Raw genomic sequence first — 115,343 nt, 5'->3', positions numbered from 1 at the left:
CGATCTTCACCGCGATCCTGCAGATGAACGCCACCGAGGGCGGCATCGAGGGGCAGTTCCAGTTCCGCGGGCCCGACCAGTTCGTGCGGTACCTGCTGGAGCTGATCGTCGATCCCGAAGTGCCGGGCCAGGTCTCGGACATCCTGGAGAAGGTCCGCGAGGGCCTGGCCGCGCGCCCGGAGATCCTCGCCGACCTGGCCTTCGCCGACGAGGCGGGTCCGCTGCTCGGTGAGCTGTCCGCGGCCCGCACGACGCACGCCGGGGCCACGGCCGCGGTCGCGGCCGCCGAGGCCGGCGCCACGAACCTGGCCACCGCGCTCGCCGCCGCCGCCGCGCGGGCCGAGGCCGCGGCCGCGGAGCACGCCGAGCGGGTCGCGGAGCTGACCGCGACGGGCGCCGCGCACGAGACCGCCGCCCAGGAGGCTCGGGTGCGGGAGGTCGCGGCGCGCCGGGCGGCCGCCGCGCATCGCGTCCGGGCCGCCGAGCTGCGCGCCGACGGGCTCGCGGCCGAGCACGCGCGCGCCGGTGCCCTCGTCGCGGGCTGGCACGCGGTCGCGACCGTCGACGCGGCGCGGCAGGCCCGCCGGCGGGTCCGCTCGCTGGAGGAGCAGCTCGCGGCTGCGACGGCCGAGGCCGAGCCCCTGCGCGCCCGGCGCGACGCGACGGCCGCCGGCTACGCCCGCGCCCTCGACGCGAGCATCGCCGCCGTCGCGGCGCGCGTCGCGGCGCTCGACGCGGAGGCCTGCGACGCCGGTGCGGCCGAACGCGCCGCGCGGACGGCGTGGCAGGAGGCGTCGCAGCGCCGGGGCACGCTGACCGGGCGGCTCGCCGCCCTCACCGACGCCCTCGCCGGGCTCGACGCCGATCTCGCCGCCGCCCGGAGTCTCCTCGCCGGGTCCGGGTCCGGGTCCGGGTCCGGGTCCGGGTCCGGGGATCTCGGTGCCGGGGTGACGGTCGCCGCGGGAGGGAGCGTCGACGCGGCCGCGGTGGAGGACGCCCTCGCCCGGCACGAGGCCGTCGACGCCGAGGCGGCCGACGAGCTCGACCGGCTCGCCGCCGAGCGCGCCACGCTGCGCGAGCGCCGGGCCGAGCTGGCCGCCGCGGCCGAGACCCTCACCGCACAGCGGCGGACCGCCGAGCGCGCCGCGGAGGCGGCCGGCGACCGGGCCGTGGAGCTGCGCGGACGCGTCGCCGACCTCGCGTCCGACGACCGGCTCCGGGGTCTCGCCGGCGGCACCGACGTCGACCCGGTCGCCGAGGCGGGCGACCTCGTCGCGCTGCTCACCGCCGCCGTCGCCCGGGCCGAACGCGGTCGCGTCGAGCTCGCCGTCGCCGACGCCGAGGACGAGCGTGCGCTCGCCGCGCTGGGGGCCGACCGGCTGCTCCCGCCCACGCTCGACGTCGTCCGTGCGCTCGACGTCCTCGACCGGGCCGGCATCCCGGCGACCACGGGATGGCGCTACCTTGCCGACTCCGTGCCCGCGGGCCGGCGCGCCGAGCTGATGCGGGCCGCGCCCGCCCTCGCGGGCGGCGTGCTCGTCCACGACCCGGCCGACCTGCCGGCCGCCCGCTCGGTGCTCGACGGTGCCGCGCTGCGCCCGACGTCGCCGGTCGTGCTGGCCACCACCGGCGACCTCGACGCCGCCCACGGCCCCGCGACCGGGCACCTCGTCGACCCGGCCAGGGCCCTGACCGACCGCGCGGGCGCGGGCGCCGAGATCGACGAACGCGAGTCGGCCCGCGCCGCCCGGTCGGCCGCGGACGCCGAGCTCGTCGCCGCCCGCGACGCCGACGCCGACCGGCGTCGCCGGCTCGAACGGCTGCGCGTGGACTGCCCGCCCGGCACGCTCGAGGCCCTCGACGCCGAGGTCCGGGCCGCGCGGGACGCCGTCGCGGCCGCCGACGCCGACCTCGCCCGGATCGCCTCTGACCTGGCCTCCGTCGGGGACCGCGAGGCCGACGCCGACGCCCGGCGCGGCGATCTCGAACGCTGCCGGCGCGACGCCGCCGCCGCGATCGCGACGCTCACGCAGCTGCTGCCGCGGGTGCGCGAGGCCGCCGACCGGAGGGCGGAGGCGGCGGCGCTGCCCGCGGAGATCGCGGACCTCGACGCGTCGCTCGACGCCGCCGTCGCGGCCGAGGACGCCGCCCGGACCGCGGCCGCCGCGGCCACCGGGCAGGCCGATGTGTTGCGTCGCAGCCTCGGCGAGCAGCGGGAGCTGCGCGCCGGGCTGTCCGACCCCGGATCCGACCCCGGGCCGGGCGCCGGGTCGGAGGGGGAGCCGGTCGCGCTCGACGAGGCCCGCCGGGCCTGGGAGAGCGCCGACCAGGCCTACCGGCGCGAGGTGTCGGAGTCCGCCCTCGCGGCGTCGCTGCAGGAGGCGACGCGCGCGCTGGCCGACCCGGCGGCCCGGGTCGCGGACCTGCCGGAGGTCGTGCGGCAGCGTGCCGAGGCACTGCTCGACGGTCCCGACGGCACCGACGCGGGCACCCGCGCGGCGGCGATCGTCCGGGCGGAGTCCGCCGCCGCCGCGCTCGCGACGTCGATCGGCGAGCTGCGCGCGGAGCTGCGGGAGGCGAAGGCCGAGCTGGCCGGGCTCGCCGAGCCGGCGGCGCAGATGCAGGTGGAGCCGGCGGAGCAGGCCGCGTGTGACGACCCGGACGCGCTCGACGCCGCCCGCGCCGACGCGCTCGCCGCGGCCGCTCGGGCCGCCACCGAGGCGGGTGAGCTCGTCGCCCTGCACGCGGCCGCCGGGTCCGCCGCCCGCGACGCCGACGCCCGCCGCGCCGCCGCCCGCGAACGCGCGACCGGTCTCGGGCACCTGCTGGAGCTGCTGGGCGTCGACCCCGGCACCGGCCCCGGCCCCGGCATCGACCCCGGCCCCGGGGACGTCGGCTCCCTCGACGACGCCCATGCCGCCGTCACGGCCGCCCGGGGCCGGCTCGACGGCGCGGTCGCCGTCGCCCGCCGCGCCGCGCGCGACGTCGAGGCCGTCGCGCACCGGATCGCCCGGTGGGCGGGCGCCGACCGGTTCGCCGGGGTGAAGTCCGACGTCCGCGACCGCTTCCGGGTCGACGACGTCGCGGGCGAGCTCGGACCCGTCGCCGACGAGCTCGCCGGATCGCTCGCGGTCTACGCCGCCAACCTGCGCGAAAGGCTCGCCGAGCTGGAGGAGCACAAGGGCGTCGTCGTCACCGCGATGACCGGCATGGTGCGCCAGGCGCTGCGCTCGCTCGCCCGCGCGCAGGCGCTGTCCGAGCTGCCGGAGTCGTTGGGGGAGTGGGCCGGGCAGCGGTTCCTGGAGGTGGGGCCGCGCTCGACCGTCGAGACCGCCGACGCCGTCGTGCGCGACCGTTGCTCCCGGCTGGTCGACGCGCTCACCGCCCGCGGCGCGGAGGTGCCGCGGGGGTTGGAGCTGCTGTGGCAGGCCACCGACGCCGTCGTCGGCGACGGGAACTGGAAGGCGCGGGTCCTCAAGCCGTCGACGACGTTCGCGATCGAGCGGGTGTCGGTGGAGCGGATGCGCAAGTGGTCGGGCGGGGAGAAGGTGACGATCTCGCTGCTGCTGTTCTGCATGGTCGCCAAACTGCGGGCCACCAACCGTGGCCGCGACGTGCCGGGGCTGGGCGCCCTGCCGTTGGACAACCCGCTCGGCAAGGCCAACTACGTCGTGTTCCTCGACCTGCAACGCAAGGTCGCCGCCGCCAACGGCGTGCAGCTGATCTTCCTGACCGGTGTCGGCGACCTGAAGGCCGTCGGCCGTTTCCCGAACATCATCCGGATGCGCAACGTCGCGGGCCGGGGGCGGCAGTACGTGCGGCAGGAGGAGCGCATCCTCGCGGGCGACGACCCGGCCGGCGTCGTCGACACCACCCGGATCTGGCGGGAGGACCCGGTCCTCACGCTGCCGCTGGGATGAGGGGCCGCATGACCACCGTCGAGGAGGACGAGTCCCCGGAGCTGTCGCCGCTCGCCGCCAGGCTCGCCGGCGTCGTGGCCGCGTCGCGCACCGGCCGCATCGGGATCGAGGTCCTGCGCGGCGCCGCCCACGAGGCCGACCCGAGCCTCGCGGGTGCGCCGGACGGCCGCGCCCGGCTGCGCGAGCTGTGCGACGAGCTCGCCGGTGCGGGCGTCGTCCGGCTGCCGCGGGTCGGCGGCACCGGCTGGGACGCGCTGCCGCGCCCGGCGTTGCCGCGGTTCGTCACCCGGGTCGGCCGGCCCGGTCTCGTGCTCGACCCGCCGGACGTGCGACCGGCCACCGCGACCGCCTGGCACGCGCAGCTGCGCTGGGTGCCGGCGTTCCTGCGCGACGAGGACCCGTCCGATGCCGAACGTGCCCTGCTCGACGGCGTCCAGCGGCTGCTCGCCGACGGCGGCCCGCGCGACGTCGTCGCGGTGCAGGAGCGGTCGCTGCGGCTGACCGGTGACGAGCAGGCCCTCGACGCGCTGCGGCGTGGCCGGCTCTTCCGGCCCGGCCGGCTCACCCCCGAGCTGCTCGGCATCCGCCGCGCCCGCTGGGAGCCCATCACGCGCACCGTCGGGGACGGCAGGATCACCCTCCTCGTCGAGAACGTCGCGACCTGGGAGTCGCTGGCCGACGCGCTGCCCGCCGACGGCGCGGTCGGCCGCGTGGTGTGGGGGATGGGCAACCAGCTGTCGACGGTCCTCACCGCCCTGGCCGACGGGCCCGGCCACCCGGGCGAGCTGTCGTACTTCGGCGACCTCGACGTCGGCGGGCTGGAGATCGCCCGGCGCGGCGCCGAGACCGCGGAGACGCTCGGGTTGGCGCCGCTGCGGGCGTCGACGCTCTACACCTGGTTGCTCGACGAGGGTGTGCCCCAGCCGGGGAGCCTGCCCGTCGGCGACGTCGCCGAGCTCACCGCATGGCTGCCGCCGGTGCTGCACGAGCCCGTGGCGGAGCTGCTCGGGGCGGGCGAGCGGCTGGCCCAGGAGTGGCTCGGCCGTGAGCTGCTGGCCGAGGCCGACGACCTGCGCGACCTGCGCTGAGGACGCTCGTCGTCAGCCGACGGCGGCCCGGAACGCCGCCAGCACGTCGTCGGAGAACAGCACGAACCGGGCCTCGCGCACCGCGGACTCGGTGGCGCGCACCGTCTCCACCGCGGCGAGTGCGGCGTCGTCGAGCGGCCAGCCGTAGATACCCGCCGACACCGCGGGGAACGCGACCGTGGCCGCGCCCAGCTCGTCGGCGACCCGCAGCGACTCCCGGTAGCACGACTCCAGCAGGTGCCGGCGGCTCCGCCGCTTCGCGTACACCGGTCCGACGGTGTGGATCACCCAGCGGGCCGGCAGGTTCCCGGCGGTGGTGGCGACGGCCTGCCCCGTCGGCAGCCCGTCGGGATACCGGGTGGCCCGCAACTGGCGGCACTCGGCGAGGATCGCGGGCCCGCCGCGGCGGTGGATGGCGCCGTCGACACCGCCCCCGCCCAGCAGTGACGAGTTCGCCGCGTTGACGACGGCGTCGACCTCGGCCTCGGTGATGTCGCCACGGACGAGCACGATCTCGGGCATGTCATCTCCTGTGAGCGGCGATGGTCGCTACGGCAGTCGCTATGGCGACTATCGCCACTCACGACCTCGTTCGCAGCGCCGCAAGCAGCGGGATCGCCGCGATCTTCTCCTCGGTGAGCGCGTCCCAGTCGATGTGACCGGTCGGGCGGTCGTGCCGGTGCCGCCGGCAGTCGATCACCCGGTCCGCGGTGACGATCAGGTCGACGGGCGCGTCGTGCGAGGTCGTCGGGATCGCACCGGCCGGGCGGACCTGCAGCTCGTGCACCGTCGTCACGACGACCGTGTCCGGCCCGATCAGTCCCGCGGCGCTCGCCAGCGCGAACTCCAGGTCGGCGAACCCGCCGCCCTTGCCCAGCCGGGCGCCGTCCTCGCCGACGGCCACGCACCCGGTGACCACGAGGTCCACCGGCTCCAGGTCGGCGACGGCGACGCGGCGGGCCGAGCGCATCGCGTTCTTGATGGACACGGCGCGCCGCGGCGGGTCGGCGAGGTGGTCGGGGTCGAGCAGGAAGAAGGGGTCCTCCTCGGCCAGCCGCGGCACGGCCATGTAGACGGTCTTGCCGTCCTCCAGCGCCCGCTGCCGGACCGGGAGCTGCGCGGAGTCGGGGTTGGACTTCACCCGCTGCGCGGCGGCCCACTCCGGCAGCTCGCGCAGGCGCTGCGCGGCGGCCTCGGCGCCGACGAAGTTGGAGATGCGGTTGCGCGCCCCGGGGAAGCGGGCGACCCCGGCGTCGGTCAGTGACGACCACACCTCGTCGCGCAGCGCGGCCTTGGCCGCCAACACCTCCGGGTCGCCACCCGCGTCGTGGTCGTGCCGACGTGCCATGCGCAGCACCGTAGCGGTGCCCTCCCGCGGGAACGAACGGCCCGGTCGCGCAACTCAGTTGCGCGACCGGGCCGTTCGTTCGCGTCGGGTGCTCACGCGGGTTCGGTGAGGACGACGACGAGGGTGCGGGGGCCGTGCACGCCCTCGACGCGCTGCAGCTCGATGTCCGAGGTCGCCGACGGGCCGCTGACCAGGGTGATCGGGCGGGCCGGCGAGAGCGCGGCGACCAGCTCCGGCACCGAGCCGACGACCTGGTCGGCGCGGACCACGCACACGTGGACGTCGGGCACGAGGGTGATCGCGCGGCGGCCCTGTGCCGGGCCGCCGTCGAGGGCGATGGTCCCGGTCTCCGCGCACGCCACCGCACCCGGTGACGACGGCGGCGAAGCCGTCGAGGTCGCCCGGGCCGAACCCGGGGGAGTCGCGGGTGCCGTCGAGCTCCCAGGGCGCGTCGGGTGGCAGGAGCACCGGTCGGTACCCGGCGACGGCCTGCGCGAGCGCGTCGTCGACGCCGTCGGAGGGGACCCGGACGACGGTGGCCCTGTAGTCGACGAGCCGGTCGGTGAGCAGGTCGAGCAGCTCCGGGCTGCCGGGGGCGTGCGGGCTGCGGCGCTCGTAGTCGCGGGGGACCGGCGTCTCCCGCGCCTGCGCCGCTGTGTTCGCCGCCCGGATCCGGCCGAGGATCTCGTTGCGCGCGTTCATCCGCGTTCCCTCGCCCACCACTCGCGGAACGTCTCAGCGGGTGGCCTCGGGGCGTCGCGGCCCGCGGTCCAGGCCGACAGCGGCGGTGGCAGCGTCGTCAGCTGTCCCGACCGCCGCCCGAACACCCGCCCCAGCCGCGACGCCTTCTCCGCCGCGGCGAACCGGCGCGGGTCGGCCATGGTCCATGCGGCCGCGGCCATCGCGACGGCCTCCGCGCTCGGCACCCGCGACGCCTCCCGGCGGGCCTCGACGTGCTGGGCGCGCAGCCGCACGAGCAGCGACGGGATGTCGATGCGGACGGGGCAGACCTCGTAGCAGGCCCCGCACAGCGACGACGCGAACGGCAGCGACGCGTTGTCCTCCACGCCCGTGAGCTGCGGCGACAGCACGGCGCCGATCGGCCCCGGGTACACCGAGCCGTAGGCGTGCCCGCCGGTGCGCTCGTAGACCGGGCAGACGTTGAGGCACGCCGAGCACTTGATGCAGTGCAGCGCGGCCCGGCCGACGTCGTCGGCGAGGGTGGCGGTGCGGCCGTTGTCGAGCAGGACGAGATGGACCTCGGCCGGCCCGTCGCCGGGGGTGACACCCGTCCACACCGAGGTGTAGGGGTTCATCCGCTCGCCGGTGGAGCTGCGGGGCAGCAGTTGCAGGAACACCTCCAGGTCGGCCCAGCTCGGCACGACCTTCTCGATGCCCATCACCGTGATCAGGGTGCGGGGCAGCGTGAGGCACATGCGGCCGTTGCCCTCGGACTCGACGACGAGCAGCGACCCGGTCTCCGCGACGCCGAAGTTGGCCCCGGAGATCGCGACCTCGGCGCGCAGGAAACGTTCCCGCAGGTAGGAGCGGGCGGCCATGGCGAGGCGGCGGGGTTCGTCGGTGAGCGCGGGGTCGACGCCCGGCATCTCGCGCAGGAAGATCTCGCGGATCTCGGCGCGGTTGCGGTGGATGGCCGGCACCAGGATGTGCGACGGCAGGTCGCCGCCCAGCTGGACGATCAGCTCCGCGAGGTCGGTCTCCTGGGTGTCGACGCCCGCGGCCGCCAGCGCCTCGTTGAGCCCGATCTCCCGCGTCGCCATCGACTTGACCTTGACGACCTCGCGGCTGCCCGTCGCCGCGACGAGCCGGGTGACGATCGCGTTGGCCTCCTCGGCGTCGCGGGCCCAGTGGACGGCTCCGCCGCGGCGGGTGACCTCGGCCTCGAGCCGTTCGAGGTGCTCGTCGAGCCGGGCCATCGTCGCGGCCTTGATCGCCTCGCCCGCGGCGCGCAGCTCCTCCCAGTCGGCGCGCTCGGCCACGACCGCGGCGCGCTTCGCGCGGATCGTCGACGTCGCGTGCCCGAGGTTGCGCCGCAGCTGGGAGTCGGCGAGGGCGTCGCGGGCGGCGGCGGGGAAGCTCCGCTCGCCGCGCAGGTGCCCGACCCCGCGCGGGGCGAACCGGGGGAGTCCCAGGTCCGTGCTCATTCGACGCTCGCCAGGATCTCGGCGAGGTGCACCGTGCGGGTGCCGGTGCGCAGCCGCGACAGACCGCCGCCGATGTGCATCAGGCACGAGCTGTCACCCGCGCTGACCGCCTCCGCGCCCGTCGAGAGGACGTGAGACATCTTGTCGGCCAGCATCGCCGTCGAGGTGTCGGCGTTCTTCACCGCGAACGTCCCGCCGAACCCGCAGCACTGGTCGGCCCCCGGCAGCTCCAGCAGCGTCATGCCGCGGACGTTGCGCAGCAGCCGCAGCGGCCGGTCGCCGACGTGCAGCATCCGCAGCGAGTGGCAGGTCGGGTGGTAGGTGACGCGGTGCGGGTAGTAGGCGCCGACGTCCTCGACGTGCAGCACGTCGACGAGCAGCTCCGACAGCTCGTACGTCCGGGCGGCGACCGCCTCGGCGCGGGCGGCGAGCGCGCCGTCACCGCCGGCGCGGGCGACGTCGGCGTGCTGGTGGCGCACCGAGCCGACGCACGAGCCCGAGGGCGCGACGATCGCGTCGTAGGGCTCGAACGTCTCGACGTGGTGGCGCACCAGCCCGAGCGCCTCCCGCCGGTAGCCGGTGTTGACGTGCATCTGGCCGCAGCAGGTCTGCTCGGCGGGGAACGCGACCTCGTGGCCGAGCCGTTCGAGCAGGCGCACGACGGCCTTGCCGACCTCGGGGAACAGGGCGTCGGACAGGCAGGTGACGAACAGCGCGATCTTCATGGTGGGCGACCTCCGGGACGCGGTCGGCGGCCAGCGTAGCGCGTGTGGTCAGACCACACCGGATAGGCTGGGCCGCATGCGTACCCACCAGGTCGTCCTCGCCCACATCGAGGACGACCTCGCCGCCGGGCGGATCCGCCTCGGCGACCGGCTGCCCGGGGAGCGGGCGCTCGCCGAGCGCCTCGGGGTGTCGCGGCCCTCGGTGCGGGAGGCGATCAAGATCCTCGAGGCGCTCGGCGTCATCCGGACCGCCACGGGCTCGGGGCCGGAGGCGGGCGCGACCGTCGTCGCCGACCCGGCGGCGGGACTCGGCGCCGCGCTGCGGCTGCACGTCGCGACCGACCACGTCCCGGTCGGCGACGTCGTCGACCTGCGGTTGCTCGTCGAAGGGGCGGCCGTGCGCAGCGCCGCGGCCCGACCCGCCGCCGACGGCCTCGACCGGGCCACGACCCTGCTCGACGCCATGGACGCGCCGGGCGTCGACGTCGCGACGTTCCTCGACCTCGACGGCGCCTTCCACGTCGTGCTCGCGGAGATGTCGGGCAACGTCCTGCACGCCGCGGTGCTGGCCGGGATCCGCGGGGCGGTGCGCGCGTACATCGGGCAGGGTGCCGCCCGCGCCGCCGACTGGCCCACGCTCGCCGACCGGTTGCGCGCCGAGCACCGGGCGATCCTGCGCGCCGTCCGCGAGGGCCGGGCCGACGACGCCGAGACCGCCGTCCGCCGGCACATCGAGGACTTCCACCGCGACACCGACGGCGGCTGACGACGCCGGCACCCCCGCGGGCGCCGGCCGGTGTCAGGCGGCGGCGGGGGGCAGGAGTCCGCGGTCGATCATCGCCCGGAACGCGTCGCGGAAGCTGTCCTCGGTGTGCATCGCCTCGCCGAACCCCGCCTGGCGGAGTTTCACCGTGCTCGTGAACGCGCGCGGTCCCGCCGGAGCACCGTGGGCGAAGCTGAAGTCGGCGTGGTGGTCGGCGCTGCCGACGAACTCGGCCAGTGTCAACGGCCGCAGGCCGTGGCGGGCGACGACCGCGTCCCACGTCGCGGCCCGCTCCCGCAGGTACCGGACGAGGCTGACGGGCTCGTCGGGCCCGACCTCGACGCCGAGGGTGTCGGCGATCCCGGGCCAGAGGTTGCGCCATTCGAACACGTCGCCGTTGGTGACGTTGAAGATCTCGTTGCGTGCCTTCGGCGACCGGGCCGCCCACGCGAGCACCGCCGCGACCATGCGGGCGTCCGCAGCCTCCCAGACGAAGCTGGGCCCGCCCGGGAAACCGAACGGGAGGCCCTCTTCACGGCGGATGACGGCATAGGCGCCGATCGCCGTCACCACGTTCAGGGTGACGCCGTAGGTGCGCCCCACGATCAGCTGCGGGCGCAGCACCGTGTAAGCGAGACCCCGGTCCGCGGCGCGCGCTCGCAGCAGGTCCTCCTGCAGGAAGAACGCGTTCTCGTGATCGTCACGTGGCGCGTCCTCGCGGGCGGGGATCGGGATCGGGTGCAGGTGCACCCCGTAGGCCTTGGTGCCCTGCAACAGAGCGGCGTGCGTCAGCCCGCCCGCGTCCAGCAACGGGTCGACGGTGTTGCGCAGCATCGCCTCGTTGGTCAGCATCTGGTCCCGCTCGCCCCAGCCGGCGACGAGGTCGTCCTTCTCGTAGGACGCGGCGTACACCAGGTGCGTGACGGCCGTCAGACCGCCGAGCGCGTCGCGACTGGCGGCGGCGTCCCGCAGGTCGACGGGGACATGGCGCAACCCGGCCTGCTCGGGGACATCCGGTCGGCGGCGCGACACGGCGATCACCTGCCATCCCTCACGCAGGAACCTCTCGACCGCGGCTGTCCCCACCAGCCCGCTCGCCCCGGTGATCAGGACTGTGTCCGGCACATGCACTCCTTGGCGACGACACCGGGCGGAGCCCGGCATCTCCGGTTGACATGACAACCTAATGTATGCACGGGTTGGATGACGTGTCAACCGAAGGAGGGCGCTTGTGCTGCGCAGTTCCGTCCGCGCGCGTCGACGGATGGGTGATGTCTCAACCGGGTCGATAGCATTGCGGCATGACCGAACCCCAGTGGCTCGACGACGGGGAGAGCGAGGCGTGGCTGAGTTTCCTGGTCATGCACGCGAAACTGACCGCGGAGCTGCATCGTCGGCTGCGGGCGCAGGCGGGGCTGTCGCTGGCCGACTTCGACGTTCTCGCCCAGCTCACGGAGGCCCCCGACGGCACGGTTCGCGCTCGGCAGCTCGGGCGTTCGCTGCAGTGGGAGAAGAGCCGGCTGTCCCACCACCTCGACCGGATGCAGCGTCGCGGGCTGATCCGGCGGGAGGACTGCGCGGAGGATTCGCGCGGCGCGATGGTCGTGGTCACGGAGCTCGGGCGCGAGACCATCGAGCGAGCCGCTCCGCCGCACGTGCAGGCCGTGCGCGAGCTCGTGTTCGACCGCCTCACCCGACGCGAGGTCGACACGATGAGGCGCATCTCGGAGAAGATCCTCGACGGGCTGGACGAGGAGGTGCGCTGAGGGCGATCCGGCCGGACCGCAGGGCGTGACCGTCGGGTGAACGCGGCACGGCCCGGTCCCGCCCCGCGGCACGGCCCCAGCCCCGCCCCGCGGCACGGTGCCTCCCCTCGTGAGTGGCGATGGCCGCTCCGGCGACCATCGCCACTCACAGGGGCTCCGTTCCGCGCGGGACGCTCGGCGTTCGGGTTTGCCCCCGGTCGGCCCGAACGCCAGGGGAACGCGCCGTTCCTAGCGTCGGTGGCGAACCGATCGACCACGAGGTCGACGGCATCGCCCCCGCCGGGTCCCGGACCGCGGCGGCCACCGACAGGAGCCCCGCCGTGCACACCGGATCGCGATCCCTGCGTGCCGCTGCCCCGCCGGTCCCGCTGCGGCCGGTCCCGCTGCGGCCGGTCGTGCTGCGCGCGGCGGCCGACGCCGTCCCGGTCATCGCCGCCTACGTCCCGTTCGGGCTGACGCTCGGCGCCACCCTGGCCGCCTCCGGCATCTCGCCGCTCGTGGCCTGGTCGTCGTCACCGCTGCTGTTCGGCGGCGCCGCCCAGCTGCTCGCGGTACAGCTGCTCGGCGCCGGCGCGAACGTCGCGGTGGTCGTGCTGGGTGCCCTCGTCGTCAACTCCCGGATGCTGCTCTACAGCGCATCGCTGGCCCAGCACGCGTCGGGCTGGTCGCGACGCGCCCGCTGGGGCGGCGCCTACCTGCTGGCCGACCCCGTCTACGCGCTGGCCGTCGGCCGGTTCACCAAGCCCGACGGCGGCGGGGACGCCCGGCTGCGGCTCGCCTACTACCTGGGCGTCGGCGCGACGCTGTGGACCGCCTGGATGGCCATCACCGCATCCGGGACGCTGCTCGCGGGGGTGCTGCCCGACGGTCTGCGCCTCGACGTCGCCGCACCGCTGACGTTCCTGCTGCTCGTCCTCCCGATGCTGACCTCACGCCCGGCGTGGGCGGCCGCCGCGACGGGTGGGCTGGTCGCGGTCGCCGCCTCCGGGCTCCCGCTGGGCCTGGGCCTGTTGGTCGGTGCCGCGGCCGGGATCGCCGCCGGCGCGCTGGTGGGAGGCCGTCGTGGCTGACCTGCTGGTGCTCGTCGCGATCGGCGTCGGCACGTACCTGATGCGTGCGGCGTTCCTCGCCACCGCGGGGGCACGCCCGCCCGCCGTGGTCACACGGCTGCTGCAGTACGTCGGACCCGCGGTGCCGGCGGCGATCGCGCTGCCCGCACTCGTCGCGCCGCACGGGCGCGTCACGACCGCCGAGACGGTGCCGGCACTGCTGGCGGCCGTCGTCGCCGGGGTGCTCTGGCGGCTCACCCGCAGCCTGCCGCTCGCCCTGTTCGCCGGGCTCGTCGCGGCCTGGGGCCTCACCTGGTTGCTGACCTGACCCGACCGACCCGACGCACCGGATCGACCGACACACCCGACCCGTCCCGACCGAACCGATGACTCCTTGGGGGGAGACGTCATGATCGAGATTCGCGCATTGCGCAACGGAGAGTTCGACGTACTCGACGCCGTGTTCGACGGCCTGTCCGCGGAGAGCCGCTACCGGCGCTTCCACGCGCCGGTGCGCCGGCTCACCGCGGGCACCCGGACCGCACTGGCCGCCGTCGACGGCCACCGGCACGTGGCGGTGGCCGCGTTCGCCGACGGCCGGCCGATCGGCATCGCCCGGTTGATCGCCGACGACACCGGCCGCAGTGACCTCGGTGTCGAGGTCGTCGACGACGAGCAGCGGTCGGGCGTGGGGACCCGGCTCGTCCGCGCGGTCGCCGGGCTGGCCGCCGCGGCCGGGCACCGTGTCGTCGAGGCCGAGGTGCTGAGCACGAACCGGGCCGCGGTGCGGCTGGTCCTCGCGGTGTTCCCGGACGCCACGGCGTTCCCCGACGGCATCACGACGCGGCTCGTCGCGGCCCTGCCGGCCCCGGCCGCGCAGCAGCCGGCACTGTCCCGGCGGGAGCCGGCGCGCGTCATCGAGCGGATGGCGCCCCGGGCGGCGTGACCGCTGCGCCGCTCGGCGGTAGCCCGGTGGGCCGTGCGGCCCTGGCGTCGGCGAAGGGCGCACAGCAGGCTGATCCGGGAGCAGCCCGGAGGAGCCGTGATGCTGCAGGTCAACCTGCTGGGGGAGCAGTCGGTCACCGACGACACCGGCACCGTCCGGGCCCGGTCCTCGCGCGCGCTCGCGCTGATCGGCTTCCTCGTCGTGCACGCCGACGCACCGCAGACCCGGCAGCGCCTCGCCGCCCAGTTCTGGCCCGACTCCACCGACGAGCAGGCCCTGACGAACCTGCGGCGCGAGCTGCACCACGTCCGCACGGTGCTCGGCGACGACCCGTCGCTGGTCGTCACGGCCCGGGACCTGTGCTGGACCGACTCACCGACCTGCCGGGTGGACGTGCGGTCCTTCGCCCGGTTCCGGGCGGCGGCCCGGGCGGCGGCGGCCGCGGGCGACGACGAGCAGCAGCGGACCCGCGCGGGCGCGGCCGTCGCGTACTACCGCGGCGAGTTCCTCCCCGGCGGCTACGACGACTGGGTGCTCGCCGCCCGCGGCGAGCTCGAACAGCAGTGCGTCGACCTGCTGGACGTGATCGCCCACGGGGACGCGGGCGAGGCGGCGGTCGCGGCCGCGCGCAGGCGGGTCGCGCTGCGCCCGCTGGAGGAGCCCGGCTACCGCAGGCTGATGGAGCTGCAGGGCGAGGCGGGCGACCGGGCGGGCGCGGTCAGCACGTACCACCGGTGCGCCTCGGTGCTCGAACGCGAGCTGGGGGTGGATCCCGACCCGCAGACCCGGGCCACCCTCGACCGGCTGCTGGCCCGCACCACCCCGGCGGCCGAGCCGGAGGGCCTCGCGGCGCACGGGCGGGCCGGATCCGCCGCCGCGCGCCTCGTCGGGCGCACCGCCGAGCTGGCCCGGCTGCGCGAGATCTGGCGCACCGCCGCGGGCGGGCGGCCGAGCCTGGCCGTCGTGCGCGGGGAGGCCGGCGTGGGCAAGTCCCGGCTGGTGGCGGAGCTGGCGGAGGAGTGCCGGCGTGCCGGCGCCGTCGTCGCCGTCACCCAGGGCTTCGGCACCGCGGGCCGGCTGGCGCTGGCGCCGGTCGCGGACTGGCTGCGCACCCCGGAGATCCAGGCCGCGACGGCGCACCTGGAGCCGGTCTGGCGGGTCGAGGTCGACCGGCTGGTGCCGTCGGCCCGGGCCCGCAGCGAGCCCGGCGGCGGCCCGCCCGCGATGGTCGACGCGTGGCAGCGGCACCGGTTCTTCGAGGCCGTGACGCGGGCGCTGATCGCGGTCGACCGGCCGCTGCTGCTCGTCGTCGACAACCTGCACTGGTGCGACCAGGAGACGTTGGCGTTCCTCGCCTTCTGCCTCGGCATCGACACCGGGGCGCCGCTGCTGGTCGCGGCCACCGCGCGCGACGACGACCCCGACCAGGAGGCGGGGCTGCCGGAGTGGCTCGCCCGGATGCGGTCGACCCACGACGTCACCGAGATCGAGCTGCCTCCCTTCGACAGCGCCGACACCGCGGCGCTCGCCGCGGCGGTCGTCGGCCATCCCCTCGACGAGGACGCCGCGGCCCTGCTGCAGGCCACGACCGGTGGCTTCGCGCTGCACGTCGTCGAGGCCGTGCGCTGCGGGGACCTCGACCCGGGGGCCGGGGACCTGAGCACCGTCCTGCGGCACCGCCTCGAGGACGTGAGCCCGCCGGCCCGCACCGTCGCCGGGCTCGCTGCCGCCGTCGGCCGCGACGCTCCCGCTGGACGGAAGCAGCGCTGGCGGTGGGGGCGGGCGAATCGGAGGATCGTCCGGTGACGCGCCAGACCCGCCCCGCCGCCGCGCCGGAACGGGACCGACCGCCGCTGCGACAGGTGCTCGCCCTCGGTGGGCTGTCGATGTTCGGGCCGCTGTCGATGGACCTCTACCTGCCCGGCCTGCCCGAGCTCACCACCGACCTGCACACCACCGAGGCCACCGCCCAGCTCACGATGTCGCTGTGCATGGTCGGCCTCGCGGCGGGCCAGCTGATCGCCGGCCCGCTGTCGGACCGCCGCGGCCGCCGGGGCCCGCTGCTGGTCGGGGTCGCGCTGTTCGCGGTGACGTCGCTGGCCTGCGCCTTCGCTCCGACGATCGAGGTGCTGCTCGCGCTGCGCCTGCTCGGGGGTCTCGCCGGGGCGGTCGGGATCGTCGTCGCCAGGGCGATGGTGCGCGACCAGTGGGAGGGCCGGGCGGCGGCGCGGGTGTTCGCGCTGCTCATGGTCGTCAGCGGGGCGGCGCCGGTACTCGCGCCCGTGATCGGGAGCCAGCTGCTCCGGGTCACCGACTGGCGTGGCGTGTTCGTGGTGCTCGCCGGGATCGGGCTGGTGCTGCTGGGTGCGGCGGCCACGCTGCGCGAGACGCTGCCCGCCGCCCGCCGTCGTTCCGGCGGGGCCCGGGAGACGCTGCGCGCGCTGGGCAGCGTCGCCCGTGACCGGTCGTTCCTGGCCCCGGCGTCGGTGCTCGCGCTCGGCTGCTGCTCGATGTTCGTCTACATCGCGATGGGCAGCTTCGTGCTGCAGGGCACCGGCTACGGACTCTCACCGCAGGTCTACGGCGTCGTGTTCGCGGTCAACGCCACCGGGATCGTCCTCGCCGGCCGGCTCTCGGCCTGGCTGGTCGACCGGGCCGGTCCGCGGCGGCTGCTCGGTGCCGCGGTGGCGGTGGCGTTCGTGGCCGCGCTCACGCTCGTCGCCGGCGTCCTGCTGACCCGCTCGGTCTGGGCCGTGCTGCCGCCGCTGTTCGTGGTCGTCGCGGCCGTCGGGATGATCATGCCGAACGCGACGGCCCTCGCGATGTCCGGGCAGGGCGCGGCCGCGGGCGCGGCGTCGGCGCTGCTGGGCCTCGGCCAGTTCCTGACGGGCGCGCTCGTCCCGCCGGCGGCCTCGGTCGGCGGCGTGACGCCGCTGGTCATGGCCGTGACGATCGCGGGCACCGCGACGGCGGCCGTGCTGGCCGCCGTCCCGGTGCTGCGTTCGCGCGATCCCGAGCCCGCCGCTCAGCCCGCGGTGCTCGCGCAGCCGCGGACCCCACCGGGCACCGGGTGAGCCGGCGCGCTCAGGAGGCCCGCGTCGCCCGCTCCGCGCACTCGACGGCGTTGCGGAACAGCATCGCGACGGTCGTCGGACCGACTCCGCCGACGCGCGGGGTGATCGCGCCCGCGACGTCGGCGACCGCGTCGTCGACGTCGCTGAGCAGCCGGCGACCGGCGTAGCGGACCCCGCCGCCGACGACGACCGCGCCCGGCTTGACGTGCTCGGGCCGGACGATCCCCGGCACCCCGACCGCGGCGACGAGGATGTCGGCGTCGCGGGTGTGGCGGTCCCAGTCGGGCACGTGCGAGTGCACGACGGTGACCGCCGCGTCGGCCGTCGGACGCTTCTGCGAGAGCAGCAGCGCCAGCGGCCGGCCGAGCGTCGCCCCGCGGCCGAGGATGACGACGTGCCGCCCCGCCACCGGGATCTCGTGGTGGGCGAGCAGCGCCTCGATGCCCGCGGGCGTGCACGGCACCGGGCCCGGCAGCCCGGCGGCGAGCCGGCCGAGGTTGAGCGGGTGCATGCCGTCGACGTCCTGCTCGGGGTCCATGACGGCCAGCGCGGCCTCGTGGTCGAGATGGCCGGGCAGCGGATGCTGGACGAGCAGCGCGTGGGCGCCCTGCTCGGCGCCGAATGCCCTGATCACGGCGTGCAGGTCGGCCTGCGACGCCGTCGCCGGCAGGTGCTCGTGGAAGGACTCGAAGCCCAGCTCGGCGGCGGTGCGCTGTTTGATGCGGATGTAGCCCGCCGACGCGTCGTCGTCACCGACGAGGATCGTGGCCAGGCCGGGGGCGATCCCGTGGGCGCGCAGCGCGGCGACGCGTTCGCGGACGTCGGCGAGGACGGCCTCGGCGACAGGGGCCCCGGGCAGCAGACGGGCGGTCGTGGGAGCGGACATCGCGACTCCTCGGCGTCGCGGACCCAGGCGGTCGATCCGCGCGTCGATCAGCTCCCCGGTGGTTGCCCACCCGTCCGCCGCCAGTCGCGTTGCTCGTCCAGTATGCCTGGTGGCCCCGGCGCGCCGCGAACCCGCCGCCCACCGCCGGACGACCACCCCGCCCGGTGTTTGACGGCCACTGCGGCCGGGTACGGGGGGTCGTTCGATCCTGGTGCGGCGCAGGGCGTCGCGACGAGAGGAGTTCCCGGTGGGCATCGTCTTCGTGCTGTTGGTGGTGTGGCTCGGCCTGGTCGTCGTCGGGTTCGCCGTGAAGGCGCTGCTGTGGCTGGCGATCCTCGGCATCATGCTGTTCGTCGTCACCGGGATCGCGGGCGCCGTCCGACGCCACGCCGGCACCCGCACGGTGTCCCCGCGCTGAGGCCGCGCTGCTCGGACCGGCTCAGTTCAGTTTGTCGAGCCAGTCCGCGGGGACCCGGCCCGCTGGGCCGGGGGCGGGCTGGTCCAACGGCCGGTGCTGCGGGTCGGCCAGCACCGGTCCGGCGACGGGCCGCTCGGCGCGGAAGTCCCAGAACCAGTCCTCTCCGGGTTCGAAGCTCTGCACGATCCGGTGCCCGGTGTCGGCGGCGTGCCTGCTCGCGTGCTGCGCGGGTGAGGAGTCGCAGCACCCGATGTGGCCGCACGCCGCGCAGCGCCGCAGATGGAACCACCAGCCGCCGACCTCGTCGCACTCGACGCAGCCGGGTCCCGACGGCGCGACCGTCGGATCGATGTCGGTCATCACACGTCCTCGTCGGTGGTCGGCCGGCGTCGCCGGCCGTGGTCGTGCCGGCGGCTCGCCCGCCGGGGCCCGCTCACGGCTCCTCGTCCTCGGCATGGGGCTCGAGCGGCAGCCGGACCTGGAACCGCGTGTCCCCGGGCACCGACTCGACGCGCAGGTCGCCGTGGTGGCGACGCACGACGATCCGCCACGAGATGTCCAGGCCGAGCCCGGTGCCCTCGCCGACGGGCTTCGTCGTGAAGAACGGCTCGAAGATGCGGTCGCGCACGTCCTCGGGGACCCCGGGGCCGGTGTCGCCGATCTCGACGAGCGCGCGGTCGCCGTCGCGGGCCGTGCGGACGGTCAGCGTGCCGCTGCCGCCCATCGCGGCGCACGCGTTGTCGATGAGGTTGGTCCACACCTGGTTGAGCTCCGCGGCGTAGACCGGCACCGCGGGCAGCGTGCGGTCGTAGTCCTTCACGACGCGCACGTCGCCGATCTTGCGCGCGAGCATGATCAGGGTGGAGTCGAGCAGCTCGTGCAGGTCGGTGGTGTTGTAGGGCGCCCGGTCCATCTGCGAGTACTGCTTGGCCGCGCCGACGAGGGTGGAGATCCGCGTCGTGGAGTCGGCGATCTCGTTCATGAGCAGCTCGGTCTCGACGGTGTAGTTCAGCCAGCGGACCGCCCCCTCCAGCGCGCCGCCCAGGCCCGCGGCCTCGGCCCGGGCCACGACCTGCTCGAACCAGCCGACGTCGAGACCGGCCTGCACGAACGTCGGCGCGAGGTCCCAGCCGTCGGCGATGCCGTGCTCGTCGAACCAGTCCGACAGCGCGTCCTCGCGGTCGCCCGCCTCGATCGGGGTGAGCACCGGCGCCTTCGCGACCCGCTCGGCGGCCTCCTCCTGGATCTCGGTCAGCGACTGCAGCGCCACCCGGTCCAGCGAGCCGCCCGCGATCAGGCCGAGCTTGTGGCGCATGCCGGCCACCCGCTCGCGCAGCAGCGCCGTCGCCCGGACCGCGGCGGCCGCGGGGTTGTTGAGCTCGTGGGTCAGCCCGGCCGACAACGACCCGAGCGCCAGCAGCCGTTCGCGCTGGCTCACGGCCTGCTGGGTGTTCTGGATGCCGAAGAACAGCCCCTCCAGCAGGTGCAGCGCCATCGGGAACCAGGTGCGCATCATCTGCTGCAGCGCGGTCGCGTCGAGGACGAAGAACGTCGACGGCCGGGTCACGCGCAGCGTGTTGTTGTACACCTGCGGCATCCGGTCGCCCAGGTACGCGTGCCAGGCGCCGGCGTACACGCCCGGCTGCTCGGTGCGCTCGACCTCGACGTCCTCGTCGCCCGACCGGCGCAGCAGCACCACCGAGCCCTCGATCAGGACGTAGAAGCACGTCGCGGTCTCGCCCTCGGTGTAGACGGGCCCGGCCGGGTAGCGCTCGACCGAGCCCTCCCGGCACAGGAAGTCGAGCTGGTCGTCGCTGAGCTTCTCGAACAGGAACAGCCCGCGCAGCAACGCGGGACTGCACTCGGGCACGGCCACCCCGTCCCGGGGCGCGCTCACGACCGCTCCAGGTACCGGTGCACGAGCGACACCGCCATGGCGCCGTCGCCGACCGCGGAGGCGACGCGCTTCACCGACTCCGCGCGCGCGTCGCCCGCGACGAAGACACCCGGCTGGCTCGTCTCGAGCAGGTAGGGGTCGCGGTCGAGCGGCCAGCCCGGCGGCCGGGCCCCGCCCGTCATCAGGTCGGGTCCCGCGAGCACGAAGCCCGCCGGGTCGCGGGCGACGAGCCCGTCGAGCCACTCGGTGCGCGGGGCGGCGCCGATGAACACGAACAGCCAGGGCGCGTCGACGACCTCCTCCGCGCCGGTGTTGCGGTCGCGCAGCCGCAGCCGCTCCAGGTGCCCGTCGCCCTCGGCCCGCACCACCTCGGTGCACGTCCGGACGGTGATCTCGGGGATGCCGGCGATCTGCTCGATGAGGTAGTGCGACATCGACGCCTCCAGCGACGGCCCGCGCACCAGCAACGTCACCGACTTCGCGTGCCGGGCGAAGTAGACCGCGGCCTGACCCGCCGAGTTCGCCCCGCCGACGATGTAGACGTCGTCGCCCGTGCAGCTCGACGCCTGGCTCAGCGCCGAGCCGTAGTAGACGCCGCGCCCGGCCAGGTCGGCCAGGCCCGGCGCGGCGAGCTCGCGGTAGGACACGCCCGTCGCGAGGACGACGGCGTGCGCGGTGATCGACGAGCCGTCGGAGAACCGGACCGTCCGCCCCGAACCGCTCACGTCGAGCGCCACGACGTCGCGCGCGGTGAGCACCTCCGCGCCCATCCGGACCGCCTGCCGCCGGGCCCGGTCGGTGAGCTGCGCGCCGGAGACACCGTCGGGGAAGCCGAGGTAGTTCTCGATGCGCGAGCTCTGCCCGGCCTGCCCGCCCGTCGCCGTGCGCTCGACGAGGACCGTGCGCAGCCCCTCCGACGCGCCGTACACCGCCGCGCCCAGCCCCGCCGGGCCGCCGCCGATCACGACGAGGTCGTAGAACTCCGACGCCGGCGTCGTCGAGAGGCCCACGCGCTCGGCGAGCTGGGCGTCGTCGGGAGCGACGAGCGTCTCGCCCGCCGGGGTGACGACCACCGGCAGCGTCTGGTCGTCGAGGCCCGCCGCAGCGAGCAACCGGGCGGCCTCCGGGTCGTCGCACGGGTACCAGCGGTAGGGGACCTGGTTGCGGGCCAGGAAGTCGCGCACCTCGTTCGACCGCGCCGACCAGCGGTGCCCGACGACCCGCGTCTCGCACACCGGTCGCCGGTCGGACGCGCGCCAGGCCTCGAGGAGCGCGTCGACGACGGGGTAGAGCTTCTCCTCCGGCGGGTCCCACGGCTTGAGCAGGTAGTGGTCGAGATCGACGACGTTGATCGCCGTGATGGCCGCGTCGGTGTCGGCGTAGGCGGTCAGCAGCACGCGGCGCGCGGCCGGGTAGAGGTCCATCGCGGCCTCCAGGAACTGCAGGCCGTCCATCCCGGGCATCCGGAAGTCGGCGAGCAGCACCGCGACGTCGTCGCCGCGCAGGGCCATCTCGCGCAGGGCCTCCAACGCCGACTCACCCGACTCCGCGCGCACGATGCGGTGCTGCTCGCCGTAACGACGCCGCAGGTCGCGGGCCACCGCCCGGGAGACGGAGGGGTCGTCGTCGACGGTGAGGATCGCGGGGCGGGCCGGGACCAGAGAGGCCGTCATGGTGTCGAGTCTGCCAAGTCCGTCCAGCCCCCGTACGGACCCTGCTCGGGGACGCGGTCGGCCGCGGCGCGGACCACTCAGCCGGCGAGCCGGTCGCGCAGCCCGGACGCCCGGCCGACCGGGCGTGCGACCGCGGCCCGCACCGCCGCCTCCGACCCGACGACCCGGACCCGCTCGATCGCGCGGGTCACCGCCGTGTAGAGCAGCTCGCGCGTCAGCAACGGCGACTCCGGGGCCGGCAGCACGACCGTGACCTGCGAGAACTGGCTGCCCTGCGCCCGGTGCACCGTCATCGCGTGGACGCTCTGCGGCTGCGAGAGCCGGGCGGTGGCGACCCGCAACGGGGCGCCACCACGACCGAACACCGCCCTCGTGCGGCCCTCCTCGCGGACGAGGACCCCGGTGTCGCCGTTGTAGAGGTTGAGGTCGTAGTCGTTGGTGGTGACGAGCACGGCCCGGCCGGGGAACCACTCGCCGTCGTCGGGGCCCGGCCCGACCCCGGCGTCGGTGAGCCAGCGCTCGACCTCCCAGCCCCAGCGGGTCACCCCGTACGGCCCGCGGCGGTGGGCGCACAACAGCCGGTGCCGGTCGAGCGCGCGCAGCGCCCCGTCGACGTCGCCTGCCCGCGCGTGTGCCACCAGCGTCCGGTTGGCGGCCACGACCTCGGCGCGGACCGCGTCGAGACCGGGCGGGTCGCGCAGCTCCAACGTCGGGGCCTCCACGAACTCGACGGCCCCGCCCGCCCCGGAGCGCAACGCCTCGATCGCGCCGTCGCCGTCGCCGTCGCGGACGGCCCGGGCCAGCGCGGCGATCTCGGCGCCGAACCGCCAGGTCCGGTCGAGGGTGACGACGCCGTGCACGACCGCGGGGTCGGCCCGGCCGAGCACACCGAGCTCGCGCAGCGTCGCGTCGAGGGCGGGCTCGACCGGGCCCGGGGCGCGGGCCAGGTCGCCCAGCACCGCGCCCGCCTCGACCGACGCCAGCTGGTCGGGGTCGCCGACCAGGACGAGCCGGGCGTCGGGCCGCACGGCCTCGAGCAGCCGCGCCATCATCGTCAGCGACACCATCGACGTCTCGTCGACGACGACGACGTCGTGCGGGAGCCGGTTGGTGCGGTCGTGGTGGAACCGGTTGGTGTGGCCGGGCCTGAAGCCGAGCAGCCGGTGCAGCGTCGAGGCGGGGAGGTCGCCGAGCCGGGCGCGGTCGGGCCCGGGCAGCCGGCGGACCTGTTCGCGCACGGCCTCCGCGAGCCGGGCCGCGGCCTTGCCGGTGGGGGCGGCCAGCGCGACGCGCGGCGGAGGGCCGGGCTGGTCGCGCAGCAGGGCGAGCAGCCGGGCGACGGTCGTCGTCTTGCCGGTGCCGGGCCCGCCCGCGACGACGGTGACCCGGCGCAGCGTGGCGACGGCGGCGGCCAGCCGCTGCCGGTCGGTCTCCCCGGCCGCGGCGGCGGCGTCCGCCGCGGTACCGGCCCGCGCGACCGCGCCGGGACGTTCGCCGACACCGGCGACGAGATCGGTTCCGGTCCCGGCGTCGGGACCGGCACCGCCGCCTGCGCGCGCGTCGGCGTCGCCGGTCGCAGCACCTGCCCCGTCGGTCCGGTCATCGGCGTCGGTCCGGCCATCCGCGGCGTCGGTGAACAGCCGGGACAGCCCCGCCCGCAGCCGGTCGACGTCGACCCGGGGCGGCTCGGCGGCCGCGCGGGCGCGCAGCTCGACGCGCACCTGCTCCTCCTGCCGCCAGTAGCGGTCGAGGTACAGCAGGCCGTGGGGCATCCGCAGCGGCGCGACGCCCCCGGTGGGCTCGGCGGACACCAGCGGGCTGGCCAGGCACGCGGCCCGCCACGCTGCCGGGTCGGGCCACGGCAGCGCCGAGACGTCGAGGACCTCGTCGCCCTCGCCGAGCACCGTCGTCCCGACCTCGTCGAGGTCGACGCACACCGACCCGTGCCGCAAGGCCCGCACGGTCAGCGCCGCGGCGAGCAGGACGGTCTCGTCGGTCTCCCCGCCGAGCCGCCCGAGCCGGGCCGCGACGTGCACGTCGGCCGCGGCGAGCACCCCCGCGGCGTTGAAGCGGGCGAGCAGCCCGCCGGCACCGCGGGCGTACCGCGGGTCGTACGGGTCGCCGCCCGGCGCGACCGGCCCGATGGGAACGGGCCCTGCGGCGGTCCCGGCGGCGGTTCCGGCGGCGGCGGACCCCGTGGCGGTCCCGGGGCCGTTCCCGGTGGTCGTCACAGCGGCGGTCACGGGGCCCCCTCGTCGAGCAGCCGGGACAGGTCGGTGATCAGCGCGGGCCGCGGCGCCCACGAGAACACCCCCGCCGGGACACCGTCGGCGGCCGGCGTGTCGGGGCCGCACATGCCGCGCAGGAACAGGTACAGCGAGCCGCCGAGGTGCGTACCCGGGTCGTAGCCGGGCAGCCGCCACCGCAGGTAGCGGTGCAGGGCGACCCCGTAGAGCAGCGCCTGCAGCGGGTAGTGCGCCGACGTCATCGCCTGGGTCAGCGCCGCGGCGCCGTAGTGCGCCGACGTCAGCGGCACGTGCCCGTCGGGACCGGCGGGCCCGAGCCAGTTCGTCTTGTAGTCGACGACCACGTAGCGCCCCCCGACGCGGAGCACCGCGTCGATGCTGCCGGTCAGGTAGCCGCGCAGCGCCTGCTCGGCGAGCAGCGGCGCGTCGAGGTGGTCGGGGTAGCCGACCAGCGGGTCGTCGGCGGGCAGGTGCCGGCGCAGCAGCCGCGCGACGTCGGCGAGGACGGGGGAGGGGCCGGGCCGGTCGCCACCTGCCAGCGGCAGCTCGAAGTCGAGCTCGCTCAGCCGGTCGGCGGGCGCGACGTCGGCCAGCGCCGCGCCGCCGACGAGCGGCCCCATCGGGGTCCGGACCACCGGGACGAGCGCGGCGGCCAACTCGTCGGGGTCGACCGCAGCGGGTCGGCGGGCCAGCTCGGCCCGCGCCCTGGCGGCGAGCTCGCCGCGCAGGTCGGCCGCGGTCGTGTCGGCCGACTCGAGGACGGCGTGCACGAGCGTGCCGAACGCCGTGCCCATCGGCAGGTCGGCCATCGGGGACGGGACCGCCTGCGCCGCAGCGGGATCGGCGGCGGTGAACAGGAGCGGGCCCGGCTCCGCGGGCTCGTCGGCGATCCCGGGGTCCTCCGGCTCGCTCACCACGGCCGGTGTGTGCGCGCCGGCGTCGTGGGCCGCGGCGGTCAGCGCACTGTAGGAGGTGCGTCGCCAGTCGAGGTCGATGTCGCGGTCGAAGCGTGCCGCGTCGAGCGGCGGCACCGGCCGGGCGGGCGGGCTCCACGGCGCAGGGACGTCGTCGCCCACCTGTTCGACGACGACGTGCGGCGACCCGTCGGGCCCGGTGCCCGCGCGGCGGACCAGCGCGTCGAACACCGGTCCCGGGTCGGGCGGGACCGCGCACGTCTCCCGCGGCGTCTCGCCGGGGCCTGCGCCCCCGGCGAGCATCCGGTGCAGCGCCGACTTCGACGTCGTCGTCGCCGGTACCCACCACGTGAGGAGCTGCGAGCGCGCGCGGGTGAGCGCGACGTAGAGCAGCCGCAGGTCCTCGCCGGCCTCCTCGGCGAGGTGCGCGCCCTGCCGTTCGAGGAAATGCGGCCCCGAGGGCCCGCCCACGTCGAGCACCCGCTCCTGGCGCGGGCCCTCGTGCAGCCGTGCGAGCGTGGGCTCCTGCACGTTGCGGTCCCACGCGAACGGCACCGCGACGATCGGGTACTCCTGCCCCTTGCTGCGGTGCACGGTGACGATCTGGACGGCGTCGGCGTCGGACTCCAGGCGCCGGCTGCGCTCGGCGCCGGTGTCGGACCCGGCCTCCTCGATCCGCCGGCGCAGCCACTCGACCAGCGCGGACGGCCCGAGATGCTCCTGGGTCGCCGCGTGGTGCAGAGCCTGCCCGATGTGGCGCAGGTCGGTGAGGGTGCGGTCGCCGTCGGTGCGCGCGAGCAGCCGCTCGGCCAGCCGGCGCCGTGCCGACACCGCCTCGAGCAGCGCCGCCACCCCGCGCCCGCGCAGCGCGCCCGCCCAGTCGCGCAGGTCGTCGCCGAGGGTCTCGACGACGGCGTCGGCGTCGTCGCCGCACAGGTCGGTGACGGTGAGCCCGGCGAAGCAGGTGAGCGCCGCGGCACGCAGCCGCAGCCCGCTGTGCGGCTGCTCCAACGCCTCCAGCAGCGTGAGCCACTCGCCCGCCACCGGGGTGGTGAACACGCTGCGGGTCCCGGTGACGACCGCGGGCACCCCGGCCTCGCGCAGCGTGCGGAGCACGAGCTCGGCCTGGTCGTTGGTGCGGACGAGCACCGCGACGTCGCCGGGCAGCACGGCGCGCTCGACGCCGTCGGCGGGCACGACCGACGCGCCGCTCGCGAGCAGCGCCGCGATCTGCGCCGCCACGTCGGCGGCGACCTGCGGGCGTGCGGCGTCGACCCGGCCGAGCCGGTGGAAGAGCCGGCCCAGCCGCTGCGTGCCGACGACCCGGACGCGCAGCGGCGCGTCACAGGTCGACCCGCGCAGCGACCGGCCGGGCCGCGCGGCCTCGACGTGGTGCACGACGATCCGCGGGTCGCCCAGCGCGGCGCCGTGGAACAGTGCGTCGACGGCGTCGAGCACGGCCCGGTCGCTGCGGAAGTTGCGGTCGAGGGTGAACCGCTCGCCCGCGTCGGTCGCGGCCTGCAGGTAGCTGACGACGTCGGCGCCGCGGAACGCGTAGATGGCCTGCTTGGGGTCGCCGATCAGCACGAGCGTGGTGTGGCCGTGGAACGCCGCGGACAGGATGCGCCACTGCACCGGGTCGGTGTCCTGGAACTCGTCGACGAGCACGACGCGGTAGCGGCTGCGCAGCCGGGCCGCGGCCGCGTCGCCGCGCACCGGGTCGGACAGCGCGGCGTCGAGCCGGGTGAGCATGTCGTCGTAGCTGTAGAGCTTCGCCGCGCGCTTGCGCCGGTCGACCTCGCGGCGCACCGCCTCGGCGAAGCTGCGCCGCGTCGCCGCCGGTGACCCCGGATCGGCGTCGACCGGCTCGATGCGCGCCTGCGGATCGCCGACGACCGCCCTGGCCAGCTGCAGCGCCTCGGCGCGGCCGAACGCGGGCCGCTCGGCGCCGGCGGCGGCGTACTTGCGGACGTAGAAGTCGTCGACGACCTCCTCGACGAGGTCGTCGACCGACTCGACGAACAGCGCGTCGGGGTCGGCGTCGCCGAGCACCCCCAGCCCGGCGAGCATCCGCTGGCAGAACTGGTGGGTGGTCGCGATGGTCGCGGCGTCGAACTCCGCGACGGCGAGCCGTAGCCGCTCGCGGCGCAGCGCGACCGTCGCGGCGTCGGCCGCGGCGAGGTGGCGGAGCACGCCGTCGGCCGCGACGCGCGCGGCCGCCGGGTCGGCGAGGGCGCGCTCGGCCGCGGTGAGCCGCTCCCGGACGCGTTCACGCAGCTCGTGGGTGGCCTCGCGGCCGAACGTGACGAGCATCAGCTCCGCGAGCGTCGCGATGCCTTCGGCGACGTAGCGCGCCGCCAGCGCCGCGATCGTGTACGTCTTGCCCGTCCCCGCGCTGGCCTCCAGCACCGTCGTCGCGCCGGTCGCGGGCAGCGGCCCGCACACGTCGAACGGCCGTTCCGGGATGACCGGGGTGAGCGCGGTGGCGGTCACGGCAGGCTCACCTCCTCTGCCGCGAGCAGCGGCGTCCAGACCCGCATCGCGAGCTCGCCGAACAACGACGGTTCCTCCCCGGTACGTGCGGGCGCCGACAACAGGTCCTCCAGCGGTGCCGACGGTCCCCACAACAGCCGGTGCGCAGGCTCGTCGCGCTCGGGGGAGAAGCGGCCCGCCCACGCCGAGCGGGCGGCGTCGACCGCGTCCTCGACGGTCCGGTTGCGCAGCCGCCGCCGTCCCGCGTAGGCGTGGGACGCCTTGAGCACCAACGGGAGTGCCGCGCACAGCCCGTCGCGGTGCAGCGCCAGCAGATCGGCCAGCACGACGGCGGCCCGGCCGGGTTCGACCGGCCCGAGGACGGACCGCTCCGGCCCGTCGGACCCGCGGCCGATCGTCACGGCGCGCCACGTCGTGTCCGGGCGGGCCGCGGTGAGCGCGAGCAGCCGCACCCAGGCGCCGACGCGCTGCTTGGCACCGAGCCGGGAGAAGCCCGCGCTGACGATGTCGCCCGTGGCACCCGGTCCGGAGCCGACCCGGACCACCCCGCCCACCGTGCCGACCACCCGCGTCCCCGCGACGACGGCGGACACGTCGAGGGACTCCGGCGGGGCGGACCGCAGCGGCAGCGTGGCCGCCACGATCGGTTCGACGTCCGCGGCGACCTCGTCGAGGATCCGCCGGCCCAGCCCGCCGGGCGGGAGGGCCCCACGGCGCCACTCGGCCGCGCGGCACGCGTCGAGGTCGTGCCCGGCGAGCCGGTCGGCCAGCAGCCGCGCCCCGATGTGCCAGCGCTGCAGCTGGTCGAGCTCGACGGGCAGCGCGTCGTCGGGGTCGTCGTCGGCGGAGAACAGCGACACCCCGACGCGCTGGCGCAGGAACGCCTTGGCCGGTCCCTCCAGGAACCGGACGAGGTCGTCGAGCTCGACCTCCGCGGGGGGCGGCAGCACCGGCAGCGGCCCGGGCAGGGGCCGCGGCGGCGGGGTGCGGACGCCCGTCGCCGCCCGGGCCCCCGCGAGCGCGGCCCGGTCGAAGCTGAACGGACCCGGCCCGCCGAGCACGGCCGCCGCGAAGTTGCGGGTATCGAAGGGCTGCAACGGATGACGGACGACGACATGGTCGCGCGCCCGCCTGCCGTCGGGGCCCACCGCGACGGCGTCGAGCGCATCGAGCAGCTCCCCGACCGGCACCGACGGCGGCCTGCGGACCCCGGTGCGCTCGTCGGCGCCGGAGTGCACGACGACGAGGTGCTCGGTCGCGGCCCCGACCGCGTCGAGGAGCAGCTGCCGGTCCTCGCTGCGCGGGTCGCGCTCGCCGACGCGGGGGTCGCGGGCCAGCGCGTCGTCGCCGTCGGGCTCGCCCGCGCGGGGGAACGCGCCGTCGTCGAGCCCGAGCAGGCACACGACGCGGTGGGGCACCGACCGCATCGGCACCAGCGTCGCGACGGTGAGCGTGCCGGTGCGGAAGTTCGCCCGCGTCGGCCGGCCGCGCAGCCGGTCGGCCAGCAGGCCGCGCACGTCGGGCAGCCCGAGCGGCACGGAGGCGGCGTGCGGCCCCGCCGACGCGGTGACCTCCGCCAGCTCGGCGCGCGCCTGCGCGGCCTGCCACGCGTCGGTCGGGGTGGTGGTGGTGAGCGCGTCGAGGCCCGCGGCGAGCGCGGCACCCCACTCGGCGAGCGTCCGCTCGCCGCGGAGCCCGGCGAGCACCGCGGCGAGCCGGTCGAGCAGCTCCGCGAAGCGGCCGACGGTGTCGACGTCGGAGCTGCCGACGTCGTCGAGCGGCAGCGCCGTGCCGAGCCACTGCCGGTCGGCCTCGTCCATCGCCACGCCCAGCAGCATCCGGTCGAGCCCCGCCGACCACGTGTTCTGGGCGAACGCGCCCAACGCGAACGGGCCACGGTGGTCCGCGTCGAGCCCCCACCGCACGCCCGAGCCGACGACGAGATCGCGCAGCCGGTCGAGCGCGTCGTCGTCGAAGCGGAACCGGCGCCGGACGGGCTCGGTCGCCGCGAGGTCGAGCACCTGGGTGGCGGTCAGCCGGGCGTCCGCCAGCTCCAGCAGCGTGGCGACGGTGTCGAGCAGCGGGTTGACCTGCCGCAGCGCCCGGTCGGCCAGCCGCACCGGGAGCCGGTGACCGGGGTGGCCGGTGTCGTCGTCGGTCCCGGCGGCCAGGCCGAACGTCGCCGAGATCAACGGGGCGAACGTCTCGATGTCGGGGCACATGACGACGACGTCGCGCGGTTCCAGCGTGGGGTCGGCGGCCAGCAGTCCCAGCACGACCTCGCGCAGCACCTCGACCTGGCGGTCGGGCCCGTGGCAGGCGTGCACCTGGACGCTGCGGTCGGCCGGGTCGAGGACCGTGGGCACGGCACCGGGGGCGACGTCGTCGCGCAGCGCGCACTGCAGCGCCCCCAGCAGGGTCGGGGGCGGCGGCGGGCCCGGGTGGTGGACGTCGGTCCCGACGGGCAGCCGCAGCTGCAGCTCGCGCACGTCGCGCCCCAGCGAGGCGAGGAGCGGGTTCGCGACGACGGCGGCACTGGCGTCGTCCGCGCGCCGGGGCGCCGTCCCGGCCTGCGGCGTCAGCGCGGCCCACAGCACCGGCGACGGGTGCGCGAGCCACAGGTGTACGTCGCGGTGCACGGCGAGGGCGGCGAGCACGGTGAGCCTGCTCGCGGCGAGCCGGGTCGGGCCGAACACCGAGAGCCGCGGGCCCAGCGCCGCGCGGCCGGGGTCGGCCCGCAGCAGCGCACAGGCCGTCTCGACGCGCTCGGCGGGCCCGGGAACCCCGATGCGGGCGCGCAGCCGCCGCCACAGCTCGGCCTGCCAGCGCAGGTCGGGCGCGAGCGCTGCGCCCCCGGCCGCGTCGACGTCGGCGCCCGCGAGCCATTCCCCGAGCATGCCCGGCCGGTGCGCGGCGTAGGAGGCGTAGAGCTCGGCGAGCCGCCGGGCCAGTGCGTACCGCCGCCCGCGCCGGTGCGCGTCGGCCGAGTCCGTGCCCAGATGGGCCCCGAGCAGCGCGAACCCCGGCTCGGCCGCCGCCTCGTCGACCAGCTCCAGCAGCGGCCAGACCGCCCGCGCGGGGCGCCACGGGTCGTCGGCCGGGTCGACCCCCGTGGCCGCGCACACCACCTCGTCGACCACCTCGGCGGGGGACGGGAACCGCACGTTGGCGCACACCCCGTCGGCGCGGCCGTCGCGGGTCCCGAGCCGGTGCGCCAGCCGCTGCGCGAGCCACCGCTCGACGCCGCGTTCGGGCACCGCGACGACCTCGGCCGCGAACGGGTCGGCCAGGACCTGCGCCAGTACCCCGGCGAGCGCGTCGGCGAGGGTGTCGGCGCGTTCGGCGCGGTGGACGTGCAGCACGCCCGGCACGTTATCGACCACCACCGACGATCTTGGGGACCCCCACGCCGCCGGTCGACCGGCGGTCGGCGCTCACCGGTCCGGCGGCGCTCACCGGTCCGGAGCGCTCACCGGTCCGGGGCGCTCACCAGTTCGACGGCGCGTAGTCCTTGAGGAAGCAGCCGTGCAGGTCCTCGCCCGCCTCGCCGCGCACGATCGGGTCGTACACCCTGGCCGCGCCGTCGACCAGGTCGAGCGGGGCGTGGAAGCCCTCGGCGGCCAGCCGCAGCCGCGTGGGGTGCGGCCGCTCGTCGGTGATCCAGCCGGTGTCGACGGCCGTCATCAGGATCCCGTCGCGCTCCAGCATCTCCGCGGCCGACGTGCGCGTCAGCATGTTCAGCGCGGCCTTCGACATGTTGGTGTGCGGATGGCCGGGCCCCTTGTAGGCGCGGTGGAACTGCCCCTCCATCGCGCTCACGTTGACCACGTACGTGCGGCGCGCCGGGGAGGCCGCGAGAGCCGGACGCAGGCGCGAGATCAGGATGAACGGCGCCGTCTGGTTGCACAGCTGGACCTCGAGCAGCTCCAGCGGGTCGACGTCCTCGACCGGCTGGGTCCAGCTGTTGACCCCGGCGGTGTCGGGCAGCAGGCCGCCTGCGTCGATCGACAGGACGCCGGCCTCGACGCGCGCGGGGTCGGAGTTGCCCGCGGCCAGCGCCAGCTCGGCGAGCGCGTGCGGCGGCAGCGCGGCAGGGGCCGTCGGACCGGTGCCCAGCGCGCCGGTCAGCGCCGCCGGGTGGGCGGCCGACACGTCGCCGTAGCGGACGACGTCGGGCACCGCGCCGCCCGGCAGCGCCGGCGCCTCGCGCTCGGCGGCCGCGAGCGCGGAGTAGGAGCCGGGGGAGCGGCGGACCGTCTGCGCCGCGTTGTTGATCAGGATGTCGAGGTGCCCGCGGGCCGCGACGTCGTCGGCCAGCCGGACGACCTGCGCCGGGTCGCGCAGGTCGATCCCCACGATGCGCAGCCGGTGCAGCCAGTCGGCGCTGTCGGGCATCGCGGTGAACCGGCGGACGGCGTCGTTGGGGAAGCGGGTGGTGATCGTGGTCTCGGCGCCGTCGCGCAGCAGCCGCAGCGCGATGTACATGCCGATCTTCGCCCGCCCGCCGGTGAGCAGGGCGCGCCGGCCGGTGAGGTCGGTCCGGGCGTCGCGCCGGTCCCGGTTCACCGCGGCGCAGCCGGGACAGAGCTGGTGGTAGAACGCGTCGACGACCGTGTAGCGCTGCTTGCAGGTGTAGCAGGCGCGGGCCCGCTGCAGGGTGCCCGCCGTCGCGCCCGGCGTGCTCGACACGAGCGGGATGCCGCGCGTCTCGTCGTCGATCCGGCCCGGGGCGCCGGTGGCGGTGGCGGCGGTGACGGCCCGGTCGGCGGCGCGCACCGCGTCGCGCTTCGCCCGGCGCCTGCGCTGCCGGACGTCCTTCCAGATCCCGGCCGTCGCCCGCCGGATCGCGACGGCGTCGGGGTGCTCGGTGGGCAGCCGGTCCACCTGGGCGAGCACGCGCAGGCAGACGGCGAGCTCGTCGGGGTCGAGCCCGACGTCTGCCGTGGCGGGACTCTCGGGGTCGGTCACGGTCACGGGTGGATTCTCCGGGACGCTCAGGCGAGCTCGGCCAGGGCCTTGCGCGCCTGCTCGAGCTCGGCCTCCAGCGCCGCGACCCGGGCCTCCCGCTCGGCGCGGGCGGCCCCGACGACCTCCTCGATCGGCTCCGCGAGGTCGGCGTGCAGCTCGGCGGCGGCCCGCGTGACGGCGGCGGCGGTGACGGGCAGCGCGCGGACCACCCAGTCGGCGCCGCGCTTGAGATCGGCCTGCCACTCACCGTCGGCGCTGCCGCTGACCGTCAGCGTCAGCTCGATGACGCGGGTGCGCCGCGCGGTCGATCCCTTGGGGCGGCCGCGGCGCCGCGGTGCGGCCGCGTCGCCGGCGGCGGGGGTGTCCGCAGCTGCGGAAGGGGTGCCGGCCGGGTCGACGGTCTGCGGCTCGTCAGGGGTCGTCACGTGCATACCTCTCGTGGTCGCTCCACCGAACAGGGTGATCGTAGAACGGCTGTTCGAATCGTCCGGATACGGGTGCGTGGCGCGGATCGCACCACCTCGGGCACGTGGATCGTGCATATATATAAAGCACTGATGTAAATTCGAGGTCATGACCGCCCCTCCCGATGCCCCCGGTGGCGACCGCGCGCCCGCCCCGGGAACCGGTGCCGCCGAGGACCTCACCCGGCTCGCGGTGGCGCTGGAACGCGCCGCGAGCTGGGTGCGCCGCACCACCGCCCCCGCGGAGTGGAACCTCGTGGCGCTGTCCACGCTCGACGCCCTCGACACCGCCGGCCCGCAGCGCGTCTCCGACCTCGTGGCCCGCGAGTCGATCTCGCAGCCGGGCATGACGGGTCTGGTCGCCCGGCTCGAGGCCGCGGGCCTCGTCACCCGCGGACCCGACCCGCGCGACGGGCGCGCCACCCTCGTCGCCGCCACCGAGGAGGGCAGCGCCTACATCCGCATGCGGCACCGGCTGCGCGCAGGGGCGGTCGCCGCGCACCTGGAGGCGCTGAGCGCCGCCGAGCGGCACGCGCTGCTCGCCGCCGTGCCCGCGCTGACCCGGCTGGCCGAGCTGGCCCCCGACACCCACGACGCCACGCGGCGGTCCCGAACGGAGGAAGGATCATGAGCACCGGTCACACCGGCGCCGGAGCGAGCCCGTTCCGCCAGCCCAGAGCGGTCTGGGCGGTCGCGTTCGCGTGCGTCATCTCGTTCATGGGGATCGGGCTGGTCGACCCGATCCTGCCGGCGCTCGCCGGGCAGCTGCAGGCCAGCCCGACGCAGGTCGAGCTGCTGTTCACCAGCTACCTCGTCGTCACCGCGATCGCGATGCTCGGTACCGGCTGGGTGTCGAGCCGCATCGGCGCCAAGCGCACGCTCGTCGCCGGGCTGGTCCTCATCGTCGTGTTCGCCGCGGCGGCGGCCGCGTCCGGCTCGATCGGCGGCATCGTCGGCTTCCGCGCCGGGTGGGGGCTGGGCAACGCGCTGTTCATCGCCACGTCCCTCGCGGTCATCGTGGGCTCGGCCAGCGGCGGCTTCGCCGGCGCGATCGTGCTGTACGAGACGGCACTGGGCATCGGCATCGCGTCCGGCCCGCTGCTCGGCGGCCTGCTCGGCACCGTCAGCTGGCGCGGCCCGTTCTTCGGGGTCTCCGCGCTCATGCTGATCGCGCTGGTGGCGACCGTCGTGCTCGTCGAACCCACGCCCCGGCCCGCCCGACGGTCCCGGCTGCGCGAACCGATCACGGCGCTGCGCCACCGCAGCCTCGCGACCACCAGCGTCACCGGCCTGCTCTACAACTGGGGCTTCTTCACCCTGCTCGGCTACTCGCCGTTCCTGCTGGACCTGTCCGCGCTGCAGCTCGGCGGCGTGTTCTTCGCGTGGGGCATCCTGGTCGCCCTCTTCGCGGTGTTCGGCGCGACGATGCTCAAGAACCGCGTCGGCACCCTGCGCTCCCTGTACGGCGCGCTCGGCCTGATCGCCGTGATCCTGCTGCTCATCGGGCTGTTCCCGGGCAACCGGCTACTGGTGATGATCGCGGTGATCGTGTCCGGCGCGGCCGTGGGCCTCAACAACACCTTGGTGACGACGGCGGTCATGAGCATCTCGCCGGTCCCGCGCAACGTCGCCTCGGCCACCTACGGCTTCGTGCGCTTCATCGGCGGCGGGCTCGCGCCCTTCGTCGCCGGGCTGCTGGCCGAGCACGTGAACGTGCAGCTGCCGTTCCTGATCGGGGCCGGTGCCGTCGTGGTCGGTGCGCTGCTGCTGCACACCGTCCGGCGCGCGCTCGACGACGCCGACGCCGAGGCCGCCCGCCCCGTCGAGGACGCGGCCGCCGAGCAGGCCGTCGGGGAGGTGCCCGCCGTGGCGGAGGAGGCGGTACTGGCCGAGGACGCGTTGCGCCGCGAGCACCACCCGGTGCTCCCCGGGCGCGACGGGGTACCCGCCGACATGCGCGAGGGGTCGGGGCGGTCGCGATGAGCGGCGGGGCGCCCGAGCGGCCGGGGCCCGAGCACGACCCCGGCGACGAGGGGCCCGGTGCGCGGTCGCCGCGCGCCGGCCATGGTTTCGAGCTGGGCTGCGACGGTCCGTCGTCGCTGGTCGTGGGCATCGACGGGTCCGACACCGGCTGGCGGGCCCTCTACTACGCGGTCGGTCAGGCGCGCCGCCAGCACAGCCGGGTGGTGGCCGTCTACGCGGAACGGGCGCAGTCGTTCGTCAGCACCCCGACGATCGTCGCGCCGATCGTCGACCCCGAGGCGGACGAGCGCTTCGTCGAGGGGCTGCGCGAGACCGTCGTCGCGCTCGGCGAGGAGTTCGGGGTCGCGACGGAGCTGGTCGTCGTCACCGCGGACCCGGTGCAGGCCCTGCTCGCCGTGGCCGACGACGTGCGGGCGGACGCCATCGTCGTCGGGGCGAGCGAGCAGGCCGGGCACCGGCTGTTCGGGTCGATCGCCGTGCGCACGGTCCGGACGGGGGCACGGCCGGTCACCGTCGTCCCCTGACGGGCGGGCGGTACCGCCGGTCAGGCCGACGGCCGGGTCGGCGTCCCGGTCCCGGGCGAGTCCGCCGCGTGCTTGGCGAGCAGCCTCGGCGCGCCCAGCACGACGCCCGCCGTCACGCACATCGCGGCGAGCTCCGCGGCGGCGAGGCCGACCCCGCCCAGGACGACCGCCGCCGCGAGCAGCCCGAGGGCCAGCAGGACCCCGACGGCGAGCTCGGGTGAGCGCATCCAGCGGGGCAGTCGTCGACGGTGACCGCGGAACTCGTCGTCCAGGTCCGGGAACTGCACGACGAGTTGACGTTCGAGCTGCTCGAGACGCTGCCGCTCGGCGGCGCTGAGGGGCGTCTCCGGATCCGGGGGAGTCACGTCCGGGGCTACCCCGTTCGGAGGCTGTTCACACCTGGATGCCCGCCCGTTCTCGGCAGCGCGGGCCGCGTCGTCGTACGGTCGGCGGGCCACGGTCAGTGACGGACGCTGACGGACGCTGCACGGGGGGACCATTGAGCACGGGCGCCGACGCGGAACGGGTGCAGGAGGCGGCCCGGGCCGTCGTCGCGGAGCACGACCCGCGCCGGGTCGCCGCGCCGGAGTTCCTCGGCGCCTGCTTCGACGCGGGACTGTCGTGGGTGCACTTCCCCGAGGGGCTCGGCGGGCTCGGCGTCTCGCGGGGCCTGCAGGCCGTCGCCGACGCGGTGCTGCAGGGCGCCGGTGGCCCGGTCCCGTTCTGGCTCAACCCGATCGGCTACGGCATGGCCGCGCCGACGATCAGCGAGCACGCCCGCTCACCGGAGCTGGCCCGCGGCTGGCTGCGTCCGCTCGCGACGACGGAGGACATCTGGTGCCAGCTCTTCTCCGAGCCGGGCGCCGGATCGGACCTCGCCGGGCTCGCGACGAGTGCGGTGCGCGACGGTGACTCGTGGGTCGTCAACGGGCAGAAGGTGTGGACGAGCCTCGCGCACCGGGCCCGCTGGGGGCTGCTGCTCGCGCGGTCGGACCCCGACCAGCCCAAGCACCGCGGGCTCACCTACTTCGTGCTCGACATGACCGCGCCCGGCGTGCGGACCCGGCCGTTGCGCCAGATGACGGGGCAGGCGGAGTTCAACGAGGTGTTCCTCGACGACGCCCGCATCCCCGACGAGCACCGCCTCGGTGCCGTCGGCGACGGCTGGCGCGTCGCGATGACGACGCTGATGAACGAGCGGTCCGCGATCGGCGCGGGATCGGCGGAGCGGGGCTCGGGCACCATCGGCGACGCGCTGTCGCTGTGGGCCGACCGTCCGCACCGGCGCACGCCCGTCCTGCGCGACCGGTTGGCCGGGCTGTGGGCCCGCGCGGAGGCACAGCGGCTCACCGCCGCCCGCGCCCGCCGGACCGCCACCGCGGGCTCACCCGGACCGGAGGGCTCGGTGAGCAAGCTCGTCGCCGCGGAGCTCAACCAGGACGTCTACGAGTTCTGCATGGACCTGCTCGGACCGGAGGGCACGCTCTACGGGTCCTACGAGGTCCGCCGCGAGGGCGGCCGTGACGCGGACTGGCGGGGCGCGGTGCAGCAGCGGTTCCTGCGGTCGCGGGCCAACACGATCGAGGGCGGCACGTCGGAGGTGCTGCGCAACATCCTGGGGGAGCGCGTCCTGGGCCTGCCGGGCGAACCGAGAACCGACTCCGGGCCCTGGAAGGAGGTCCCCCGTGGCTGAGTCGACCACCACGCCGGCCACCACGCCGACCACCACGCCGACCACCACGGCTCCGGTCGCCACCGACGTGCCCGTCGAGTTCGACGTGACCGACGAGCAGCGCGAGCTGCGTGCCGCGGTGCGCAGGTTCTGCGCCGAGCAGTCCGACGAGGCGGCCGTCCGCCGGCACATGGAGTCCGAGGTCGGGTACGACCCCGCGGTCTGGGCGCGGCTGGGCGGCGAACTGGGCGTGCTGGGGCTCGCCGTCCCCGAGGAGCTCGGCGGCGCCGGGGCCGGGCTCGTCGAGCAGGCGATCGTCGTCGAGGAGCTGGGCGCTGCGCTGCTGTGCGGACCGGTGCTCGGGACGATCGGGCTCGCGCTGCCCGCGCTCGTCGCGGCGACGCCGGGGCCGCTGCGCGACGAGCTCGTCCCGTCACTGGTCGACGGCACCCGCACCGCCGCGCTCGCCGCCCCCGAGCACGCCGGGCTGTTCGACGGGCACGCGATCACCGTCGGTGCCGTCCACGCGGGCGACGGCTGGGAGCTCACCGGCGTGGTGAACCAGGTCGTCGACGCCCCCGGGGCCGACCTGCTGCTCGTCGCCGCGAGCGGGCCGGAGGGCGTCGCACTGTTCGCGGTGCCCGCCGCGATCGAGCAGGTCGAGGTCGAACCGCTCACGACGCTCGACCTCACCCGACGGCAGGGCACCGTGCGGCTGCGCGAGGCGCCCGCCCGGCTGCTCGCGGGCGCCGACGAGATCGACGGCGTCCTCGGCCACGCCTTCTACGTCGGCTCGGCGCTGCTCGCGGCCGAACAGGTCGGCGGCGCCCAGCACATGCTCGACGCCACCGTCGCCCACGCCCGCGAACGCCTGCAGTTCGGCCGGCCGATCGGCTCGTTCCAGGCGGTCAAGCACCGGCTCGCCGACATGCTGGTGCAGGTCGAGCACGCCCGGTCGACGGCCCAGCACGCCGCCTGGGCCCTGCAGAGCGGTGCGGACGACCCGTTCCTCGCGACCAGCATCGCGCAGGCGACCTGCTCCGACGCCTACTACCGGGTCGCCGCCGACGCGATCCAGCTGCACGGCGGGATCGGGTTCACCTGGGAGCACCGGGCGCACCTGTACTACAAGCGCGCCGTCACCGACGCGGCCCTGCTGGGCGGCGCGGAGATCCACCGCGATCGGATCGCCGCGGCCGTGCTCGACCACGTCGTCGCCACCCCCGGGGTCCCGCCGGTGGCGGACGGCAGGCCCGCGCCGTCGTGAGGCTGCCGGGGAAGGTCCTGGTCGCCAACCGGGGCGAGATCGCCGTCCGCATCCTGCGCGCGGCCGCCGAGCTGGGAGTGCCCGCGGTCGCCGTCGCGTCGTCCGACGACGCCGACGCCCCGCACGTGCGCGCGGCGTCCGAGATCGGCGCCGAGACCGTCGCGCTCCCGGGCTCGGGCCCCGCGGCCTACCTCGACGTCGACGCGGTCGTCGCCGCGGCGCGCGACAGCGGGTGCGACACCGTCCACCCCGGCTACGGGTTCCTCAGCGAGAACCCCACCCTCGTCCGGGCCTGCGAGGCGGCCGGGCTGCGGTTCGCCGGACCGCAGGCCGAGGTGCTGGAACGCTTCGGGGACAAGACCCGCGCCCGGCAGGTCGCCGCGGCCGCGGGCGTCGCCGTCCCGGAGGGCACCGACGGTCCCGTCGACCTCGACGGCGCCGCCGCGTTCCTGGCCGGGCTCGGGCCGGGCGCGCACGTCGTGCTCAAGGCCGTCTCGGGTGGCGGCGGGCGGGGCATCCGGCCCGTCCTCGACCCCGCCGACCTGCCCGCCGCGTTCGTCTCCGCCGCCCGTGAGGCGGCCGGCGCGACCGGGGGCGACGGCGTCTACGTCGAGCGGTACGTCGCCGGCGCGAGGCACGTCGAGGTCCAGGTCGTGGGCGACGGCACGCGGGTCGTCGCGGTGGGGGACCGGGACTGCAGCGTGCAGCGTCGCCACCAGAAGCTCGTCGAGATCGCGCCGGCCCCCGCCCTGCGCGCCGAGGTCCGCGCCCGCCTGGCGGGGGCGGCCGTCGCGATCGCGGGTGCCGACTACCGCGGGCTGGGGACGGTCGAGTTCCTCGTCACGCCCGACGGCGAGTGGTTCCTCGAGGTCAACCCGCGGCTGCAGGTCGAGCACACCGTCACCGAGGAGGTCACCGGCCTCGACCTCGTCGCCGTCGGGCTGCGGATCGCGGCCGGCGAGACCCTGGCCGACCTGGGCCTCGACGGGGCCGCGCCCGCGCCACGCGGCACCGCCGTGCAGGTGCGGGTCACCACCGAGACCGTCACCCCGGAGGGCCTGCGGCCCGCGGCCGGCACGATCACCGCGCTGGCGCTGCCGTCGGGTCGCGGGGTCCGGGTCGACGCCGCCGCGCACGTGGGGCAGCGGACCAGCGCCCGGTTCGACCCGTTGCTGGCCAAGGTGATCGCCCGCGGTGCCGACCTCGCCGCGGCACTGGCGGTCGCCCGTCGCGCGCTCGCCGAGACGGTCGTCGCGGGCGTGGACACCACGGTCGGGCTGCTGCGCGCGGTGCTCGCCGCCGACGACTGGGTGCCCGGGCAGTCGGGCACCGACTGGTTCGACGCGCACCTCCCGGCCCTCGCGGCCGCGGCCGCGGGGCTGGTCCCGTCGGCCGGACCCGCCGCCGCTGCCGCACCCGTTCCCGGTGCCGGCGGACCCGCGGCGCCCCCGCCCGCAGGCACCCTGGCCGTCGCCGCGCCGACCACCGGCACCGTGGTCGCGATCGAGGCGGGGGAGGGCGACGAGGTCGCGGCCGGCGCGGTGCTGCTGGTCCTCGAGGCGATGAAGATGGAGCACCCGGTGCTCGCTCCCGCCCCGGGCGTCGTGTGCCGCGTCGACGTCAGGGTCGGCGACACCCCGGCCGCAGGCGCCGCCGTCGTGCACCTCGAGGAGCGCGCCGGCGCCGGTGCCGACACGGCCGCGACCGACGAGATCGACATCGACCACGTCCGCGACGACCTCGACCAGGTCCTGCGCAGGCGTGCGGTCGGGCTCGACGCCGCCCGTCCCGACGCCGTCGAGCGGCGCAGGCGCGCGGGCAGGCGCACCGCGCGGGAGAACCTCGACGACCTCGTCGACGACGGCACCTTCGTCGAGTACGGGGCGCTCGCGATCGCGGCCCAGCGTCGCCGGCGCAGCGTCGACGACCTCGTCGAGCGCACGCCGGCCGACGGCATGGTGGCGGGCACCGCCGACGTCGGCGGGCACCAGGTCGTCGTGATGTCCTACGACTACACCGTCCTCGCCGGCACCCAGGGCGCGCACAACCACAAGAAGAAGGACCGGCTGTTCGAGCTGGCCGAGAAGCGGATGCTGCCGGTCGTCGTGTTCTGCGAGGGCGGCGGCGGCCGCCCCGGCGACACCGACGGCAGCTGGGTCTCCATGCTCGACGTCCCCGCCTTCCACCTGTTCGGCAGGCTCTCGGGACGGGTGCCGCTCGTCGGGATCGTCGCCGGGTACTGCTTCGCGGGCAACGCCGCGCTCGCCGGCTGCTGCGACGTCATCATCGCCACCGAGGACGCCAACCTCGGCATGGGCGGGCCCGCGATGATCGAGGGCGGCGGCCTGGGCGTCGTCGCGCCGGGCGAGATCGGCCCGATGCGCGACCAGGTGCCCAACGGCGTCGTCGACGTGCTCGTCGCCGACGAGGCGGAGGCCGTCGACGTCGCGCGCCGGTACCTGTCGTACTTCCAGGGACCGCGAGCCCGGTGGGAGGCCCCCGACCAGCGCCTGCTGCGGCACGCCGTCCCCGAGAACCGGGTCCGGGTGTACGACGTGCGCGCCGTCGTCGACGGGCTCGCCGACGTCGGGTCCGTGCTGGAGCTGCGCCGCGGGTTCGCGGCCGGCATGGTCACCGCGCTCGTGCGCGTCGAGGGCCGGCCGATGGGCCTGATCGCCAACGACCCGACCCACCTCGGTGGCGCCATCGACCGCGACGGCGCCGACAAGGCGGCGCGGTTCATGCAGCTCTGCGACGCGTTCGGGCTGCCGATCGTCTCGCTCGTCGACACGCCGGGGTTCATGGTCGGGCCGGAGTCCGAGCGCACCGCGACCGTGCGGCACTTCGGGCGGATGTTCGTCGTCGGTGCCAACGTCGACGTGCCGATCGGCATGGTCGTGCTGCGCAAGTGCTACGGGCTCGGCGGGCAGTCGATGGGCGGCGGCTCGACGAAGTCGCCCGCGTTCTGCGTGGCCTGGCCGACCGGTGAGTTCGGCGGGATGGGCCTGGAGGGCGCGGTCCGGCTCGGCTTCCGCAAGGAGCTGGCGGCCGTCGAGGACCCCGCCGAGCGCGACGCCCTGTACCGCAAGCTCGTCGCCGAGATGTACGAGCAGGGCAAGGCCACCAACACCGCGAGCGTCTTCGAGATCGACGACGTCATCGACCCGGTCGAGACGCGCCGCTGGATCGTCGAGGGCTTCCGGTCCTACCACCCGGCCGACATGGGCGAGCGCCGCCCCAATGTCGACACCTGGTGACCGCGAGCGGCCGCTGGTGATCCGCGGCCCCGGGGTGGCACGGTGTGGGCGTGCCCTCGCTGCTGCTCTCGCGTCCGGACCTCGACTTCCTGCTCCACGACTGGCTGCAGGTCGAGAAGCTGACCGCGCGGCCGCGGTTCGCCGCCCACGACCGCGACACCTTCGCGGCGGTCCTCGACCTCGCCCACGACGTCGCGACCGAGCACTTCGCCCCGCACCGCAAGATCTCCGACAGCCGCGAGCCCGAGTTCGACGGCGAACGCGTCCACCTGCCCGACGAGGTCGGCGCGGCGCTGCGGGTGCTCGCCGACACCGGCATGATCGGCGCGACGATGGACGAGGCCGTCGGTGGGATGCAGCTGCCGCACACCGTCGCCCAGGCGTGCTTCCTGTGGCTGCACGCGGCGAACGTCGGCAGCGCCGCCTACCCGTTCCTGTCGGTCGCGAACGCGAACCTGCTGCTCGCCCACGGGTCCCCCGAGCAGATCGACACGTGGGTGCGGCCGATCGTCGAGGGCCGCTTCATGGGCACGATGTGCCTGTCCGAGCCGCAGGCCGGGTCGTCGCTCTCCGACGTGACGACCCGCGCCGAGCCGCAGCCCGACGGGACCTACCGGCTCACCGGTACCAAGATGTGGATCTCCGGGGGCGACCACGAGCTGTCGGAGAACATCGTCCACCTCGTGCTCGCCCGCGTCCCCGGTTCGCCCCCCGGCGTCAAGGGCATCTCGCTGTTCGTCGTGCCGCGCTTCCTCGTCGCGCCCGACGGGTCGATCGGCGAGCGCAACGACGTCGTCCTCGCCGGGTTGAACCACAAGATGGGCTACCGCGGGACGGTCAACACGCTGCTGAACTTCGGCGAGGGCCGGCACACCCCGGGCGGGCGTGCGGGTGCCGTCGGGTACCTGGTCGGCGAGCAGAACCGCGGGCTCGCGCAGATGTTCCACATGATGAACGAGGCGCGGGTCGGCGTCGGCGCGGGCGCGACGGCGCTCGGCTACGCCGGCTACCTGCACGCCCTCGACTACGCCCGCTCGCGGCCGCAGGGCCGGCCGGTCGCGGCGAAGGACCCCGCCGCACCGCAGGTCCCGATCATCGCCCATGCCGACGTGAAGCGGATGCTGCTCGCGTCGAAGAGCTACGTCGAGGGCGCCCTCGCGCTGGTGCTCTACTGCGCGCGGCTGCTCGACGAGGAGCAGACCGCCGACGACCCCGCCGACCGCGAGCGTGCCCACCTGCTGCTCGAGATGCTCACCCCGGTCGCCAAGAGCTGGCCCGCGCAGTGGTGCCTCGCCGCCAACGACCTCGCCATCCAGGTGCACGGCGGCTACGGCTACACCCGCGAGTACGACGTCGAGCAGCTCTACCGCGACAACCGGCTCAACGCCATCCACGAGGGCACGCACGGGATCCAGGCGATCGACCTGCTGGGGCGCAAGGCCGTCATGCAGGGCGGGGCAGGCCTGGCCCTGCTCGCCGAGACGATCGCGGCCACGACCGGCCGGGCCGCCCGGGCCGACGGTCTCGCCGCCGAGTTCGCCGGAGCCCTCGACGCGGCGGTCGCCCGGATCGTGGCGGTGACCGCGACGCTGTGGGCGGTCGGCGACCTCGAGGTGACGCTGGCGAACGCGTCGGTCTACCTCGAGGCGGTCGGGCACGTCGTCGTCGGCTGGCTGTGGCTGGAGCAGCTGCTGGCCGTCGGCGACCGGACCGACGACCTCGCGCAGGGCAAGCGGGCCGCGGCCCGCTTCTTCCTGCGCCACGAGCTGCCCCGCACCGGGCCGTGGCTCGACCTGCTCGTGAGCGCCGACCGGACGACGGTGGAGATGCGGGACGCCTGGTTCTGACCGGCGTCCCGATCCGCGTCGTCCGTTCCGGCACCGGCCGCCGCGGGCGGCCGGACCCGGCCCGCCGCGGTGCGTCCGCCGAGGTGCTGCGGCCGACCGCGGGCCGGCCCCGGCTCAGCCCGCCGCGTCGAGGTCGCGCTCCACGCGGTCGAGCGCGGTGCGGATGGTCTCGGCGTAGCCGGCGGTCGCCTCGTCGTCGGGCAGATCGCCCATTCGCGCCCGGGCGGCCGCGACGTGGTCGCGGGCCCCGGCCGCGTCGCCGAGGCGGCGCAGCACGTCGGCCAGGTTGAGGTGCAGCGACGGGTAGAACCCCGCGATACGCAGCGACGGATGGTGGGCCTGTGCGCTCGCGTCGGTCGCCTCCGCCGCCGCGGCGAGCGCCCGCCGGTCCCACATCAGCTCCGCGTGCGGGTCGGGCTGCACGTCGGCCGCGTAGTGCGCGAGCACGCACCGGTGGAACGGGTCCCCGGCCGGGTCGGCGAGCTCGGCCCACAGCGCGTCGAACTCCGCGGCGGCCGCCTCGACGTCGCCCCGGCGGGACCGCTCGACGGCCGCGGTGATGCGCTCCATCACCGGTGGGGTCTCGGTTCGCTCCATGCCCGGGACGGTAGCGACGGCCCCCGACAGAACCGTCGCGGCGACCGTCGACCTTGACCGCTCGCCGACCTGGACCGCGCGCCATCTGTGAGGGGGGCCACCGGCCGAAGCGGACGAATCGCATCGTGCGCTGATGCAATTTCTCTTAGTGTAAAGCAACTAAATTTCACGACGATTGACGTAGGAACGGTGGTGCACGTGGCGCCTGCACAGTCGACGGTGCGGGAGGCGGACCCGATCGCCGGGGAGGCCGAGCCCGATCCGCGCTACAAGTGGATAGCGCTCTCGAACACGACGCTCGGCCTGCTCATGGCGACGATCAACTCCTCGATCGTCCTCATTGCGCTCCCCGACATCTTCCGGGGGATCGGGATCGACCCCCTCGGACCCGGCAACACCAGCTACCTGCTGTGGATGATCATGGGCTTCCTGGTCGTCACCGCGGTACTGGTCGTCGGGTTCGGCCGGCTCGGGGACATGTACGGCCGGGCCAAGATGTACAACCTCGGCTTCGCCGTCTTCACGGTCTCCTCGATCTTCCTCGCGATCACGTGGCAGCACGGTGACGCCGCGGCGATCTGGCTGATCGTGTGGCGTGTCGTCCAGGGCGTCGGCGGCGCGTTCCTGATGGCGAACTCGAGCGCGATCCTCACCGACGCGTTCCCGGTCCGCCAGCGCGGCATGGCGCTGGGCATCAGCGGCGTCGCCGCGATCGCAGGCTCGTTCCTCGGCCTGGTCATCGGCGGCCTGCTCGGCCCGGTGAACTGGCACCTCGTCTTCCTCGTGTCCGTGCCGTTCGGCGTGTTCGGCACGATCTGGGCCTACATCAAGCTGCGCGACACCGGCATCCGCAAGCGCGCCAAGATGGACTGGTGGGGCAACGCGACGTTCGCGGTCGGCCTCATCGCCGTCCTCGTCGGCATCACCTACGGCATCCAGCCCTACGGCGGCCACACGATGGGCTGGACCAGCCCGCTCGTGCTGTCCTGCGTCATCGGTGGCGTCGTCGTGCTGATCGCGTTCGGGGTCATCGAGACGAAGGTCGCGGTGCCCCTGTTCGAGCTGTCGCTGTTCCGGAACCGTCCGTTCACCCTCGGCAACATCGCGAACCTGCTCGCCTCGCTCGGCCGCGGCGGCCTGCAGTTCATGCTGATCATCTGGCTGCAGGGCATCTGGCTGCCCCAGCACGGCTACAGCTTCGAGCAGACGCCGCTGTGGGCGGGCATCTACATGCTGCCGCTGACGATCGGCTTCCTCGTCGCCGCGCCGCTGTCGGGCGTCCTGTCCGACCGCCTCGGCACCCGGTGGTTCACCAGCGGCGGCATGGTCGTCTCGGCCGCGACGTTCCTGCTGCTGGAGATGCTGCCCGTCGACTTCGACTACTGGGCCTTCGCGGCGCTGCTGCTGGTCAACGGCATCGGCATGGGACTGTTCGCCTCGCCCAACCGGGCCGAGATCATGAACAGCCTGCCCGCGGGGTCCCGCGGCGCCGGCGCCGGGATGACCGCCACGTTCCAGAACTCCGCGATGGTGCTGTCCATCGGGCTGTTCTTCAGCCTGATGATCGCGGGCCTGGCGACGAACCTGCCCGGGGTCATGGAGTCGGGGCTGCTCCAGCACGGCGTCCCGGCGGCCGACGCGTCCCGGATCGCCGACCTGCCGCCCGTCGGCGTGCTGTTCGCCGCGTTCCTCGGCTACAACCCGATCCAGCAGCTGCTCGGCGGCGTCCTCGGCCAGATCCCGGCCGACCAGGCGTCGTTCCTGACCGGGCGCAGCTTCTTCCCGAACCTCATCTCGCAGCCGTTCTCCGACGGCCTCGCGGCCGCGTTCCTGTTCGCGGTCATCGCCTGCCTCGTCGCCGCGGTGGCGTCGTTCCTCACCGGCAGGCGCCCGGTGGCCGAGGCCCGGCACTCGCAGGACGCGCCGCGCGAGACGGTGGGCGCGGAGCTGGCCGCGGTCGCGGGCGAGGCCGGCGGGCTCAGCGAGCTCGTCGACGAGTCGCAACCCCGCTCGCGGGGACCCGTCCCGGCCGGGGAGGTCGTCGGCCGAGTGCTGGCGGCCTACGGCACCGAGATCGACGACGGCGTCGTCGTCGTGACGGCGGGCGACGGCAGCCAGGTCGGCCGCGCGCTCGTGGGACCCGACGGCAGCTACTCGCTACGCGGGCTGGTCCCCGGCACCTACACCGTCGTCGCGACGGCCCCCGGCTTCCAGGCCGACGCCGCCGCGGTGACGCTCAACGGCACCGGCGTCGAGCGTGACTTCAGCCTGCAGGGCGGGGGAGCCGTCCAGGGCGTCGTGCGTCCCGTGCTCGCCGGGTTGGCGGCGACGGTGCTGGCCACGGACGCGGCGGGCCGCGTCGTCGGGCGGGCCGAGACCGCCCCCGACGGGTCGTTCGCCCTCGCCGGCCTGCCGTCGGGGGAGACCACGCTGACCGCGAGCCTGCCCGGCCGCCGTCCCCGTGCTGCGACGGTCCGGGTCGGACTCGGCGCCCCCGCGGTCGTCGAGCTCGAGCTGGCCGACGCGCTGACCCGGCTAGGCGGCGTCGTCACCGGCCCGAACGGCACGCCGCTGCCCGGCGCGACGGTCACACTGACCGACGCGCACGGTGACGTGGTGGCCGCGACCGTGAGCGGCCCCCAGGGCGAGTACTGCGTGGAGGGACTGCACCCGGGCAGCTACACCGTGACCGCGTCCTTCGGCGGTCCGACGGCCCAGCGCGTCGACCTCGCCGGTGACGGTCCCGCCCACCTCGACCTGCGGCTCGGCGCCACGCCGGCCACCGCGGGCTGAGGCACGTCGTGGCCACCGCACCGGCAATGACGCCGGTCGCCGCGGGCGCCGACGTCGTCGGGGTCTCCGACGACGTCGCCGAGCTCGCGGGCAGGCTGCGCATCGCGCTGAGCCGGCTCACCCACGCCCTGCGTGCCCCCGACGACGAGGCGGGCCTGACCCCGACCCGGATCGCGACGCTGTCGATCCTGGAGACGGCAGGCCCGCTCCGGGTCGGTGCGCTCGCCGAGCGCATCGGGATCAGCCCGCCGACGATGACCCGGCTCGTCGACTGCCTCGGCGAGCTGGACCTCGTCCGTCGCGACCCCGACCCCGACGACCAGCGCGCCACCCGGGTCAGCCTGTCCGCGGGCGGCAGCGCCCTGCTGGGGCGGTTGCGCCACCGCGGGACGGGGCTGCTGGCCCGTCGGATCGCGGGACTCGACGACGCGGGCCTGGTGACCCTCGCCGCCTCGGTCCCGCTGCTCGAGCAGCTCGCGGAGACGACGGTCGCGCCCTGACACCGGGCCGCCCGGCCGCCGGCCCCAGGCCCTCGCGCGCAACCGCACTGCTCTTCTGCGCCGCCCGGCCGACCGTGAGGTTGCGGCCGGGCTGCAGCGCGCAACCTCACGGTCCTGCCGGGCGTCTCGGCCGACCGTGAGGTTGCGCCCGGGCTCCTGCGCGCAACCTCACTCACTGCTGCTGAACCCCGGCAGGGGAGCGGTGAGGTTGCGGGTGGCCGGGCGGCGTGGGGCCGGGCAGGTGCGCGAAGAGTCGGCGCCGTCACAGTCAGCGCTGACTGTTCGGCTGCTAGCGTCGGGGCACGGCGGCGCGGCCGACGCACCGCCCGGCCCGATCGGTCGACTCGGGCAGCCGACAGGAGCAGGAGGCGGACGTGCGCGATGCGGTGATCGTCGAGGCGGTGCGGACCCCGGTCGGGCGGCGCAAGGGAGGGCTCGCGGGCGTGCACCCCGCCGACCTCTCGGCGCACGTCCTGCGCAGCCTCGCCGAGCGCAGCGGCGTCGACCCGGCCGTGGTCGACGACGTGATCTGGGGTTGTGTGTCCCAGTCCGGCGAGCAGACCTTCGACATCGGCCGCACGGCGGTGCTGTCGGCGGGCTGGCCGGAGACCGTCCCCGGCGTGACGGTCGACCGGCAGTGCGGGTCGAGCCAGCAGTCGATCCACTTCGCCGCGGCCGGGCTGATCGCCGGCCAGTACGACGTCGTCGTGGCCGGCGGGGTCGAGTCGATGACCCGGGTGCCGATGGGCTCCGCCTCGAACGGCGCCCGCCCCTTCGGCACCGACTTCGACGCCCGCTACGGCGGCGTCACCCCCGACCAGGGCATCGGCGCCGAGATGATCGCCGAGCGGTGGGGCTTCTCCCGTACCCAGGTCGACGAGTTCTCGCTGGCCAGCCACGAGAAGGCTGCGCACGCGCAGGACGAGGGCCGCTTCGAGGGCCAGATCGCGCCCGTCACCACACCCGACGGCACCGTCGTCTCCGCCGACGAGGGCATCCGCCGCGGTGGCACGCTCGAGACGCTCGGTGCGCTCAAGACGGTGTTCCGGGAGGACGGCGTCGTCACCGCGGGCAACGCCTCGCAGATCTCCGACGGTTCCGCGGCGCTGCTGATGACGACGTCGGAGAAGGCGGCCGAGCTGGGCCTGACGCCGATCGCGCGGATCCACACCGCGGTGCTCGCCGCGGCCGACCCGGTGATCATGCTGACGGCGCCGATGCCCGCGACGGAGAAGGCCCTCTCCCGCTCGGGCCTGTCGATGGACCAGATCGGCGTGTTCGAGGTCAACGAGGCCTTCGCGTCGGTGCCGCTGGCGTGGCTCGCCGACATCGGCGCCGACCCCAAGACGCTCAACCCCAACGGCGGTGCCATCGCGCTGGGCCACCCGCTCGGCGCCTCGGGTGCCCGGATCATGACGACGATGGTCCACCACATGCGGGACAACGGAATCCGCTACGGGCTGCAGACCATGTGCGAGGGTGGCGGCCAGGCCAACGCGACCATCGTCGAGCTGCTCTGAGCCTGCGCCCCGCCCGTACCACCACGCCCGTACCGCCACTGCCATAGACGCCACAGTTCGACCCGGGAGGTCCCGTCCACCATGGACATCAACGGCAACGTCGCACTCGTCACCGGCGGTGCGTCCGGTCTCGGCCTCGCCACGGCCGAGACGCTGCTCGCCGCCGGCGCGAAGGTCGTGCTCCTCGACCTCCCGGGTTCGGCGGGCGAGGAGGTCGCGGGAAAGCTCGGCGACGACGCCCGGTTCGCGCCGGCCGACGTGCGTGACGAGGCCGCGGTCGCGGCGGCCCTGGACGTCGCGGCCGAGCTGGGCACGCTGCGCGTCGCGGTGAACTGTGCGGGCATCGGCCCGGCGGCCAAGACCGTGGGCAAGAGCGGCCCGTTCCCGCTCGACCTGTTCAGCCGGGTCGTCGAGATCAACCTGATCGGCACGTTCAACGTCATCAGGCTGGCCGCCGAGCGGATGACGCAGGCCGACCCGGTCGACGGGGAGCGCGGCGTCATCATCAACACGGCGTCGGTCGCGGCGTTCGACGGGCAGATCGGGCAGGCGGCGTACTCGGCGTCGAAGGGCGGGGTCGTCGGCATGACGCTGCCGATCGCGCGCGACCTGGCGTCGGCGATGATCCGCGTCGTCACGATCGCACCCGGGCTGTTCGACACCCCGCTGCTCGCGTCGCTGCCCGAGGAGGCCAGGACGTCGCTGGGCGCGCAGGTCCCGCACCCGTCGCGGCTGGGCGACCCGGCCGAGTACGGTGCGCTGGCCGCGCACATCGTCGCCAACCCGATGCTCAACGGCGAGGTCATCCGGCTCGACGGGGCCATCCGGATGGCCCCGCGCTAGGAAGGGGACCGAACCGGTGAAGCGCACCCTGTTCGAGGAGGACCACGAGGCGTTCCGCGCCTCGTTCCGCAAGTTCGTCGAGGCCGAGATCGTGCCGCACCACGACGAGTGGGAGCAGGCCGGGATCGTGCCGCGGGAGCTGTTCGCGACCGCCGGGCGGTCCGGCTTCCTGGGGATCGAGATCCCGGAGGAGTACGGCGGCGGCGGGGTGCGCGACTTCCGGTTCAACGCCGTCATGGACGAGGAGCTCATGGCGTGCGGGGCGGCCGCGGCGGGGCTGGGCCTGTCGTTGCACAACGACATCTGCCTGCCCTACTTCATGGCCTACTGCAACGACGAGCAGCGGGCCCGCTGGCTGCCCGGCATCGCGTCGGGCGAGCTGATCACGGCCATCGCGATGACCGAGCCAGGCATCGGCTCGGACCTCGCGTCGATGACGACGACGGCCGTCCGCGACGGCGACCACTACGTCGTCAACGGGGCGAAGACGTTCATCACCAACGGGATCAACGCCGACCTGGTGATCACGGCGGTGAAGACCGATCCGACGCAGCGGCACAAGGGCATGTCGCTGCTCGTGATCGAGCGCGGGATGGCGGGCTTCGAGCGCGGGCGCAACCTGGACAAGCTCGGCCAGCACGCGCAGGACACCGCCGAGCTGTCGTTCACCGACGTGCGGGTGCCGGTGGCGAACCTGCTGGGCGAGACCGAGGGCGAGGGCTTCACCCAGCTGGTCTCCAACCTGCCCCAGGAGCGGCTCTCGATCGGCTACGCGGCGGTCGCCGCGGCCCGCTACGCCCTGAACCTGACGTTGGACTACGTCAAGGAGCGCAAGGCGTTCGGCCAGCCCATCGGGTCGTTCCAGAACTCGCGGTTCGTGCTCGCCGAGCTCGACACCGAGATCGACATCGCCCAGCACTACGTCGACGCGTGCGTGCGGGCGCTCGACGCGGGCGAGCTGACCGCGGCCGACGCGAGCAAGGCCAAGTACTGGTGCACCGAGCTGCAGGGGCGCGTCGTCGACAAATGCCTGCAGCTGCACGGCGGGTACGGCTACATGGCCGAGTACCCGATCTCGCGGGCCTTCGCCGACGCCCGGATCACCCGGATCTACGGCGGCACGACCGAGATCATGAAGGAAGTCATCGGGCGGTCGCTGGGCCTGTGACGTCTCCCGTTCCGGCCCCGCCGCGCACGCGGGCACAGCGCTCGGAGGACAGCCGGGCGCGCATCCTCGACGCGGCGGTCGCCTGCCTGGTCGCCGAGGGGTACTCGGGCGCGACGACGTTGGCGATCCAGGCCGACGCCGACGTCTCGCGCGGCGGCCTGCTGCACCACTTCCCGTCGCGCGACCTGCTGCTCGTGGCCGCGGCGCAGCACATCGCGGCGCAGCGGGTGCGCGACACCGAGGAGCGGGTGCTCGCCCTGGTCGAGGCAGGCGCGCAGGGCGCGGAGCGGATCGACCGTGTCGTGCTGGCGCTGTGGGAGTCCTACCACGAGGCGCACTTCTGGGCCGCCCTCGAGCTGTGGACGGCCGCGCGGTCGAACCCCGGGATCGCCGACGCCCTGCTGCCCGAGGAGCGCAGGCTGGGTGCGGTGATCCGGGCGTCGGTGGCGCGCATGATGGGCGAGCCGTACGCGTCGCACCCGCGGTTCCGGCAGGTGCGCGACCTGCTGCTCACGAGCATGCGTGGCGCGGCGATGACCTACACGTTCGACCGCCGCGACCCGGCCGCCGACCCGCTCGTGGGCCAGTGGCAGGACCTCGCGCGCACGCTGCTCGACGCCTGATCCGCGGCCGACGACCAGGGCCCGGCCCGCCTCGCGGAGCGGGACGGCTCACCCCAATGGGCCTCTGCCCGTCGGTGCTGCTTTAGTTAGCCTTCCCTTAGATGAGGTGAGGAGACTCGGCATGCGGGTGGTGGCCTTCGGCTACATGACGTGGGGGCGGCGCACGATCGAGGCGGTGCTGGAGGCGGGCCACGAGGTTCCGCTGATCGTCACCCACCCCGACGGCGACTCGGCCTACGAGAAGATCTTCAACGAGTCCGTCGCCGAGCTCGCCGCCGACCGCGCCATCCCCGTGCTGGTGCGCAACCGCGCGCACGACGAGGAGGTCAGGACCGCGATCGCCGCCGCCGAGGCCGACATCATGGTCGTCTCCAACTGGCGCACCTGGCTGCCGCCGGAGGTCTACTCGATCCCGCGGCTGGGCACGCTCAACGTGCACGACGCGCTGCTGCCGGCGTACGCGGGGTTCGCCCCGCTGAACTGGGCGCTGATCAACGACGAGCCCGAGGTCGGGGTCACCGCGCACATGATGGACGCGGACTTCGACGCCGGCGACATCGTCCTGCAGCGCTCGACGCCCGTCACCGACGACGACACGGTCGTCGACCTCTTCGACCGCACGCTCGCGATGTTCGGGCCCATCACCGTCGACGCGCTCGACCTGATCGCGTCGGGCCGGCGCGACTTCGCGCCGCAGGACCGCCGGGCCGCGTCGTACTTCCACCGGCGTAGCGACGAGGAGAACCGCATCGACTGGACCTGGCCGCCGCGCGACGTGTTCAACCTCGTGCGCGCCCAGGTCGACCCCTACCCCAACGCGTACTGCTACCGCGGCACGGAGCGGATCCGGGTGCTCGCGGCGTCGCTGACCGACGACGCCATCGGCGGCACCCCGGGCCGCATCGTCATCCGGCGCGGGACCGGTGTCGTCGTCGCCGCGGGTGCCGACGCGCGTCGCGGCCGCAACCCCGGCGTCCTGATCCACCGGGTCCGGCTCGACGACGGCCGCGAGCTCGACGCCGTGGACTACTTCCCGCGGATGGGCGAGTACCTGACCGCCCACCCGCGGGAGGCGGATCAGGCCCGGTAGGCCTGCGAGAGCTGCGGGACGACGGCGTCGAGGGCCGTCGGGAGGCTCAGCGGGCTGCCGAAGCCCAGCGCCCCGGCGACCTCGGTGCCGTACCCGCCCAGGTAGACGACACGGCCGGCCTTGACCGCGTCCAGGCTCTGGAACGCCCGGTCGTCGGCGAGGTCCTCCTGCGTCTGGCCGAACACGACGACGGCGTCGGAGTCCAGCTCGCCGATGCGCTCGGCGCTCAGGGTCTCGGTCGTGGCCGGCAGCCGCAGGCCGAGGCCCTGGAAGAGCTGGGTGCGCAGGTCGTCGTTCCCGAGCGAGTAGATCTGGCCGTCGACGACGAAGCCGATCCGCAGGTTCTTGCCCGTGAACTCGGGGTGCTCCTCGCGGGCCTTCGCGAACCGTGCCTCGGCGTCGGCGACGACACGATCGGCCTGGGCGCTGCGGCCGAGCACCTTGCCGGTCAGCCTGGTCTGGTCCTGCCAGCCCATCGCGGAGTTCGCGGCGTCGGGCTGCGCGACCGTCGGCGCGATCTTCGACAGGGCGTCGTAGGTGGCCCTGTCCATGAACGAGTAGATGCCCAGGATCAGGTCGGGACGCAGCGCGGCGACGCGCTCGACGTCGACCTCGTTGCCGCCGACCAGCGGCGGGGTGGTGCCGCCGAGTGCGGCCTGGGCCCAGGGGCGGCGCGTCTCGTCGTACTCGCCGATGAAGTCGCGCACACCGACCGGCACGACGCCGACCGCGAGGGCGAAGTCGGCGTCGTTGAACCCGACGGTGACGACGCGGGTCGGCTCGGCCGGGACCGTCGTCTCGCCGAAGGCGTGCGTCACCGTCACCGGGAACGTCGCGGTGCCCGCGGGTGCGGGCGCCGGCCCCGCGGTGCTGGGGCGTTCGCTGCTCGAGCACGCGGCGAGGGTCGTCGCGAGGACGGCCGCGACGGCGAGGGTGAGCAGCCGGGCAGGGGAGCGGGCCATGGGTCTCCTTCGGTCGGCGTGGACGATTCGTCCCTTTCCGGACCAAAGTTAGCCTCACCTCATGCTGTCGGTTGCACGGGCTCCCTCCGCAGCGCGGCGCTGTCGGCGCGGATTCGCTGCCACAGGGCCGCGACGTGCTCGGGCTGCGTCGTGACCGCGCCGATCGCGATCCGCATCACGTACCGACCGTCGACGACCGTGTGGGTCACGAACGCCGACCCCGACGCGTTCACCCGCTCGACCAGCGTCCGCGTCGCGGCGTCGTCGGCCTCCGGGCCCCGGCCGGTGTCGGCGCGCAGGCACACCAACGCGAGCGACGGTGGCGCCGCGAGCACCAGGCCTGGCTCGGCGCGCACCTTCGCGGCGAGGTCGACGGCCATCGCCACGTGCCCGCGCAGGTGCGCCCGCAGCCCGTCGAGGCCGAGCCCGTGCACGACGGCCCACAGCTTCAGCGCCCGGAACCGCCTGCCCAGCGGGACCTGCCAGTCCCGGTAGTCCACGACCGCGCCGGACTCGCTGGCCGCGTTGCGCAGGTACTCCGGGGTGATCGAGAGCGCCCGCGGCAGGGCCGTCGCGTCGCGGACCCACAGCAAGGAGGCGTCGAACGCGGTGAGCAGCCACTTGTGGGCATCGGTGCAGAAGGAGTCGGCGAGCTCGCAGCCGTCGAGCACGTGCCGCAGCTCGGGGCAGAGCCCGGCCACGCCGGCCCAGGCGGCGTCGACGTGCACCCAGACGTCGTGGGCCGCGGCGACGGCGGCGACGGCACGCACCGGGTCGACCGCCCCCGTGCCGGTGGTGCCGACGGTCGCGCACACCATGACCGGCCGCAGCCCGGCGGCGATGTCCGCGGCGACGGCGGCGGCGAGCGCGTCGGGCGACATCGAGACCGTGCCCGGTACCGGCTCGACGACGCGCAGCGCCCGCGCCCCCAGGCCCGCGACGCGCACGGCCTTGGCCAGCGACGAGTGCGTCTCCGCGGTGACGTAGACCCGCTCGCGGCCGTCGGTGCCCGACTCCCGCCATGCTCCGCCGCCGGCCCGTTCCAGCGCGGCGAGCAGCGCGACGAGCGCGGCCGACGACGCCGAGTCCTGGATCGAGCCGCCGCCCCCGCCGTCGAACGTGAACGCCTCGCCGATGCCGAGGGCGCGGGCGAACCCGTCGAGCAGCACCTGCTCGACCTCGGTCGCGGCCGGCGAGGTCGACCAGAGCATCCCCTGCGCACCCAGCCCGCCGGAGAGCAGCTCGCCCAGCAGCGAGGCGAGCGAGGCGTTGGCGGGGAAGTAGCCGAAGAACCCGGGGTGCTGCCACAGCGTGCTCGCCGGCACGACGACCTCGTCGACGGTGCGGAGCAGCTCCTCCAGCGGCTGCGGCGTCTCCGGCAGCCCGCCCGCGAGGGCACCGTCGGTCAGCAGGCGGCGCACCGAGCCCGGTTCGACCGCGGGCTGGACGTCGTGGTCGGTGATGCGGGCGCGGTGGTCGGCCACCCAGTCGACGAACGCGTGGCCGAGGCGGCGGAACTCGTCGGGATCGAGATCGGGCACCCGGTCACCCTAGGCGCTGCCCGGCCGCGGGTGGTTAGGGTTGGCAAGTGTCCGCGACGTCCGGTGTGCCTGCCCGCCCGGACCTCCCCGACGACGCGCCCGCCCGGGTCCGCCTGCTCCAGGCCGCGGCCCTGACCAGCACGTTCGACCGGTTCGCGCTCGCGCCGCTGCTGATCGAGATCGGCCGTGACCTGGGAGTGTCGCTCGCCGCGGTCGCGGCCGTGGCCAGCGGCTACTACCTCGCCTACGGGCTCATGCAGCCCCTGTGGGGGCTGCTCAGCGACCGGCTGGGCCGGGTCCGGGTGATGCGCGTCGCGCTCGCGGGAACCGCGCTCGCCGCGGTGGTGTCCGTCGTCGCCCCGACGCTCGCCGTGCTCGCGGTATCGCGCGTCGTGGCCGGCGCGATGGTGGCCGCACTGATCCCGACCACCCTGGTCTACGTCGGCGACACCTGGCCGGTCGCGGTGCGCCAGCGGCCGCTGTCGGACCTGCTGGCCGCGTCCTCGCTCGGGACCGCGGCGGCGACGGTCGGCGCGGGCGTCGTCGCCGAGCTGGTCGGATGGCGTGCGGTGTTCGGCCTGACGGGCGTCGCGGCCGCAGTGCTGTGGGTGGCGTTGCGGCGGCTGCCCGAGCCGGAGCGCGCGCCACCGGGCGCACTACTGGCTCCGCTGGGGCTCGTCGCCCGCAGCGGGTGGGCATGGGTGGTGCTCGGCCTGGCGTTCGTCGAGGGTGCCGTCGCGCTCGGGACGCTGACGTTCCTCGCCCCGGCGGTGCAGGGGCTCGGCTGGTCGCCGGGCGTCGCGGGGCTGGTCGCCGCGGCGTACGGGATCGCGGCGCTGCTGACGTCGCGGCTCGTGCGCCGGCTCGTCGGACGGGTCTCGCCCGTCGTGCTGGCCGCGGTCGGGGGCGGTGTGCTCGCCGTCGCGTGGGTGCCGCCCGCGGTGTCGGTCGGTGTCGCGACGATCCTCGCCTCGGGTCTGCTGCTGGGCGTCGCCTGGGCATTCCTGCACACAACGCTGCAGACCTGGGCGACCGAGGTCGTGCCCCGGGCCCGGGCCGCGGCGGTGTCGCTGTTCGCGGCGGTGCTGTTCCTCGGCAGCTCGGTCGGGACGGCGCTGGCCGCGCCGCTCGCCGACGCGGGCGCCTACCCGACGCTCTTCGGCGTCGCGCTGACGGCGGCGGTGCCGTTGGCCGCCGCCGCGGTCCTCGCCAGGGCGCGCTACGCGCGCGCCCACCGCCGCCGCTGAGCGGCCGGGCTCAGACCCGATGCCGGCCCCGGGACGCGGCGGCCCGCGCCGTCGGGGACCGACCGGACCCGAGGGGCCGGCCCCGGGCCGACGTGGCCCGGCCGTGGCAGGTGTCACCGACCGTGCGCGGACCCCGTACGGCACAGTGACGGGATGATCGATCGAGACAACGGGCGCAGGGTCGCACTCGTCACCGGGGGTTCACGGGGCATCGGGGGCGACATCGCCCGCAGGCTCGCCGGTGAGGGCTTCTCGGTGACGGTCGCGGCCCGGCAGGAGGCCGGCGTCACCGCCGCCTGCGAGAAGATCGCGGGCGAGACCGGTGCCGAGGTGCACGGCGTCGCCGCCAACATGGCCGACGAGGACGCGCTCGTCCGGCTCGCGGCCGAGCACACCGACCGGTTCGGCCGCCTCGACGTGCTCGTGCTGGCCGCCGGTCTCGGTGCCGAGGAGCCCGTGGCGGCGATGCGCACGAAGGCGTTCGACCTGCAGATCGGGGTCAACCTGCGGGCGCCCGTGCTGCTGGTCCGTGAGCTCCTGCCGCTGCTGCGCGAGACGGCCGCGGCCAACCCCCGCCACGGCAGTCGCGTCGTCGCGCTCTCGTCGATCACCGGGGTGGCCGCGGAGGCCGGCCTGTCGGCGTACGGGGCGTCGAAGGCCGGGTTGGTGTCGTTCTGCGAGACGCTCTCCCTCGAGGAGTCCCGCAACGGTGTGAACGCCACCGCGGTCGCGCCGGGATATGTCGACACGGACATGACCGCACATCTCGAGGGACGTCTGGAACGGTCGTCGATGTTGACGGTCGACGACGTCTCGGAAATGGTGCTCGGGCTCACCCGGTTGTCGGCCCGGGCGGTCGTCCCGAGCATCGTCATCAGTCGCGCAGGTACGCAGCTCTGGCGTGCCTGAGAACGGGACCGTCCGACGGGAAGTGACCCGAGGGGGGTCGCGGGGATTGCTCCGGGAATGCGGAGAAGTGTCGAGGCCGGTCCCGGCCGGTCGGCGGCATCGGGGCTGTCGCGAACGCGGGCCCCGGCCGGGGAACCTCAGTGGCTCTGCCGGTACGCCTCGAGCACATTCGTGGGGATCCGGCCGCGCTCGGAGATCTTCATCCCCTGGGAGACCGCCCATTCGCGAATGGCCTGGTTCTGTTCACGGTCCGAAGACGCACGCGGCGGGCCGGCGTTGCTGCTGCCAGACCGCCGTGAGGGCGCACGACGGGCCGCGTTAATGAAGGGGTCGAGCGCCTCGCGCAATCGCTTCCCATTCGCCGCGGACAGGTCGATCTCGTAGTGCTTGCCGTCGAGGGCGAACTCGACCTGCTCGTCCGCTTCGGAGCCGTCGATGTCGTCCACCAGCGTCACCGTCGTCTGCTTCGCCACTGGCTACCCTTCACAAGAGCGCGGGCACGGCGGAAACCCGAACGGAACGACAGTATCCGCCGGAGAGTCGAGCACGTGCATGATTTCCTCGTCGACCAATCGTAATGGAGTGGGTCGAGGAATGTCGAATGGGGTCCACCCGTTCACTGTGAGTGCTCGCGAGTCGGGTAGATCTGTTGCATGCGTCCGCGCAGCAGACAGGAGTGCAGAGCGCGACCGTTTACCGACGAGTTCACCCGGTGCGTTGCCGGGTGTGCACGCACGGTGCGTGGCGAACGCTGCGCAGCGTACCGAGCGCGGTCGGGTAATCCGGATGAATGGTCGCCCGAAGCCGCCGGAAAGGCGTCACCCCAGCGCCGACCACCAGTCGTCCAATGCGGGCGGGACGAGCAGGTCGACGCGTTGACCGGGACGCGGTACCACCAGTGGGATTCGCGCGGTTTCGGCCGCGGCCCGCAGCCGTGTCACCGGCTCGGACCACCCGTGAAATGCGAGGTTGAACGTCGCCCAGTGCACCGGCACGAGTAATCCGCCGCGCAGGTCGCGATGCGCCCGCACCGATTCCTCGGGGTTCATGTGGATGTCGGGCCACGCGACGTCGTAGGCCCCGACGGGCAGGACGGTGACGTCGAACGGTCCCAGCCGCGCGCCCGCCTCGGAGAATGCCGCGGTGTACCCGGTGTCGCCGCCGAAGTAGGCCCGCCGCCGCGGCCCCGCGACCGCCCACGACGACCACTGGGTCGTGTTGCGGGCGAACAGCCTGCCGGAGAAGTGACGCGCCTCCGCGCACGTGATCGTGAGCCCGGCGACCTCGGTGGCGTCGTTCCAGTCCAGCTCGCGGATCCGGTCGTCGGGCACCCCCCAGCGGCGCAGGTGGGCCCCGATCCCGACCGGGACGACGAACACGGCGGCCGTCTCGTGGCCGAGCCGTCGCACGGTCGCCATGTCGAGGTGGTCGTAGTGGTCGTGGGAGACGACGACGGCGTCGACCTGAGGCAACGCCTGCAGCGGGACCGGCGCCGGGTGCAGCCGCCGCGGCCCGACCCGCTCCGACGGCGAGACCCGCTCGCTCCACACCGGGTCGGTCAGCACCCGGCGGCCGTCGATCTCCAGCAGCACCGACGAATGGCCGTACCAGGTCAGCGCGAGCTCGCCCGCGGTGACGGGCTGGACGTCGGCCGCGATCGGGACCGGCGCCGACGGGGTGCCGGTCGTCCCGCGGGTGAGCAGCCGCAGCAGTAGCCCGCGCAACTCGCCCGGCGCGATCTGGACGCCGGGCTCGGTGTTGCCGAAGCGGCCGTCGCGGGAGTGCGGTGAGCTCGCGGCCCGGGCCCGCAGGACGGCGTCGCTCGCCCCGACCGCCAGGGGAACGCCGCGGGCGGCCCGCGCGACCCTGCCGGCCCCGACGAGCAGGCCGCCGACGAGTACCGAGCGGGCGGCGGCCGACACCACCCGGCGGGACACGATGCTCACCCCGCCAGCCTACGGAGACCCCGACCCGACCGGCACGGCACGCGCGGGCGCGACCGGCACGACCTGCGGGTCACCGCCCGTCGACCGACACCGCGATCTCGCCGCCGAGCGCGAACCCGTCGACGAGGGGCAGCCGGTCGCCGGACCAGAAGCGACCCGGGTCGTACCAGTTGGGCCGGCGGTCGGCGGTGAGCAGGCCCATCTCCTCGTAGGTCACCGCGACGACCTCCGCGCAGTAGGCGGTGACGAGCGCGGGCTCCGTCGCCGCGACGTCGGAGCCGGCGGCGGGCGGGACCCCGTCGTCCCCGCGACGGCGCGCGAGCGGCGCGCGCACCCGCGCGAGGACCGAGTCCCGCACGCGGGCGGCGCGGGCACCGGCCCGCGGGAGCCGCCCCCGGGCCCAGCGCGACGCGAGCCGCGCCGTCGACGGGAACGGGGTGCCGTCGAGGCGGGCCACGGTGCGCAGCGCCGCGTCCTCCCGCTCGCGCCCGACCGTGGGCTCCAGCTGGCGCAGCCAGACCCGCTGGTGGTAGCGCTCGTGCCAGGTGGCGACGGCGTCGCGCAGGTCGTGGAGCTGGACGCCGCGCTGGTGGCGGCCGGTCCACACGTCCGGCAGCGACCGGCCGAGCTCGGCATGCCACATCAGCGGCGGCAGGTCCTCGACCACGATCGCCATGCCGACGTGGTTGACCGGCGAGTTCGTCAGGTTCTGGATGGCCCGGTCGGCGCCGGTGCGGCCGCGGAACAGCCACACGTCCCCGGTCCTGGTCAGGTCGACCGCGCGGTCGAGGGAGATCGAGGAGCCGCTCACGGGCGCCTACCCTATGGCGATGCGCTGGTGGAAGTGGGCAGGTCTGGCGGGGCTCGCCGGAGTGGCGGCGACCGGTGTCGTCACCGCGCGCGCCGAGCGGCGCCGCCGCGCCTACACCCCGGAGGAGATCCGGGAGCGGCTGCGGGCGCGGATCGCGGCGGCGGAGCCGGCCTCGCCGCCGGCCCCGGCGCCGCGCTGAAGGTGAGGGTCGCTGAGGTGAGGGTCGCTGAGGTGAGGGTCACAGCCGGGGCACTGTCGGACGGCTTCCGTTCGGGGCGGTGCGTGACAGGGTTCCCCTCATGACGGATCTGTCGTTCGAGCCGCTGACGCCGGTGTCCTATCTCGATCGCGCGGCGGCCGCGCACGGCGACCGCGTCGCGGTGATCGACGGCGAGCTCCGACTGACCTACCGCGAGTTCCACGACCGCTGCAGGCGCCTCGCGGGTGGCCTCGCCCCGTTGGCGGGCGGGCGCCCCGTCGCGTTCCTCGCCCCGAACACCCACGTGCTGCTGGAGTCGAACTACGGCGTGCCGTGGGCGGGGTCGCCGCTGGTCGCGATCAACACCCGGCTCTCGGCCGGCGAGGTCGCCTACATCCTCGAGCACTCCGGTGCGGCCGTGCTGGTCCACGACCCCGTGTTCGACGAGCTCGTCGACGACGCCCTCGCCCGGCTCGCCGGCTCCGGCACGGCCGCGCCCGCGCGCATCCGGGCGGGGGAGGAGTACGAGGCCCTGCTCGCGGGCGCGTCGCCGCTGGCCGTCACCCCCGACGACGAGCGCGCGCTGCTCTCGATCAACTACACGTCCGGGACGACGGGCCGCCCCAAGGGCGTCATGTACCACCATCGCGGCGCCTACCTGCAGGCGTTGGCGATGGTCGGGCACACCGGGATGTCGCCCTCGACGGTGCACCTGTGGACGCTGCCGATGTTCCACTGCAACGGCTGGTGCTTCCCGTGGGCCGTCACCGCCGCGGCCGGCACGCACGTCTGCCTCGACAAGGTCGATCCCGCGCGGGTCTGGCAGCTGATCCGCGAGGAGGGTGTCACTCACCTCAACGGGGCGCCGACGGTGCTGTCGATGCTGGCCTACGCCGAGCAGGCCGGTGAGGGCGTGCCCGGCGACCGCGTGGTCCGGATCGCGACGGGCGGGGCGCCCCCGTCCCCGGCGATCCTGCGCCGGATGGCCGGCCTCGGTTTCGACGTCACCCACCTCTACGGGCTCACCGAGACGTTCGGCCCGGCGATGATCTGCGACTGGCGCCCGGAGTGGAACGGCCTCGACGCAGAGGAGCAGGCCCGGCTCAAGGCGCGCCAGGGCGTCGGCAACATGATCTCCTGCACCGCCCGGATCGTCGACGACAACGGCGCCGACCTGCCGGCCGACGGCACCTCGGTGGGCCAGATCGCCCTGCGCGGCAACAACGTCATGCTCGGGTACTTCAAGGACCCCGAGGCGACCGCGGCGGCCGCGCCCGACGGCTGGTTCCGCACGGGCGACCTCGGGGTGATGCATCCCGACGGCTACGTCGAGCTGCGCGACCGCAGCAAGGACGTGATCATCTCCGGGGGCGAGAACATCGCGAGCGTCGAGGTCGAGCAGGCCGTCGCCGAGCACCCGGCCGTCCTCGAGGTCGCGGTGATCGCGGTGCCCGACGAGCGCTGGGGAGAGGTCCCGGCCGCCTACGTGACCCTGCACGCCGGCGCGTCGGTGACCGAGCAGGAGATCATCGAGCACGTCAAGGGCAGGCTCGCGCGGTTCAAGGCACCGAAGACCGTCGTGTTCGGCGAGCTGCCCAAGACCTCCACCGGCAAGATCCAGAAGTTCGTCCTCCGGGAGAAGGCGTGGGCGGGCGTCGAGCGGCGGATCCAGTAGTAGCGGGGCCCGCGTTGCGCTGATCGGAACGGGTGCTCCGCGGATCCGCCGCGGCAATGAGAAGGTGGGCAGGCCGTCTCCACGACGTGGGCGGCGTCCGACCGGCGAGGTGAACGCATGACCGTGCAGGACAGCGAGCCGCGGGCCTCGGGACCGGCCGCGGACCCCGTGGACTTCTCCCTGACCGACCGCTACCGACCGGGCACCGGTCCGGTGCTGCTCACCGGCGTGCAGGCCATCGCCCGGCTGCTCGCCGAGCAGCACGCGGCGGACGCGCGCGCGGGGCTGCGGACGGCGTCCTTCGTGTCCGGCTACCAGGGCTCGCCCCTGGGCGGGCTGGACAAGACGCTGGCCGCCGCACCGGAGCTCGTCGAGACGGCGGGCCTGACGTTCGTGCCCGGGGTCAACGAGGAGCTCGCCGCGACCGCGATCTGGGGCAGCCAGGTCGAGGTGCCCGGGCACGGCCGGACGGTCGACGGCGCCGTCGGCGTCTGGTACGGCAAGGCGCCCGGCGTCGACCGGGCGGGCGACCCGATGCGGCACGGCAACATGTGCGGCGCCCACCCCGCGGGTGGGGTCCTCGTCCTCGCCGGCGACGACCCGAGCTGCAAGTCGTCGACCATCCCGTGCATCTCCGAGCGCACGCTCACCGGCTACGGGCTGCCCGTCCTCTACCCCAGCAGCGCCGAGGAGATCGTGCGGCTGGGCCGCTACGGCGTCGCGCTGTCGCGGGCCTCGGGCATGTGGGTCGGCATGAAGATCACCGCCGACGTCGCCGACGGCGTCTGGACCCTCGACGCCGGCTGCGGCGACGTCGAGATCACCGTCCCGGCGCTGCAGTGGGAGGGACGGGACTGGGAGTACCGCCAGATCCCGATGCTCGTGCCGCCGTCGTCGCTGGAGGCCGAGGCCCAGCTCTACGGGCCGCGGCGGGCGATGGTCGACGCCTTCCTCGAGGCCAACCCGGTCAACACCGTCGAGCTGGACACCCCGGGTGCCTGGCTGGGGATCGTCGCCGCCGGGAAGGCGTTCACCGACGTCCGGCAGGCACTGCGCGACGTCGGTCTCGACGACGACGGCTGCCGCAGAGCCGGGATCCGGCTGCTGCGGATGGGCATGGTCGCGCCCGTGCAGCGCGGCCTCCTGCGCGACTTCGCCGAGGGCCTGGACACCGTGCTCGTCGTCGAGGAGAAGACGCCGTTCCTCGAGACCGGGGTCCGTGACGCGCTGTACGGTCTGGCGTCCGCACCCGTGGTCGTCGGGTCCGCCGACGCCGACGGCCGGCCGCTGGTGCCCGTCGCGGGGGAGCTGACCGCCGGAGCGCTGGCCGGGCCGCTGCGCCGCGTCCTCTCCGGGCGCGTCGCGCTGCCCGAGCCCGTACGGGTGCCCGCGCCGCTGTCGTTGTCGCCGGTCGCCCGCACCCCCTACTTCTGCTCGGGCTGCCCGCACAACCGCTCGACCGTCGTCCCCGAGGGTGCGGTCGCGGGCGGTGGGATCGGGTGCCACGCGATGGTCGCGCTGACCCATCGGCCCACCAGCGAGGTCTCGTCGATCACGCAGATGGGCGGCGAGGGCGCGCAGTGGATCGGGCAGGCGCCGTTCACCGACGCCCGGCACATGTACCAGAACATGGGCGACGGGACGTTCGCCCACTCCGGCCAGCTCGCCGTGCAGGCCTGCGTCGCCGCCGGCGTGTCGATCACGTTCAAGCTCCTCTACAACCGGGCCGTCGCCATGACCGGCGGACAGGACGCCGAGGGCGGGCTCGAGGTCCCGGCGCTCGCGGCGAAGCTGCTGGCCGAGGGCGTCGCCCGGGTGCTGGTGTGTGCCGACGAGCCGGCGCGCTACCGGGCGCTGCCGCCGCTGCCGCGGGGGGTCGACCTGTGGCACCGCGACCGGTTCGACGAGGCCCAGCGCGTGCTGGGGGAGGCCGAGGGCGTCACCGTCCTGATCTACGACCAGCGCTGCGCCGCGGAGTCGCGACGACTGCGCAAGCGCGGGGCGCTCGCGGTGCGGCCCACCCGCGTCGTCATCAACGAGGAGGTGTGTGAGGGCTGCGGCGACTGCGGGGTGAAGAGCAACTGCCTGTCGGTGCAGCCCGTCGACACCGAGCTGGGTCGCAAGACCCGCATCGACCAGTCGTCCTGCAACACCGACTACTCCTGTCTCGACGGGGACTGCCCGTCGTTCGTGACCGTCGTCGCCGATGGTGCGCGCCCCGCGGCTCGCACCCGCCCCGAGCCGCCCGACGTGCCGTCCGCGGTGGTCGCTCCGGCCGGTGACGTGTTCCTCGCCGGCATCGGCGGGACCGGCATCGTCACGGTCAACCAGGTGCTCGCGTCGGCAGCCGTGCACGAGGGGCTGGCCGTGCACGGCGTCGACCAGACCGGGCTGTCGCAGAAGGCCGGGCCGGTGGTCTCGCACCTGCGGGTCGCCGCGTCCGAGGCCGAGCTCGGCCCCGCGAACCGCGTCGGACCCGCGCAGGCGCGCTGCTACCTCGCCTTCGACGCGCTCGTCGGTGCCGACGCGCGCAACCTCGGCTACGCCTCGGCCACCGACACGACGGCCGTCGTGTCGGTGTCGTCGGTGCCGACGGGCGCCATGGTGCGCGACGCGACCGTCGCCGCGCCCGACGTCGAGGCGCTGGTCGACCGCATCGCCGGCCGGTGTGCCGACGTCGTGCGGCTCGACGCGGCCGGCGCCGCCGTCGCGCTGTTCGGCGACGCGATGCCGGCCAACCTGCTGCTGCTCGGCGCGGCCTGCCAGGCCGGGGCGCTGCCGGTCGGCGCCGAGTCGGTCGAGTGGGCGATCGGGCTCAACGGCGTCGCCGTCGAGGCCAACATCGCGGCGTTCCGCTGGGGACGGGTGGCGGCGGCCGACCCGTCGGCGTTCGCGGCGGCGGTCGGCTCGCCCGCCGCGGCGCCGGCGCGCCGGACGCCGCCGCCCGGGCTCGGGCTGGAGGTCCTTCCCGCCGCCGTGCGCGACGTCGCCGAGGACCGGGCCGCGCGGCTCGTCGGGTTCCAGTCCGAGCGCACGGCCCGCGACTACGCAGCCGTCGTGCGCGAGGTCTGGGACGCCGAACGTGCCGCCGGGGGAGCGGGCGAGTTCGCCGAGGCCGTCGCGCGCGGCCTCTACAAGCTGACCGCCTACAAGGACGAGTACGAGGTCGCCCGGCTGCTCACCGACCCGGCCTTCGAGGCCGCGCTCGCCGCCGAGGTCCCCGGTGGCACCGGGTTGCGCTACCGGCTGCACCCGCCCCTCCTGCGGGCGGCGGGCCGCTCGAAGAAGATCGCGTTCGGGCCGTGGATGCGGCCGGTGCTGCGGACGCTCGCCCACGGGAAGGTGCTGCGCTCGACGCCGCTCGATCCCTTCGGCCGGACCGCCGTGCGCCGCATCGAGCGGGCGCTGCGCGACGAGTACCGGGCGACCGTGCGCGGCCTGGCCAGCGACCTCACCGCGGACTCGCTCCCCACGGCCGTCGAGGTGGCACGGTCGGCCGACCTGGTCCGCGGCTACGAGGACGTGAAGCTCGCCGCCGTCGAGCGGTACCGGGCGCGGCGGGCAGAGCTGGGACACCCGCTGTCGGCGACTCCGCTGTCGGCGACTCCGCTGTCGGCGACTCCGCTCTCGGCGACTCCGCCATCGGCGACTCCGCCATCGGCGACTTGACGGGCCGCGCCGCGCTCGTTCCTGATCAGTCGCAGGTCAGCGCCCTGACCGGTCCTCGTCCGACGACCGGTCGAGCGGTGTGACCACCGCCGCGGCGCGGTCGCCGAGGGTCGGTGACTCGTCACGCTGCGTGGGTGTGATTCGCCGCGGCGGTGCGCCGGGAGCGGCGAACGGCGGGTGAGGCCGCACGGCGTGTCGCGACGACACGCCGTGCAAGCCGCTCACCGCGTCACTCGATCCAGTTGTCTCAGCAACGTCCCGGATCGGCAACTCGTCGGGTTCGGCGGGGCTAGCGTCTCCCTCGGATCGCATAACGGCGCGGTCACGGAACGGACACGGATCGAGTCCCCGATCGATCCACCCGCCCCCACGGGACGTCCGGCCGCGCCGGATCCGGAAGGAAAGTCGTGTCACGGCATCGCTCCCCCAGTGGCCGTCGCGCGCACCACGGGTTCCCGTTGCCCGCCCTCGCGGCGGGCACGGGAACCGGCGGTGCCCATCGCGCCACCTCCCTGCCCGGTACCCCCGTCACGCGCATCGTCGCGGTCGTCGTCGCCGGTGGCGCAGTCGCCGCGACGGCCCAGGCCGTCCACGTCGGCGCTCTCGACGTCCCCGGCCTCACGGCGATGATGTCGTCCGACGCGGCGCCCACCGCCCCCGCGGCCGCCGGCGGCGTCGCGGGTGCCCCCGTCACCGACGTCGCCGCCCTCGCCGATCCCGCCGCCCCGGCGCCGACGGCCGACGTGCTGCAGCTCGTCGCCGCGCGCGGTGCGGACCTCGTCGCGACGACCCAGCAGCAGCTCGACGCCGCCCAGCAGGCCCAGCAGCGCGCCGTTCAGCAGGCCCAGGAGCAGGCGCAGCGGGCCGCGGCGGCGGCACAGGCCGAGGCCGCCGCGAAGGCGGCGGAGGCCACGCGGGCGGTGCAGATCGTCACCGGCCGGGTCAGCTCCGGGTTCGGTGCCCGCGGCGGCGCGATGCACGCCGGTCTCGACATCGCCGCGCCGATCGGCACCCCGATCCGGGTGCCCCTCGACGGGGTCGTCATCAGCTCCGGTCCGGCCAGCGGGTTCGGGCTGTGGGTCCGGGTGCGCCACGACGACGGCACGATCACGGTCTACGGCCACATCAACCGCTCGCTCGTGTCGGTCGGCCAGCACGTCAGCGCAGGTCAGCAGATCGCCGAGGTGGGCAACCGGGGTCAGTCGACCGGTCCGCACCTGCACATCGAGGTCGTCACGCCCGGTGGGCAGAAGATCAACCCGAAGCCCTGGCTCGACTCGCACGGCTTCCGCTACACCTGATCCCGGACCCCGGCCCCGTCTCGCGATCGACGTGGTCGTGACGACGGGCCGTGGTTTCGTGGGCCGTGGTTTCGTGGGCCGTGGTTTCGTGGACCGTGGTTTCGTGGACCGTCGTACCGACGCCGCGCCGCGACGCGGTCGACCCGGGTCCGACGTGGCCCGCGACCCTGATCTGTCCGGGCGTCGACGGCGTTCGGCCGGACGATCGGCGGAGGGTGTGCCGCGCCCCTGTCGGTCAGCGGTGACAGCCCGAGGGCCGGTCATCCGGGCGGCGTCGGCGCGTCGCGGCCGCTCGGCCGGGGTGGACGCGACCCTGTCCGCCGGGTGCCGACGGCGTCCGCCCGGTCGACCGGGTGTCGGCGGTGGTGTTCCGTTGCGGCTCGTGTGCCGGGGCCCTGCCGGTCGGCTCGTCGACCACCGCCTGAGCTGTCGCCTCCCACGCCTGCCGAACCTGGCGCGCCTACTACCTGCGGGCCGTTCCGGCGCTCGTCGCGACGCCTCCGGCCCTGCCGGTCGGCTGCGACGGCACGGAGCCGGTCGACCCCGGCGGGGGCGGCGCGTCGCAACCACTCGGGCGAGTGCACGCGACCCCGACAGAATCCGGCACCGCGCGCGCGGCATCCGCGGGTTGTCCACATTCGCGTTCGCAGCGGCCCGCGGCGGCAGGATGTCCACAGGCGTCCTGCCGAGCGGGCGCGCACGTCGGCGGTCGCCCGCACGATGGCGCCATGACCTCGCCAGGCTCGTCCCGCCCGCGCTCCCTCGACGACACCGTCACGTCCCTGCAGGGGCCGGGTGAGCTCGTCGCCGCGGTCCCGGTGCTGCTCGGGTTCCACCCGGAGCGGTCGCTGGTGCTGATCGCCGTGCACGGCCCACGGCTGCGTTCGGTCGGGCTCACCCTGCGCGCCGACCTGCCGCCGCTCGGTGCGGACCCCACCGCCGTCTCCGACGTGGCCGCGGTGGCCGCGGGGCACCTGGTGGAGGCTGCGCCGCCCGGGCCCCTCGGTGGCGCTGTCGTGGTCGTCGACCCGGGTGGTCCGGCCCGAGCCGATGTCGTCGACGCGGTGCTGGCCGCGCTGGCGGCGGCCGGTGTCGAGGCCGGCACGTGCGTGTGGGCGGAGTCGACGGCGGCCGGCGCGCGGTGGGGATGCTTCCCGCCGTGCGGGTGCGCCGGGACCGTGCCCGACCCGTCGTCGACGCCGCTCGCGGCCCGCGCGGTGGCCGCGGGCACCGTCGTCCGGTCCTCGCGCGAGGAGCTGCGCCGCTCGGTCGGCCCCACCGACGTCGACCGGCTGCGGCGGCGCGGGCTGCTGCTCGACCGTGAGCTCGACGAACGCGCCCGCGCCCGCGATCTCGCCGCCTGCCTGCGCACGCTCGACTCGGCACTCGTCGCGGCGGCCGACGGCCGGCTCCAGGTCGACGACGAGTTGGTGCTGGACATGGCCGTCGCGCTCCAGGTCCCGGCGGTACGCGACCGGGCGCTGCGTGAGTGCGTGGGCGAGCGGGCCGCGGCGGCCGAGCAGCTGTGGGCGGCGCTGGCCCGCGAGACGCCGGGGCCGGAAGCGGCCGAGCCCGCGGCGCTGCTCGCGGTCGCCGCGCTCGGCCGCGGCGACGGCGCACTGGCCCGGATCGCGCTCGAACGGGCGCAGGACGCGTGGCCGGGCCATCACCTCGGCGCAGCGCTCGACGCCGCGCTCGCCGACGGCTTCGGCCCCGACCAGGTGCGTGCCTGGCTGGCCGACGCACCGTGGTGACGCGGCCCCGGTGGGTCGCCGGATCCTCAGGCGGGCAGGCGCCCCTGGGCGAAGCGCCAGGCGTCGGCCACCATGTCCTGCAGCGTCCGGCTCGGCGACCAGCCCAACTCCGCGCGGGCCCGCTCGCTCGACGCGATGAGCACGGCGGGGTCGCCCGCGCGCCGTGGCGCCACCACCGCGGGGATCGGATGGCCCGTCACGGTGCGGCACGCCTCCACGACCTCGCGGACCGAGAAGCCCTCGCCCACACCGAGGTTGTAGATCGCGTGCTGGCCCGGCTCCGCGCGGTCGAGCGCACGCAGGTGGGCGTCGGCGAGGTCGTCGACATGGATGTAGTCGCGCACGCAGGTGCCGTCGGGGGTGTCCCAGTCGTCGCCGAACATCTGCACCGACTCCCGGGCCCCCGCCGCGACCTGCAGGACGATCGGGATCAGGTGGGTCTCGACGGTGTGCCGCTCCCCGTAACGGCCGTGGGCCCCCGCGACGTTGAAGTACCGCAGGCTCGTCGCCGCCAGCCCGTGCGCCGCCGCGTAGGAGCTGATCATGTGGTCGATGGCGAGCTTGCTGGCGCCGTAGGGGTTGGTCGGGCGGGTGGGGGAGTCCTCGCGGATCGGCACCTGTTCCGGCTCGCCGTAGGTGGCGGCGGTGGAGGAGAACACGAGCCGGGGCGTGCCGTGCGTACGGATCGCCTCGAGCAGCCGCAACGACTTCACGACGTTGCCGTCCCAGTAGATCTCCGGGCGCTGCACCGACTCACCGACCAGCGACCGGGCGGCGAAGTGCACGACCCCGTCGAAGCCCTCGGCCAGCACGTCGCCCGCGGCCTCGGCGAGGTCGCCCTCGACGAACCGGGCGCCGTCGGGCACCGCGTCACGGTGGCCGGTCGACAGGTCGTCGAGCACCACGACCTCGTTGCCGGCCTCCAGCAGATGGGCGGCGCAGACGCTGCCCACGTAGCCGGCTCCACCCGTGACGAGCAGCTTCACACGATCCTCCTCGAACGGCGACACCAGTGCGCCGCCGTCCGTGCCGGGCGGCCCGCGACGGCGCGCCCAGACGTTCTCACGCCCGCCGCGCGCGTTCCCCGCGGGGGACCCGGAGGGTTCGCGCGCCGCGCTGAACAGGCCGTGGGTCCGGTCCGGACCCGCCGGCCCGCGAGGAGCCGGCCCGCGTGGAGCTGTCGCTCAGCGGGCGCGGACCAGCACCGCGTGGGCGATCAGCGGCGCGACGGCCGACTCGTCGTCGTCGGCCACGACGGGCACCGCGTCGCCGAAGCGGGAGATCGACCGCACCTCGACCTCGCGGCCGGGCACGATCCCCGAGAGCTTCAGCTCGCCCATCAGGTCGGCGTCGACCTGCACGTGCTCGGCGATCCGGCGCACCTCGACCTTGCCGCCGCCACGGCGGGCGAACTCGTCGAGCCGCTGCAGGCCGACCTCGAGAGGCGGCGGCGCGGCGGCGTTCGACGGGCCGGTCAGGTCCGGCGGGTCCGAGAGCTCGCCCAGGCCCGGGATCGGGTTCCCGTAGGGCGAGATCGTGGGGTTGTCGAGCAACGCGACGAGCTTGCGCTCGACGGCGTCGCTCATGACGTGCTCCCAGCGGCACGCCTCGGCGTGCACCAGCTCCCACTCCAGACCGATGACGTCGGTGAGCAGGCGCTCGGCGAGCCGGTGCTTGCGCATGACGGCGATCGCCCGGGCCCTGCCGTCCTCGGTCAGCTCGAGGTGGCGGTCGCCCGCGACGACGACCAGACCGTCGCGCTCCATGCGCGCCACGGTCTGGCTGACGGTGGGGCCGCTCTGCCCGAGGCGCTCGGCGATCCGCGCGCGCAGCGGAACGACGCCCTCCTCCTCGAGTTCGTAGATCGTCCGGAGGTACATCTCGGTGGTGTCGATCAGCTCGTTCACGGGCCGGCCCCTTCGTGTCCGCTGACCATAGTATCCGTGCAACGTCATCAGGGGCCCCGACCCGTCCCGACCGTTGCGTCGGGTCGCGCCGCCGTCCGTCCGGGTCGGCGATCCGCCGTCCGGCGCTCGGAGCGAGCCGAGGCACGGCACCTGCCTTACGGTCGGGTCCCATGAGCGCCAGTACCGCCGTCGTCTGGACCCCGGGGTTCCTCGACTACCAGCTCTCCGACGACCATCCGCTCAACCCGGTGCGGCTCGACCTCACGATGCGGCTGGCCCGCGGCCTCGGCGTCCTCGACGACGTCGAGCTCCTCGAGCCGGACCCGGCGACCGACGAGGAGCTCGAGCGGGTGCACGCGCCGTCGTACCTGACCGCGGTGCGCTCGGCGCCGGAGATGCCGTTCGGCGTCGGCCACGGGCTGGGCACCGCCGACAACCCGATCTTCTTCGGCATGCACGAGTCGAGCGCGCTGATCGCGGGGGGCTCGCTGCTGGCGGCCCGCCAGATCGCCGCGGGGGCCGATCGTGCGGTGAACATCGCGGGCGGGCTGCACCACGCGATGCGCGACCGCGCGGCCGGGTTCTGCGTCTACAACGACTGCGCCGTTGCCATCGCCTGGCTGCTCGACCAGGGCTACGAGCGCATCGCCTACGTCGACGTCGACGTGCACCACGGGGACGGGGTCCAGGCGGCGTTCTACGACGACCCGCGGGTACTCACCGTCTCGATGCACCAACATCCGCTGACGTTGTGGCCGGGGACCGGCTGGGCGACCGAGTACGGGGTCGGTGACGGGGCCGGCTACGCGGTCAACGTCCCGCTCGCCCCCGGCACCGGCGACGCCGGCTGGTTGCGGGCGTTCGAGGCGATCGTGCCGTCGCTGCTCGCGAACTTCCGCCCCCAGGTGCTGGTCAGCGAGTGCGGCGCCGACACCCACTCCGACGACCCGCTGGCCAACCTCGAGCTCTCCGTCGACGGGCAGCGCGCGATCTACCGGCGGATGCGCGATCTGGCCGAGACCACGGCCGGCGGCAAATGGCTCGTGCTCGGCGGCGGCGGGTACTCGCTGTTCCGGGTCGTCCCCCGGTCGTGGACGCACCTGCTCGCCACCGTCCTCGACCGCGACGTCGACCCCCGACGCCCGCTGCCGGCCGAGTGGATCGCGCACGCGACGACGCTGACCGGTCGACCGCTGCCGACGCACATGTCCGACGACGCCGATCCCTCCTTCGAGCCGTGGGGCGGCGACTTCGCCGCCGTCGACCCCACGATCGTCGAGGTGCGCCGCGCCGTCTTCCCCCTGCACGGCCTCGACCCGGACGACCCCCGTGACTGAACCGACCACGCCCGCCGCTGCGCCGGAGAGCCCTGCTGCGCCGGAGAGCCCTGCTGCGCCGGAGAGCCCTGCTGCGCCGGAGAGCTCCACCCCGTCCGGGAGCCCTCGCGCCTCGGACAGCCCCCCGTCCGAGGGCCCGGTCGCCGACGGCGCCACGCGCCCCGCCGCCCGCGCGCCCGGCTATCCGCGGCAGTGGGAGGCCGACGTCGTCGCCTCGGACGGCGGCATCCTGCACCTGCGCCCGATCGACCCGAGCGACGCCGACGCGCTGCGTGCGTTCCACGGCCGCCTCTCCGAGCGCACCCGCTACCTGCGCTACTTCGGTCCCTACCCGCGCATCCCCGACCGCGACCTCGAGCGGTTCACCACCCTCGACCACCGGCGCCGGGTCGCGTTCGTGTGCGTGCTGGGCGACGAGATCGTCGCCGTCGGCCGCTACGAGGGACTGGGACCCACACCGGAGGACGGCGGCTCGGCGGAGGTCGCGTTCGTCGTCCGTGACGACCACCAGGGCCGCGGGATCGGCTCGATCCTGCTCGAGCACCTCGCGGCCGCCGCGCGGGAGAACGGGCTGCGCCGCTTCGAGGCGGAGGTGCTGGTCGAGAACCACGCGATGGTCCGGGTCTTCCGCGACGCGGGCTACCAGGTCAGCCGCGCCTACGACGGCGGCGTCCTGCACCTCGAGTTCGACATCGACCCGACCGAGCGCTCCCTCGCGGTGCGCGACGCCCGCGAGCAGGCCGCCGAGGCGCGCAGCGTGCACAACCTGCTGCACCCGCGCTCGGTCGCCGTCATCGGCGCGTCGACCGACCCGTCGAAGATCGGGCACGCCGTCCTGCTGAACCTGTTGCGCGGCAACTTCACCGGCCCCGTCTACCCGGTGAACCCCGACGCCCGGTCGGTCCGCGGGGTGCGTGCCTACGCCTCGGTCACCGAGATCCCCGACGACGTCGACCTCGCCGTCGTCGCCGTGCCCGCCGCGGGGATCGACGAGGTCATGGACTCCTGTCTGGCCAAGGGGGTCAAGGCGCTGATCGTCGTCAGCTCGGGCTTCGCGGACGCCGGTTCGCACGGTCTCGTGGCCGAGCGGCGGATGGTGGAGGCGGCACGGGCGCACGGCATGCGGGTCGTGGGCCCCAACGCGCTCGGGGTGGCCAACACGGCGGCGGGGGTGCGGCTCAACGCGACGCTCGCCCCCGCGCTGCCGGGTGCCGGGAGGGTCGGGTTCTTCTCCCAGTCCGGAGCGCTGGGGATCGCGCTGCTGCAGGCGGCGACCGAGCGCGGCCTCGGCCTGTCGACGTTCGTCTCCGCGGGCAACCGGGCCGACGTCTCGGGCAACGACCTGCTGCAGTACTGGCAGAGCGACCCCGACACCGATGTCGTGCTGCTCTACCTGGAGACCTTCGGCAACCCGCGCAAGTTCGGCAGGCTCGCCCGCCGGCTGGCCCGCACCACGCCCGTGGTCGCGGTCAAGAGCGGGCGCCGGGTGCCGCTGCCGGCCCGGTCCTCGCGAGCCGTCCCGATCGACGACTCCAGCGTCCAGGCGCTCTTCGAGCAGTCCGGCGTCATCCGGGTCGCCACCGTCGCGCAGCTGTTCGACACCGCGCTCCTGCTGGCCCTGCAGCCCTTGCCGTCGGGCCCGCGGGTCGCGGTCGTCGGGAACTCGACGGCGCTGGGGGTCCTCGTCGCCGACGGCCTGCTCGACGAGGAGCTCGAGCTGGTCGGCGACCCGGTCGACGTGGGCGCGGCCGCGAGCCCGGCCACGTTCGCCGCGGCGGTGCGCGAGGCCGTCGCCGCCGACGACGTCGACGCGCTCGTCGCGGTGTTCGTCCCGCCGGTCGCGACCCACGGCGCGCCCTACGCGCGGGCGCTGCGCGAGGCGGTCGCGGGTTCGGGCAAGCCAGTCGTGACGACGTTCCTTGCCGCCGAGGGCGTCCCGGCCGAGCTGGCCGAGCCGCGGGCCGACGGCCGGGGGCCCGGGCCCGGGTCGGTGCCCAGCTACCCCAGCCCGGAGCGGGCGGTGGCCGCGCTGAGCCGGGTGGTGCGGTACGCGCGCTGGCGGGCGACTCCGCTCGGCGAGTTCATCGTTCCCGAGGGCACCCGCACCGACGAGGCCCGTGACCTCGTCGCGCGGTTGTTCGCCGAGCCGGCACCGGACGACCCGGCGCCGCGCACGCTCGTGCTCGACGACGACCAGACGACGGCCGTCCTCGGCTGCTACGGCATCGAGGTGGCGCCCTTCCGGCTCGTCGGGTCGGCCGAGGAGGCCGTCGCCGCCGCGGCCGAGCTGGGGTACCCGGTGGCGCTCAAGGCCACCGCGCCGCGCTGGCGGCACCGCTCCGACCTCGTCGGTGTCCGGCTCGACCTCACCGGTGCCGACGCCGTCGCCGCCGGGTACGCGGCGCTCGCGGCCGAGACCGGCGGGGACGAGGTGTACGTGCAGGTCATGGCACCGCGCGGGATGTCGTGCGTGCTCGAGATCGTCGACGACCCGTCGTTCGGCTCCCTGTTGTCGTTCGGGCTCTCCGGGCTCGCGACGGAGCTCCTCGGCGATCGCGCGTTCCGGGTCCTGCCGGTCTCGACGACCGATGCCGCCGCCCTCATCCGGGCCCCGCGGGCCGCCCCGCTGCTCGCCGGGTACCGCGGGGACCCGCCCGCGAAGCTGGGGGCACTGGAAGACCTGGTGCTGCGCCTCGGAACGTTGGCCGAGCAGCTGCCGGAGGTGCGGTCGGTCGTCCTCGACCCGGTCGTCGCCTCGCCCGACGGGGCCGTGGTGACGGGGGCGCGGATGGTGCTCGGCCCGCCGCCGACCCGCGACGACGGGGGAGGTCCCCGCCGGCTGAGCTGACGGGCGCGGCCGGGGGCGCGCCCCCACCCCCGGGCCGGCACGCCATCGCACCCGGGCCGGCGCTACCGCACCCGGGTCGGCTGGGCAAGATCGTCGACCTGGGCAGATGCTGTGAACCCGGCCCGAACCTGTCGGTCCGCTATGGATAGTTGCCCAATGGCAACGATCTGCGTCGCCGAGCCGTCATCGAGGTGTGAACGGACGGCGCACGCTGCGCAGGCTGACGGCCTCGGCGGCCGTGACGGCGGTCGCGCTGGCGGCCCTGGCACTGGTCGGCTTCGGTGGGGACTGGGGCGGGGGCCAGGCGTCCGCCGCGGCCGCCACGGCGGACGCGCCCGCGGCAGCGCCGCCGTCGACCCCGGCGACGACGCCCGTGGCCGACGCGACACCCGACACCGCGACGCAGAAGGCGTCGGCGGCGTCGGCGGCCGCGGTGACCGCCGCGGTCCGGGCCGTGGACGCGGTGGACGCGGCCTCGCCGAGCGACCTCGGCGTCGCGGTGCTCGACCGCGACACCGGCCAGCAGGCCGTCGGCGCGCGGGGGAGCGAGCAGTTCTACTCGGCGTCGGTCGTGAAGCTGTACACGGTCGTCGCGATCCTGCACCGCGTCGAGACGGGCGAGGTCACGCTCTCCGCCGCCGACACCACCGACATCCAGCGGGCGCTGAGCCTCAGCGACGACCAGGCCATGGACGCGCTGTGGGAGAAGTTCGGCGGTCCGGCCACCGTGAGCCAGGCGATCGCGCTGGCGGGGCTCACCGACTCCGCCCCACCGACCGACCCCTCGCAGTGGGGCGAGGCGCTGATCTCGGCGCGTGACGTCGTCACCCTCTACGACTACGTGCTGACCTCGATGGCCCCGAGCAGCCGCGACATGATCATGAACGCCCTGACGAGTGCCCAGGACACGGGTGCCGACGGCTTCGACCAGGCCTTCGGACTGCTCGCCCCGCCCCGCGCCCGGGGTGTCGCGGCGAAGCAGGGCTGGATGTGGATCGGGACGCAGTTCTACCTGCACACCACGGGAGTGCTCCCCGGCGACCGGTACGTGATCGCGATCTTCAGCAAGAACGCGGCGTCGTCGGGCTCGGCGGCGGCGCGGACCCTCGTCACGCGGGCCACGGCCGCCGCCACGGCGGCGCTCACCGGCAGTGCCGCACCCTGACCCGCCGCACCCTGACCCGCCGCCCCCTGACCCGCCGCCCCCGCGGGGAACGAACGGCTCGTTCGTGCAACAGGACTGCACGAACGGGCCGTTCGTGACAGACGGGGCGCCCGGGTGTGCCGGGCGTCAGCGCCGGAAACCCACCTGCAGGGTCGGCTGCGAGGTCGAGGCGAAGAAGTCGTTGCCCTTGTCGTCCACCACGACGAACGCGGGGAAGTCCTCGACCTCGATCTTCCAGACGGCCTCCATGCCCAGCTCCGGGTACTCGAGGACGTCGACCTTGCGGATGCAGTCCTGCGCGAGCCGCGCGGCGGGGCCGCCGATCGAGCCGAGGTAGAACCCGCCGTGCGCGGCGCAGGCGTCGGTGACCTGCTGCGAGCGGTTGCCCTTGGCCAGCATGACGAGCGACCCGCCCGCCGCCTGGAACTGCGCGACGTAGGAGTCCATCCGGCCGGCCGTCGTCGGGCCGAACGAGCCCGAGGCGTAGCCGTCGGGGGTCTTCGCCGGCCCGGCGTAGTAGACCGGGTGGTCGCGCATGTACTGCGGCATCGGCTCGCCGGCCTCCAGGCGCTCGGCGATCTTGGCGTGCGCGATGTCGCGCGCGACGACGAGCGGGCCCGTCAGCGACACCCGGGTCTTGACCGGCAGCTGCGAGAGCTGCGCGCGGATCTCGTCCATCGGGCGGGTCAGGTCGATACGCACGACCTCGTCGGACAGGTCCTCGCTCTCGGTGTCGGGCAGGAAGCGGGCGGGGTCGCGCTCGAGCTGCTCGAGGAACACGCCGTCGGCGGTGATCTTCGCCTTGGCCTGGCGGTCGGCCGAGCACGAGACGGCGATGCCGACGGGCAGCGACGCGCCGTGCCGGGGCAGCCGGATCACCCGGACGTCGTGGCAGAAGTACTTGCCGCCGAACTGGGCGCCGATCCCGAAGTTGCGGGTCAGCTCGAGGACCTGCTGCTCGAGGTCGCGGTCGCGGTAGGCCGAGCCGTCGCCGGAGCCCGTGGCGGGCAGCGTGTCCAGGTAGCGCGCGGACGCCAGCTTCGCGACCTTCAGCGTGTACTCCGCCGACATCCCGCCGACGACGATCGCGAGGTGGTAGGGCGGGCAGGCCGCGGTGCCGAGCGAGCGGAGCTTCTCGTCGAGGAACCGCGCCAGTTTCGCCGGGTTCAGCAGCGCCTTGGTCTCCTGGTAGAGGAAGGTCTTGTTGGCCGAGCCGCCGCCCTTGGCCATCACCAGGAACTCGTACTTGGGCTGCTCGCCCGGCGCGGAGTACAGCTCGACCTGTGCGGGCAGGTTGGTGCCCGTGTTCTTCTCGTCCCAGAACGACGTCGGCGCCATCTGCGAGTAGCGCAGGTTGAGCTCGTCGTAGGCCTCGTAGATGCCGCGGGAGATGGCGCGTTCGTCGTCCCCGCCGGTCAGTACGGTCTCGGTCCGCTTGCCGACGACGATCGCCGTGCCGGTGTCCTGGCACATCGGCAGCACCCCGCCGGCGGAGACGCAGGCGTTGCGCAGCAGGTCCGTCGCGACGAACCGGTCGTTGGCCGAGGCCTCCGGGTCGTCGACGATGGCGCGCAGCTGGGCCAGGTGCGAGGGCCGCAGCTGGTGCTGGATGTCGGTGACCGCCTGCTTGACCAGCGCGGTGATCGTGGCGGGGTCGACCTGCAGGAAGGTCCGGCCGAGCTGGGGGGACTCGACGACGGTGCCGGGCTCGAGGTCGAGACGGCGGTACTCGGTGTCGTCCGGGCCGAGCGGGAGCACGTCGATGTGGTGGAACTCGGGCATGAGAGGACCGTACTCACCACGTGATGGGCGGGAGGTCGAACCGGCCCCCGACCGGTCCGACCTCCCGGGGGACGCGGCGACCGGGGTGGGCCGGTGCCGCGGGGCATGTGGCTGTCGGATCTCGTGCCACCCTCCCTGACCTGGCCCGAGTCGTCAACCGCCGGATGTGGCGAGTCCGACGCAGCCGTGACGCGGATCCGGTCGTAATGTGCGACACATGGTTGGATCCCTGCTGGGTACAGCGGTCCGGAGGGTCGAGGACCCCGAACTCCTCACCGGTGCCTCAACATACGTCGGCAACCTCCGCAAGGAGGGTCTGCTGCATGTCGCATTCGTCCGTTCCCCCCTCGCGCACGCGATCGTGACGGGCATCGACACCTCCGCGGCCGCGGACGCGGAGGGCGTCGTCGCCGTCTACACGGCTGCCGACCTCGACCTCCCGGCCCATCACGGGCTCATGCCGCTCAACCCCGAGATCCCCCGCCCGCCGCTCGCGTCCGACCGGGTGCGCTTCGTCGGCGAGTGTGTCGCCATGGTCGTCGCCGAGTCCAAGGCCGCCGCCGTCGACGCCGCCGAGCTCGTCGAGGTCGACTACGACCCGCTCGACGTGGTCGTCGACCCGGAGGCTGCGCTCGCCGACGGTGCGCCGCTGCAGTTCCCGGAACGTGGGTCCAACATGTCGGCCGGGCTGCGCGGCGCCGACGGCGCGGACCCGTTCGAGGGTGCGGACGTCGTCGTCAGGGCGCGCATGGTCAACCAGCGGCTGGCCGTCGTGCCCATGGAGGGCAACGCGATCGTCGTCGACCCGGCGGGCGACGGCGACCACGATCTCGTCGTCCACGTGTCGACCCAGATGCCGCACGGGTTCCAGGCGCAGCTGGCCGGGATCTTCGACCTCGACAAGTCGCGGGTGCGGGTCATCGCGCCGCACGTCGGCGGCGGCTTCGGGGGCAAGGCCGGGCTGATCGCCGAGCACACCGCGACGATCGGCGCCGCGCGGGCACTGGGCCGTCCGCTGTCCTGGGTCGAGACGCGCTCGGAGAACCTGCTCTCGATGCCGCACGGGCGCGACCAGATCGGCTACTACGAGCTGGGCCTGACCCGCGACGGGAAGATCACCGGGCTCAAGGCGCGGGTGATCGGCAACGGCGGTGCCTACGCGTGGTTCGGCGGTGCGCTGCCGATGAACATGACCTACATCATGGCGCCGGGCGTCTACGACATCCCGACGGTGTCCTACGACTCGGTCGTCGCCATGACGAACACGACGCCGATGGGCGCGTTCCGCGGTGCCGGCCGTCCGGAGGCGGCCGCGCACCTCGAGCGCATCGTCGACATCGCCGCCGCCGAGCTGGGGATGGACCCGGCCGAGCTGCGCCGTCGCAACTTCCACGACCCGGCCGCGTTCCCGCTGACGACGGTCGTGGGCGCGAACTACGACGTCGGTGACTACGACCTGCCGCTGCGCGAGGCGTTGCAGCTGGCCGACTACGACAAGCTGCGCGCCGAGCAGGCCCGGCGCCGAGAGGACGGCGAGGTCCGCCAGCTCGGCATCGGGATGAGTGTCTACGTCGAGATCACCGCGGGTGGCGGCGGCAGCGAGTTCGGCTCGGTGCGCATCCACTCCGACGGCAGCGCGACGGTCTCGGCCGGCACGTCGGGGCACGGCCAGGGCCACGCGACGGCCTTCGCCATGATCGCCTCCGACACGCTCGGCATTCCCATGGGGCGCATCACGTTCGTCCAGTCCGACACCGCGCTCGTGCCGCGCGGCGGGGGGACCGGCGGGTCGCGGTCGCTGCAGATGGGCGGCTCGGCCGTCTCCGCGGCGGCCGACGACGTGCTCGGCCAGGCCCGGCGGCGTGCCGCGGAGCTGCTGGAGGCCTCGCCCGACGACGTCGACCTCGTCGACGGCGGGAACGGTGAGTCCGCCTTCGGTGTGGCCGGGGTGCCGACGGCCACCGTCAGCTGGAGCCAGGTCGCGGGCGCGGCCGCCGAGGCGGGGGAGGAGCTGTTCGCGGGCCTCGACGCCCGGCAGGCGGGCGCCACGTTCCCCTTCGGTGCGCACGTGTCGGTCGTCGAGGTCGACACCGAGACCGGGCACGTGACGCTGCTGCGCCACATCGCGGTCGACGACTGCGGCCGGGTGCTCAACCCGCTGCTGGTCGAGGGCCAGCAGCACGGCGGGCTCGCCCAGGGCATCGCCCAGGCGTTGTACGAGGAGATCCTCTACGACGAGGCCGGCAACCCGCTGACCGGCACGCTCGCCGACTACCACATCCCGTCGGCGGCCGATCTGATCGGCTACGAGGCCGTCACGACCGAGACCCCTACCCCGATGAACGTGTTGGGCGCCAAGGGCATCGGCGAGTCGGCGACGGTCGGCTCGACACCGGCGGTGCAGAACGCGGTCGTCGATGCGCTCAGCCACCTCGGCATCCGCCACATCGACCTGCCGTGCACGCCGCAGCGGGTCTGGCGGGCGGTGCAGGAGGCGAGCGCGGGGCGGCCCGCCGACCCGTGGCGCGAGCCGCCCGCGGTGTTCGCGGACCTGCCCGTCCGCGGCGGCGGGGCCTCCGCCGACACCGAGGCGATCTGACGCCGTGAGCGGCGATGGTCGCCATGGCGACCATCGCCGCTCACGACCCGGGACCGCCCTGGCGCGCCGCTCGTGCTCCCGGGCCCACGCGAGCGCGGCGTCGAAGCGGCGTCGAACCGGGTCGTCTTGGTCGATACAGCGGCGGGAATCACAGTCGCGTCGTCCGGGAGGGGCGGGCGTCCCTGCCGGGCCCCGCGCGGGCGGTGTACCTGGACATCGGTGCCGCATTCACCCATCGGGCCACGCGGCCGGGCCCTGTCGAGGGCCCCAACCGTGATCGACGGCGTGCACCCCTCCTCGGCGGCGCGGCCCGCGGCGGGGGAGACTGCCGGGCGTCCCGCACCGAGGAGGAACGATGAGACTGGCCACCATCCGCACCGCGACGGGGACCCGCGCGGTCCGCGTCGACGACAGCGTTGCGGTGGAGACCGGGGACGCCGACGTGCGCGCCCTGCTGGAGCACCCGGACTGGGCGCAGCGCGCCGCCGCGGCGGCCGGTCCGTCCCACCCGCTCGCGGAGCTCGACTACGCGCCGCTGGTGCCGAGCCCCGAGAAGATCATCTGTGCCGGTCTGAACTACCGCGACCACGTCCTCGAGATGGGCAACGAGCTGCCCGAGTACCCGACGCTGTTCGCGAAGTACGCCCCGGCACTCGTCGGCGCGTACGACGACGTCGTGCTGCCCGCGGTGTCCGAGCAGGTCGACTGGGAGTGCGAGCTCACCGTCGTCATCGGCTCGCCGGTCCGCCACGCCGACGACGCGCAGGCCGCGGCGGCCATCGCCGGCTACACCGTGATGAACGACGTCAGCGTCCGCGACTACCAGCGCCGCACCCCGGAGTTCCTGCAGGGCAAGACGTTCGAGAAGAGCACGCCGCTCGGCCCGTGGCTCGTCACGCCCGACGAGCTGCCGGCGGGCGGCTGGCGGATCACGACCGAGCTCGACGGCGAGACCGTCCAGTCGTCGACCACCGACCAGCTCGTGTTCGGCGCCGTCGACCTGGTGCGCTATCTCTCCGCGATCATCACCCTGAACCCGGGCGACATCATCGCGACGGGCACCCCGGGAGGGGTCGGCGCCGCCCGCACCCCGCAGCGCTGGCTCGCCGACGGCACCGTCATGGTCACCACGGTCGAGGGTGTCGGCCGGCTGCGCAACGTCTGCCGCAAGGAGACGATCCCGTCGTGACCCCGCCGGTCGAGGTGTCCCGCGCCTGGGCCGCCGACGGGGCCGCGCACCTGCGTGGCCTGATGACCCGGCTCGGCGACGACGCGTTCGCCGCCCCGTCCGCGCTCCCCGGCTGGACCCGCGCGCACGTCCTGACCCACGTGGCGCGCAACGCCGACGCGATGATCAACCTGCTGACGTGGGCGCGGACCGGCGTCGAGACCCCGGCCTACGCCGACGACGCGCAGCGCGCGGCCGACATCGAGGCGGGCGCCCGGCGTACCCCCGCCGAGATCCGGGCCGACGTCGAGGAGACCTCGGACCGGCTGGCGAAGGTCGCCAAGGCGATGCCGGCGCAGGCCTGGTCGGCGACGGTCCGCAACCGGCAGGGCGTCGCCATCCCGGCGGCGGAGGTGCTCTGGATGCGCGCCACGGAGATGTGGGTGCATGCCGTCGACCTCGACGCCGGGGCCTCGTTCGCCGACATGCCGCTGCCGATGGCCGTCGAACTGCTCGACCGGCTGGTCCGTGACATGGCCGGCCGCCCGGGCGTGCCGTCGATGCGGCTGGTCGCCGACGACGACGCTCGCGAGTGGACGGTCGGTGACGGGTCCGGTGAGGTCGTCGAGGTGCACGGCCCGGTCACCGAGCTCGTGTCCTGGCTGTGCGGCCGCGGCTGCAGCCGCCGGGTGCGCACGGGCGACGGCTCCCGGCCGCCGCAGCTGCCGGCCTGGCGCTAGCCGGCCGGCCCGGCGCGCCGTGGCGCCCCCGGGGGGACGGGCGCGGGCCGTGCACGCCCGGGAAGGTCGGCCCCGGGGCGTCGGCGGGAACGACGACGGCCCGCCGCGACCCCGACGGCGTCGGGGCCACGACGGGCCGTCGTCGTGAGCTCAGCCGGCCTCGCCACCTCCCGGTCGCTCGTCCTCACCCGCGCGGGTCAGCTCGTCGATCCGCCGCTGCATCTCGTCGAGCCGGGCCTGCATGAGGGCGAGCTCCGCGCCCAGCACGACGACGGCGCCCGCCGCCGACTCGGAACCGACCAACGTCCCGAGCGGTGAGACACCCGCCGCGGCGGCCTCGGTCGTGACCGTGACCGTGCCACCGCTGAGCCTGCCGAAACCGTCCCCCGTGAGGACGGGACGGTCGCCGGCACACGTCGCGCACACCGGGACCAGCTTGCGCCAGCCCAGGCTCCCCGTCCCGGAGTCGGCGAGCACCGACGCCGAGCGACCGCACTCGCACCGGCCGAGCTCGACGGAGCGCACCCGCTGGCGCGAGTAGCGCAGGCCGCGTTCGTACCGGCGGTACCGGCCCGAGACCGCGACCTCGAGCAGGACGGCCCCCCGGTAGTCGGGCTCGCACGCGAGGTCGCGTGCGGGGCCGGCGTCGTTGAAACAGTAGAACCCGCAGTCGCACCAGCGGGACGGGCAGCTGTGCCGGGATCCGTGGACGCAGATGGCGTCGTCGATCGCGCGGTAGACGTGCGCGCGGCCGAGCGTCACCCCGCTGAAGCCGGTCGCCGAGCCGTCTGCCGACAGCATCGGGTAGGCCAGCTTGAACCCCGGGAGCGGCTTGTCCGACTGTTCGCGCGGGACGCGAGCGGCCGGCCAGACCATTCCGATCAGACCCCGGCGTGCTCGGCGCGCACCTCGGCCCGCTCCTCGGTGGTCGCGGCCACCTCGACGCGGGTGTTCTCGGGCTCGGTGCGCGGCTCGGGCGTGGCCATCGGCTCGGCGTCGAGGTCGACGGCGACGCCTTCGGCCAGCTTGCGACCCAGCTTCATGTTCCCTCCTGAGACCAGAACGATATTGCTTCGTGACCTCAATCTGGACCCGTGGCGGCCGCTTGTCCAGTCGGGACGGCGACGGGTTCCGGCGGGCCCGGACAGGGCGCCCACCTGGGAACCTTTCGTCGCGGGGGCGGCCGCGCGCGGGTGCGTCCGGACCTGGACGCCGAGCAAGGGTCGATGATGATCTCGTCGCCGTTGCGCCGCAGGGCGAGCCGCCATCGGCGGCCCTCCGCCGGGCCGGGGGCGCGCCGTCGCGGCCCCGCCATGACGTTCGCGACGTCCACCGCTGCGGCACCGCCGGGTGATCAGCGACACGCCGGGACGGGCCCCCGCGCACCACGCCGGGGTGGGTCGTGACACGCTCGCGCCGTGCCCGACGACGGCCCGAGCCGCCCCGCGACGGTTCCCGACTTCGACGCCGTGCGTGCCGAGTTCGCGCTGCCGGCCGAGTTCCCCGCCGACGTGCTCGCCGAGGCCGCGCGCGCCGCCGCGGTGGCCGCGACGGCCCGGACCGGCGGGCGTCGCGACGCGACCGACGTCGACCTGGTGACGATCGACCCACCCGGCTCGAAGGACCTGGACCAGGCGGTCGGCATCCGCGCCCGCCGCGGCGGCTACCGGGTGCACTACGCGATCGCCGACCTCGCCGCCGTCGTCGTCCCCGGTGGTCCGCTCGACGTCGAGGTCCGCCGCCGCGGCCAAACGATGTACCTGCCCGACGGCTCGGTGCCGTTGCACCCTCCGGTGCTCTCGGAGGGCGCGGCCAGCCTGCTGCCCGACGGCCCGCGCCCCGCGGTGCTGTGGACCATCGACCTCGACGACGCGGGCGAGACGGTGGACATCTCCGTCGAGCGTGCGCTCGTCCGTTCGCGGGGCCGGCTCGACTACGGGGGCGTGCAGGCCGACCTCGACGCCGGTCGTCCGTTGCCCGACGCGATCGCGCTGCTGCCCGCGGTCGGCAGGTTGCGCCGCGAGCTCGCGGTCGCCCGCGGGGCCGTCGAGCTGGAGCTGCCCGAGCAGGAGGTCGTGCCCGACGGCGCGGGTGGCTGGACCGTGCGGGCCCGCCAGCGCGTCGACCTCGACGGCTGGAACGCCGAGATCTCGCTGCTGACGGGCACGTCGGCCGCCACATTGATGCTGGGCGCGGGGGTGGGTGTGCTGCGCACGCTGCCCGCGCCCGACCCCGACGCGGTCGCCCGGCTGCGGGCGCTGGCCGCGGCGCTGGGCGTCGGCTGGCCCGCCGACGTCACCCCCGCCCGGTTCCTCGCCGGCCTGCCGCTGGACACCCCGCGCGCGCTGGCGCTGTGCCGGGCGGCGACGTCTCTGTTGCGCGGCGCCGGCTACGCCGTGTTCGACGGACCTGCCGCACCGCCGCCCGTCGACCCCGGCCACGGCGGCATCGGGGCCCCCTACGCGCACGTGACCGCGCCGCTGCGCCGGCTCGTCGACCGCTTCGGCACCGAGATCTGCCTCGCGGTCGCGGCGGGGGAGGACCCTGCCGACTGGGTCCGCGAGGCGCTGCCGACGCTGCCGTCGCTGATGGCCGCGTCGGACACGGTGGCGGGCAAGGTCGACCGGGCCTGCGTCGACCGCACCGAGGCGGTGCTGTTCGCCGACCGGATCGGGCAGGAGGTCGAGGTGATCGTCCTGCGCGACGAGCCGGGGGAGGTCTACCTGCCGCAGCCGCCGGTGCTCGCCCGGTGCCGCGGTCCGCTCTCCGCCGGAGACCGGGTACTGGCCAGGGTCGCGGTGGCCGACCCGGCGACCGGGACGGTCGAGTTCGCCGTGGGGTGATCCGTCAGGTGAGCCAGGTGATCGCGGGCTCGGTCGGGGTGCGCGGCGCCTGCTGCCGCACCGGCGTCCCGAGGTAGATCCAGCCGGTGACGTCCTCGTGCGCGGCGAGGCCGAGGTGCGCCCGCACCTTGGGGGCCTCGCCGAACCAGCCGGTGCGCCAGATCGCGCCGTAGCCGAGCGCGTCCGCCGCGAGCACGACGCCGTGCGCCACGCAGACCGCGGAGGCACGCTGCTCCCACGCCGGGACCTTCGGGTGCGGTTGCGGCGCCGCGACGACCACCACGATCGTCGGCGCGCGGTGTGCCTTGGCGCGCACCCGGTCGAGCTCCTCCGGGGTGGCCGCCGGGTCGCGTTCGGCGTGCGCGTCCGCCAGCGCGTCGCCGAGTGCGGTGCGGGCGGCCGCGTCGACGACGATGAACCGCCACGGCCGCAGTCGCCCGTGGTCGGGCGCGGAGACCGCGGCCTCCAGCATCGCGCGCAGCTCGTCGTGGTCGGGGCCGGGCAGGGTGAGGCCGGGGCAGGAGCGACGCTCCCGCAGCGCCGCCAGCACGTCGCTGGCGTCGCGGGCGAGCGTCGCGCGCGGCCCGGCGGCGCGGCTCTCGCGGATGTCGGCTCTCGTCACGTCGTGTGCTCCGGGTGCGTCGGCGGAAATGTCGTGATCGTCCTGTGCCGCAGTGGGTGTGGCGGGTGCGCCGTCGGTGGCGTACGACGGCCGCTCCACCGGCGGGGGCGACGCGCGATGCCCGGGGTCGTCGGCATCGTGGCTGCTCCGGCGTCCGGACTGGTGGTCCGGGAGTAGCGCGGGTCCCCGTCGATGACCGTAAGGCTACCCTTATCCGGCGGTTTCCGCGTCACTCCTGCGCATGGTCGTCGGCCGAGCACGGAGTGTCATCACTTTCGTCCCAACAGCCCCATTGGTCCCACCGGTCACACGTGCCGGTGGCTGTCGTCGAGGAGTTCCGGGTGGCCCTTTCCCCGTCCGTGCGGTCGTTCCGCTACGGGATCGAGCACGAGTGCGCACTGCTGCGCATCGACGGCACGCTCGCCGACTTCACCGATCTCGCCTTCGACGAGGCCCAGGCGCTCGTCGACGCCCTCCCCGAGGACCCCGCGGACCTCGCCGACCTGCGGGTCGGGGACCTCGGGATCAAGCGCAAGCGCTGGTACGTCGAGGGTTTCGAGCGCTTCGACGACGTCGGCGGCCTCGTCCGCTGCGACCCCAAGGGCATCGAGATCCGCACCCGCATCCACGACTCGGTCGACGCCGCCGTCGAGGCACTGCGCGCCGACCAGGCCGCGCTCGACACCGTCGCGGCCGCCGCGGGCTTCTCGACGATCGCCGTCGGGTTCAACCCGCTGCGCTCGTCGTACCCGGTCGAGCCGCCCTACAACGCGTGGGAGGTCCGGCACCGCACCGGCTCGCCCGAGGAGCGCACCGCGCACCTGCACATGGTCACCTACGGGCCCGACCTCAACCTGTCCTGCTCGGGGATGGGCGAGGACGAGCTGATCGACGTCGGTGCCAAGCTCACCCACTACAGCCCGTGGCTCGTGCCGCTGTCGTTCTCCTCGCCGTTCCGCGACGGCGTCGCGTGGGGCGGGCTCTCGGCACGGACGGCCGTCCGGACCGGGGCGCGGCCCGCCGCGATGGTGTTCCTCGACGGCGCGGGCCGGCTGCTCGACACCGACCCGTCGCTCACCCAGCCGGCGCGGCTGCCCGCCGAGGTGGGGCGCATCGAGTTCAAGGCCTTCGACGCCTGCCCCGACCCGGGCCTCTACGGCGAACTGCTGAGCCTGCTCACCGGGCTGGTGCTGGACACGACGCTCGAGGGCCGCGCCCTCGTGCCCGACCCCGACGCCCACCGGCGCAGCGCGGTGGGCGGGCTCGCGGACCCCTGGGTCGCGGAGGGGACGGCCGCGCTGCTCGCCGCGGCACGGGCCGCGCTCGTGGGTCGCGACGCCGACCTCGCGCGGGTCGACCGGCTGGCGGAGCGGGCCGCGGCGGGGGAGTGTCCCGCCGTCGGGATGCTGGCCCGCTTCGCCGCCGGCGAGCCGGTCGCGGGGCTGCGCGCACCGGTCGCGCAGCGCTGCTGAGTCCCCACGACGGGTCGTGAGCGGCGATGGTCGCTCCGGCGACCATCGCCGCTCACGGCGTCAGTAGGAGTGCTCGGCGTCGGGGTACTCGCCGCCGCGGACGTCGGCCGCGTAGGCCTTGGCCGCGTCGAGCAGGATCGAGCCCAGGTCCGCGTAGGGCTTGACGAAGCGCGGCTTGCGGCCGCGGTTCATGCCCGCCATGTCCGACCAGACCAGGACCTGCGCGTCGCAGTCGGGGCCCGCCCCGATGCCGACGGTCGGGATCCGCAGCTCGCCCGTCACCCGCTTCGCGACGTCGGCCGGGACCATCTCCAGCACGACCGCGAACGCCCCGGCCTCCTGCAGCGCCAGCGCGTCCTCGATCAGCCGGTCGCCCGCGTCGCCGCGGCCCTGGATGCGGAAGCCGCCGAGGGCGTGCTCGTGCTGTGGGGTGAACCCGATGTGCGCCATGACGGGGATGCCCGATCCGGCCAGCGCCTCGACGTGCGGGGCGAACCGGGCACCGCCCTCGAGCTTGACGGCGTGCGCCCCGCCCTCCTTCATGAAGCGGATGCCGGTCTCCAGGCCCTGGGCGGGGGAGACCTGGTAGCTGCCGAACGGCAGGTCGGCGACGACGAGCGCGTTCGGCGCCCCGCCCACGACGGCCTTGACCAGCGGCATCAGCTCGTCGACGGTCACCGGGATGGTGTTGTCGTAGCCGAAGACGTTGTTGCCGGCCGAGTCGCCGACCAGCAGGACCGGGATGCCCGCCTCGTCGAAGATCTCGGCGGCATAGCGGTCGTAGGCGGTGAGCATCGGCCAGCGCTCGCCGCGCTGCTTCATCTCCGCGAGGTGGTGGATCCGCGTGCGCTTGGGGCGGGCCGTGGTGCGGTAGGGCGCGTGCTCCTCGGCGCGGGGGCCGGGGGTGTTCTCGGCAGGGGTGTGCGCGGCAGCAGACATCGTCGTCCGTCCTCCCTCGAGGCCCGCTGTGCGGGTCCCCGGGTCGTCAGGGGCTGAGGACCGAAGCGTGACACCGAGGACGGTTCCGGCGCAGCCGACGGCGACCCAGCTCACACGGTGACCTGCGCCCCGCCCGCCGGACGGCGCCGCGGCACGCGGCCACCCGATGGAGCGGCGGTGCGGCGCGGCGGGCGAGGTGGGCCGCTGGCATGCTGGCGCCGTGACGTTCCCCGCGCCGTCCCGGGCGCTCCGCACGACACTCGTCGTCCTCGCGGCGCTGCTCACCGCGGCGCTGACGACGGCCTGCACGACGACGGCGAGCGGCACCGGCGCGGCGCAGGGCGCGGCGGCGGGCAGCGATCCCGCGCTCGCCAAGTACTACGACCAGACGCTCTCGTGGGGGCCCTGCGCCCCGTTCGCGGAGTCCGACGCCGACCGCAAGGCCTTCGCGGCCCCGGACCTGGACTGCGCGCGGCTGCAGGTGCCGTTGGACTACGCGCAGCCCGGCGGGCGGACCGCCGAGATCGCCGTCCTGCGGCACCGCGCCACCGACCAGGCCGCCCGGATCGGCTCGCTGCTGGTCAACCCCGGCGGGCCCGGCGGCTCGGGCATCAGCTTCGCGGCCACCCTCGCCGGCGGCGCCGGCACGCCCAGGGCGATCCTGTCGCGGTTCGACCTCGTCGGGTTCGACCCGCGCGGCGTCGGTGCGAGCACCCCCGCGATCGACTGCCTCGACGACAAGCAGAACGACGCCGAGCGCGCGGACGACGACACCGACCCCTCGCCCGCGGGCGTCGCGCGCACCGAGGCCGAGAACAAGGCGTTCGTGCAGGGCTGCGTCTCGAAGACCGGGGTCGACGTGCTGGCGAACGTGGGGACGCGTGACGTCGTCAAGGACATGGACGTGCTGCGCGCGGTGCTGGGCGACGACAAGCTCACCTACGCGGGCTTCTCCTACGGCACCCGGATCGGCTCGACCTACGCCGAGGCGTTCCCGCAGAACGTCAGGGCACTGGTGCTCGACGGCGCGCTCGACCCGGAGCAGACGACCATCGACCGCACCGTCGACCAGAACGAAGGTTTCCAGGACGCGTTCGACGCGTTCGCCCGGTGGTGCGCCGCGCAGCCGACGCCGTGCCCGCTCGGCGAGGACCCGGCGCAGGCCACCGCGGCGTTCCAGAAGCTGGTGCGGCCCCTGATCGACAAGCCGGTGCCCGCGGGCGGCGGGCGGGTGCTCGGCTGGAACGACGCCCAGACCGGAGTGTCACAGGCGCTCTACATCTCCGCCGCCTACCCGATCCTGGCGCGTGGGATCGCCGAGCTCGCGCTGGGCAGCGGCTCGATCCTGCTCAGGCTCGCAGACCTGTACTACGACCGCGACGCGTCCGGGCACTACTCGAACATGCTCGAGGCCTTCACCGCGATCAGCTGCGTCGACGAGCAGCAGATCACCGACCGCGCGCAGATCGACGAGCAGAACCGCCGCGTCGACGAGGTCGCCCCGTTCCGCAGCACCGGCCTCGGCCCGGTCGACGCGCTGGACCCGTGTGCGTTCTGGCCGGTCAAGCCGACGAGCCAGCCGCACGTGCCGCACGTGAGCGGGCTGCCGCCGACCGTCGTCGTCTCGGTCACGGGCGACCCGGCCACACCGTACGAGGCGGGCGTCGACCTCGCGAAGGCCCTCGGCGGGCGGCTGATCAAGGTCGACGGCAACCAGCACACGGCGTCGCTGCAGGGCAACGCGTGCGTCGACGGTGCGGTCGCGGCCTACCTGACCGACCTGACGTTGCCCCCGGACGGCCTCGAGTGCAGGCTGTCGTGACCGCGCAGCCACCACGGCTGCGTGATGTCGTCGGGAGCGACCGGCGACGAAACATTCCCGTAACAGCCCATTCCTAGGCTCGGTGACCATGGATCGTCAGCAGGAGTTCGTGCTCCGAACGCTCGAGGAACGCGACATCCGCTTCGTGCGGCTGTGGTTCACCGACGTGCTCGGCTACCTCAAGTCGGTGGCCGTGGCTCCGGCGGAGCTGGAGGGCGCGTTCGCCGAGGGCATCGGTTTCGACGGCTCCGCGATCGAGGGCTTCGCCCGGATCTACGAGTCGGACATGGTGGCCCGGCCCGATCCCTCGACGTTCCAGGTGCTGCCGTGGGAGACCCCGGGCGGCGAGCACTACTCGGCGCGGATGTTCTGCGACATCGCGATGCCCGACGGCTCGCCGTCGTGGGCGGACCCGCGGCACGTGCTGCGCCGTGCGCTGTCGAAGGCGGGCGAGGCCGGCTTCACCTGCTACGTCCATCCCGAGATCGAGTTCTACCTGCTGCGCGACCTGCCGGCCGACGGCTCGCCGCCCACCGCGGCCGACAACGGCGGCTACTTCGACCAGGCCAGCCACGACGTCGCGCCGCACTTCCGGCGCAACGCGATCGAGACGCTGGAGTCGATGGGCATCTCCGTCGAGTTCAGCCACCACGAGGGCGGTCCCGGCCAGCAGGAGATCGACCTGCGCTACGCCGACGCGTTGACGATGGCCGACAACATCATGACGTTCCGCTACGTCGTGAAGGAGGTCGCGATCACGCAGGGCGTGCGGGCCTCGTTCATGCCCAAGCCGTTCTCGGACCACCCGGGCTCGGCGATGCACACCCACTTCTCGCTGTTCGAGGGCGACCGCAACGCGTTCCACGACCCGGACGACCCCTACGAGCTGTCCGAGACGGGCAAGGCGTTCGTCGCCGGGGTGCTGCGGCACGCCCGCGAGATGAGCGCGGTGACCAACCAGTTCGTCAACTCCTACAAGCGGCTCATCACCGGCGGCGAGGCCCCGACGGCGGTGTCGTGGGGGCACGCGAACCGGTCGGCGCTGGTCCGGGTGCCGATGTACTCCCCGGGCAAGCAGTCCACGCGGCGGGTGGAGATCCGCACCCTCGACAGCGCCTGCAACCCGTACCTGGCGTTCGCGGTGATACTCGGCGCCGGGTTGCGGGGTGTGCAGAAGGGCTACGAGCTGCAGGCAGCCACCGAGGACGACGTCTGGTCGCTGACCGAGACCGAGCGTCGTGCCATGGGCTACGAGACGCTGCCGCAGAACCTCACGGAGGCGCTGTCGGCGATGGAGCACTCGGAGCTGGTCGCGGAGGTGCTCGGGGAGCACGTCTTCGACTTCTTCCTGCGCAACAAGCGTCAGGAGTGGGACGGCTACCGCCGCCAGGTCACGCCCTACGAGCTGGCGACCTACCTGCCGATCCTCTAATCGCTGGCGTCGGCCGCCCCGCCCGGACAGGGTGGGGCGGTGGACGTGAGGCGCTACGACACCGACCCGGCCGGGCTCGCCGCGTGGCACGAGCTCGCACTGCCCGTGCTCGCGGCCGACCCGGTCGTCAACACGTTCGCGCTGACGGCACTGGCCGAGCGCGCCCGGTCCGGTGCCGGGCCGGCGCCCGCGACACTCGCCACGGTGCACGACGACGGCGGCGCGACGGTCGCGGCGGCGCTGCGGTTCGCCGGCCACGGCCTCCAGGTCTCCGCGCTGCCCGCGGGCGCCGCGGACGCCCTCGCGGCCGAGCTGGCGGGCGACGAGCCCCTGTGGCGGCGCGGCGCATTCGGACCCGTCGAGCGGGTGGCGGCGCTGGTGCGGGCGCGGGTCGGGGGTACGGGCGAGATCCCGGTGACCGACATCGAGATGCGGCTGTGGACCCTGGGGACGCTCGTCGTCCCGAGGGGTGTCGCCGGGACGGCAAGGGCGGCGACCGACGCCGACGGACCGCTGCTGGCGCGGTGGTTCCGCGGTTTCGTCGCCGACGTCGCGACCGACCACCCGGGCCGGCCGGTCCCCGTCCCCGTCCCCGTCCCGGGTCCCGACGGCCCCGACACCGCCGGGCCCGACGACCCCGGCCAGGACCGCGCCGCCCCGGGGCACGCCCCCGGCACGGTTCCCGACCCCGGCCCGGACCCCGGCACCGCCCCCGGCCACGACCGTGGCGGGTCCGCACCCGGGCCGGGGGACGGCGGTCCCGATCCCGCCCGGTTCGTCGCCGACGAGCGGGCCGCCGGGCGCGACCCGGTCGTCTGGGAGGTCGACGGGACACCCGTCGCGTTCGGCGTGACGAGGCTCCCCGCGGCCGGGGTCGCGCGGATCGGCCCCGTCTACACCCCGCCCGAGCACCGCAACCACGGCTACGCCCCGGCGGTCACGGCCGCCTGCGTGCGGCGGGCCCTCGCCGCGGGGGCGCGCGAGGTCGTGCTGTTCACCGACGTCGCCGCCGACGTCCCCAACCGCATCTACGCGCGCATCGGGTTCGTCCCGGGCGGACTGCACCGGGAGGTCCGCTTCGAGCCGGCCCCGGACCGCACGCCACACGCCGCACCCACCACGACCGGACGCGGATAGGGCAGGATCGGTGACCGTGGTGGATCGCAGCGGTGGCACGTCGCTGGCGAGGCTCGGGCTCGTCGAGCCGTGGGCGGAACCGACGCTCGAGAAGCTCGGCTGGTGGGCGGACGAGAACCCCGCGCCCGGCGCCGAGGAGATCATGTGGGCGCTGGCCCGCAGCCCCGACCCGCACCTCGCGCTGCGCACCGTCGAACGCCTCGCCGACGCCGCGCCGCAGTGGTCGACGATCGACACCGAGCTGCGCGCCGACATCGGCCTGCGTGCGCGGCTGTTCGCGCTGACGGGGTCGTCCACGGCTCTGGGCGACCATCTCGTCACCCATCCGGACCGCTGGGCCCTGCTGGCCGACGGTCCCGACCGCAACGACCCGCCGCCGGACCTCGCGCGGCGCACCGCCAACCTGTTGCGCGCGGTCGGTGCCGACCCGGATGCGCCCCTCGCGGGCGCGCCGGGCGGCTCGGTCGCGACGCTGACGGGCGCCGAGGCCGTCGCCGCGCTGCGGACGGCCTACCGCGACGAGCTGCTCGGCCTCGCCGCGGCCGACCTCGCCGCGGTCGGCGACGCGTCGCTGCCGGTGATGGAGGTCGACGACGTCGCCTGCCAGCTCGCCGACCTCGCGCTCGCGGCGCTGCGGGCCTGTCTCGCCGTCGCCGTCGCCGAGTTCGACCCCGGCCCGGACGCCCGGTTCACCGTCATCGCGATGGGTAAGACCGGCGGCTGCGAGCTCAACTACGTCTCCGACGTCGACGTCGTGTTCGTCGCCGAGCCCGCCGACCAGACCGCCACGCGCATCGCGAGCCGGATGATGCGTGTCGCCGGTGAGGCCTGCTTCGAGGTCGACGCCAACCTGCGCCCCGAGGGCCGTCAGGGCGCGCTCGTGCGCACGCTGGAGGGTCACGAGTCCTACTACCGGCGCTGGGCCAAGACGTGGGAGTTCCAGGCGCTGCTCAAGGCCCGGCCCGCGGCCGGCGACCCGCAGCTGGGGCAGGCCTACCTCGACACGGTCTCGCCCATGGTGTGGAAGGCCGCCGAGCGCGACGACTTCGTCCCCGACGTGCAGGCGATGCGCCGCCGGGTCGAGGAGCACGTCCGCCCCGACCACGCCGAGCGGGAGCTGAAGCTGGGCCGCGGCGGGCTGCGCGACGTCGAGTTCGCGGTGCAGCTGCTGCAGCTCGTCCACGGCCGCACCGACGAGGAGATCCGCTCGCCGTCGACGCTGACGGCGCTGGAGGCGCTCGCCCGGCGTGGCTACATCGGCCGTGACGACGGCGCGAACCTCGCCGCGTCGTACCGGTTCCTGCGGCTGCTCGAGCACCGGCTGCAGCTGCAGCGGATGCGGCGCACCCACCTGCTGCCCGCCGAGGACGACGTCGAGGCGCTGCGCTGGCTCGCCCGGGCGGCCCGGCTGCGCCACGACGGCCGTCGCGACGTCGTCGGTGTGCTGCTCGACGAGTGGCATCGCAACGCGCGCCGGGTGCGGCGGCTGCACGAGAAGCTGTTCTACCGGCCACTGCTGGAGTCGGTGTCGCGGCTGCCCGCCGACGCGGTCCGGATGTCCGCCGAGGCGGCCACGGCCCGGCTCGCCGCGCTGGGCTGGGCGTCGCCCGAAGGGGCGCTGAACCACCTGCGCGCCTTGACCAGCGGGGTGTCGCGGGCCGCGCAGATCCAGCACACGCTGCTGCCGGTGCTGCTGGAGGACCTCGCCGACAGCCCCGATCCCGACCGCGGGCTGCTGTCGTACCGGAAGGTCTCCGAGGCGCTCGCGCAGACGCCGTGGTACCTGCGACTGCTGCGCGACGAGGGCGCGGTCGCCCAGCGGCTCATGCGGCTGCTGGGTACGTCGTTGCTGGTCCCGGACCTGCTGGTCCGGGCCCCGGAGGTGCTGCGGCTGTTGGCGAGCCCCACCGCGGGCCGGCCCGACGAGCTCACCCGCGACCCGGCCGACGTCGCCGCGTCGCTGCGCACCACCGTCGGGCGCCAGCTGGGGATGACCTCGGCCGTCGGCACCGCGCGCTCGCTGCGCCGCCACGAGCTGCTGCGGGTGGCGTGCGCCGACCTGCTCGGGCTGCTGTCGGTCGAGGCGGTGTGCGAGGCACTGTCGTCGGTGTGGTGCGCGGTGCTGGCCGCGACCCTCGACGCCGCGGTCAAGGAACGGTCGGCCGAGGGCCCGGCGCCCGCGCGGCTGGCCGTCATCGGCATGGGCCGGCTCGGCGGGGCGGAGCTGGGCTACGGCAGCGACGCCGACGTGCTGTTCGTGTGCGACCCGGTCGAGGGGGTCGACGACTCCGCCGCCGTGCGGTGGGCGACGCAGGTCGTCGAGTCGGTGCGCCGGGGTCTCGGCTCGCCCAGCCCGGACCCGGCGCTCGTCGTCGACGCGGACCTGCGACCGGAGGGCCGGCAGGGCCCGCTCGTGCGCACACTGCGGTCCTATCGCGAGTACTACGCCCGCTGGGCCGAGGTGTGGGAGGCCCAGGCGCTGCTGCGGGCCCGGCCGATCGCCGGTGACGCCGACCTCGGGAAGCGGTTCGTGGAGCTCGTCGACCCCATCCGGTACCCGGCCGACGGGCTGCCCGCGGCGTCGGTCACCGAAATCCGGCGGATCAAGGCCCGGGTCGACGTCGAGCGGCTGCCGCGCGGCGCCGATCGCAGCACCCACACCAAGCTCGGTCTCGGCGGGCTCGCCGACGTCGAGTGGACCGCGCAGCTGCTGCAGCTGCAGCACGCGGGCGACCTGCCCGAGCTGCGCACGACGTCGACGCTCGAGGCGCTGCGCGAGGCCGCGCACGCCGGGCTGCTCACCGACGACGACGTCGCGGCGCTCACCGCGGGATGGACGATCGCCACGCGGGCCCGCAACGCCGTCATGCTGGTGAAGGGCAAGCCGGGCGACCAGCTGCCGCGGTCCGGACGTGAGCTCGCGGCCGTCGCGAGCGCGCTCGGCTACCCGCCGGGTGGCGACCCGGGCGTGTTCCTCGACGACTACCGACGCACCACGCGGCGGTCCCGGGCGGTCGTCGAGCGGGTCTTCTACGGCGGCTGAGCGCGGCGACGGTCAGCAGTTGCAGTCGCAGCAGTCGCAGCCGTCGCAACAGTCGCAGCAGTCGGTGCACCCGTCGCAGAACCCGCAGTCGTTGTTGGCGCACAGGCCTTGGCGTCGCTGCCCGCTCCACGGTCCCGGGAACTCGTCGGCGCAGCAGAGCTGGCAGGTGCAGCACAGCCCGATCGCCGCGGCACAACCGCCGAGGAGCCCGCGGCGGTTGCCGAAGCGGCCGCCGGCCGTGTCGCCGGCCGGGTCACGGTGCTTCGTCAGGTCGACCTTCTCCGGGTCCGTCTCCGGGTCGGTCTTCCCGGGCCCACCCGCGTGCGCGAAGGCGTGGCCGACGGCGCGCTCCAGCTCGTGCACCAGCAGCCGGTGCGCCAGCCGCGGACGCTCCCAGTCGACGTCGGCCAGCGCGAGCCGCACGCCCAGCGTCGCGTCGTCGGCGAGCCGGCGGGCGGTGACGAGATCGGTCCCGGTGGCCGTCAACGGGTTCCAGGCGCCCGCCACGTCGTCGGCGCGCCGGTCGGCGACGGCGTCGAGCAGGTGCGCGAGGCGGCCGAAGAGCCGGCCCGCCTCGGCGAGCGGCGCGACGTTCCCGGGGCGCCCGGCGAGCACGGCCGTGTGGGCGAACGCGGCGGCGGTCGCGGTCTCGGTCGGCTCGGTCGCGGCCAGCAGACCTGCGACACCGCTGCCGGCCGACAGCTCGGCCGCGGGCTGACGGGCGACCGCGTCGAGCAGGACGCCCGCGTCGAACCCCAGCGCCGCGGACCCGCTGCGCGCCTGGCCCGCCCACCGTCGCGACAGTGCCTGTGCGGCCGCGGCGACGGGACGCCGCGACATCGCGCCGTCGCCGTCGGCGGCGTGGTCGGCGAGCTTGGCCGACGCCAGCACCAGCGACACCGCGGCCGCGAGCCGGGCACCCTCCCCGGTGGCCACGCCCGCGGTGCGGAACCCGCGCAGCGGGCAGGGCCCCGCGCGGCGCCGCCGCGGCTCGGCGGGGGTCTGGGCGTCGACCAGCACCGAGACGACGAGCCCGTCGTAGTTGGTGACGGTCCGCGCCAGCTGGCCGTGCTCGTCGCGCAACGCCAGGCAGAGCCCGCAGAGATGGCCCGTCCAGTCGGCCTTCAACCCGCCGGGGAGCGTGTGCCGGCAGGGCCGGAGGATCCCGAACACGCGGCGAAGCATAAGCGGGACCGATCACCCGAAGCGGACGTCGCGCCCAGCGGCAACTCCCTCGCGCCGGACGTCGGAGCCGGGTTACCGTCCGCCCGTGCCGACCCTGGGGAACTCCCTCGCGTTCATGCTGGGCGCGCTCGTCCTGGTCGTGATACCGGGGCCGAGCGTGCTGTTCATCGTCGGCCGCGCCCTCGCGCACGGCCGCCGCGTCGCGCTGCTGTCCGTGGCGGGCAACGCCACCGGGGTCGCGGTGCTCGTCGTCGCCGTCGCGTTCGGGGCCGGCGAGATCGCCGAGCGGTCCGTGATCGCCTACACCGCCCTCAAGCTCGCGGGCGCGGCGTACCTGATCTACCTGGGCGTGCGGACGTGGCTCGCGCGCGGCGACGTGCTGGCCGCGGTGACCGGCACCGGCGCGGACGTCGGCGAGGACGGCAGGGCCGCGCGGCGGCGCGTGTTCCTGCAGGGCGGGCTCGTCGGGATCACCAACCCGAAGGCGATCGTGCTGCTCGCCGCCGTGCTTCCGCAGTTCACCGACCCCGCCGCGGGCAGCGCGGCCACGCAGATGCTGGTGCTCGGCATGACGTTCGTCGCGCTGGCCGCGGTGTGCGACAGCGTGTGGGGCCTCGTCGCGGGCGCCGCCCGCAGCTGGCTCGCGACCTCACCCACGCGGATGCGCCGCCTCGGTGGCACGGGCGGGGTCCTGATGATCCTGATGGGCGCCGGGCTCGCGATCAGCGGCCGCAAGGACTAGGTAGGGGGCGGACGGCGATCCCGCAGACAGCCCCTTGGCCGCCGACGCTCAGCCCCCGACCTGGGCGCCACCGCCCTGGGCCTGTGCGGCGGCGACCTTCTCCTCCTCGCGGACGATCTCGGTGGGGTCGGCCCCGCCCGGCCGCCGGCGGCGGCTGCGCTTCTCGAGCAGCTGTGCCAGGCCGGACAGCAGCAGGCACATCAGGATGTACAGCACGGCGATGACGATGGCGACCTGCAGGATCGGTGCGCCCAGCTGACCCTGGCTGCCCAGGTAACGGGCCTGGTAGAGCAGCTCGGGGTACAGGATGATGAACCCGAGCGCGGTGTCCTTGAGCACCACCACGAGCTGGCTGACGATCGTCGGCAGCATGGCGCGCAACGACTGCGGCAGCAGGACGTTCGTCATGACCTGGGTCTTGCGCAGGCCGAGCGCGTAGGCCGCCTCGCTCTGCCCGCGGGGCAGCGCCCGCACGCCGGCCCGGAAGACCTCGGCGAGCACGGAGCCGTTGTAGAGCATCAGGCCCAGCACGAGCGACCAGTACGTCGACAGGTTGAGCCCGAGGGTCTGGGACACGCCGAAGTACAGGATGAAGATCAGGATCAGCAGCGGGACCGCGCGGAAGAACTCCACGATCGCCGTCGACGGCCCGCGCAGCCAGGCGTGGTCGGACATCCGGCCGGCCGCGAAGATCGCGCCGAACACCAGCGAGAGCACGGCCGCGACGCCGAACGCGCTGAGCGTGTTGAGCAGCGCATCGACGATCAGTAGCTGGATGGCCCGGAACTGCAGCCATTCCCACAGCCGTGGTTCGAACTGCCCGGTCGCGGCCAGCCGGTACACGACGAACCCGATGATGCCGAGCACGACGAGCGTGCCGATCACGCCGATCAGGCCGTTGCGGACCCGCGCGCGCGGACCGGGGACGTCGTAGAGGACCGAGGTCATGTCGCCACGCTCCAGCGGCGGTCGAGGTTGCGCTGTAGCAGTGTCAGCGGCACGACGAGGATCAGGAAGCCCAGCGCGATCCACAGGAGCCCGACGAGGACGTTGTAGCCGTTCTCCGACAGCTCCTGGTAGATGCCGCCCGCCTGGAACACCGAGAAGCCCGAGGCGATCGTGGTGTTCTTGAGCAGGGCGATCTGGACGTTGGTCAGCGGCGGGACGACGGCGCGGACCGCCTGCGGCATGACGATCGTCGTCAGGGTCTGGTTGAACCCGAAGCCGAGCGCCCGGGAGGCCTCGGCCTGACCCACCGGGACGGTGTTGATGCCCGACCGGAGCACCTCGCACACGAACGCCGCCGTGTAGAGGATCAGCCCGATGCAGGCCCGGGTGAAGAACGAGAGGTCGACGATCTCGAGCCGTGGGTAGGCGAACGCGAAGAAGAACAACACCAGCGTGAGCGGGGTGTTGCGGATCAGGTTCACGTAGAGCATGCCGAACGTGCGCAGGATCGGCACCGGGCTGACCCGCATGGCCGCGACGATCGCACCCAGGACCAGCGACCCCACGGCGGCGACCAGGAACAGCTCGATCGTGCCGAGGAAGGCACGACCGTAGAGGTCCAGGTTGTCGAGCAGGACGTTCATCGACATCGGCTCCTCATGCCGACGGCGGGGCGGGCCGCGCGTGCGACCCGCCCCGCCGGAATCCGGTCAGTAGCGCTGCAGCGGCGGCGGCGATCCGGCGGAGCCGGACTTGCCGAGGGTGGAGTCGTAGATCTTCTGCCACGTGCCGTCGTCGTAGGCCTTCTGCAGGATGTCGTTGATCTTGGCGCGCAGCGCCGCGTCGTCCTTGTTCAGGCCGATGCCGTAGGGCTCGGTCGAGAACGTCTCGCCGACGACCTTCAGCTTGTCGGGCTGCTGCGAGGCGTAGCCCTTGAGGATCGCGTCGTCGGTGGTGACGACGTCGACCTGCTTGGCGAGCAGCTGGTCGACGCACTGGGTGTAGGTCTGGAACTCGACGATGTTGCCGGGCTCGGTCAGGCCCTGGTCACGGACCCGCTGGATCGGCGTCGAGCCGGTCACCGAGCAGACCTTCTTGCCCTTGAGCGTGTCCTTGCCCGTGATCGCCGTCTCGTCGGAGCGGACCAGCAGGCCCTGGCCGGCGATGAAGTACGGACCCGCGAACGAGACGCGCTGCTTGCGGTTGTCGTTGATCGTGTAGGTGCCGACGTAGTAGTCGACCTCACCGCGGGAGATCGTGTCCTCGCGGGCCGCCGACGGCACCGTCTTGTAGTCGATCTTGTCGGCGCCGTAACCGAGCTGGGCCGCGACGAGCCGGGCGATCTCGATGTCGAACCCGGAGAACTGGCCGGTCGTGGCGTCCTTGAAGCCCAGGCCGGGCTGGTCGTCCTTCACGCCGATGACGACGCGGCCGCGCTGCTGGATCGCGTCGAAGGTCGGCGAACCCGTGACCTGGACGCCCGCGGCGACCTGCTGCGAGACGCCCGAGCCCTCGCTGCCGGGGGACCCCTCTTTCCCACACGCGCTCAGTGCCAGTGCGCCGGCTACGAGGCCGACCACCAGGGTACGCAACTTCATCGGATCTCCGTCTCTGCTGTCTGGACGTGGACGGTGGTGTTCTGCCTGGTCGGCCCTGTCAGTGGGTGAGGATCTTGCCGAGGAAGTCCTTGGCGCGGTCCGACTTCGGCGCGGTGAAGAAGGAGTCGGGCGTCGAGTCCTCGACGATCTCGCCGTCGGACATGAAGATCACCCGGTGTGCGGCGCGGCGGGCGAAGCCCATCTCGTGGGTGACGACGAGCATCGTCATCCCCTCCTTCGCCAGCCCGGTCATGACGTCGAGGACCTCGTTGACCATCTCCGGGTCCAGCGCCGACGTGGGCTCGTCGAACAACATCACCTTGGGCCGCATGGCCAGTGCGCGCGCGATCGCGGCACGCTGCTGCTGGCCGCCCGACAGCTGCGCGGGGTACTTGTCGCGCTGGTTGGCGATGCCGACGCGCTCGAGCAGCTCCATGCCGCGCTTCTCGGCCTCCGCCTTCGGCGTCTTGCGCACCTTGATCGGCGCCAGCGCCACGTTCTCCAGGATCGTCTTGTGCGCGAACAGGTTGAAGCTCTGGAAGACCATGCCGACGTCGGCCCGCAGCCGCGCGAGCTCTCTGCCCTCGGCGGGCAGGACCTTCCCGTCGACCTCGATGACGCCGCTGTCGATGGGCTCGAGGCGGTTGATCGTGCGGCACAGGGTGGACTTGCCCGAGCCCGACGGCCCCAGCACGACGACGACCTGACCCGACGCGACCTCCAGGTTGATGGTGCGCAGAACGTGCAGGTCGCCGAAGTGCTTCTCGACGGCCGACATCCGGACCATCGGTGTGCTATCGCTCACTGATGAGGCTTCGGGCATGGCGGGACGCTAGGGCGGATCCGACAGTGGCGTCCATCCCCTTGGGCAACCTTTAGGGTTGCAGGCTCATAACGTTGCCCCGGCACGACGTGGGAATTCGCGCGATGCGTCGCGTCCGGTGCGCCGTCGCCTGAGAGGCTCGCCGGGTGCACATCCTGCTCGTGGAGGACGACGACCGGGTCGCCGCGGCGCTGCGCCCCGCGCTGCACCGGCACGGCATGACGACCACCCGGCTCGCCCAGGGCCGCGGGGCGGTCGACCACCTGTCCGGCGTCGACGTCGTGCTGCTCGACCTCGGCCTGCCCGACGTCGACGGCGTCGACGTGTGCCGGGCGATCCGGCAGGTCTCCGACGTCCCGGTGATCGTGGTGTCGGCGCGCGGCGAGGTCGACGACCGCATCCTCGGCCTGCACTCCGGTGCCGACGACTACATCGTCAAGCCCTACGACATCGGCGAGCTGGTGGCGCGGGTGCACGCGGTGTGCCGGCGCCGCGGCACCCCGTCCGGTGCGGCCGCTCCCGGGGGAGAGGTCGCCGTGGACGGCGTGCGGGTCGACCTCGACCGGCACATCGTCACCGTCGACGGCGCCGAGGTCTCGTTGACCCGCAAGGAGTTCCAGGTCCTCGCGCTGCTGGCGGCCGCGCGGGGGACGGTGTGCACCCGCAGCCGGATCGTCGCCGAGGTGTGGGGCCGCAGCTGGCCGGGGGCCAACCGGACGCTCGACGTCCACGTCGCGACGCTGCGCACGAAGCTCGGCCGGGCCGACCTGGTGCAGACCGTGCGCGGCGTCGGATACCGGCTCGGCGTCCCCACGGAGCCCGCGGCCGGCGCGCCCGGCGCCGACGTCGTGGACGGCGCGGCCCGCGCCGACGGCCCGGCCGCCGGGTAGCGCGAGGTGCGCAGCCGTCTGCTGGTGACGGTGCTCGTCCTGATGGGACTGCTCGCCGTCGGGCTCGGCGTGCCGCTGGCGCTGGCCGACACGCGCTCGGCCCAGCAGGAGCTGTTCACGGACCGGCTGACCGACACGATCTTCTTCGCGTCGATCGCGCAACGCCCGATCACCGAGGCCGACGCGTCCGGCCTGGCCGCCGAGCTGGCTCGCTACCAGGAGGTCTACGGCGTCCAGGTCGCGGTGCTCGACCGGTCGCAGCAGCTGGTCGCCGCGTCGGAGCCGGTACCGCCGGTGCTCGACGCCGACGGCCAGGAACGCGTCCGGCTCGCGCTGGCCAACCGGCGCTCCGATCCCTACCCGCTGCTGATGCCGTGGGACGACCGGCCCGTGGTGCTCGCCGAGCCCGTGCTCGTCGACGGGGAGGTGCGAGGCGTCGCGGTCACGGTGTCGCCCACCGACGCGCTGCGGGTCCAGGAGGTCCGCGTGTGGTCGATCGTGCTCGGGGCGTTCCTGCTGGCACTGGCCGTCGGGACGGTGGTGGCGCTGCCGGTCGTGCGCTGGATCCTGCGCCCGGTCCGCCGGCTCGACGAGGGCACGCACCGCGTGGCGGGCGCGGTGCTCGCGGGCGGCCCCGCCGAACCGGTGTCCGACGGGTCCGGACCGCCCGAGCTGCGGCGGCTCTCGGCCTCGTTCGACGAGATGGCCGAGACCGTCACCCAGGCGCTCGCGGCGCAGCGGGCCTTCGTCGCCGACGCCAGCCACCAGCTGCGCAACCCGCTGACGGCCCTGCGGCTGCGGCTGTCGAACCTCGACGGACACGTCGCCCGGCCGGCCGCCGAGGACCACGTCGCCGCGCTCGAGGAGGCCGAGCGTCTCTCGGCGGTCCTCGACGGGCTGCTCGCGCTGGCCCGCGCCGAGCGGGTGGCCGTGACCGAGACCGTCGACGTCGACACGGCCGTCGACGACCGGATCGACGCCTGGCGGCCGCTCGCCGAGCACACCGGGCTCACCTTGCGCCGCATCGGGTCCCGTGGCCTCGCCGCGCGCGCACCGGCGGGGGGCATCGAGACCGTCCTCGACGCCCTCCTCGACAACGCCGTCAAGTTCACCCCCCACGGCGGCACGATCGACGTCGCCGTGTGCGCCGTCGACGGCGCGGTCGAGATCGGCGTCCGTGACACCGGGCCCGGCATCGCGCCCGAGGACCTCGACCGGGCCACCGACCGGTTCTGGCGTGCGCCCGACCAGAGCAACGTCGACGGCTCCGGGCTCGGGCTGGCCATCGCCGCCCGCACCGCCGAGCTCGCGGGCGGCGCACTGCGGCTGGAGACCCCGCCCGGCGGCGGGCTGCGGGTGGTCGCCCGGCTGCCCGCCGCCGAATGAGGTCCGGCCGCTCAGCGCACGGGGCGAGCGGCGTCGCGACCCAGGAACCCCAGGAACCGGGCCTGCAGGTCGGCGTCGGCGGGCACGGGAACCTCGGGTCCGATCGCGCCGGGCCCGCGCCGGATGTGGCCGCGTGACCAGCCGAGAGCCCCGTCGAGCAGCGTCGGGTCGAGCCGGATGCCGACGCCCGCGCCGTGGGCGACGTCCCAGCTGTGGGCGAGCAGGTCGGTCACGAGCAGCGTGACGAAGCCCGCGAGCGGGATCTCCCCGAACGGCGGGACCGTGACGACGCGGCCGAGCGTCGGCTCGTCGAGCGTCGTGTCGGCCCGGGCCCGCGCCCGGCGCCAGCCGGTGACGGCGTCGCCCGCGACGAGGACCCCCGGCGCGGGTGCGCCCGGCGCCCCGGTCCGGTCGTGGTGCGGGCGGCCCTGCGCGAGCGCGGCGAGCAGGTCCTGGCCCCAGACGACGTGCCCCACGACGTCGCGGATCGTCCACTCGGAGCAGGCCGACGGCCCGTCGAGCGCCTCGGCGGGGACGCGGGCGAGGGCGTCGTCGAAGCCGTCGAGGGCACGGGCGTACTCGTCGAGCACGGCGGCGGGCCGGGCGGTGGTGGTCATGGCAGGGCTCCTCGTCGGTGGTCGTCCCGGTGGGTGGTTCTCCGGTGGTTCTTCACGGGGGAGACGAACGGCCGCGGCGCCTCTCGACACCCGTCGCGCAGATTCGCCCGGGCCGCGGTGTCGAGTCGCCGCCGGCGCGTTCGTCTCCCTGTCGGAGGCGTCAGGAGCGGGCTACGGTCCGGCTGGGGAGCGACGAGGGGGAGCAGCCATGCGCTACATGCTGTTGATCTACGGGTGCGAGCGGTACGAGCCGGGTACGCCGGGGTACGAGGACACCCTCGTCCGGATCGGCGAGTACACCCGCGAGCTGCGCGAACAGGGCGTGTTCCTGGCCGCGGACCCGTTGCACCCCATCGAGACCGCGACGACGGTGCGCGTCCGCGACGGCGACGTGCTCGTCACCGACGGTCCGTTCGCCGAGTCGGTCGAGGCGTTGGGCGGCTACTTCGTGCTCGAGTGCCGTGACCTCGACCAGGCCCTCGAGCTCGCCGCCCGCTGCCCGCTGGCCGAGCGCGGGTGCATCGAGGTGCGACCGATCCGCGACCTGATGCCCGACGGCAGCACCGTCCCGGTCGCGCTCGCGGAGCGACCGGGCGCGTGACCGGCGGCGACCCCGCGGAGGTCCTCGCCCGCACCTGGCGCGACGACCGGGCCCGGCTGCTCGCGGCCCTCGCCCGCCGCCTCGGCGACGTCGAGCTCGCCGAGGACGTGCTGTCCGACGCCGCGGCCGTCGCGCTGGTGCGCTGGCCGGTCGACGGCGTACCGGACGCGCCCGCGGCGTGGCTGCTGACGGTCGCCCGCCGCACGGCGCTCGACCGGTTGCGCCGCGCGGGCGTCGGGGCGCGCAAGCACGCCCAGCTGGCCCGGGACCCGACGAGCACCGGGGAGCCGGGCACGGCCGGGCCGGACGTGGCCGACCCGCTGGGACCCGACGCCGAGCTGCTGCGGGTCGGCGACGACCGACTCGGGCTCGTCTTCACCTGCTGCCACCCGGCGCTGGCCGTCCCGGCGCAGGTGGCGTTGACCCTGCAGGCCGTCGGCGGGCTCACGGCCGGCCAGATCGCGCGGGCGTTCCTCGTCCCCGAGGCGACGATGGCGCAGCGGCTGGTCCGGGCGAAGCGCAAGATCCGCGACGCCGGCATCCGGTTCACGGTGCCCACCGACGCGGCCCTGCCCGCCCGGCTCACCGCGGCGCTCGCCGTGGTGCACCTGGTCTTCACGGAGGGCTACGTCGCGACGGCGGGGGAGGACCTGCTGCGCCCGCAGCTGTGCGACGAGGCCATCCGGCTGGGCGGGCTGCTCGCCCGGCTCATGCCCGACGAGCCCGAGGTCCTCGGCCTGCTCGCGCTCATGCTGCTCACCGACGCCCGCCGCGCCGCCCGCACCGACGCCGCCGGCGACCTCGTCCTGCTCGCCGACCAGGACCGCAGCCGTTGGGACGGCGTCCGGATCGCCGAAGGTCTCGCGTTGGTCGAGAACGCACTGCGGCGCCGGCGGCCGGGTCGCTACCAGCTGCAGGCCGCCATCGCCGCGGTGCACGCGGCGGCCCCGGACGCCGAGGCCACCGACTGGTCGGAGATCGCGGCCCTCTACGTCGCGCTGTCGCGGCTCGACCCGTCGCCGGTCGTCGCGCTCAACCACGCGGTCGCGGTGGCGATGGTCGACGGGCCCGCGACCGGGCTCGCCCTGCTGGACCGGATCGACTCTCTCGACGGCCATCGGCTGCTGCACTCGTCGCGGGCGGACCTGTTGCGCCGCACCGGCCGTGTCGCCGAGGCCCGCGAGGCCTACGCGCGGGCGCTCGCACTCGCCACCAACCCGGCCGAGCGGCGCTTCCTCCGGCGACGGCTGGACGAGACGGGGCCGGACGAGACCGGTCAGAGCGCCTTCGTCGAACGGTAGAACCGTTCCGCGCCGGGGTGCAGCGGGATCGGCTGGGTGCCGATGGCGGCGCGGGCGTCGATCGTCAGCGCGGCCGCGTTGGCCGCCGACAGCCGCGGCTGCTCGGCGAACAGGGCGTCGACCAGCGCACCGGCGACGTCGTCGGCCATCGCGGCCGGGACGACGAGCACGTTGCGCACCATCAGTGTGGTCACCGGCTCGGGGATCCCGTACGTCTGCGCGGGCACGGTGCCCGTGGAGTAGACGGGGTAGGCCGCACGGACCCTGGGCAGCACGTCCTGCAGGTCCAGCAGCCGCACCGGCACCGCCGCGGCCAGGGTCGCGACGCCGACGGTCGGCAGCCCGCCGGACCAGAAGAACGCGTCGATCGTGCCGGCCTGCATCGCGGCGACGGAGTCGTTGATGCCCAGCGCCGCCGGCCGGATGTCACGGTCGGGGTCCAGGCCCGCTCCCCGCAGCAGCCGCTGCGCGATCGGCGTGACACCGGAGTTCGCGGCCCCGATCGACACCCGGGCGCCGCGCAGGTCGGCGAGTGCCCGGTAGGAGGAGTCGGCGCGGACCACGACCTGCGTCGCGTCGTCGTAGATCCGCGCCAGCGCGCGCAGCGAGCGCGGGTCGTCCAGCGGGATGCCCGGCAGCGCGTCGGCACCGGTGTCGACCTGGCTGAACGCGACGTCGGCGCCGCCGGACGCGACGAGGGCCAGGTTCTGCACCGAGCCCGCGGTGGTGATCACCTCGGGCCGGGCGGGCAGCCGAAGGTGCTCCTGCCAGACGTCGGCCAGCACGCGGCCGAGGGTGTAGTACACGCCCTGCGTCGCGCCGGTCGCGATCGCGAGCCGCACCCCGGCGAAGCTCGACGAGCACGCGCCCAGCAGCGGCAGCGCGGCCGTGGCGAGCCCTCCCGCGGCGGCCGCACGCAGGAACCCTCGCCTGCCGAGGGTGCGCGTCACCGTCGGCCCACCCGCCGCGTGCGCCACGGCCGCATCCTCCCCCGAGCGCCCGTGCGGGGTCGACCCCCGTGCCCGGCACCGGTGCACCGCGCCTGGTGGCGACGGCCTACCCTCGGGCGCGTGACCCGCAGCTACACCATCCGCACCTACGGGTGCCAGATGAACGTGCACGACTCCGAGCGGATGGCGGGTCTGCTCGAGTCGGCAGGCTACGTCCGCGCCGAGGCGACCGACGACGCCGACGTCGTCGTCCTCAACACGTGCGCGGTGCGCGAGAACGCCGACAACAAGCTCTACGGCAACCTGGGGCACCTGGCGCCGCGCAAGGCCGCCAGGCCGGGCATGCAGATCGCCGTCGGCGGCTGCCTGGCGCAGAAGGACCGCGACACGATCGTCGCGAAGGCCCCGTGGGTCGACGTCGTCTTCGGCACCCACAACGTCGGGGCGCTGCCCACGCTGCTGGAACGGGCGAGGCACAACGAGCGCGCCGAGGTCGAGATCCGCGAGTCGCTGGAGGTCTTCCCGTCGACGCTGCCGGCGCGGCGCGAGTCGGCCTACGCCGGCTGGGTGTCGATCTCGGTGGGCTGCAACAACACATGCACGTTCTGCATCGTGCCGTCGTTGCGCGGCAAGGAGCGCGACCGCCGCCCCGGCGACGTCCTCGCCGAGGTGTCGGCGCTCGCCGCCGACGGCGTGCTCGAGGTGACCCTGCTGGGCCAGAACGTCAACGCGTACGGCGTCGAGTTCGGCGACCGCGAGGCGTTCTCGAAGCTGTTGCGCGCCTGCGGCGACGTCGAGGGGCTGGAGCGCGTCCGGTTCACCTCGCCGCACCCGCGCGAGTTCTCCTCCGACGTCATCGCCGCGATGGCCGAGACGCCCAACGTGTGCCCCCAGCTGCACATGCCGCTGCAGTCGGGGTCGGACCGGGTGCTGCGCGAGATGCGCCGCTCCTACCGGTCCTCGCGGTTCCTCGCGATCCTCGACGAGGTGCGCGGGTCGATCCCCGACGCCGCGATCAGCACCGACATCATCGTCGGCTTCCCCGGTGAGACCGAGGAGGACTTCCGCGCCACGCTCGACGTCGTGGAACGCGCCCGCTTCGCGCAGGCCTTCACCTTCCAGTACTCGCCGCGGCCCGGCACCCCCGCCGCGACGCTGCCCGACCAGCTGCCCAAGGCCGTCGTCCAGGAGCGCTACGAGCGCCTCGTGGAGCTGCAGGAACGGATCTCCTGGGAGCAGAACCGGGCGCTCGAGGGTCGCGTGGTCGAGGTGCTGGTCTCGACGGGGGAGGGCCGCAAGGACTCGGCCACCCGGCGGCTGTCCGGCCGCGCCCGCGACGGCCGGCTGGTGCACTTCGCCCCCGGCGCGGCGCCGGTGCGCCCGGGCGACGTCGTGACCGTGCGCGTCGGGTACGGCGCGCCGCACCACCTCGTCGCCGACGACGGGCTGCTGTCGCACCGGCGCACCCGCGCAGGCGACGCGTTCGAGGCGGGTACCCGTCCCGGTGGCGCCCCGACGGGCCTGGGACTTCCGGGGTTCGGAGCGCCCCCGCCGGCCCCCGCCGTCGCGGCGTGCTCGACGGCCGGGGCGTGAAGGCGGCCGGCCATGAGTGCGGGCGGTGCGTGATGGCGGGCGGTGCGTGATGGCGGGCGGTGCGTGATGGCAGGCGACGAGCCTGGCCGCGACGGACGTGAGGAGCAGGGCATGACCGACGGGCTCAGCGAGCTCGACCGCGAGCTGCGCGACGTCGCGCGACGCGTCGAACGGCGGATCGACCCCGGCGCCACCGCCATGGTCGTGTCGATCGCCGTGCTCGTCCTGATCGGGGCGTTCCTGCTGCCGTGGATCGGCGACGTCGCCGGCTGGAGGATCCTCGTCGGCGGCGAGTGGTTCGGCATCCTCCCGCGGCTGTTCACGATCACCGCGCTGCTGTTCGGCGTCGTCGGCTCGGCCCTCGCGCTGGGGCTGCGCTACTGGGCGCTCGCGTGGGTGTGCGCCGCGGGCTGCGGAATCTCGACGATCAACGGCGTCTGGGCGGTCTGGTCGCGGCAGATCTCCGTCCCGCAGGGCGGGGTCGGCCCCTCGATCGGGCTCGTGCTGGCGCTGCTCGCGATCGTCGTGCTGGCCGCGACGTGGGCGCGGATCGCGCTGCGGCGCTGATCCCTCCTCCCCGCGGGCCCGCGGGACTGTCGGGGCTCGTCGATAGGGTCGTGCGGACCCGTACCTGAGGAGGACCGTGGCCGGCTTGTCAGACCTCTCGGGGTCGCCGGAGGACGCCGTCGCCGCGTCGGTCGGGCGCGTCGTCGGCACCGAGGACTCCACGCCCCTGGAGTTCGCCGTCGCGCTCGCCCCGGGCGCCTACCTGCAGCTCGACGACGTCGTCGCCACCGAGCGCGAGGTCCCGGGCGTCGGCGTCGTCGTCACCAGCGGGGTCGTCACCGAGGTCCGCGCCCGGCACGAGGGCGCGACGTTCGGCTCCGACGTCTTCCTGATCTCCGACGGCGTGCTGCCCGCGCAGGTGCAGGAGATCGCCGAGATCATGACGACGCGGGTCGAGCCCGAGTGCTACGTACCGCCGCGGCCAGGGGAGCTCGTCCGTCGCGCCACGGGCGCCGAGCGGGCGCAGGCGCTGTACTTCGACCGGATGGACAAGCGCGTCGCCGCCGGACTCGGCCGCGACGGGGAACCGGTCTACCTCAACCTCGAGTTCCTCGACGGCACCCGCGGCGGCCATGTCTCGATCAGCGGCATCTCCGGCGTCGCGACGAAGACGAGCTTCGCGCTGTTCCTGCTCTACTCGCTGTTCACCGGCGGCGCGCTCGGCCGCCGGGCACTCAACTCCAAGGCGCTCGTGTTCAGCGTCAAGGGCGAGGACCTGCTGTTCCTGGACCGGCCCAACGTGCACCTCGACGACGACCTGCGCGCCGACTACGCCCGCCTCGACCTCGTCGCCGCGCCCTTCGGTTCGGTGGGCTTCTTCGCCCCGCCGATGCCCGACGACCCCTCGGGGCGCCCGCACGTCGTCGGCCGCACGCACGGGATCGCGGCGTTCTGGTGGACGCTCGGCGAGTTCTGCTCGCGCGAGCTGCTGCCCTACGTCTTCGCCGACGCCGAGGACGAGCGCAACCAGTACACGATGGTCATCCACCAGGTCGCGTCCCGGCTCAAGCGCGAGGTGTCGGCCGTGGGCGACTCGGGTGCCGTGATGATCGAGGGCCAGGTCCTGCGCACCTACGACGACCTCGTCGAGTTCGTCTCCGACCGGCTCACCGACGAGGACGCCCGGCGCGACTGGGCCGGCCCCGTCACCGGCGTCGGCACGGTCAACGCGTTCCTGCGGCGGCTGCGGTCGAGCCTGAAGCCGTTGCGCGGCATCGTCCGCGGCGACCTGCCCGACACCCCCGGCCGCCGGGTGACGACCGAGCACACCCAGGTCACCGTCGTCGACCTGCACAACCTGCCGGAGCGGGCGCAGCGGTTCGTCGTCGGCGTCACGCTCGCCGCCGAGACCGCGCGCAAGGAGCAGGCCGGGCCCGGCGGGCTGCTGTTCACGATGATCGACGAGCTCAACAAGTACGCGCCGCGCGAGGGGTCCAGCCCGATCAAGGAGGTCCTGCTCGACATCGCCGAACGCGGCCGGTCGCTGGGGATCATCCTGGTCGGCGCCCAGCAGACGGCCAGCGAGGTCGAGCGGCGGATCGTGTCCAACTCGTCGGTCAAGATCGTCGGACGGCTCGATCCGGCCGAGGCCGGACGTCCCGAGTACGGGTTCCTGCCCCCGACGCAGCGCGCCCGCGCCGTGCTGGCCAAGCCCGGGACGATGTTCGTCTCCCAGCCCGAGATCCCGGTGCCGCTGGCCGTCGAGTTCCCGTTCCCGGCGTGGGCGACGCGGGAGTCGGAGGCGGTCGAGCCGGCTGCCGCCCCGGCCGGGACGGCGCCGGGCGCCGCGGGGACCAACGGCGGGCGCCGCCGCGACCCCTTCGCCGGGCTCCCGGGCGCCGACGACCCGCCGCCCTTCTGAGCCGCGCAGCCAGTCCGAGTCCCTGGAGCCCGACGTGACCCAGATCGACGGCCTCACGGCCGTGCCGTCCCCGTACCCCGTCGCGGAGACGGTCGACCGGCTGGCCGCCGCCGTCGAGGCCGCCGGCCTGACCGTCCTCGCCCGGATCGACCACGCCGCCGCGGCCGCGAGTGCAGGCCTCCCGCTGCGGCCGACCGTGCTGCTCCTGTTCGGGCGTCCGCAGGGTGGGACGCCGCTCATGCAGGAGCACCAGACCGCGGGCATCGACCTGCCCCTCAAGGCACTCGCCTGGGAGGACGAAGCCGGCACGGTGTGGCTGGGTTGGAACGAGCCGTCCTGGATCGCGGCCCGGCACGGGCTCACGGAGTCGGGTGGTGCCGTGGAGGCGCTGACGGGCGCCCTGCGCCGCCTGACGGCTGCCGCGACCGCCGGATGATCGACGCCGGCGGGACGGCGTCGTGCGTGGAGGCCGGGACCGGGGATGGTGGGCATCGGGTAGCGCCGAAGTCGCTGGTCCATGGCTGTGCATGTGGTGGTGTGTCGGGAGGACTCCTGGCCGACCGACACGGTGATCATCGTTGCCGGGCACAGGCGCTGGGGTCCGAGGGCGGTGATCCAGTGCGGCTGGTGTGGCCGCGTGGGTGTGCGGGGCTCGGGGCGGCGGAGCGCGCGGTCGCGTGGCCCTGGGCCCCTCGGCCCAGGCCCCTGGTCGGCTCGCGGGGTGATCATCGGTACCGGGACACACGCGCGGTGGATGGCGCTGAGGTCTCGGGGACGGTGATCATCGCGGCGGTCGGGACACGCCGGGGTCCGTGGCCGTCCGGCTCGGTGCATCGAGGCTGACTGCCCTGTTGATCGCCGTGACGGGGACATGGGCGCGCGGGGGTGGCGCTGAGGTCCCGGGGATGGTGATCTTCGCGGTGGTCGGGGACAGCTGTGGTCGGTGACTGTCCGGGGCGGGCGGGTTTGACGGCTGGGCCGCCCCGTTGATCGCCGTGGCGGGGACATGGGCGCGCTGAGCGGCGCTGAGGTCCCGGGCATGGTGATCTTCGCGATGCTGGGGGACAGGCTGCGGTCCGCGGCCATCCGGGTCGGGCCGGTTTGAGGACTGGGTCGCCCCGTTGATCGCCGTGACGGGGACATGAGCGCGCTGAGCGGCGCTGAGGTCCCGGGCATGGTGATCTTTGCGGCAGTCGGGGAACAAGCTGCGTTCGTGGCCGTCGGGCTCAGGAGTTCCGTGGCTGTCCGGCTCGGGAGTTCCGTGGCCGAGGGACCCTGTTGATCGCCGTTGCCGGGACATGGGCGCAGTGGGTGGTGCTGAGGTCCCGGGGATGGTGATCTTCGCGGTGGTCGGGGACAGCTGTGGTCGGTGACTGTCCGGGGCGGGCGGGTTTGATGGCTGGGCCGCTCCGTTGATCGCCTGTCAACGGCCAGCTTGATCTCCCCGCTGGCGGCCAGTAGTTCTCCCCACTGGTGGCCAGATACTTCTCCCCGACGGCGGCCAGATATTTCCCCGCCTCGGTCGTGCGTGGTCAGCTCAACGGGCTCACCCCCTTGCCGGCGGTGGCTTGTGCGAGCCGGTAGCTGTCACCGTCGGTGACGACGATGTGGGCGTGGTGCAGGAGCCGGTCGACCGTGGCGGTGGCCAGGGTCTTGGGCATGATCTCGTCGAATCCATCTGGGGCTGGCACTTGTTCGTGTAGCCGGATCTGTGCTCGTGCCTGCACCGATGCGCCCTGGATGGGCCCTGTGGATCTTCCAGGTGGGAGATCGCTATGTTAGGCGCTGCCTTAATCATTCAGGTGCGAAGAGGGTGTGCGGGTGACGCGGCGGCTGACAGTGATCGCGGGTGCTGCGTCGGTAGCGGCGCCGGCGACGACGGATCCGTGGGAGTTCCAGGGCGAGTGCGTCGAGGCGTTCGTGGCGTCGTGGCGGGCGCGTGGGTTCAGCCCGGTGACGATCGAGAACGACTTCGGGTTGCTGGAGCGGACGCTGACGGCGTTGGGCCGCCCGGCGTGGGAGGTGACGCCTGAGGACGTCGATCGGGTCGTGGGCGATCTGGCCATTGCGGGTCGGAAGGCGTCGACCCGCCGTGACTATGTGCAGATCTTCAAGGGCTTCCACCGGTTCCTGCAGGTGCGCAAGGCCGCCGAGATCCAGGCCTGGTTCGGTGTCTCGCTGGTCTGCCCGGTGGATGAGTTCAACGCATCCCGCCATGTCGGGGACGACTCGCCGGACTCGATGCCGCCGCCGACCCCGGAACGGGTCGGGCAGTTCTTCGAGTTCCTGAAGGGCCGGATCGCGACCGCCCGCAAGTATGCGCCGGCCGCGCGGGACTACGCGTTGTTCCGGACGCTCTATCACGCTGGCTTGCGCTCGGAGGAGGCCTCGCTGCTCGATGTGGCGGATGTGCACTTCAACCGCGGGCCGTTCGGGAAGCTGCATGTCCGGTTCGGCAAGGCAGCGAGGACATCAGGTCCGCGGCCGCGGTGGGTCCCGATGCTCGATGGCCTGGACCTGGTGCTGCGGTGGTTCCTCAACGACGTGCGCGGCAAGTTCCCCGACTCACCGGTGCTGTTCGCCGACGAGTCCGGCGGCAGCCTGCATCGGGGGACGATCCGCAACCGGCTGCGCCGGTTGATGGAGCTGGAAGGCCGCGCGGCCGGGGAGTGGTTCAGCCCGCATGCGCTGCGGCGAGCGTGCGCAACCCACAACTATGAGCGCGGCGTGGACCTGGTCGCGATTCAGCAGCTGCTCGGGCATTGGACGGTCAGCTCGACGATGCGGTATGTCCGCCCCTCGGCGACGTTCATCGAGGATGCATATCGACGCGCGGTGTCCACCACGCTGTCCGAGCTCGGCGGGCCCGACGAGCCTGTCGAGCGCGCCGGTGAGGATGAACGGCGATGAGGATTCGGTGGCGGCTGCGGATGGCCGCGGCGCAGCGCGAGGTCTGGACCGGGACGCAACTGCGTCGGCTGCTCGGGGAGCGGGCTGGCGTGGAGATGTCCGCGGCGTCGGTGTCGGCGTTGTTCACCAAGGAACCCAGCCAGATCAAGCTCTCGACGCTGATCGCGCTGTGCACTGCTCTGCAGTGCACTCCCGACGACCTGTTCGAGATCGACACCACTCCGGTCGAGCGACCGGTCGCGCCGACTCGTCCGACAGCCCTCGACGGTCCTCGAGCATCCGGGACCGGTGGTCGATCCCTGCCGCCGATGTGACCGGACCACGAGAACGACTGCGGGGACGACGGCGAGCCCGACACGATCGACCAGGTTGGCGAGGTCGTGGGTAAGAAGCAGCGTGACTGCGCCGACTGCGGCGCGCCCGTCGGGCTGCTGGATCAGCCACGATGCTGTCGTTGTTCCCGGCGGGTTCGTGAGAATGCAGCTAAGGAGCCCTGTCCGGCCTGCGGGAACCAGCGTGTCCTGCAGGCAGACACTGGCCGGTGCGTGTTGTGCTCACGCCGCTGCCGACGCTGCGACAGGCCGCGCCGTTCGGCCACCGAGACGTTGTGCAAGACCTGCCGGCGCACCGATCAGCGGGCGGCCGCGATGCAGATCTGCCCGCGCTGCGCCAGGCTCGGCCACTTGCGCGCGGCGACGGGATGGTGTGGCCACTGCTCACGCCCGCAGCCAGGGCCCCAGCCGCCGCGCCCCTGCGCTGGCTGCGGTCGGGTGCGCCGCCATGCCGGTCTCGGGCTGTGCTCGGCGTGTTGGCAGCGACACCCCGCTCGGCCGTTCATCCGCGCCGAGGCGTTGGCCGAGCGGCTGGCGAGCCCGCCCGACTGGCTCGAGTCGTTCACCGCTCACGTTGCCTCGCGCTACTGCCCCAGCCGGGCCTGCATGCTGATCACCGAGCTGGGGCGACTGCTGGCCGATGAGCACTCCAATCTGCCGGCGGCGGTGCTGGACCGAGCCCGCCGCCCAGGACGCTCCATGGGCCCGCTCGCGCGGGTGCTCGAGGATTTCTTCACCGACCACCAGCTCGCCCTGGCCACCGACCATCCCGAACAGCTCGCCGCCGGGCGGCGGCGGCGCCGTGTCGACCGGGTCCCTGCACCGTTGCGGCCGGCGGTGGCCGGGTTCTGCGAGAAGATGCTGCATGCGCGTGAACGCGCGCGTCGCGCCGGAACCCGAGCGCGCAGTGACCACACCGTCGAGACGGCGCTGACCATCGTGGGCGACCTCGCTCAGTTCCTGACCGAGCAGCGTGGCAAGCACGGGTGGGAGTTGGTCGACATCGGCGACATCGAGGCGTTCCTGGCCGGCATGCCGGCCTCGCGCAAGCGGCGGCTGGTCGTGCTGCGCCAGTTCTTCCGCTTCGCCCGCGCGCGCCGGCTGATCCTCGTCGATCCCGCCCGAGATCTGTCGGCCTCCGAGCCCAGCGCTTTCCGCGGGTCGACCCTGACCCTCGCCGAGCAACGATCGCTGTTTCGGCGGTGGACCACCGACCTCAGCGCGGATTCTGCCGCCGGCGACGGGGTGCATCCGCATGAGGCACTGGTCGGGATGCTCGCGCTGTTGCATGGCGCGTCCAGCCAGGAAATGCGCCTGATGCTGATCGATGACGTCGATGAACACGCCCGAGCAGTGCGGCTGGGCCGGCGGCCGCACCCGGTCCCGCTCGACCCGGCCAGCTGGTCGGTGCTGCAGCGCTGCCTTGCCCACCGCGCGCAGCAGCGAACCGACAATCCGCACGTCATCGTCACCAAGGGCACCAAAGCCGGGCGCCGTGCGGCGTCGACGGCCTATCTCAGCCACGTCCTCGACCCCTGCGGCGCCGCGCCCCGCATGATCCGCAGCACCCGGCTGGTCGACCTGGTCAACGTCATGGACCCCAAGCTCGTCGCGGCCGCGTTCGGGATGGACCCGCAGTCCCCACTGATCTATCTGGCCGACCACGTCGACGCCGGCCGGCT

General features: G+C 74.7%; 92 protein-coding genes, 1 pseudogene and 1 riboswitch (3 of these 94 only partly in view). Of the genes and pseudogenes, 55 read left to right on the top strand and 38 right to left on the bottom strand.

Annotated elements, in window-relative coordinates:
* Both PSED_RS20300 and PSED_RS20295 read left to right on the top strand, forming a co-directional pair.
* Window positions 1-3,920, top strand: the 3' portion of a protein-coding gene (locus tag PSED_RS20300) for a hypothetical protein (RefSeq protein WP_013676116.1). 601 nt of this gene lie to the left of the window's left edge; the window shows 3,920 of its 4,521 coding nt (coding positions 602-4,521); its start codon lies off the left edge, out of view; it ends in the stop codon at window positions 3,918-3,920.
* A gap of 8 nt (window positions 3,921-3,928) precedes the next feature.
* Window positions 3,929-5,008: a hypothetical protein gene (locus tag PSED_RS20295; RefSeq protein WP_013676115.1), complete on the top strand. Its 1,080-nt coding sequence runs from the start codon at window positions 3,929-3,931 to the stop codon at window positions 5,006-5,008.
* A gap of 12 nt (window positions 5,009-5,020) precedes the next feature.
* Here PSED_RS20295 and PSED_RS20290 read toward each other — a convergent pair whose 3' ends face one another.
* The 5 genes from PSED_RS20290 to PSED_RS20270 form a co-directional block, all read right to left on the bottom strand.
* On the bottom strand, window positions 5,021-5,530 hold the full coding sequence (locus PSED_RS20290) for an O-acetyl-ADP-ribose deacetylase (RefSeq protein ID WP_013676114.1): 510 nt from the start codon (window positions 5,528-5,530) through the stop codon (window positions 5,021-5,023).
* 58 nt (window positions 5,531-5,588) lie between these two features.
* Window positions 5,589-6,356, bottom strand: coding sequence for a 5-formyltetrahydrofolate cyclo-ligase (locus tag PSED_RS20285; protein WP_049803457.1), 768 nt, complete (start codon window positions 6,354-6,356; stop codon window positions 5,589-5,591).
* A 92-nt stretch (window positions 6,357-6,448) separates the two neighbouring features.
* On the bottom strand, window positions 6,449-6,718 hold the full coding sequence (locus PSED_RS35535; RefSeq protein WP_325176122.1) for a LutC/YkgG family protein: 270 nt from the start codon (window positions 6,716-6,718) through the stop codon (window positions 6,449-6,451).
* A 336-nt stretch (window positions 6,719-7,054) separates the two neighbouring features.
* Window positions 7,055-8,521: a LutB/LldF family L-lactate oxidation iron-sulfur protein gene (locus tag PSED_RS20275; protein WP_013676112.1), complete on the bottom strand. Its 1,467-nt coding sequence runs from the start codon at window positions 8,519-8,521 to the stop codon at window positions 7,055-7,057.
* Window positions 8,518-9,246 (bottom strand): (Fe-S)-binding protein, encoded by a 729-nt coding sequence (locus PSED_RS20270; protein WP_013676111.1) that lies wholly within the window; start codon window positions 9,244-9,246, stop codon window positions 8,518-8,520. Before PSED_RS20270 ends, PSED_RS20275 begins: the two co-directional genes overlap by 4 nt.
* A gap of 76 nt (window positions 9,247-9,322) precedes the next feature.
* On the opposite strand from PSED_RS20270, the gene PSED_RS20265 reads away from it, so the two are divergent.
* Window positions 9,323-10,012 (top strand): FadR/GntR family transcriptional regulator, encoded by a 690-nt coding sequence (locus tag PSED_RS20265; RefSeq protein ID WP_013676110.1) that lies wholly within the window; start codon window positions 9,323-9,325, stop codon window positions 10,010-10,012.
* Between the two features lie 33 nt (window positions 10,013-10,045).
* Here the strand turns inward: PSED_RS20265 and PSED_RS20260 are convergent, their stop codons facing one another.
* Window positions 10,046-11,134: an SDR family oxidoreductase gene (locus tag PSED_RS20260; protein ID WP_013676109.1), complete on the bottom strand. Its 1,089-nt coding sequence runs from the start codon at window positions 11,132-11,134 to the stop codon at window positions 10,046-10,048.
* 176 nt (window positions 11,135-11,310) lie between these two features.
* On the opposite strand from PSED_RS20260, the gene PSED_RS20255 reads away from it, so the two are divergent.
* From PSED_RS20255 to PSED_RS20230, 6 genes are all read left to right on the top strand, one after another.
* A complete protein-coding gene (locus PSED_RS20255; RefSeq protein ID WP_013676108.1) occupies window positions 11,311-11,775 on the top strand; it encodes a MarR family winged helix-turn-helix transcriptional regulator in 465 nt (154 codons plus the stop codon).
* Window positions 11,776-12,095: 320 nt separating this feature from the next.
* The gene (locus tag PSED_RS20250; protein ID WP_013676107.1) at window positions 12,096-12,845 is read left to right on the top strand and encodes an AzlC family ABC transporter permease; all 750 of its coding nucleotides are present in this window, start codon (window positions 12,096-12,098) and stop codon (window positions 12,843-12,845) included.
* Window positions 12,838-13,152, top strand: a complete 315-nt coding sequence (locus tag PSED_RS20245; protein WP_013676106.1) for an AzlD domain-containing protein — start codon at window positions 12,838-12,840, stop codon at window positions 13,150-13,152. The genes PSED_RS20250 and PSED_RS20245 overlap by 8 nt, the downstream gene beginning before the upstream one ends.
* A gap of 81 nt (window positions 13,153-13,233) precedes the next feature.
* A complete protein-coding gene (locus tag PSED_RS20240) occupies window positions 13,234-13,770 on the top strand; it encodes a GNAT family N-acetyltransferase (RefSeq protein WP_049803454.1) in 537 nt (178 codons plus the stop codon).
* 99 nt (window positions 13,771-13,869) lie between these two features.
* Window positions 13,870-15,576: an ATP-binding protein gene (locus PSED_RS20235; RefSeq protein ID WP_013676105.1), complete on the top strand. Its 1,707-nt coding sequence runs from the start codon at window positions 13,870-13,872 to the stop codon at window positions 15,574-15,576.
* Entirely contained in the window at window positions 15,573-16,844 is a 1,272-nt protein-coding gene (locus tag PSED_RS20230) for a multidrug effflux MFS transporter (RefSeq protein WP_013676104.1), read from the top strand. Before PSED_RS20235 ends, PSED_RS20230 begins: the two co-directional genes overlap by 4 nt.
* 10 nt (window positions 16,845-16,854) lie before the next feature.
* On the opposite strand, the gene PSED_RS20225 is transcribed toward PSED_RS20230, so the two are convergent.
* Window positions 16,855-17,730, bottom strand: a complete 876-nt coding sequence (locus PSED_RS20225; protein ID WP_013676103.1) for a bifunctional 5,10-methylenetetrahydrofolate dehydrogenase/5,10-methenyltetrahydrofolate cyclohydrolase — start codon at window positions 17,728-17,730, stop codon at window positions 16,855-16,857.
* A 14-nt stretch (window positions 17,731-17,744) separates the two neighbouring features.
* A riboswitch (ZMP/ZTP riboswitch) is annotated at window positions 17,745-17,828 on the bottom strand.
* Window positions 17,829-17,977: 149 nt separating this feature from the next.
* Between PSED_RS20225 and PSED_RS20220 the strand changes: the two genes are divergently transcribed.
* A complete protein-coding gene (locus PSED_RS20220) occupies window positions 17,978-18,148 on the top strand; it encodes a hypothetical protein (RefSeq protein WP_013676102.1) in 171 nt (56 codons plus the stop codon).
* A 21-nt stretch (window positions 18,149-18,169) separates the two neighbouring features.
* Here the strand turns inward: PSED_RS20220 and PSED_RS20215 are convergent, their stop codons facing one another.
* The 8 genes from PSED_RS20215 to PSED_RS20180 all read right to left on the bottom strand — a co-directional run bounded on the left by PSED_RS20215 (window position 18,170) and on the right by PSED_RS20180 (window position 32,770).
* Window positions 18,170-18,508: a UBP-type zinc finger domain-containing protein gene (locus PSED_RS20215; RefSeq protein WP_013676101.1), complete on the bottom strand. Its 339-nt coding sequence runs from the start codon at window positions 18,506-18,508 to the stop codon at window positions 18,170-18,172.
* A gap of 73 nt (window positions 18,509-18,581) precedes the next feature.
* A complete protein-coding gene (locus PSED_RS20210; RefSeq protein ID WP_013676100.1) occupies window positions 18,582-20,045 on the bottom strand; it encodes an ATP-binding protein in 1,464 nt (487 codons plus the stop codon).
* Complete coding sequence (locus PSED_RS20205) at window positions 20,042-21,718, bottom strand: NAD(P)/FAD-dependent oxidoreductase (protein ID WP_013676099.1); 1,677 nt, start codon at window positions 21,716-21,718, stop codon at window positions 20,042-20,044. The genes PSED_RS20210 and PSED_RS20205 overlap by 4 nt, the downstream gene beginning before the upstream one ends.
* 77 nt (window positions 21,719-21,795) lie before the next feature.
* The gene (gene recD, locus PSED_RS20200; RefSeq protein ID WP_013676098.1) at window positions 21,796-23,961 is read right to left on the bottom strand and encodes an exodeoxyribonuclease V subunit alpha; all 2,166 of its coding nucleotides are present in this window, start codon (window positions 23,959-23,961) and stop codon (window positions 21,796-21,798) included.
* Window positions 23,958-27,371, bottom strand: a complete 3,414-nt coding sequence (locus tag PSED_RS20195) for a UvrD-helicase domain-containing protein (RefSeq protein WP_013676097.1) — start codon at window positions 27,369-27,371, stop codon at window positions 23,958-23,960. Before PSED_RS20195 ends, recD begins: the two co-directional genes overlap by 4 nt.
* Complete coding sequence (recC, locus tag PSED_RS20190; protein ID WP_233899091.1) at window positions 27,368-30,754, bottom strand: exodeoxyribonuclease V subunit gamma; 3,387 nt, start codon at window positions 30,752-30,754, stop codon at window positions 27,368-27,370. The genes PSED_RS20195 and recC overlap by 4 nt, the downstream gene beginning before the upstream one ends.
* 103 nt (window positions 30,755-30,857) lie before the next feature.
* The gene (locus PSED_RS20185) at window positions 30,858-32,345 is read right to left on the bottom strand and encodes an SDR family NAD(P)-dependent oxidoreductase (RefSeq protein WP_013676095.1); all 1,488 of its coding nucleotides are present in this window, start codon (window positions 32,343-32,345) and stop codon (window positions 30,858-30,860) included.
* Window positions 32,346-32,365: 20 nt separating this feature from the next.
* Window positions 32,366-32,770: a DUF6319 family protein gene (locus PSED_RS20180; protein WP_041759903.1), complete on the bottom strand. Its 405-nt coding sequence runs from the start codon at window positions 32,768-32,770 to the stop codon at window positions 32,366-32,368.
* Between the two features lie 142 nt (window positions 32,771-32,912).
* On the opposite strand from PSED_RS20180, the gene PSED_RS20175 reads away from it, so the two are divergent.
* The 3 genes from PSED_RS20175 to PSED_RS20165 are packed head-to-tail and all read left to right on the top strand — an operon-like array spanning window position 32,913 to window position 35,310.
* The gene (locus PSED_RS20175) at window positions 32,913-33,434 is read left to right on the top strand and encodes a MarR family winged helix-turn-helix transcriptional regulator (protein ID WP_013676093.1); all 522 of its coding nucleotides are present in this window, start codon (window positions 32,913-32,915) and stop codon (window positions 33,432-33,434) included.
* Complete coding sequence (locus PSED_RS20170; RefSeq protein WP_013676092.1) at window positions 33,431-34,786, top strand: MFS transporter; 1,356 nt, start codon at window positions 33,431-33,433, stop codon at window positions 34,784-34,786. The genes PSED_RS20175 and PSED_RS20170 overlap by 4 nt, the downstream gene beginning before the upstream one ends.
* Window positions 34,783-35,310, top strand: coding sequence for a universal stress protein (locus tag PSED_RS20165; protein WP_013676091.1), 528 nt, complete (start codon window positions 34,783-34,785; stop codon window positions 35,308-35,310). The genes PSED_RS20170 and PSED_RS20165 overlap by 4 nt, the downstream gene beginning before the upstream one ends.
* A 20-nt stretch (window positions 35,311-35,330) precedes the next feature.
* Here the strand turns inward: PSED_RS20165 and PSED_RS20160 are convergent, their stop codons facing one another.
* On the bottom strand, window positions 35,331-35,675 hold the full coding sequence (locus PSED_RS20160) for a DUF3040 domain-containing protein (RefSeq protein ID WP_013676090.1): 345 nt from the start codon (window positions 35,673-35,675) through the stop codon (window positions 35,331-35,333).
* Window positions 35,676-35,773: 98 nt separating this feature from the next.
* Between PSED_RS20160 and PSED_RS20155 the strand changes: the two genes are divergently transcribed.
* Genes PSED_RS20155 through PSED_RS20140 form a run of 4 tightly spaced genes read left to right on the top strand, consistent with a single transcriptional unit; the run spans window position 35,774 to window position 43,353 of the window.
* Window positions 35,774-37,003 (top strand): acyl-CoA dehydrogenase family protein, encoded by a 1,230-nt coding sequence (locus PSED_RS20155; RefSeq protein WP_013676089.1) that lies wholly within the window; start codon window positions 35,774-35,776, stop codon window positions 37,001-37,003.
* Entirely contained in the window at window positions 36,996-38,249 is a 1,254-nt protein-coding gene (locus tag PSED_RS20150; protein ID WP_013676088.1) for an acyl-CoA dehydrogenase family protein, read from the top strand. Before PSED_RS20155 ends, PSED_RS20150 begins: the two co-directional genes overlap by 8 nt.
* The gene (locus tag PSED_RS20145) at window positions 38,246-41,506 is read left to right on the top strand and encodes an acetyl-CoA carboxylase family protein (RefSeq protein WP_013676087.1); all 3,261 of its coding nucleotides are present in this window, start codon (window positions 38,246-38,248) and stop codon (window positions 41,504-41,506) included. The genes PSED_RS20150 and PSED_RS20145 overlap by 4 nt, the downstream gene beginning before the upstream one ends.
* Before the next feature lie 50 nt (window positions 41,507-41,556).
* Window positions 41,557-43,353, top strand: a complete 1,797-nt coding sequence (locus PSED_RS20140; RefSeq protein ID WP_041761766.1) for an acyl-CoA dehydrogenase — start codon at window positions 41,557-41,559, stop codon at window positions 43,351-43,353.
* 114 nt (window positions 43,354-43,467) lie between these two features.
* On the opposite strand, the gene PSED_RS20135 is transcribed toward PSED_RS20140, so the two are convergent.
* Entirely contained in the window at window positions 43,468-43,950 is a 483-nt protein-coding gene (locus PSED_RS20135; RefSeq protein WP_041759899.1) for a hypothetical protein, read from the bottom strand.
* 192 nt (window positions 43,951-44,142) lie between these two features.
* Here PSED_RS20135 and PSED_RS35695 point away from each other — a divergent pair, with 192 nt between their 5' ends.
* The 7 genes from PSED_RS35695 to PSED_RS20100 all read left to right on the top strand — a co-directional run bounded on the left by PSED_RS35695 (window position 44,143) and on the right by PSED_RS20100 (window position 52,487).
* Window positions 44,143-46,743: an MFS transporter gene (locus tag PSED_RS35695; RefSeq protein ID WP_013676084.1), complete on the top strand. Its 2,601-nt coding sequence runs from the start codon at window positions 44,143-44,145 to the stop codon at window positions 46,741-46,743.
* Between the two features lie 26 nt (window positions 46,744-46,769).
* Window positions 46,770-47,243: a MarR family winged helix-turn-helix transcriptional regulator gene (locus PSED_RS20125; RefSeq protein WP_049803453.1), complete on the top strand. Its 474-nt coding sequence runs from the start codon at window positions 46,770-46,772 to the stop codon at window positions 47,241-47,243.
* A 374-nt stretch (window positions 47,244-47,617) separates the two neighbouring features.
* Window positions 47,618-48,763 (top strand): thiolase family protein, encoded by a 1,146-nt coding sequence (locus PSED_RS20120; RefSeq protein ID WP_013676082.1) that lies wholly within the window; start codon window positions 47,618-47,620, stop codon window positions 48,761-48,763.
* 81 nt (window positions 48,764-48,844) lie between these two features.
* The gene (locus PSED_RS20115; protein ID WP_013676081.1) at window positions 48,845-49,606 is read left to right on the top strand and encodes a 3-hydroxyacyl-CoA dehydrogenase; all 762 of its coding nucleotides are present in this window, start codon (window positions 48,845-48,847) and stop codon (window positions 49,604-49,606) included.
* A gap of 16 nt (window positions 49,607-49,622) precedes the next feature.
* Window positions 49,623-50,774: an acyl-CoA dehydrogenase family protein gene (locus tag PSED_RS20110; RefSeq protein ID WP_013676080.1), complete on the top strand. Its 1,152-nt coding sequence runs from the start codon at window positions 49,623-49,625 to the stop codon at window positions 50,772-50,774.
* Window positions 50,771-51,397 (top strand): TetR/AcrR family transcriptional regulator, encoded by a 627-nt coding sequence (locus PSED_RS20105; protein WP_013676079.1) that lies wholly within the window; start codon window positions 50,771-50,773, stop codon window positions 51,395-51,397. The genes PSED_RS20110 and PSED_RS20105 overlap by 4 nt, the downstream gene beginning before the upstream one ends.
* Window positions 51,398-51,518: 121 nt before the next feature.
* Entirely contained in the window at window positions 51,519-52,487 is a 969-nt protein-coding gene (locus PSED_RS20100; RefSeq protein WP_013676078.1) for a methionyl-tRNA formyltransferase, read from the top strand.
* Here the strand turns inward: PSED_RS20100 and PSED_RS20095 are convergent.
* Window positions 52,475-53,449, bottom strand: a complete 975-nt coding sequence (locus PSED_RS20095) for an iron-siderophore ABC transporter substrate-binding protein (RefSeq protein ID WP_013676077.1) — start codon at window positions 53,447-53,449, stop codon at window positions 52,475-52,477. The two genes, PSED_RS20100 and PSED_RS20095, sit on opposite strands and share 13 nt — an antisense overlap.
* A gap of 59 nt (window positions 53,450-53,508) precedes the next feature.
* Window positions 53,509-54,990 carry a pyridoxal-dependent decarboxylase gene (locus PSED_RS20090; protein WP_013676076.1) on the bottom strand — a complete coding sequence of 494 codons (1,482 nt, stop codon included), beginning with the start codon at window positions 54,988-54,990 and terminating at the stop codon, window positions 53,509-53,511.
* 47 nt (window positions 54,991-55,037) lie between these two features.
* Here PSED_RS20090 and PSED_RS20085 point away from each other — a divergent pair, with 47 nt between their 5' ends.
* Complete coding sequence (locus tag PSED_RS20085) at window positions 55,038-56,237, top strand: MFS transporter (protein ID WP_013676075.1); 1,200 nt, start codon at window positions 55,038-55,040, stop codon at window positions 56,235-56,237.
* A gap of 153 nt (window positions 56,238-56,390) precedes the next feature.
* Window positions 56,391-57,146: an SDR family NAD(P)-dependent oxidoreductase gene (locus PSED_RS20080; protein ID WP_013676074.1), complete on the top strand. Its 756-nt coding sequence runs from the start codon at window positions 56,391-56,393 to the stop codon at window positions 57,144-57,146.
* A 137-nt stretch (window positions 57,147-57,283) separates the two neighbouring features.
* Here the strand turns inward: PSED_RS20080 and PSED_RS20075 are convergent, their stop codons facing one another.
* The 3 genes from PSED_RS20075 to PSED_RS20065 form a co-directional block, all read right to left on the bottom strand.
* On the bottom strand, window positions 57,284-57,619 hold the full coding sequence (locus PSED_RS20075) for a histone-like nucleoid-structuring protein Lsr2 (protein ID WP_013676073.1): 336 nt from the start codon (window positions 57,617-57,619) through the stop codon (window positions 57,284-57,286).
* 345 nt (window positions 57,620-57,964) lie between these two features.
* The gene (locus tag PSED_RS20070) at window positions 57,965-59,092 is read right to left on the bottom strand and encodes an MBL fold metallo-hydrolase (protein ID WP_233899087.1); all 1,128 of its coding nucleotides are present in this window, start codon (window positions 59,090-59,092) and stop codon (window positions 57,965-57,967) included.
* Window positions 59,093-59,162: 70 nt separating this feature from the next.
* A complete protein-coding gene (locus tag PSED_RS20065; RefSeq protein ID WP_013676071.1) occupies window positions 59,163-59,903 on the bottom strand; it encodes a hypothetical protein in 741 nt (246 codons plus the stop codon).
* Between the two features lie 19 nt (window positions 59,904-59,922).
* On the opposite strand from PSED_RS20065, the gene PSED_RS20060 reads away from it, so the two are divergent.
* From PSED_RS20060 to PSED_RS20040, 5 genes are all read left to right on the top strand, one after another.
* The gene (locus PSED_RS20060) at window positions 59,923-60,102 is read left to right on the top strand and encodes a hypothetical protein (protein WP_041761763.1); all 180 of its coding nucleotides are present in this window, start codon (window positions 59,923-59,925) and stop codon (window positions 60,100-60,102) included.
* 100 nt (window positions 60,103-60,202) lie between these two features.
* Window positions 60,203-61,777 (top strand): acyl--CoA ligase family protein, encoded by a 1,575-nt coding sequence (locus PSED_RS20055; protein WP_013676070.1) that lies wholly within the window; start codon window positions 60,203-60,205, stop codon window positions 61,775-61,777.
* 117 nt (window positions 61,778-61,894) lie between these two features.
* Window positions 61,895-65,446 carry an indolepyruvate ferredoxin oxidoreductase family protein gene (locus PSED_RS20050; protein ID WP_013676069.1) on the top strand — a complete coding sequence of 1,184 codons (3,552 nt, stop codon included), beginning with the start codon at window positions 61,895-61,897 and terminating at the stop codon, window positions 65,444-65,446.
* A gap of 407 nt (window positions 65,447-65,853) precedes the next feature.
* On the top strand, window positions 65,854-66,747 hold the full coding sequence (locus PSED_RS20045) for a M23 family metallopeptidase (protein WP_013676068.1): 894 nt from the start codon (window positions 65,854-65,856) through the stop codon (window positions 66,745-66,747).
* Between the two features lie 728 nt (window positions 66,748-67,475).
* Window positions 67,476-68,501 carry a DUF4192 domain-containing protein gene (locus PSED_RS20040; RefSeq protein WP_013676067.1) on the top strand — a complete coding sequence of 342 codons (1,026 nt, stop codon included), beginning with the start codon at window positions 67,476-67,478 and terminating at the stop codon, window positions 68,499-68,501.
* Window positions 68,502-68,527: 26 nt separating this feature from the next.
* Here PSED_RS20040 and galE read toward each other — a convergent pair whose 3' ends face one another.
* Together galE and PSED_RS20030 are read right to left on the bottom strand one after the other, a co-directional pair.
* Window positions 68,528-69,487 carry a UDP-glucose 4-epimerase GalE gene (gene galE, locus PSED_RS20035; RefSeq protein WP_013676066.1) on the bottom strand — a complete coding sequence of 320 codons (960 nt, stop codon included), beginning with the start codon at window positions 69,485-69,487 and terminating at the stop codon, window positions 68,528-68,530.
* A gap of 198 nt (window positions 69,488-69,685) precedes the next feature.
* Window positions 69,686-70,408 (bottom strand): iron-dependent transcriptional repressor DtxR, encoded by a 723-nt coding sequence (locus tag PSED_RS20030; RefSeq protein WP_013676065.1) that lies wholly within the window; start codon window positions 70,406-70,408, stop codon window positions 69,686-69,688.
* A 170-nt stretch (window positions 70,409-70,578) separates the two neighbouring features.
* On the opposite strand from PSED_RS20030, the gene PSED_RS20025 reads away from it, so the two are divergent.
* The 3 genes from PSED_RS20025 (at window position 70,579) to PSED_RS20015 (ending at window position 75,758) form a co-directional block, all read left to right on the top strand.
* Window positions 70,579-71,745 (top strand): acetoin utilization protein AcuC, encoded by a 1,167-nt coding sequence (locus tag PSED_RS20025; protein WP_013676064.1) that lies wholly within the window; start codon window positions 70,579-70,581, stop codon window positions 71,743-71,745.
* The gene (locus tag PSED_RS20020) at window positions 71,738-74,593 is read left to right on the top strand and encodes a bifunctional acetate--CoA ligase family protein/GNAT family N-acetyltransferase (protein WP_013676063.1); all 2,856 of its coding nucleotides are present in this window, start codon (window positions 71,738-71,740) and stop codon (window positions 74,591-74,593) included. Before PSED_RS20025 ends, PSED_RS20020 begins: the two co-directional genes overlap by 8 nt.
* 193 nt (window positions 74,594-74,786) lie before the next feature.
* Complete coding sequence (locus tag PSED_RS20015) at window positions 74,787-75,758, top strand: serine hydrolase (protein WP_013676062.1); 972 nt, start codon at window positions 74,787-74,789, stop codon at window positions 75,756-75,758.
* 126 nt (window positions 75,759-75,884) lie between these two features.
* Here PSED_RS20015 and PSED_RS20010 read toward each other — a convergent pair whose 3' ends face one another.
* The gene (locus PSED_RS20010; protein ID WP_013676061.1) at window positions 75,885-77,540 is read right to left on the bottom strand and encodes a fumarate hydratase; all 1,656 of its coding nucleotides are present in this window, start codon (window positions 77,538-77,540) and stop codon (window positions 75,885-75,887) included.
* A 217-nt stretch (window positions 77,541-77,757) separates the two neighbouring features.
* Between PSED_RS20010 and PSED_RS20005 the strand changes: the two genes are divergently transcribed.
* The 3 genes from PSED_RS20005 to PSED_RS19995 all read left to right on the top strand — a co-directional run bounded on the left by PSED_RS20005 (window position 77,758) and on the right by PSED_RS19995 (window position 82,047).
* On the top strand, window positions 77,758-80,139 hold the full coding sequence (locus PSED_RS20005) for a xanthine dehydrogenase family protein molybdopterin-binding subunit (RefSeq protein ID WP_013676060.1): 2,382 nt from the start codon (window positions 77,758-77,760) through the stop codon (window positions 80,137-80,139).
* 355 nt (window positions 80,140-80,494) lie between these two features.
* Window positions 80,495-81,328 (top strand): fumarylacetoacetate hydrolase family protein, encoded by an 834-nt coding sequence (locus tag PSED_RS20000; protein ID WP_013676059.1) that lies wholly within the window; start codon window positions 80,495-80,497, stop codon window positions 81,326-81,328.
* Complete coding sequence (locus PSED_RS19995) at window positions 81,325-82,047, top strand: maleylpyruvate isomerase family mycothiol-dependent enzyme (protein ID WP_013676058.1); 723 nt, start codon at window positions 81,325-81,327, stop codon at window positions 82,045-82,047. Before PSED_RS20000 ends, PSED_RS19995 begins: the two co-directional genes overlap by 4 nt.
* Window positions 82,048-82,197: 150 nt before the next feature.
* Here the strand turns inward: PSED_RS19995 and PSED_RS19990 are convergent, their stop codons facing one another.
* Window positions 82,198-82,923: a hypothetical protein gene (locus tag PSED_RS19990; RefSeq protein ID WP_013676057.1), complete on the bottom strand. Its 726-nt coding sequence runs from the start codon at window positions 82,921-82,923 to the stop codon at window positions 82,198-82,200.
* A 5-nt stretch (window positions 82,924-82,928) separates the two neighbouring features.
* Window positions 82,929-83,090 carry a hypothetical protein gene (locus PSED_RS19985; protein ID WP_013676056.1) on the bottom strand — a complete coding sequence of 54 codons (162 nt, stop codon included), beginning with the start codon at window positions 83,088-83,090 and terminating at the stop codon, window positions 82,929-82,931.
* Window positions 83,091-83,465: 375 nt separating this feature from the next.
* Between PSED_RS19985 and PSED_RS19980 the strand changes: the two genes are divergently transcribed.
* A complete protein-coding gene (locus PSED_RS19980) occupies window positions 83,466-84,890 on the top strand; it encodes an RNB domain-containing ribonuclease (protein ID WP_013676055.1) in 1,425 nt (474 codons plus the stop codon).
* A gap of 4 nt (window positions 84,891-84,894) precedes the next feature.
* Here PSED_RS19980 and PSED_RS19975 read toward each other — a convergent pair whose 3' ends face one another.
* Window positions 84,895-85,512, bottom strand: a complete 618-nt coding sequence (locus PSED_RS19975; RefSeq protein ID WP_013676054.1) for a nitroreductase family protein — start codon at window positions 85,510-85,512, stop codon at window positions 84,895-84,897.
* Between the two features lie 341 nt (window positions 85,513-85,853).
* On the opposite strand from PSED_RS19975, the gene PSED_RS19970 reads away from it, so the two are divergent.
* Window positions 85,854-86,984 carry a glutamate-cysteine ligase family protein gene (locus tag PSED_RS19970; RefSeq protein ID WP_013676053.1) on the top strand — a complete coding sequence of 377 codons (1,131 nt, stop codon included), beginning with the start codon at window positions 85,854-85,856 and terminating at the stop codon, window positions 86,982-86,984.
* A gap of 60 nt (window positions 86,985-87,044) precedes the next feature.
* On the opposite strand, the gene panB is transcribed toward PSED_RS19970, so the two are convergent.
* Window positions 87,045-87,923 (bottom strand): 3-methyl-2-oxobutanoate hydroxymethyltransferase, encoded by an 879-nt coding sequence (gene panB, locus PSED_RS19965; protein WP_013676052.1) that lies wholly within the window; start codon window positions 87,921-87,923, stop codon window positions 87,045-87,047.
* 166 nt (window positions 87,924-88,089) lie between these two features.
* Here panB and PSED_RS19960 point away from each other — a divergent pair, with 166 nt between their 5' ends.
* The 4 genes from PSED_RS19960 to PSED_RS19945 all read left to right on the top strand — a co-directional run bounded on the left by PSED_RS19960 (window position 88,090) and on the right by PSED_RS19945 (window position 95,357).
* Entirely contained in the window at window positions 88,090-89,745 is a 1,656-nt protein-coding gene (locus PSED_RS19960) for an alpha/beta hydrolase (RefSeq protein ID WP_013676051.1), read from the top strand.
* Between the two features lie 88 nt (window positions 89,746-89,833).
* Window positions 89,834-91,177 carry a glutamine synthetase family protein gene (locus PSED_RS19955; RefSeq protein WP_013676050.1) on the top strand — a complete coding sequence of 448 codons (1,344 nt, stop codon included), beginning with the start codon at window positions 89,834-89,836 and terminating at the stop codon, window positions 91,175-91,177.
* Between the two features lie 39 nt (window positions 91,178-91,216).
* Window positions 91,217-92,314 carry a GNAT family N-acetyltransferase gene (locus PSED_RS19950; RefSeq protein ID WP_013676049.1) on the top strand — a complete coding sequence of 366 codons (1,098 nt, stop codon included), beginning with the start codon at window positions 91,217-91,219 and terminating at the stop codon, window positions 92,312-92,314.
* A 16-nt stretch (window positions 92,315-92,330) separates the two neighbouring features.
* A complete protein-coding gene (locus PSED_RS19945; RefSeq protein ID WP_013676048.1) occupies window positions 92,331-95,357 on the top strand; it encodes a bifunctional [glutamine synthetase] adenylyltransferase/[glutamine synthetase]-adenylyl-L-tyrosine phosphorylase in 3,027 nt (1,008 codons plus the stop codon).
* Between the two features lie 12 nt (window positions 95,358-95,369).
* Here PSED_RS19945 and PSED_RS19940 read toward each other — a convergent pair whose 3' ends face one another.
* Window positions 95,370-96,530: a DUF5685 family protein gene (locus PSED_RS19940; protein ID WP_173400055.1), complete on the bottom strand. Its 1,161-nt coding sequence runs from the start codon at window positions 96,528-96,530 to the stop codon at window positions 95,370-95,372.
* 97 nt (window positions 96,531-96,627) lie between these two features.
* On the opposite strand from PSED_RS19940, the gene PSED_RS19935 reads away from it, so the two are divergent.
* A complete protein-coding gene (locus PSED_RS19935) occupies window positions 96,628-97,284 on the top strand; it encodes a LysE family translocator (protein ID WP_013676046.1) in 657 nt (218 codons plus the stop codon).
* Window positions 97,285-97,332: 48 nt separating this feature from the next.
* On the opposite strand, the gene PSED_RS19930 is transcribed toward PSED_RS19935, so the two are convergent.
* The 4 genes from PSED_RS19930 to PSED_RS19915 all read right to left on the bottom strand — a co-directional run bounded on the left by PSED_RS19930 (window position 97,333) and on the right by PSED_RS19915 (window position 100,617).
* Window positions 97,333-98,232 carry an amino acid ABC transporter permease gene (locus tag PSED_RS19930; protein WP_013676045.1) on the bottom strand — a complete coding sequence of 300 codons (900 nt, stop codon included), beginning with the start codon at window positions 98,230-98,232 and terminating at the stop codon, window positions 97,333-97,335.
* Entirely contained in the window at window positions 98,229-98,876 is a 648-nt protein-coding gene (locus PSED_RS19925) for an amino acid ABC transporter permease (protein WP_013676044.1), read from the bottom strand. Before PSED_RS19925 ends, PSED_RS19930 begins: the two co-directional genes overlap by 4 nt.
* 66 nt (window positions 98,877-98,942) lie before the next feature.
* Window positions 98,943-99,830, bottom strand: coding sequence for a glutamate ABC transporter substrate-binding protein (locus PSED_RS19920; RefSeq protein ID WP_013676043.1), 888 nt, complete (start codon window positions 99,828-99,830; stop codon window positions 98,943-98,945).
* Between the two features lie 58 nt (window positions 99,831-99,888).
* Window positions 99,889-100,617 (bottom strand): amino acid ABC transporter ATP-binding protein, encoded by a 729-nt coding sequence (locus PSED_RS19915; RefSeq protein ID WP_013676042.1) that lies wholly within the window; start codon window positions 100,615-100,617, stop codon window positions 99,889-99,891.
* Between the two features lie 182 nt (window positions 100,618-100,799).
* On the opposite strand from PSED_RS19915, the gene PSED_RS19910 reads away from it, so the two are divergent.
* Both PSED_RS19910 and PSED_RS19905 read left to right on the top strand, forming a co-directional pair.
* Complete coding sequence (locus PSED_RS19910) at window positions 100,800-101,543, top strand: response regulator transcription factor (protein ID WP_013676041.1); 744 nt, start codon at window positions 100,800-100,802, stop codon at window positions 101,541-101,543.
* A 6-nt stretch (window positions 101,544-101,549) separates the two neighbouring features.
* A complete protein-coding gene (locus tag PSED_RS19905; protein ID WP_013676040.1) occupies window positions 101,550-102,929 on the top strand; it encodes a sensor histidine kinase in 1,380 nt (459 codons plus the stop codon).
* A gap of 11 nt (window positions 102,930-102,940) precedes the next feature.
* Here the strand turns inward: PSED_RS19905 and PSED_RS19900 are convergent, their stop codons facing one another.
* On the bottom strand, window positions 102,941-103,546 hold the full coding sequence (locus PSED_RS19900) for a TIGR03086 family metal-binding protein (RefSeq protein ID WP_013676039.1): 606 nt from the start codon (window positions 103,544-103,546) through the stop codon (window positions 102,941-102,943).
* Between the two features lie 208 nt (window positions 103,547-103,754).
* On the opposite strand from PSED_RS19900, the gene PSED_RS19895 reads away from it, so the two are divergent.
* Together PSED_RS19895 and PSED_RS19890 are read left to right on the top strand one after the other, a co-directional pair.
* Window positions 103,755-104,147, top strand: coding sequence for a YciI family protein (locus PSED_RS19895; RefSeq protein WP_013676038.1), 393 nt, complete (start codon window positions 103,755-103,757; stop codon window positions 104,145-104,147).
* Window positions 104,144-105,448: an RNA polymerase sigma factor gene (locus PSED_RS19890; RefSeq protein ID WP_013676037.1), complete on the top strand. Its 1,305-nt coding sequence runs from the start codon at window positions 104,144-104,146 to the stop codon at window positions 105,446-105,448. Before PSED_RS19895 ends, PSED_RS19890 begins: the two co-directional genes overlap by 4 nt.
* On the opposite strand, the gene PSED_RS19885 is transcribed toward PSED_RS19890, so the two are convergent.
* Window positions 105,424-106,425, bottom strand: a complete 1,002-nt coding sequence (locus PSED_RS19885; RefSeq protein WP_013676036.1) for a TAXI family TRAP transporter solute-binding subunit — start codon at window positions 106,423-106,425, stop codon at window positions 105,424-105,426. The two genes, PSED_RS19890 and PSED_RS19885, sit on opposite strands and share 25 nt — an antisense overlap.
* Before the next feature lie 93 nt (window positions 106,426-106,518).
* Here PSED_RS19885 and miaB point away from each other — a divergent pair, with 93 nt between their 5' ends.
* The 4 genes from miaB to PSED_RS19865 all read left to right on the top strand — a co-directional run bounded on the left by miaB (window position 106,519) and on the right by PSED_RS19865 (window position 110,855).
* Window positions 106,519-107,991, top strand: coding sequence for a tRNA (N6-isopentenyl adenosine(37)-C2)-methylthiotransferase MiaB (gene miaB / locus PSED_RS19880; protein WP_013676035.1), 1,473 nt, complete (start codon window positions 106,519-106,521; stop codon window positions 107,989-107,991).
* Window positions 107,992-108,102: 111 nt separating this feature from the next.
* Window positions 108,103-108,558 carry an Rv2732c family membrane protein gene (locus tag PSED_RS19875; protein ID WP_013676034.1) on the top strand — a complete coding sequence of 152 codons (456 nt, stop codon included), beginning with the start codon at window positions 108,103-108,105 and terminating at the stop codon, window positions 108,556-108,558.
* Window positions 108,559-108,634: 76 nt separating this feature from the next.
* Complete coding sequence (locus PSED_RS19870) at window positions 108,635-110,419, top strand: ATP-binding protein (RefSeq protein WP_013676033.1); 1,785 nt, start codon at window positions 108,635-108,637, stop codon at window positions 110,417-110,419.
* A 34-nt stretch (window positions 110,420-110,453) separates the two neighbouring features.
* Window positions 110,454-110,855: a DUF302 domain-containing protein gene (locus tag PSED_RS19865; protein WP_013676032.1), complete on the top strand. Its 402-nt coding sequence runs from the start codon at window positions 110,454-110,456 to the stop codon at window positions 110,853-110,855.
* Between the two features lie 1,096 nt (window positions 110,856-111,951).
* Here the strand turns inward: PSED_RS19865 and PSED_RS19860 are convergent.
* A pseudogene (locus PSED_RS19860) lies at window positions 111,952-112,101 on the bottom strand (ATP-binding protein); the annotation flags it as partial.
* Between the two features lie 139 nt (window positions 112,102-112,240).
* On the opposite strand from PSED_RS19860, the gene PSED_RS19855 reads away from it, so the two are divergent.
* The 3 genes from PSED_RS19855 to PSED_RS19845 all read left to right on the top strand — a co-directional run.
* Window positions 112,241-113,329: a tyrosine-type recombinase/integrase gene (locus tag PSED_RS19855; protein WP_013676030.1), complete on the top strand. Its 1,089-nt coding sequence runs from the start codon at window positions 112,241-112,243 to the stop codon at window positions 113,327-113,329.
* Complete coding sequence (locus PSED_RS19850) at window positions 113,326-113,643, top strand: helix-turn-helix domain-containing protein (protein ID WP_013676029.1); 318 nt, start codon at window positions 113,326-113,328, stop codon at window positions 113,641-113,643. The genes PSED_RS19855 and PSED_RS19850 overlap by 4 nt, the downstream gene beginning before the upstream one ends.
* Before the next feature lie 624 nt (window positions 113,644-114,267).
* Window positions 114,268-115,343 carry the 5' portion of a site-specific integrase gene (locus PSED_RS19845; RefSeq protein WP_202946299.1) on the top strand. The gene runs 13 nt beyond the window's last position, so 1,076 of the gene's 1,089 nt are visible here — the first part of the coding sequence; the start codon lies at window positions 114,268-114,270; its stop codon lies beyond the right edge, outside the window.
* A protein-coding gene (locus PSED_RS19840; protein WP_325176120.1) for an ATP-binding protein crosses the window boundary here: on the bottom strand, window positions 115,253-115,343 show its end. Its footprint extends 707 nt past the window's final position; only the last 91 of its 798 coding nucleotides appear in the window; the start codon falls outside the window, past its right edge; the stop codon is at window positions 115,253-115,255. The genes PSED_RS19845 and PSED_RS19840 overlap by 104 nt on opposite strands.

The sequence above is a fragment of the Pseudonocardia benzenivorans CB1190 genome, from assembly GCF_000196675.2.
GTDB lineage: Bacteria > Actinomycetota > Actinomycetes > Mycobacteriales > Pseudonocardiaceae > Pseudonocardia > Pseudonocardia benzenivorans.
This window is presented reverse-complemented; position numbering and strand designations above follow the sequence as displayed.

Coding starts and splice junctions, on each gene's coding strand:
- PSED_RS20180 (WP_041759903.1), bottom strand. CDS start 32,770: ATGCACGTGACGACCCCTGACGAGCCGCAGACCGTCGACCCGGCCGGC.
- PSED_RS20285 (WP_049803457.1), bottom strand. CDS start 6,356: ATGGCACGTCGGCACGACCACGACGCGGGTGGCGACCCGGAGGTGTTG.
- PSED_RS20050 (WP_013676069.1), top strand. CDS start 61,895: ATGACCGTGCAGGACAGCGAGCCGCGGGCCTCGGGACCGGCCGCGGAC.
- PSED_RS20270 (WP_013676111.1), bottom strand. CDS start 9,246: ATGAAGATCGCGCTGTTCGTCACCTGCCTGTCCGACGCCCTGTTCCCC.
- PSED_RS20095 (WP_013676077.1), bottom strand. CDS start 53,449: ATGGCCCGCTCCCCTGCCCGGCTGCTCACCCTCGCCGTCGCGGCCGTC.
- PSED_RS20115 (WP_013676081.1), top strand. CDS start 48,845: ATGGACATCAACGGCAACGTCGCACTCGTCACCGGCGGTGCGTCCGGT.
- PSED_RS20215 (WP_013676101.1), bottom strand. CDS start 18,508: ATGACCGACATCGATCCGACGGTCGCGCCGTCGGGACCCGGCTGCGTC.
- PSED_RS20005 (WP_013676060.1), top strand. CDS start 77,758: ATGGTTGGATCCCTGCTGGGTACAGCGGTCCGGAGGGTCGAGGACCCC.
- PSED_RS20170 (WP_013676092.1), top strand. CDS start 33,431: ATGAGCACCGGTCACACCGGCGCCGGAGCGAGCCCGTTCCGCCAGCCC.
- PSED_RS19915 (WP_013676042.1), bottom strand. CDS start 100,617: ATGGTCCGGATGTCGGCCGTCGAGAAGCACTTCGGCGACCTGCACGTT.
- PSED_RS20175 (WP_013676093.1), top strand. CDS start 32,913: ATGACCGCCCCTCCCGATGCCCCCGGTGGCGACCGCGCGCCCGCCCCG.
- PSED_RS19875 (WP_013676034.1), top strand. CDS start 108,103: ATGACCGACGGGCTCAGCGAGCTCGACCGCGAGCTGCGCGACGTCGCG.
- PSED_RS19895 (WP_013676038.1), top strand. CDS start 103,755: ATGCGCTACATGCTGTTGATCTACGGGTGCGAGCGGTACGAGCCGGGT.
- PSED_RS19955 (WP_013676050.1), top strand. CDS start 89,834: ATGGATCGTCAGCAGGAGTTCGTGCTCCGAACGCTCGAGGAACGCGAC.
- PSED_RS20165 (WP_013676091.1), top strand. CDS start 34,783: ATGAGCGGCGGGGCGCCCGAGCGGCCGGGGCCCGAGCACGACCCCGGC.
- PSED_RS20255 (WP_013676108.1), top strand. CDS start 11,311: ATGACCGAACCCCAGTGGCTCGACGACGGGGAGAGCGAGGCGTGGCTG.
- PSED_RS20025 (WP_013676064.1), top strand. CDS start 70,579: ATGAGCGCCAGTACCGCCGTCGTCTGGACCCCGGGGTTCCTCGACTAC.
- PSED_RS20205 (WP_013676099.1), bottom strand. CDS start 21,718: ATGACGGCCTCTCTGGTCCCGGCCCGCCCCGCGATCCTCACCGTCGAC.
- PSED_RS20040 (WP_013676067.1), top strand. CDS start 67,476: ATGACCTCGCCAGGCTCGTCCCGCCCGCGCTCCCTCGACGACACCGTC.
- PSED_RS20010 (WP_013676061.1), bottom strand. CDS start 77,540: ATGCCCGAGTTCCACCACATCGACGTGCTCCCGCTCGGCCCGGACGAC.
- PSED_RS20100 (WP_013676078.1), top strand. CDS start 51,519: ATGCGGGTGGTGGCCTTCGGCTACATGACGTGGGGGCGGCGCACGATC.
- PSED_RS20125 (WP_049803453.1), top strand. CDS start 46,770: ATGACGCCGGTCGCCGCGGGCGCCGACGTCGTCGGGGTCTCCGACGAC.
- PSED_RS20080 (WP_013676074.1), top strand. CDS start 56,391: ATGATCGATCGAGACAACGGGCGCAGGGTCGCACTCGTCACCGGGGGT.
- PSED_RS19925 (WP_013676044.1), bottom strand. CDS start 98,876: ATGAACGTCCTGCTCGACAACCTGGACCTCTACGGTCGTGCCTTCCTC.
- PSED_RS19930 (WP_013676045.1), bottom strand. CDS start 98,232: ATGACCTCGGTCCTCTACGACGTCCCCGGTCCGCGCGCGCGGGTCCGC.
- PSED_RS19900 (WP_013676039.1), bottom strand. CDS start 103,546: ATGACCACCACCGCCCGGCCCGCCGCCGTGCTCGACGAGTACGCCCGT.
- PSED_RS20290 (WP_013676114.1), bottom strand. CDS start 5,530: ATGCCCGAGATCGTGCTCGTCCGTGGCGACATCACCGAGGCCGAGGTC.
- PSED_RS19920 (WP_013676043.1), bottom strand. CDS start 99,830: ATGAAGTTGCGTACCCTGGTGGTCGGCCTCGTAGCCGGCGCACTGGCA.
- PSED_RS20225 (WP_013676103.1), bottom strand. CDS start 17,730: ATGTCCGCTCCCACGACCGCCCGTCTGCTGCCCGGGGCCCCTGTCGCC.
- PSED_RS20240 (WP_049803454.1), top strand. CDS start 13,234: ATGATCGAGATTCGCGCATTGCGCAACGGAGAGTTCGACGTACTCGAC.
- PSED_RS20000 (WP_013676059.1), top strand. CDS start 80,495: ATGAGACTGGCCACCATCCGCACCGCGACGGGGACCCGCGCGGTCCGC.
- PSED_RS20060 (WP_041761763.1), top strand. CDS start 59,923: ATGCGCTGGTGGAAGTGGGCAGGTCTGGCGGGGCTCGCCGGAGTGGCG.
- PSED_RS20055 (WP_013676070.1), top strand. CDS start 60,203: ATGACGGATCTGTCGTTCGAGCCGCTGACGCCGGTGTCCTATCTCGAT.
- PSED_RS20295 (WP_013676115.1), top strand. CDS start 3,929: ATGACCACCGTCGAGGAGGACGAGTCCCCGGAGCTGTCGCCGCTCGCC.
- PSED_RS20275 (WP_013676112.1), bottom strand. CDS start 8,521: ATGAGCACGGACCTGGGACTCCCCCGGTTCGCCCCGCGCGGGGTCGGG.
- PSED_RS19960 (WP_013676051.1), top strand. CDS start 88,090: ATGGAGCGGCGGTGCGGCGCGGCGGGCGAGGTGGGCCGCTGGCATGCT.
- PSED_RS19850 (WP_013676029.1), top strand. CDS start 113,326: ATGAGGATTCGGTGGCGGCTGCGGATGGCCGCGGCGCAGCGCGAGGTC.
- PSED_RS19985 (WP_013676056.1), bottom strand. CDS start 83,090: ATGAAGCTGGGTCGCAAGCTGGCCGAAGGCGTCGCCGTCGACCTCGAC.
- PSED_RS20235 (WP_013676105.1), top strand. CDS start 13,870: ATGCTGCAGGTCAACCTGCTGGGGGAGCAGTCGGTCACCGACGACACC.
- panB (WP_013676052.1), bottom strand. CDS start 87,923: ATGTCTGCTGCCGCGCACACCCCTGCCGAGAACACCCCCGGCCCCCGC.
- PSED_RS20265 (WP_013676110.1), top strand. CDS start 9,323: ATGCGTACCCACCAGGTCGTCCTCGCCCACATCGAGGACGACCTCGCC.
- PSED_RS20135 (WP_041759899.1), bottom strand. CDS start 43,950: ATGGAGCGAACCGAGACCCCACCGGTGATGGAGCGCATCACCGCGGCC.
- PSED_RS19990 (WP_013676057.1), bottom strand. CDS start 82,923: ATGGTCTGGCCGGCCGCTCGCGTCCCGCGCGAACAGTCGGACAAGCCG.